This window comes from Acidobacteriota bacterium (assembly GCA_016716905.1).
Classification (GTDB): domain Bacteria; phylum Acidobacteriota; class Vicinamibacteria; order Vicinamibacterales; family SCN-69-37; genus SYFT01.
Map to the genome: position 1 here is coordinate 690,725 of JADJUS010000003.1, position 104,583 is coordinate 795,307.

Consider the following 104,583-nt stretch of genomic DNA (forward strand, 5'->3'; position numbering starts at 1 on the left):
CGCGGCCAGCTTCGCGCTCATCGTGTATGCCAGCGCGTATCTGAAGGTGCATTTCCCCACGGCGTTTTACACGGCGCTGCTCAACAACCAGCCCATGGGCTTTTACGCGCCGGCCACGCTTGTGAAGGACGCGCAGCGGCGTGGCGTGCGCTTCGCGCCCGTGGATGTGCAGGCATCCGACTGGCCGTGCACGATTCAGGACGACGGTGTTATTCGGCTGGGCCTGATGTATGTGCAGGGGTTGCGCGAGGAAGCTGGCCGCAAAATTGCGGCCACGAAAACGACCTCTGAGGTCGTTTCCACGAGTGGGTACATGAAACGACCTCAGAGGTCGTTTTCGTGTCGATTTCGGACACTCGACGAGCTTGGGGGGCGCACGGGACTGCGCCGCGATGAACTGCGCATGCTCGCCGAGTCTGGCGCGCTCGCTTCGCTTGGAGGTGATCGCCGATCGGCGCTTTGGCAAGCCGAGCGCGCCGCCCGCCCCGCAGGGCCGCTGCTGTGCGACTCGTTCGACTCGCCCGACACGGGCTCGCTCAGGGAAAAGACGTCGGGTGTCTTTTTCCCTGCGGCCCTGAAAAAGACACCCGACGTCTTTTCCGGGAGCGAGCCCGAGATCAGATCTCCCCTCCCCGCAATGTCCCTGCTCGAACGCGTGGAGGCCGATTACCACACGACGGGGCTGACCATCGGCCCGCACCCGATGGCGCTGGTGCGGCGCACGCTGTCGGCGCGCGGAGTGGTGCGCGCGGTGGATCTGGCGCACGGACGTCCGGGCCGCCGGGTGCGTGTGGCCGGGGCCGTGATCACGCGACAGCGGCCGGGCACGGCCAAAGGGTTTGTGTTTCTGTCGCTGGAGGATGAAACGGGCATCGCCAACGCGATCCTCACGCCCGATGTGTTTACGTCACACAAACGCACGGTCGTGGACGCGCCGTATCTGCTGATCGAAGGCGTCCTGCAGAATCAGGACGGCGCCATCTCGGTGAAAGCCGAGCGAGTAGAGGCGCTGGCCCACCAGGGGCCGCCGCCACAATCCCACGACTTCAGGTGAGCCGCGGGTGTGGCCGTACGGAGGCCGGACCTTCCGCCTTCGCTGAAGCTCCGGCGGACCGCCGTAGCCTTGGCGGAGGCTGGTCAGGTCCGGCGTCGTCGCCGGGTCTAAAGACCCGGCCTCCGAAGCCTGACCGACTGCTGGCCCGACAGGTAGCCGATGGTGGTGGCGCCGGGGGAGACCACCACGGTCTTGGATTTCTGTCCGGGTGTTTCGATGGTGCGCTTCGAGTCTGCCGTTGAGCCGGCCGTGGCGCGGATGTTCAGCTTCGTGCCGTCGAGCGCGTCAACGGTTTTCAGCTGAATCGTCGCCTTCTTTTTGTCGTGGCTGAGGATGACGCCGGTGGCCGCAGCGCCACTGGCGATCACCGTCTCGCCTCCGACGGTGACGTCTCGGGTCACCGTGAACTGCAGTTCCATTCCCGCAGTGGCCTCGAGCGGAATTTCGGTCTGCAGTTGCAGCGCGATCGGCAACGCGTCGGGTACGGGTACGAGCAGCACGACCGTTTCGGCCACAGGCGCCGCGACCGGTGCCGTTGCTGCCGTCGCCGCACCACGCCCTCTGACCCCCGTAGGCGCAGCGGGCTTAGGCACACCTGCAGGCTTCGCCGTGTTCGGCGCGACCTTCGTGGCATCTGTGCCTGGCGTTGCGGCGGCGACCGGCGGTGGCACCGCCGGATCGGGCGTCACAGCAACCGGTTCCGCCGGTGGTGCCGGTGCAGGCGTGGCTGCCAGAGGGTCAGGCTGCGGCGTCACAGGGGCACCCGGCCGCGTACTGAACCACCATCCACCGGCCGCCAGCGCGACCACCACCACAGCCGCACCAGCCATCATCGCGGTGCGATTCGAACCAGCCGCAGCGCCGGTCTTGGCTGTCTGGGCCGCAACCGCCGGCTTCTTCGGCGCGGCAGCGGCGGCCGGCTTGGCCCCGGCCACAGCAGTCTTCGCCGCCTCGATCGCAGCGGCCGGAACGCCGACCGACGTCGGTAGAACAGGCTGCGACATGATGCCCGACGCGAGCGGCGATTGGGCATACAGCACGCCCGATGACGACAGCTGTCGAAGCCGCATCAGCGCATCGCGCACCTCGGCCATGGTCTGGAAGCGCGCATCCGGATCCTTGTGCAGGCACTTGTGAATGACGTCCGACAGGACCTCTGGTACTTCCGGCGTGATCTCAAGCACCCGGCGCGGCTCATCGCGCAAAACACTGGTCAGCGTGCTGATGCTGTTTTCGCCGGTGAACGCACGATTGCCCGTCGCCATTTCGTACAGCACGGCGCCAAACGAGAAGATATCGGACCGCGCATCCGACGCCTTGCCCTGCGCCTGCTCCGGCGACATGTAGGACAAGGTGCCGACGATGGTGCCCTGGACGGTGAGGGGAGTGAGGCCGGTGGCCTCGGGGTCTTCGGCAAACGCGCCAGGCGCGAGTTTGGCCAACCCGAAGTCGAGCAGCTTCACCAGGTCGCGCTCGGTGACCATGATGTTGCCGGGCTTGAGGTCGCGGTGGATGATGCCCGCGCCATGCGCGGCCGCGAGGGCGTCGGCCACTTGTGCGCTGTAGTTGATGATCTGCGACACCCGCAGGCCGCCACGCGGAATGATCGCGTCCAGCGTTTTGCCCGACACCATCTCCATCACCATGATGTCGGCGTCGTCTTCCGTGATGACGTCGTGGATGGTGATGATGTTGGGATGGTTCAGCGCCGAGGCCGCCTGGGCCTCCTGCATGAATCGCTGCCGCCGTGTGGGATCGCCGCTGTGGTCCGCGCGAAGGAACTTGAGCGCCACCATGCGGTTGAGCTTCAGGTCCTTGGCCTTGATGACGTCGCCCATGCCGCCGGAGCCGAGCTTCTCCAGGGGCTGATATTGGCCGCGAATGATGGAATCCATGGTGTTACCGCACAATCACTTTGCCTTGCGACATGACGAATCGCACGGATCGCAACGCCTCGATGTTCGCCGTCGGATCGCCCGACACAGCAATGATATCCGCCAAATAGCCGGGCGCAAGCCGTCCGAGCGTGGAACCCATTCCCAGTGATTCCGCTGCGAGCGACGTGGCGCTGATGAGCGCGTCCACAGGCCGCTGGCCCGCTTGCACACGCACAAACGCTTCTCGGGCATTCTGGCCATGGGCGCCGGCCACCGCATCGGTGCCAAGCGGCATACGCAGGCCTGCATCCAGTGCCTTCTTGAAAATCGGGCCGAGGGTCGGGACGGCGCGCTCCATGAACGCAAACCCTTCGTCTGTGTAACTTCCAAAGCCCTGAAACTTCGCCTTGTTCTCAATGTAGTTCTGCAACACGAGCCCGATGTTGGGATCAAAGAAGACGTTCGCGGCCTTCATTGCCGCAATCGCGCGGTCGTCGGCAAACGCGCCGTGTTCAATCTGGTGGCACCCGGCCTTCACCGCCGCCACGATGGAGTCCGGGTCGTGGGCGTGCACGACGGCGCGCAGGCCTTGCACGCGCGCCTCTCCGCAGACGGCATCGAGCTGTTCCTGGGTCACGTTCAGTTTGCCGCCGTCCCGGATGCTGCCCGACGCAAAGGTCTTGATGACGTCGGCGCCGGCGGTTTTTGACGCGCGGACGGCTTCCCTGAGCTGCTCGGGCGTGCGAGTGCCGGGCTGGAGTTGCCCGAGCGACGACACGATGCGCGGCCCCACCAGCGTGCCGGCCGCGACTGCCGCCCGCAGCGCCGCATCGCCCCGATTGCCGAGGTTCTGCACCGTCGTGAACCCCGCCAGGAGCGTCGCCCTCAGATTGGCGGCGATAGCCGCATCGCGCTGTTCCGGAGTTTCCCGCGGGCCGTCGGGCCGGTTGCCATAACGGCCGTCAGGCCCGAAATGCCAGTCGATGTGCGTGTGCACGTCGATGAGGCCCGGCATCAGGGTGACGTCGCCAAGGTCGATCGCGTCTCCCTCGGCGCGGCCAACAAAGGTGATGCGGCCATCGGCGACGGTCACGGCGGAGTTCCGATGTAACTGGCCGGTGACGCCGTCGAAGACGCGTGCGGCACGGATGGTCATCGAGGACGACGCTTGCGGCGAAGAAGCAGGCGCACCAACGCCGGCAGCCGCAGCACCAGTAGGCAATGACAGCAAACGCATGCCCTGGGAAGGCATGAACCGCCGAGACCCAGACACATCAGCACAGACGCCTGCTCGGTTAGAATAGATGATTCATGGCAAAACGTCGGGCACGAGTAGAGGTCACGGAAACAGGCGTTCGGATCATCCGCAAGAAATCCAAAATTTCGGGCTGGGGTGTCTACGCGTCGGAGCCGATCAACAAGAACAAGCGCATCATCCAGTACACAGGGGAAAAAGTCTCTTCTGCGGAAGCGGATCGGCGCGAAACGAAGTACCAGAAGAAGGGGCAGATCTGGTGTTTCACGCTGAACCGGGCGTGGTACCGCGACGGCAACGTCAACGGCAGCACCGCGCGGTTCATCAATCACTCCTGCAACGGCAACTGTTACTCCGAAGTCATCAAAGACGTCGTCTGGATTCGCGCCTCCAAGAACATCAAGAAGGGCGACGAGCTGAGCTACGACTACAACACCGAGGGCGAGGCCGGCATGCGGTGCCGCTGTCACCCGACCTGCACGAACAAGATCTGACGAGGGTGCCGACATGACAGTGCCTGTCCGTCACGTCGTCTACCTCCACGGATTCGCGTCGTCGCCCGAGTCGTCCAAAGCCGAAGTCTTTCGGCGCGGTCTTGCGGCGGCGGGCGTCGGATTCGTGTCACCTGACCTGAACCAGCCCGAGTTCGAGACCCTGACCACCACGCGCATGCTCACGCAGGTGCGAGCGGTGATCGAGGGAATTCCTGAGGGTCCAGTGGCGCTGGTGGGCTCGAGCCTGGGCGCGTTTGTGGCAGTGCTTGCCGCCGACGCGGACCTCACCGGCCGCGTGGATCGACTGATCCTGCTTGCGCCGGCTTTGGATTTTGGCGGCAACCGGCTGCGCCAGTTTGGTCCACATAGCGTTGAGGCGTGGCGGCAGGCCGGGGCCCTGCGCGTGCCCCACCACGCCTGGGGTGAGGAGCGCGAGATCAACTTTGCGCTGTATGAGGATGCCGCGCAGTACGACGCGATCACGTTGCCAGTCCGGTTCCCGACCCTGGTGTTCCAGGGCGAATACGACGAGGTGGTGAAGCCGGCGATGGTGAAACAGTGGGCGGCTGGGCGACCGATGGTTGACCTGCGCCTGTTGCCGGACGGCCATCAATTGTCCACGTCGATCGAGCGTGTCTGGCGTGAGAGCGCGCGGTTCCTTGGCGTGGCCGGGGGGCCGACTGAGGGCCTGCGTGCGGTGCCGCAATCCTGATGGCCTTGGCAGCCGTAGGGTAGATGACGGGGTAGAATCAAACCTGAGGGCACCCAGCATGTTGATCAAGCGCGCATCGGATATCCGTTCATCTGAGATCACACCCGAAGCGGTCTACCGCTCGCGTCGTGAGTTTCTGCAGACCGCCGCAGCCGGTGCGCTGGGCGCGTATGCCGGGGCCTCGTTGCTGAGTGGTGGCGATCTGTGGGCTCAGGCGACGATCGCGGGCGTGAAAAAGTCGCCGCTTTCAACGACCGAAGCCACCCACACGTGGGAACAGGTCACGCAGTACAACAACTTCTACGAATTCGGCACCCAGAAGTCAGACCCGGCCCGGTATGCCGGCCAGCTCAAAGTGAAGCCGTGGACGGTGAAGGTGGACGGCCTGGTGGCCAAGCCGGCCGACTACGCGCTTGAAGATCTGATCAAGCCGCATCAGCTGGAAGAGCGCATCTATCGCTTCCGCTGTGTGGAGGCCTGGTCGGCGGTGATTCCCTGGGTGGGATTCCCCTTGGCGGATCTGATTAAACGTGTCCAGCCGCAGGGCAAGGCCGCGTACGTCGCGTTCACCACGTTACAGCGCCCCAGTGAAATGCCCGGCCAGCGCACGGGCTCGCTGGACTGGCCGTACGTGGAAGGCCTGCGCATGGACGAGGCGATGCATCCGCTCACGATCCTGGCCACCGGCATCTTCGGCAAGGAATTGCCGAATCAGAACGGCGCGCCGATTCGACTGGTGGTGCCCTGGAAGTACGGCTTCAAGAGCATCAAATCCATCGTCCGTATCAGCTTCGTGGAGAAGATGCCGCCGACGTCGTGGAATATCGCGAACGCGGCCGAGTACGGGTTCTATTCCAACGTGAACCCGATGGTGGATCATCCGCGATGGAGCCAGTCGCGCGAGACGCGCCTGGGCTCGTTCGTCAAGAACAAGCCGACGTTGATGTTCAACGGCTACGCTGATCAGGTGTCGAAGCTCTACGACGGCATGGACCTGAAGAAGTTCTACTGATGTCGGCGGGCGCGATGCGCGCCGTCAAGGTGCTGGTGTGGGCCGCCTGCACCTGGCCGGGCGCGAACCTTTTCTACAACGCGTTCTGGGGCGACCTCGGCATCAACCCTGTCGAGACCCTGGAGCACACCAGCGGGGAAGCCGCGCTGGTCATCCTGCTGTGTTCACTCGCCATTACACCCGTGCGGCGGATAACAGGCTGGAACCGCCTGCAGTCGCTGCGCCGCCTGCTCGGCCTCTGGGCGTTCTTTTACGCACTCGCGCATCTTTCGTTCTACATCCTGTTCGACCAGGCCTGCTTGTACTGGGCCGACTGCCAACTCAAGGCGGTGGTGGACGATGTGATGAAGCGGAAGTTCATTTTGTCGGGCATGGTCGCGTTCTTCGCGATGCTGCCGCTGGCGCTGACGTCCACCAAGGGTTGGATTCGGCGGCTGGGCAAGCGGTGGCAGACACTGCACCGTCTGGCCTATGTCGCCGGCGCCGCCGGGGCGATCCACTTCATCTGGAAAACCAAGGTTCCGGAGACAAAACCATATTTGTATGGCGGCATTCTCCTGGTGCTACTTGGGGTGCGGGGCTTTTACACTTGGCGCAAGAAGCGGGCAGGGTGGGGACGGGTCTCGACTGTGGGAAACTCCGGGAATATCGACAGCTAAAATTCCAGGAGTTTTCCACAGTCGAGACCCGTCCCCCTACGTGCCCCGGTTCAGGAGATCAGATATGCGAATCACACGTCTCGCCAACATCGTCATTCTGATCGTCGCGACCACCGCGTGTGGCGCGGATCCTCAGGAGCCTGCGCTTCCGCTGCCGCAGCCCGTGGTCGCTGAGGCGACGCCCGCCATATTGGGCGACGCGTGGCTCAAGGGCGAGGCTGTTGGCGCGGAACCCGTGATGTTCGCGGTGCTGGCCGGGGACTGGACAGTTCGAGAAGAGTCCGGCGAACGATTCCTGCGCGTGGACGGGACGAACTGGAAGGTTGGGACGCCGCCGCGGATGTTGCCCGAGAAAGCGGCCGCGTTGTTTCCTGCGTCCGCAGCGGCGTTCGAGAAACGTGTGCTCGCCGGCCTCCAGTTCCCATACGGCGTAGTCCGTCAGGCGGGGACGTTCGGTGACGGGGAACTGCAGGTGGACTTCAGGCTCATTGGCGGCGCATCGGACCAGTTCGCGTCGCTCCTCTTTGGCCTCACCGAGGACGGCAATCACTACGCGTTCCGCTACAACACGAAGGACGGTGACACCGCGTTGTGGAAGGTCGTCAACGGCCAGCGCGAGCGCCTGCACCACGGCGGCGTGCCTGTCGCCGTCAAACTCGGCGAGTGGCGCACGTTGCGGCTCAATGTCGAAGGCAGCCAGGTCTCCGGGTGGGTCAACGACGTGCAGGCCCTCACGTTTGACCTGCCCGCCTCGGTCTCCGGCCGCGTCGGCCTCTGGTCCAAGGCGGACTCGGTGACGGACTATCGAAGATTCACCGTGAAGTAACTGGCGGAACTGACTGGACTGGCGGAACTGGCGGAACTGGGAAGCTCCCTCGTAGGGCGGCCTGAACCTCAAGGCCGCCAAAGTGCCGCGGCGTTGAAGTGCACGCCGCGCTACGAGATGCATAGCCGTATACTGCGGCGCATGTTGCTCCGACGATCTTCCCGCCTCGTCCTGGTCGTTGTCGGCCTCGCGCTTGTGTCCTCGGGCCTACTGGCCCAGCGGGCGGCGTCGACACCCACCACCTACTATCCGCCGCGCTTCGACTGGGCGCGGGTGTCGCCGGCCGATGCGGGATTTGATCCCGTCAAACTGAAGGCCGCCGTGGATTTCGCGATCGAGAATGAAAATCCGGCCACGAAGGATCTGGCGCTCGACATTCCAAACACGTTCCGCCGCGAAGCGCCCTACAACGCACTGATCGGTCCTACGTCACCGCGCGCCGCCGCCAATGGCCTCGTCATCCACCGCGGCCGCATTGTGGCCGAGTGGGGCGATACCGCTCGGCCCGACATGACCTTCAGCGTCACCAAGACCTTTCTTTCGACGGTGGTTGGTCTCGCGTACGACCGCGGCCTGATCAAAGACCTCAACGATCGCGTGGGGCCGTACATGCCCGCGAACGTGGACCTGTTCGCGTCAGAGAAGAATGCGCCGATCACCTGGGACCACCTCCTGCGGCAGACGAGTGACTGGTCCGGGACGTTGTGGGGCAAACCCGACTGGGCCGATCGGCCAGTGGGCGCGACCGAGGCCGAGTGGGAGAAGCGACCGGTCTACGCCGCTGGGACCCACTTCAAGTACAACGACACGCGCGTGAACGTGATGGCGCTGGCCGCCCTGCACGTGTGGCGCGATCCGCTGCCCGAGGTGCTGCGCCGCGAAGTGATGACACCGATCGGCGCGTCCAGCACGTGGCGCTGGGAGGGGTACGACAACTCATGGGTCGATCTGGACGGCCGCAAGGTGCAGGCGTCCACCGGCGGCGGCCACTTCGGTGGCGGCATGTTCATCAGCGCCTTCGACCTCGCGCGCTTCGGTTACCTGTTCCTCCGGAACGGCAAGTGGGAAGACCGCCAACTCGTCTCCACGAAGTGGATCGGCCTCGCGCGCACACCGGGCGTGAACCCTGAGTACGGGTTCATGAACTGGTATCTGAACCCTGGCCGCAAGGCCACGCCGTCAGTGCCCGAGAACACCGTCCGCTTCGTCGGCAACGGCAACAACATTGTCTACCTGGACTGGGAGAACGACCTGGTCGTTGTCGTCCGCTGGATCAAAGGAGGGCGCGCGAACGGCGCCACCACGGGTAGCGCTATCGACGACTTCCTGGGCAAGGTTGTGACGGCGATCAAGAAATAGAGACGTGGAGACGACGGATCACAAGAGGGCACGGAGATAGGGAGCTTCTTCTTTCTTCTCTCTTCGCCCAAAGACTCTGCGTCTCGGCGCCTCCTGTGATCCTTCGTGGCTGCGACTATCCCCCGCGCGTATGCATCTCCAGGTGCGCGTCTTTCTTCAGTACGCTCAGCGGGATGTAGGTGCCGCGGCCCCGCACTGAGCGGCGTTCTTCAGCGCCGCGATCGGCGCGGCCCTTCCAGACCGCCTTCAACATGTTGAGCAGCGTCTCGGGCGATGCGCCGGCGCGAAGAGGGCGGCGCAAGTCCGTGCCGTGTTGCGCGTACAAGCACAGCAGCAACACGCCGTCGGCGGTGAGGCGCGCGCGGTCGCACGTCCGGCAAAACGGCTGCGTGGTGGACGCGATGATGCCGAACGCCAGGCCGTCGGGCAGCTGGAAGCGATCCGCAGGCGCTGACGCCGGGCTGGGCAGTGGCTCGATCGGTCCGTAGATCGACGCGAGCCGTTCCAGCAGTTGAGCGCGCGAGAACACCGCGTCGGGACGCCAGTGTGTGGCACCGCCCACATCCATGTATTCGATGAACCGGACTTCGGCGCCGACCGATCGCCCGTACTCCAGCAGGTCTCCGACCTCGTCGTCGTTATCGCCCTGGGTGATGACCGAGTCGATCTTCAGATCCGAGAATCCCACCCGCCGCGCGGCGTCGATGCCGGCGAGCACCTGTGGCAGCGCGTCCCTTCGCGTCAGTGCGTTGAAGCGTTCAGGCCGCATCGTGTCCAGGCTCACGGTGACGCGATGGAGCCCCGCCGCCTTCAGGTCGGCCGCCGCATCGGCCAGCAGCACGCCGTTGGTGGTCAGCGCCAGGTCCACGAGCCACGGCTTCGCCGCCAGTTGCGCAACAAGCGACGGCAGGTCGCGACGGAGAAGCGGCTCGCCACCAGTCAGCCGCACCCGGTCCACACCCATCTGTCCGAAGAGGTCGGTGAGCTGGACGGTTTCCTCGAACGACAGCACATCCTCGCGCGGCAGCCAGACGTACTCATCCTCGGGCATGCAGTAGTGGCACCGCAGGTTGCACCGGTCGGTCACCGACAGGCGCAAGCTGCGAAGCGGCCGGCCGAGTGTGTCGAGCGTGGACATGTGTGTTGATTATCGCCCGGAAACTGCGCTTCGGGTGCTGATACCCCTATTGAGGATCGAGGATTGAGGATTGAGGATCGGGATGGAGAGGATTGCTGATTGAGGAGTGCGGATCGCGTGCACGATGCCGCGCGTGAACCGTCAGGCCTCAGTCGACGAAGTAGCCCTCCCGGACGGTGACCTTCGCGCCACGGCGGTTCACCTTGACGCTGATCGGGTGCCAGCCTTTGGTCGTCGGCGGCGAATACGAGATGAGGTACGTCGTGCGCAGCCAGGTAAACATCTCCGCAATGATCTTTGCCGGGTCGCCCGCACCGAGGTTGACCGTGATCCCGCCGGTTCGTTTCGCCAACGACTGCAGTGACGAGGGGAACACGAAGCCGGAAACCCGGCCAATGGCGATGTCGCCGATCTGGCGGCCGCGGAAACTGTCGGATGCGCCGGCTCGAACCTCGTCCTTGATCATGATCGGGCTGCCGACGAGCACAAAGGCCGGGCCCAGCCGGCGAGTCATTTCGCTCAACGCCTCAAAGCTAGTGGTACTCCGAGCGTCGATGGCGTTGGTGAAGGCGACCAGCGCCCGTCGGCGATTCGTCTCTACAAATTCACGTAAGCCCGCCGAAATGGCATCGTAGGGGGCGGCATATCTTCCTTGACCGAATGCATCAACACTGAAACGAGGCCGCCCTGATTCCAACACGCGGATGCGGGATGGAGGAGTTCCGGCAGCGAGTGCGCCCAGTCGATCGCGATCCTGAACTTGATCAAGAAACGCCGAGATACCGGCGGTGAGCCGCGACGCTTGTTCGGCAGACGTGTAGGCCACCGAAGGGATGGGCTGAGCCACCACAACAAGATCAAGTGGCGCGTCCGCAGATTCTTCCACCCGAACGATTTGCCGCGCACCGCCGTCGGACACGGCGAAGTCATCGCTTGTGAGGCCTTGCACGGCCCCTCCGTTATCAATAACGCTGACCTCAAGACGCACCAGCGCCGTTGCTGATCTGAATTGCGGCGCCTGTCCACTGTAAACAATGCCAGTGGACGCCAGGAGCGCGACGATGGCTGCGGCCTTCACTGAAGTGCCACGCCTTTTACGCGAGCCATGAGGTCCGCAGCGACCGCCGGGGTCAAAACGGTGCAGGGGTAGGAGTAGTAGAGATCATCCCCGCTGACCTCAGCGAATGCGACTGCGGCTCCTGGCCTCAAGGAGCCGAGAGCGATTGCCGCTGCGGTTGACCGCGGCTCGAGCAAGACAGAGTGGTCGTACCAGCGGAGTGCGCCCAGCGTGTCGTGCTGCGCTCGAGCCGCTTCCGCGCGGCTGATCGCGGCCAGATACGCGAATGGCGCCGCAGCAGGATCCACCGCGAGGCGCTCCAACTCCTGCGCCGCCTTCGCGTCCTTAGGCGCGCGAATTCTGGCCGCACGCATCTTTGCTTCGGTCAGGGTGGGGTCGATCTTCAGCGCGGCCTCAAAGGCCTTCGCTGCTCTGGCCGGACGCTTTGTCGCAAGGTCCGCAAAATATGGAACATTGACCTCACTGCTCAGGACACGAGTGATCACGCCCTGCAACCTGCCGAGGCAATCAAACAGAACACCTTCCACCAACAGTGGTGCGGCGCCCGCGCCCTTCTCCTGCTTCCAGAGCCGAACCGCCTGATCCCACCGGGAGATTTCGCTATTCGACCTGGGATTCAACGCACCCAGTGTCGAGGCGCGCACGCGATCGCTGAGCTTTTCGGCCTGACTCTGGGCAGTCCTGTTGACGCGCTCCTGGATCTCCTGCATCTGTGTTGCAGGCGGCAGCTGTAGGCCGGCAGTCGCGCCAAGCGACAAAACGCAAGCCGCGACACACAGCAGGCCCCTCATGATCCGGAGCATATAGCGGTTCCTTCAGCCCTTCATGCCTCGTGTGAAGAGGCTTTTGGAGTGTTCGCTTCTATAATCTCTGGATGGCTTTGCGTAAGTATCTCGGCACGTTCCCGGTGGTCGCGCCCGGCGCGTTTGTTGACGAAACGGCCCAGGTGATCGGCGACGTGGTGATCGGTGCCGAAAGTAGCGTGTGGATGCAGGTGGTGATTCGCGGGGACGTGAACTACATCCGCATCGGCGACCGCACGAATGTGCAAGACGGCAGCGTCGTCCATGTCCAGAACGAGACGCACCCCACCGTAATCGGAAACGACGTGACGATCGGGCACGGGGCCGTGGTGCATGGGTGCACGATTCACGACCGCGTGTTGATCGGGATGGGCGCCATCATCCTCAACGGCGCGATTATTGGCGAAGACTCGATCGTGGCGGCCGGCACCCTGGTGACCGAGCGCACCGTCATCCCGCCCCGTTCGATGGTCATGGGCAGCCCCGGCAAGGTCCGGCGGCCGCTGACCGATGCCGAAGTGGCCACGATCCTGGAGTTCTCGGGCAACTACGTCCGGTATCGCCTTGACTACATGGGATAATGCCTGACGATACCGATGATTCCAGCAATACGTGGGACACACGACATCCTTCCAGGTGACGTCGAAAAATGGCAGTACGTCGAACGCATCGCGCGTGAGTTGTGCGAGCGCTACGGCTACGTCGAGATCCGTACACCGATCATTGAACGCGAAGAACTCTTCGCCAAAGGCACCGGCGAATCCACCGACATCGTCCAGAAAGAGATGTACACGTTCACCGACAAGGGTGGGGAACGCGTCACGCTGAGGCCTGAGGCCACGCCGAGCATGGTGCGGTCCTACATCGAGCACAACCTCGAGCACACGATGCCCGCCGCGAAGCTCTACGCGATGGGGCCGATGTTTCGCTACGAACGGCCGCAGAAGGGCCGGTATCGGCAGTTTCACCAGCTTGACGTCGAAGCCTTCGGCATGCAGGACCCGGCGGTGGACGCCGAGGTGATCGACCTCGCATGGTCGCTGATCACCGGGCTCGGCATCCCGCAGGCAGAACTCGTCATCAACTCCGTGGGCTGCGCCACGTGCCGGCCTGTGTTCCAAAAAGCCCTGCTCGAGGCGCTCGGCGACAACCTCGGGAAGTTGTGTGGCGACTGCCAGCGGCGCTCGGTCACCAATCCCTTGCGGATCTACGACTGCAAGGTTCCCGCCGACCAGCCGATCATCGACGCGCTCCCGCACTCTGTGGACTACCTCTGCGAGTCGTGCGCCACGCACTTCACCGGCGTGAAGTCGCACCTCGACGCGATCGGCATCGTCTGGCGCCAATCCCATCGCCTTGTCCGCGGCCTTGATTACTACACGAGGACGACGTTTGAGGTGTTGGGGCAGACGTTGGGCGCGCAGAACGCGTTGCTGGGCGGCGGGAGGTACGACGGCCTGGTGAAACAGCTAGGCGGTGCAGACAAGACGGGCATCGGCTTTGCCGCGGGTATGGAGCGCCTGGTGCTGGCCCTGCCGGAGTCGGCGCCCATTGCGGCACCCGGGCGCGCGTTTGTCGTGGCGATTGGTGAAGATGGCCGGGCCGCCGCCTGGCAGTTGATTCGCGAGTTGCGGCAGGCGGGCCTGCCGGCCCAGATGGAACTTGAAGCCAGAGGCGTGCGCGCGCAGATGAAACGCGCCGACCGCCTGGCGACCCGTGTCACGCTGATTGTCGGCGGTGATGAACTGGCGCGTGGGGAAGTCACCCTGCGCGACATGGCGACGGGGGAACAACGCGCGGTGGCGCGGGACGCGGTCGTGACGGCCGTTCGGGAATTGTTGTGAGCACCGTGGTGAACTATCGAACGCATACCTGCGGCCAGTTGCGCCGTGAACACGTGGGGCAGACGGTCTTCCTGCAGGGCTGGGTGCATCGGGTCCGCGATCTTGGCGGCGTGACGTTTTTTGACGTACGCGACCGACACGGTCTGACGCAAGTGGTTGTGCGCGCTGGCGCCGACGGCGCGTCGGCTGCGAAGCTGCGGCCCGAGGTGGTCGTGGCGGTGCACGGCCACGTGGAGGCGCGTGACGCCGCGGCGGTCAACAGCAAGATCTCCACCGGGGATATCGAAGTCGTCGCGACGGGCGTGGAAGTGCTCAACGAGGCGAAGACGCCGCCGTTTCCGATCAACGAAGACGTGGCGGTGCTCGAAGAAACGCGCCTGCGGTACCGGTATCTGGACCTGCGGCGTCCGGCGCTTCAGCACAACCTCATCCTGCGTCACAAGGTGGCCATCGCGGCGCGCCGCTACTTCGACGACGAGGGTTTCCTCGAGATTGAAACGCCGATTCTTACGCGATCCACTCCCGAAGGTGCGCGCGACTATCTGGTGCCCAGCCGCGTGCATCGTGGTGAGTTCTTCGCGCTGCCGCAATCGCCGCAGATCTTCAAACAAATTCTGATGATTGCCGGCCTCGACCGGTACTTCCAGATTTGCCGCTGTTTCCGTGACGAGGACTTGCGCGCCGATCGACAGCCCGAGTTCACGCAGATCGACGTGGAAGTCTCGTTTGCCACTGAGGAACTGATTTACGAGATCGTCGAAGGCGCGATTGTTTCGATGTGGACGGCGGCCGGCTTCGCGGTCTCTCGCCCCTTCGAGCGCATGACGTATGCCGACTCGATGCGCCTGTATGGATCGGACAAACCGGACCTGCGGCCTGGCATGCCGATCGCCGATGTCAGTGGCCTGTTCGCCGAGTCACCGTTCACCGTGTTTCGCGATGCGGTCACCGCTGGTGGCGTGGTGCGCGGCTTTGTTGTGGCCGGCGGTGGCAAGTACTCGCGCAAGGAACTGGACGAACTCACCGAGCAGGTCAGGCAGATGGGCGGCTCGGGGCTTATCTGGACGCGAGTGGTCCAGGGCGCGCTCCAGAGCTCCGCACTCAAGGCCGCAGGCGAGGCGCCATTGCGCCAGGCCTTTGACGCGGCTGGTGGGCAGGAAGGCGACCTGCTCCTGATGGCTGCCGGCCCGACCGACAAGACCGCGACGCTGCTCGGAAATCTGCGTCTTGTCGTGGCCCGCAAGGCGGGGCTCCTCAAGCCGGACGAATTCCGCTTCGTGTGGGTGACGAACTTCCCGTTGTTCGAATGGAATCCCGATGATGCGCGGTGGGATTCCATGCACCATCCGTTCACGTCGCCGATGCCTGACGATGTGGAGTTTCTGGAGACGGAGCCGGGCCGGGTGCGCGCGCGTGCGTATGATTTGGCGGTGAACGGGTCGGAGATCGCAGGCGGCAGCATCCGAATTCATCGGCCTGACGTGCAACGCCATGTGTTCCGGCTGCTCGGTATTTCTGACGAACAGGCCAGCGCGCGTTTCGGGTTCTTCCTCGAGGCGCTGGAATACGGCACGCCACCCCATGGGGGCATCGCGTTTGGTCTGGACCGCATCATTGCCATCCTCTGCGGCGAGTCGTCCATTCGCGAGGTGATGGCGTTCCCGAAGACTGCGCAGGCGGTGGACCTCATGTCTGGCGCGCCATCCACTGTGGACGACCGACAGTTGCGCGACCTGCACATCCAGACCGTCGCATCGCCGGGCACCAAGGGCGACTGATCCGTCTATGCGTCTCGGCATCGATCTGGGCGGCACGAAGATCTCGGCCGTGGTGCTTGACGACGATGGGCGGGAGGTGTGGCGGACGCGCGTCGCCACGCCGCGCGGAGACTACGCCGGGACGATTGGGGCCATCGGCGGACTGGTAGAGCAGGCCGAGCAGGCTGTCGGTGCGAGATGCACTGTCGGCCTTGGTATTCCGGGCGCACCGTCCCGGGTCACCGGGCGGATCAAAAACGCCAATTCATCGTGGTTGAACGATCAGCCGCTGCACCAGGATTTGGAGCAGCGCCTGAACCGGCCTGTCCGCCTCGCCAACGACGCGAACTGCCTGGTGCTGTCGGAAGTAGCCGACGGAGCGGCGGCGGGCGCGCGCACGGTGTTCGGGGTGATTCTGGGCACCGGGGTCGGTGGCGGGCTCTTCGTGAATGGCGCGCTTGTGGAAGGCGTCAATGCGATTGGCGGCGAGTGGGGGCACAACCCGCTGCCGTGGCCTGACGCATCCGAGATGCACGGCGATGCGTGTTACTGCGGCCGGTCGGGCTGCATCGAGACGTGGCTGTCGGGGCCGGGCCTGGCGCGTGACTACTCGCGCGCCGGTGGAGAACTGGTCCCGGGCGAAGAGGTCGTGGCGCGCGCCGGCCTCGGCGAGGCGCGTGCCGGCGACACGCTGGCCCGGTGGGAAGCGCGCCTCGCGCGGGCCCTGGCCACGGTCATCAACCTTGTTGATCCGGATGTGATCGTCGTCGGCGGCGGACTCTCACGGATCGAGCGCCTCTACACCCGCGTGCCCGCGCTGTGGGCGGACTGGGTCTTTTCTGACGTGGTCGCCACGCGACTTGTCCCGGCGCTCCATGGCGATGACAGCGGCGTCCGCGGCGCGGCAAGGCTATACTGAGTCCGCTCCTTAATGCCTGCCCAAGCCGTCCGCCGTGTCGCGATGCCCGATGAGGGCCTTGAAACCCTGTACGGCCCGTTTGATGAACACCTGAAGACGCTCGGCACCGCGCTGTCGGTGCGGCTGAAGACACACGGGCGCGAGCTGATCATCGAAGGCGAAGCCGACGAGGTGGGCCGCGCCGAACACGTGATGGCGCAGCTCGGGAAATTGCTGGACTCCGGCTACCGCTTTGGCCGCGGTGATGTGAAGACGGCCGCGCAGCTCGTGCAGCAGAATCCGAACATCGAGTTGGGCGACTATTTCCTGCGCAACAGTGCGCGGTCGGCAGGACGCAAGCAGGTGGTGCCCAAGACGGTGGGGCAGCGCGCCTACCTCGACGCGATCGAAGCGCACGACATCGTCCTCGGCGTCGGCCCCGCGGGCACAGGCAAAACCTATCTCGCGATGGCGCAGGCGGTGGCGTACCTGCTGGCCAAACGCGTGAACCGGATCATCCTCGCGCGTCCGGCTGTTGAAGCGGGTGAGAAGCTGGGATTCCTGCCGGGCGATCTGCAGGAGAAGGTCAATCCTTATCTGCGTCCGCTCTATGACGCGTTAAACGACATGCTCGACGCGGATCGCGTGGAGCGGTTGCTGGAACGGGGCACGATTGAGGTGGCCCGATTGCGTTCATGCGCGGTCGTACGCTCAATGACGCGTTTATCATCCTCGACGAAGCGCAGAACACCACCTCCGAGCAGATGAAGATGTTCCTGACGCGAATGGGTTTTGGGTCGAAGGCCGTGATTACCGGCGACATCACGCAGATCGATCTGCCGGCCGGGAAAGGGTCCGGACTGGTCGAGGCATTGAGAATCGTCGCGGGCATCGAAGAAATCGCCGTCGTGCGGTTTGATGAACGCGACGTGGTGCGGCACCCCCTGATCCAGAAGATCGTCCGCGCGCATGAGGCCCACTCCACACAGGCGAAGGGTTAGGCCGTGGCGGCTGCTCGCACCCGTCGGGGCCTCACCGTGGCCGTGACCGATGGCCGCGGACGTCCGTGGCCCTCGCCGGCCCTCGGGCGCTGGCTGGCCGCGCACGCACCGGCGCGCGCGCGCGGGATGGTGACCATCGCGCTTGTCAGTGACCCGGCGATGCGCCGGCTCAACGCGACGTTTCGCGGCGCGGATTACTCCACAGACGTGCTGTCGTTTCCCAGCGATATGCCGGGCGTGCTGGGGATATCGCCATTGCCCGCGGTGTGGCCGCACGGCAGGCCCGCACGCTGGGACACGCCGAAATGACGGAGCTCCGGGTGCTGGCGCTCCACGGGTTGCTGCACCTTCTGGGATACGATCACGAGCACGATCGGGGCGAGATGCGCAGGGCGGAAGACCGGCTGCGCAGGCGGGCCGGACTTCCGGACGGCCTGATCGCGCGTGAGTCCCGGTTGCACGAACGATGATTCCCTTAGCGGTCTTCCTGGTAGTGTGCGCAATCGCCTATGTCGCGGTGGTCGAAACCGCGTTTGGCGTCCTGATGCGCCTGCCCGAACGCCTCGAGGCCGAACGCGAAAGCGAGGCCGACGGCCTGGCCGCGTATCTGGAAGATCCCCTGACGTTCTTTGTGCCCGCTCGCCTGGTCCGGGGCATGTTGCTGGTGCTGATGGTCGTCCTGATGGTCCAGCCGATCGGCACGGGCTGGTATAACGGCTTGATCCTGTTCTTCTCGTGCGCCGGACTGACGCTTGTGGCCGGGCACCTTGTGCCGACGCTTGTGGTCAGGCACGCGCCCGAGCGGCTGCTGGCGATGCTGCTGCCGCCATTCACCGCGATGGCGAACCTCGTGACGCCTCTGACTTCGCTCATCATCGGCTGGCTCGGTACGGTGGAGCGCCGCGCGCCGCGTGCCAATGGGAACGGCCACCCCTCCCAGGAGCCGCAGGCCGAAGGCGCCGCAACGGCCGAAGACGGCCGCCTGCTGCGGTCGGTGGTGGACTTCGGCGACACGCTGGTGCGCGAAGTGATGACGCCGCGGCCCGACGTGGTGGCGATTCGCGCCGAAGCGACGATCGATGAACTGCGCGCTGGTGCGCGAACAGGAGCATCTCGCGGCTGCCGGTCTTCCGCGAGAACCTCGACAACATCATCGGCCTCGTGGTGGTGAAGGACCTGATTCAGCTTGAAGAGCCCATGTCGGGCACGGCGTCTGTCACCGGACTCATGCGCCCCGCGGCGTTTGTGCCCGAGACCAAACGGGTGGCCGATCTCTTGCGCGAGTTCCAGCAGAAACGTTTCCAGCTCGCCATGGTGGTGGATGAATACGGCGGCATCGCCGGCCTGGTCACTGTTGAAGACCTCGTGGAAGAGCTCGTCGGCGAAATCCGCGACGAGTACGACCTCGAAGCCGACCCCATCGTGCAGGAGCCCGACGGCGCATTTGTCTTTAGCGCCAAGGTGGCGATCGGCGAAATGACCGAGCGGCTCGGCATCACGATCGACGAAGAGGGGTTCGAGACCGTGGGCGGATACGTGCTCACCCGCGCAGGACGAGTACCCGCAGAAGGGGAGTCCTTCACCGTTGATGGCGTCTCTGTGGAAGTGCTTGAGGCCGAGCGCCGCCGCATCCACAAGATCCGGGTGCGCCGCCTGCCGCCCGACGAAGGCGAGGAACAGTGAAGGCCGGTTACGTCGCACTCGTCGGACGGCCGAACGCGGGCAAATCCACACTGATGAATCGCCTCATCGGCCAGAAACTGTCGATCGTCTCAGACAAGCCGCAGACCACTCGCCATCGCATCACCGGCGTTCTGAACACGCCCGGCGGCCAGCTCGTGTTCATCGACACACCCGGCATCCACAAACCTGAGCACACGATGAATCGGCGCATGGTCAAGGCCGCGCTCGACACCCTTCGCGAAGCCGATCTGGTTGTGCTGGTGGTAGACGCGGCCGAGGAGCCCGGCTGGGGCGATCGATTTGTGATGGACCTCCTGGCCGACCTCCACAAACCCCTCATCATCGTCTTGAACAAAGTCGATCGGGTGAAAGACAAGACCAGCCTGCTGCCCAGAATCGAGAGCTACGCAAAGGGCATCACGAACCACGCGGTGATTCCCATTTCGGCGCTCAAAGGCAACCAGGTCGATGACCTCCTCAAGGAGATGTTGGCGGTGTTGCCGGAAGGCGAGCCGCTGTTTGATGAGGAGTACTTCACCGATCAGTCAGAGCGCACACTTGCGGCTGAGCTCATTCGCGAAAAAGTCCTCGCCCACACGCGTGATGAGTTGCCGTACTCCACGGCCGTGGTGATCGATCAATTCGCCGAAGCCGAGACACCGGGAGGCGTGACCAAGATCTATGCGTCCATCCTGGTGGACCACGACTCCCAGAAGCCGATTGTCATCGGCAAGGGTGGCGAGATGATCAAGCGCATCGGCACCGAGGCCCGCAAGGACCTGCAGGAAATGCTCGAAGGTCCCGTCTACCTCGACCTGCACGTGAAGGTGCGCAAGGACTGGCGCGAAGACGAACGCCTCCTCGACGAGCTCGGGCTGCCCAAGAGGAGCTGACGGGTCCAGGGTCCCGAGTCCACGGTCCAGGGTCCAGGGTTCGTGGTGCTGTTGGCGTTCCTCGTAGCGCGGCCTGGTTCTCAAGGCCGCGGCTTTTGGAGACTGCCGAAGCCGCACCGAGCGCTGCGGAGCACCTGTCGTGCGGCTGTCACACCGGTTCGTTACGGTGTGATGATGGATGACCCAGCACGACTGGACCGAGTACGCCAGTCACTCTCTGCTCTGCGCAGCGAACTACTCGCGGCAAGCTCTCCGGACGGTCGGTTGCGCACGGTGCACGAGGACTACCGTGATAGTGCGGTCAATCTGCTGCACTATCTCGCGCTGCGCCGCCGGGACCTCCGGCCGCTCCAGATGGAACTGGCCGCCCTTGGGTTGTCATCGCTGGGGCGGGCGGAGTCCCACGTGCTGGCGTCAGTGAACGCCGTCCTCGGCGTGCTCGGTCAGCTCACCGGGGACACCGAAGATCCTGAAATTCCGGCACCCCCCGCTGTCGTCAACTTCGCCCGAGGCGAGCAACTGCTGGCCGCGCACACTGATACCCTTCTCGGTCCACAGCCGCCGGATCGATCGGTGCGCATCATGGTGACGATGCCGGGCGCCGCAGCCGATGGTCCTGCGCTGGTCCATGAGCTGTTGCAGGCGGGCATGAACTGCATGCGGATCAACTGCGCGCATGACACGCCCGACATATGGTCCCGTCTTATCGACCACCTGCGTCGAGCCGAGGTCGCGCTGGGCCGCACGTGTCGGGTCGTCATGGACCTGGCGGGGCCGAAGCTCCGAACCGGGCCACTCTCGCCTGGGCCCCAGGTGCTGCGGTGCCGCCCCAGCCGCGATTCGCTTGGCCGCGCGGCCGCTCCGGCGCGGATCTGGCTGACTCCCATCGTCACTCCCGCAGCACCGCCCTCGGATGCCGACGGCTGCGTGGAGGTCGATGCTGTGTGGCTTGCGACGCTCGCAGAAGGGGACGAGATTCATCTGACTGACGCGCGAGGGGCCTTACGGCACTGGCAGGTCGTCGATGCCAGGCCGGAGGGGTGCTGGGTGGAGACGATGAAATCGGTCTTCCTTGTGCCCGGCACCGTGCTGCGCCGCGAGAGCGACCGGCCGTCAGACTTCGACACCGACACGACGGTCGGGCCGCTTCCGGCCCAGGAGGCCTCGCTGCACCTGTCCATCGGGGACACGTTGCTGCTCCGCCGGGATCAAACTCCTGGCCGGCCGGCCACGTACGATCACGGCGGACGTCTGCTGACCCCCGCCATGATCGGTTGCACCCTGCCGGAGGTGTTTGACGATGTGCTGGCGGGCGAGGCCATTTGGTTCGATGACGGCCATGTGGGCGGCGTCGTTGAACGTGTCGAGGCCTCAACAGTGACGGTGCGCATTACGCACGCGCGTGCCAAGGGACATCGGCTGCGGTCCGACAAAGGCATCAACCTGCCCGACAGCGCCCTTCGCCTCTCGGCGCTTACAGATAAAGACCGGGAGGATCTGCGATTCGTGGCCGCGCGCGCCGACGTGGTGGAGCTGTCGTTCGCCAATACGGCGGCTGATGTCGAGGTGCTGCAGGCGCTGCTGGCCGAGTCGGGGGCCGTGCGGCCCGCGATTGTGCTGAAGATCGAAACCCGGCGGGGGTTCGAGAACCTGCCATCCATGCTGCTCGCCGCCATGCGGTCACCGTGCTGCGGCGTCATGATCGCCCGGGGAGATCTTGCCGTGGAGTGTGGCTTCGAACGTCTGGCAGAAGTGCAGGAGGAGATTCTCTGGATCTGCGAGGCCGCTCATGTCCCCGTGATCTGGGCCACGCAGGTGCTGGAGACTCTGGCCAAGGAAGGCCTGCCGTCACGCGCGGAGATCACGGACGCCGCCATGGGGCATCGCGCGGAGTGCGTGATGCTCAACAAGGGCCCTCACATCACGACGGCCGTTCGCATGCTCGATGACATCCTCAAGCGCATGCAGGCTCACCAGTCCAAGAAGCGCGCGATGCTACGCGAGTTGCAGCTCGCGCACCACGGTCTCAATTGAGCGTGGGGCTTCTTTGGTTCGCCGCCCGGCAGGCGCGCCAGACCGCGCGGGACCCTTTCTATCTATCGTCTCGCCCGAGCCGTGGACGGGGGGACCAGGCCCTTCAGGCGCAGGTAGGTCACCATGTTGCCGTAGTGCTCGTTGTCGTGGGCGATGTTGAAGGTCAGCGCATACCCCTTGGTGATACTGGCCTGGCCGAATTTGGCGGGTGCTAATACCTGCGCGTCGGTCAGATCCGCGTATGCCGCGTCGCAAAACTCCACCGACGCTTTGAGCGCGGCCACGAGTTCCGCCTTGGTCTTGAGGCTCTCGTGGTTGACTCGTGCGGGTGATGCCACACCGCGTGCTGCGGCACAAAAGTTGTAGTGCGTATTGGTCACGTGGCCGACCAGTTCCCCGAATGACCGGACGTCTGACGCCGGATTGAAGGCATAGTGCTCCTCGGGCATCAGTTCGGCGGCCTCAACCACGTTGGCCTTGATCGATTGGTATAACTGCGCCAGGCCACCCGCCATCGTATCGAGCGCCGGCGGCGCCGGTGCCTGCGCGAATCCCACGGTGACCACGCCGAACAACATGACCAGTACAAGAACACACACCCGTCGTGACTGCTGCATAGGGACCGCCTTGGCGGAGATGGTGCGGCATCGGGGAGGCTGGGCCGCAGACTCAGTGATGAGTCGCTCTGCCGCAGGTACGAATCGCGCGTCCATTGGGACTCATGGTCCCGTTTATCAGTGGCACCCGCCTGGCGGCCCCGGCCTTCGGCAGGGTGCACTGAGGCCGCGCGAGGCGCCACCTCGAACCCTGGACCCTGGGTGCTGGTCTAGTTTGCCGGAACTCTTGCCCTCGAGTCCGTCGTGCAGTCCAGCGCCTTCGGCTGGAAGTCCAGCGGCCCCGTCTCAATCGCCATCGTCTCGATCGGGCTCCTGGTCGTCGCGGTTGTCGCCGCGCTGGTGCCCGCCGGCCGAGCCGCGCGCGTGGACCCGGCGCGGACGCTGCGCGCGGACTGAGTCCAGGGGCCAGGGTCCACGGGCCTCGTAGCTCGGCCTGATCCTCAAGGCCGAGGATCTTGGACCTGCCGAAGGCCGGGGCCGCGCGGGCAGCGGCTACGGAGCCGGTGCTCGAACACCGACGGGTGAGCCCTCGCGTTTCGCGCTGGCGCTCATCGCTTGCTCCTAATGCGGCCGACTTCGCCCCCGCCGTCGCTGCGCTCGAATCCCTTCGGCCGTCACCCGCCGGTGTTCATGCTTCGCTCATCGCACCGCTCCTAATCGCCGCTGCCCGCGCGACCCCGGCCTTCGGCAGCGTGACGAGAGCCCCGCCCGAGAACAGCACTTGGTGGGTTGTTGGAGGGGCCGCAGTCCAGAGTCCAGAGTCCAGAGTTCGCGGTGCCGCTTCGCGGGGCTTTCTTGGTATTGTTCGGGTTGGAACACACCCATATGAGACGCACAGGAATCGCACTCCTGTTTTTGGCTGCCGTCGCTGCCCAGGTTGAAGGACAGGCGCCTGTTGCACCGCGCGTCACGCTGCAGGGCCGGGTCATCGCAAGGGGTTCTGGTAACCCGGTCGCTGATGCGCGGCTGGTGGCAGCGAAGGTGGGCGGGACGGTTGAAGACTACCGGACTACTACGTCGGACTCGAGCGGGCGGTTCGTCGTGCGCGACCTCTCACCGGGCAGCTATCGAGTCCACGCTGATGCCGCAGGGTTCCTGCGGTCGGAGCACGGACGCACGCCCGTCGCATCGGCAGGCACTCCCATTGTTCTCGCCGAACGCAGCGCTGGGGCTGACGTGGTGGTGATGCTGACACCGACCGGCGTGATTGCCGGGCGCGTGACCGACCGTGGACGGCCCGCACGCAATGTTTGGGTGCGCGCATTGAAACCGACCTACCGCGACGGTCAGCGCTTCCTGAACGTCGAAGAGTACGCCGTCACCGACGATCGTGGCGATTACCGCCTGTTCGGATTGTCGCCCGGCACCTTCTTTGTCAGCGCCATTCCCGCCGGCAGGCCACGGCTCGATGGTGAGGCGTTGGTGACCCAGGTGGTCCCGAGCAACGCCAACGGCAATCGGTCGGAGGTCCGCGCGCCCGCCACACTGGACACCATCACTCCTGCGGCGTTCGAGACTGGCGTGTCTCCGGCGGTCTACTATCCGAACACGATGGACCCGGCGGCCGCCACCGGCATCGAGGTCGCGCCGGGCGCCACAGTGCTCGCGATTGATGTCGCGCTGACGCGCACCGCCACCTTCCGCGTGCGCGGGCGGATCAACACCCAGGGGCTCGCCGGCTCGCCGAGAGTGCGCGTCTCCGTGTTCCCGGCAGAGTCGGGGACCGCCTCGGCCATTCCGGGGATTGAAGTTCCCGTAGGTGATTTTGATCTGCCCGGTGTCCTACCGGGGCGATACCACCTGTCGGCGCAGATGCTGCCCGCTCCAGGAGAGCGTTCGGCTCCACTAGTGATGGCGCGTGTGCCGATTGAGGTGTGGGATCGCGATCTCGACGGCGTCGTCGCCCTGTTGCAGCCAGGCGTCAGCGTGTCGGGGCGCGTTCTGGTTGACGGAGCCCCGCCCGCAGCGGAGCAACTCCCAAGTATTCAACTGGTCGGGATGAACGGCTTGCCGGGCTCGAGTGCCAGGCGCGTTGATGCAGACGGTGCCTTCACGATCGAGAACGTGGCCATCGGCAACTACCGCTGGCGCCTGATTCCTTTCGGAGGTGGGCTCAGGAATCCGCTCTGGGCGAAGACGGCCCTCTTCGGAGGCGACGATGTGTCGAACCGTTTTGTGAGCGTTGGAGCTGGTGCGGCCAGTAGCCGGTTCGAGGTCGATATCAGCACCCGAACGGCCACGCTCGAAGCCATCGTGATCGACGACCGCCGGCGTCCCATGGCGGGTGTTCTGGTGGTTGCCGTGCCGGAGCCCACGCGCAGGATGCACTCGGATGCCTATCGAAGCGGCGTGACGGATGCTGAGGGCCGAGTGAAGTTCGAGGGGATGGTGCCGGCGGCCTACGTGCTGTTTGCGACGGAGACCGTTCCGGCAGAGGCATGGCAGGACCCGGCGGTGTGGAAGCGCCACGATGGCAAAGGTCTGGCGGTCACACTTGTCGAAGCGGCCGCCCGGCTCGTTGAACTGAGGATCACGTCGTGAAGTTGATAGCACTCCTTCTGGCGATGGCGATGCTTCAATCGGTGGACGCCCAGGGGCCTGGCGGTACGGTCATTGATGCGCGGACGCAAGCGCCCATACCGTTCGCGCGCGTGTTGTTCGCCAAGGTCGATGCGCCCCTGGCTGGGGCCATCGTTGTTGAGACCGACGCGCAGGGGCGATTCTCCACGGCAAGCGTGCCGGCTGGCACGTTTCGCATCATCGCGGAACACGACGACCATCTGCGCGGATCGTATGGCGCGCCAGTGGCGATTGCGGCGGGCAAGGCCGACCGGATTTCGATCGCTCTCACGCCGATGGTGGTTCTCAGCGGCCGTGTGTTCAACGAGCACGGCGCCGCTGCCGCCAGAGTGTACGTCCGGGCGCATCGCGTGAGTGACAACGTGGTGAACGCGGAGACTGTGGCTGAGTCGCGCACAAACGACCTCGGCGAGTACCGGTTGTTCGGCCTTGCGCCGGGAGCCTATGGGATCAGTGCCGAGCCCTACCTCGCGCCCAGTATTGGGACCGTGACATTGCCGGGCGCCACGACCGGTGCAAACGCACCGCGCTACATTGTGCCAACGCCGCCGTGTCCGGACTGCCGTGGTGAGGGACGAGGCACGCAGGGGCTCGCGGGATTGCTCAGTTCGGGAGCGTTCATCGATCCGCTCGCGCTGACCGGTCAGTCTTACCCGCGCGTGTACTTTCCCGGCGCTGTCGAGATCGCTCAGGCGAAGGTCGTGACGGCCGAGCCCGGAGCGCGCCTGGAAGGACTAGATATCCGCCTTGTCCTCATCGACCGTAACCGTTAGCCGAGAGGCGTAATCTGAATGCCGTGACCGGAAAGCCGCACCCGCGATTTCTTGCCATTTATATTCCACTGAACTATAGTCGGCCGCATGCGAAAGACAACGCACGCGGAATCAGGACTCGCAGGCCCGGCACAACACGTGATGCTCGCCTTGGGAACGGATGCCCTTCACGGCTACGCCATCATGCAGGGCATCGCTGAACGCAGCGGCGGGCAGATTCGGCTGCTGCCCGGAACCCTCTACAGCACCCTCAAGAAGCTCCTCGCCGAAGGTCTGGTAGAGGAATGCGACCCGCCAAAGCAGGCGGATTCAGACGATGCCCGGCGTCGTTATTACCGCGTGACCAGGGAAGGGAAGGCCGCGATGAAGGCGCAGACTGAGAGACTGGCCCTGCTCGTGAAACTCGGTAAGGTGTTTGCTTCCTAGGGGAGTCCGCGATGCCACGGTTTCTCGCCCGCATCGTTTCCGTCATTTTCTGGCTGGGGCCTGGAACGTTCCGTGATCGCTTCGGTCGCGAGATCGAGGACGGCATGGCGCGTGGCCTCGCGGATGCTGCCCACGCCGGGGGAGCGATGGCGATGCTGGGCTTCTGGGGGCGCGGCATCGGCGATGCACTGAAGACCGTGGCGCACGAACGGCGCAGTGCCGAAAGTGGGTTCGGCGGCGGACGGCCGTGGGCCGACCTCGGCGGCGACGTGAGGTATGCGTGGCGCGGCTGGCGACGGTCGCCGGGGTTCGCCGTGACGGTCATCCTGACGCTCGCCCTTGGCCTTGGCCTCGCGTCCGCCATTTTCTCGTTCGCAGACGGCTACCTCTTCAGGCCGTTGCCCTTTCCCGGAAGCGAGCGCGCGTATCTCGTGCGCGATCCCAACGCAGCCATCGCATCGGCCCTGCGTGCGTCCGATGTGGTCGCCCTCCGTCAGAGCCCGGTCGGCGAGTACGGATTCGTCGAGTGGAGCATGGCAGACATCTCCGGAGATCTGGTCCTTGGGGATCGTCGAGTAGTCGTGTCGAGTTACGAAGTCAGCCCTGGGTTCCGCCAGACTTTGAGACTCCCTCTTGTTGCCGGCCGCGATTTCACCGCTGACGATCACGTCGCCGGGGCGCCATTGGTGGCGTGGCTGACGGACCGTGTCTGGCGCACCGCGTTTCATCGCGATGCCGCCGTGCTTGGCAGGTCTCTTCGTATCGAGTGGCCCGAGGGGCATGTGGATGTCCTGGTCGTCGGAATTCTCGGGCCCGAGGTCGCGTCGTTTGATCTGAACAACCGGCCTCCCGACCTGGTCATACCGGTTCAGGGGCCTCCTCGGGTCGGCCCCAATCTGCTGTCGTTTCCGATGGTGCTGCTGCCTGAGGGTGTGACTACCGAGCAGGCGGGGGAGCGCATTGGTGCGACGTTGCAGGCCGTGGCGCCCGTCGCGGATGGCCGTCCGAGAGTGGTCCGTCTGGAATCCGTCCTCGAAGTGCAAGTGGCAGGCGGAAAGCCCACGGCGAAGGTCTTCCTGGCTGGCGCGCTACTGGTGCTCCTGCTCGCGACGATGAACTTGATCCACTTGCTGCTGAGCCGGGCCACCGCGCGGGCGTCCGAGATCGCGACCCGTGCCGCCCTTGGCGCCAGTCGGTGGCGAGTCGTGCGGGTCTTTGTGACAGAGAGTCTGATGTTCGGCGTCTGCGGCAGTGGCGCGGGCTTGCTGCTGGGGCGGGGACTCTCGTGGTGGATCGCGTCTCGTATGCCGGAGTTCCCAACGGCGGGCCGCAACTTGTCGCTCGTCCCGATGTTGTTCGATGAACGCGCGGTGATAGTCGCGGTGACGCTGGGCCTCACGGTGGCAGTGGCGGGTGGCCTCTGGCCCGCATTACTTGCGATGCGCGGCCCCCTCATGCGGCAGGAGCGGTCCGATGGTCGGGTGCGGCGCTCCGCGTCAGGCCGGATGGCCCGGACGATGCTGGTCTCTGAACTCACCGTCGCGTCGGTCGTCGTCATCGGCGCGGTGTTTGTGGGGCTTGGGATCTATCGGTATCTCAACCAACCGTTGGGCTATCAGATGGAGGATCGCTTTCAGGTGTTCGTGACAGGTGCCAATGGCCGTTCCGCCACAGGCCCTGACGCCCGGGCCGCACTGGCCGCGGTTGGTCAGGTCGGTGGCGTCGCTGCGGCGGCACTTAAGCATGGGGGTGCCTTTGACGGTGTCTTGGTACCTTCAAGCACGGTCGATCTATCCGAGGTGTCACGAGTGTCCGTGACTGCCGGCTACTTCGAGGCCTGGGGTATCGGCATTCGGGCAGGGCGTTCGTTCTCCGCGTCCGAGTACCCGGACAACGGATCGGTGGCCATGGTCAGCGTACCGTTCGCCGAGCGGCTGTGGCCTGGAGGCAGCGCACTCGGACAATCCATCAGAGCGGGCGGGCATCTCCGTCAAGTCATCGGCGTCACTGAGCCGCTGAGGTGGCAGTTGGACGTTGAGCCCGAGGCAATCGTGTATGTTCCTGCTGCAGGCCAACAGGGCGCAACATACGTAATCGCTTTCATCCCTGGCGCAAAGACGGAGAGTATCGGACCACTCTTGTCTGCCGCTGTGGCGCGTGCCTTGCCTGCCGCCAAGGTCACGGTTCGTCCGGTCACCTTCGGCAGCATGCTCGAGCGCGGAGCGGGCGAAGCACGATTCCAGGGGCCTGTGGTCATTGCGTTCGGCATCCTCGCCGCCACGCTCGCCGGCATCGGCGTCTTCGGCCTGGTCTCATACCTCGTCGAACAGCGCACGCGCGAGTTCGGCATCCGCATGGCGCTTGGTGCGAAGTTGCAGGACATCTGGCGCACGGTGATGCGCGAGTCACTGCAACCAACCGTCATCGGTCTCACACTTGGGTCGGCCGGGGCCCTTGCCCTCGAGTCCATGGTGCAATCCAGCATCTTCGGCTGGAAGTCCAGCGGCCCCGCCTCAATCGCCATCGTCGCTATCGGGCTACTGGCGGTGGCGGTTGTCGCCGCGCTGGTGCCGGCCGGCCGCGCCGCGCGCGTGGACCCGGCAAAGACGCTGCGGGCAGAGTAGTCCCGGGGTCCAGGGTCCAGCGTCCAGAGTTCGTGGTGCCGCTCCGCGGAGCTTCTTTGGTCGTCCGTCGGAGGGCAGGGCCTTTAGGCCGTGCTGTCAGCGCCCTGCCGAAGACCGTGGCCCTGCGGGCGGCGGCGATTAGGAGCGGTGCGATGGGTGCAGCATGAAGACTGGCGGGTGAGGCCGCGGCGTTTCGAGCGCAGCGACGGCGGGGTGCGGAAGGGAGCCGCATTAGGAGCAAGCGACCAGCGGCAGCGGGAAACGCAAGGCGTCATCCGCCAGTCTTCGAGCACCGCTCCGTAGCCGCTGCCCGCAGGGCCACGGTCTTCGGCAGGTCCAAGATCCTCGGCCTTGAGGATCAGGCCGAGCTACGTTCTCGGAAGAACCGGACTGCAGGGGAGCGCTTTTGTCTGCCCCTGCAAGACCCAGACCAAGCTAAAATGGCCGGATGGCGGTGCCGCGCAGGAATGATCTCGTGCTGGAGTCGGTCCGGCGCCTGCTCCGCATGGGGGCCACGGCCAACCTCCTCAACCTGCTCCAGAAGCAGCACCCGGCCGATCTCGCCCAGGTTTTTGCTGAACTGAACGAACGCGATTGCCACGCGGTCTTTAACGTCCTGGTCGAGCGCAACGGGAAACTGGCCGTTGAGGCGCTCAGCGAATATGGCCCCGAAAAGGGCTCACTCCTCCTCGCCGATCGTCCGGCCGAAGAAATCGCCCGCCTCGTCCAGGAGATTCCGTCCGACGACGCGGCGGCACTGATCGATTATCTGCCTGAAGAACTGTCCGCGGTCGTCCTGGAACTCATCCGTCCGAAGCCCGGTGGTGGCCCGTCCGAGTTGCTCGACTACGAAGAGCAGACCGCCGGCCGGTTGATGAATCCGAACGTGTTCGCGCTGCCGGAAGACCTCACCGCCGGCGAAGCGATCACTGCGATCCAGACCGGGCGCGACGTCGAGATGGTGTTCTACCTCTACGTCGTTGACGAACGACGGCACCTGGTGGGCGTCACGTCGTTGCGGCGACTCATCCTCGTGTCACCCGACACGCCGCTCAAGCGCATCATGACCTCCGACGTCTACAGCGCGCGCGTGGACACGGACCAGGAAGAAGTGGCGCGTCGCGTCGCGTCGTACAACCTGCTGGCGATTCCGGTCGTTGATCCCGAAAACAAACTCGTCGGCGTCATTACGGTAGACGACGTAATTGATATTTTGAAGGATGAGGCGACCGAGGACGTCTTCCGGCTCGCCGGCGTCTCCACGTTCGACGGCGTTCTGTCAGCGCCATTTGAGTCGCTGAAACGCCGCATGCCCTGGCTGCTCGTGAACCTGTTGACGGCGTTTGGCGCTGCGTGGGTCGTGAGCCGATTCGAAGCCACGATCACACAAGTAGTCGCGCTGAGCTTCCTGATGCCCATCGTTGCCGGCATGGGCGGCAATGCCGCCACGCAGACGCTGGCCGTCATCGTGCGCGGTATCGCGCTCGGCGAATTGACCTGGAGCAACGCGCGCCAGGCGTTGATGAAGGAAGCCCTCGTCGGCCTGGGCAACGGCATCGCACTCGGACTGGTGGCCACGCTTGGCGCGTGGGCTCTGACGGGCGACTGGGCGCTCGGAGCCATTCTGGGCCTCGCCATGGTCATCAACATGTTCATCGCGGCCACGGCCGGCACGCTGATTCCGTTGGGCCTGCGCGCCGCCAAAGTCGATCCCGCCCTCGCGTCATCGGTGTTCATCACCACGTTGACCGACGTCTTCGGGTTCCTCGCGTTCCTGGGCCTCGCCACGCTCTTCCTGAGGTTCCTGCACATCGCGCCGGTGCCATGAGAGCCGGGGATGCGGGCCAACGGAGTATGATCGATCGGTTGCGGTCGTAGGCATGCGCACCCATGTGGCCGAGGCCATCGTCTTGCGCACCTACCGCTATGGTGAGGCGGACCGGATTGTAGTGTTCCTGACCGAGGACCGGGGCAAGAAACGCGGTGTGGCGAAAAATGCCACGAATTCGCGCAGGCGGTTTGGCGGGGCACTGGAGCCGTTTACGCGCGGCCGGGTGTCGTATGTGGAGCGTGAAGGGCGCGAGTTGGTACGACTCGATCGGATCGAACCTATCGATGGCCCAATGAGGGCGGCTGAAGGCCGGGCCGACGACCAGGCGGCACAAGTGCTGGGCCACGCCAGCTACTTTGCCGAACTCCTCGACGAATGGGCGCCCGACGCCATGGCGAACGAACGCCTGTTCCGGCTGGGCGCGTCGGTCGGGGCGGCATTGTGCAGAGGTGGGTCGGTGGAAAGCCTCGCGCGGTACTTCGAGTATTGGCTCCTGCGGCTCGAAGGCGTCTATCCGTCGCTTGATTGCTGCGCGCGTTGCGGCCGATCGCTCGACGACGGGGCGGTGCTGGTCACAGGGGAGTGGCACATGGTGTGTGGGCAGTGTGGCACCGGGTCGCTGAGAGTCTCGCGAGCGGCGATGGGCTTGCTGCGGCGAGCGGCAACGGCCACGCCCGCCGCGGTGACGGATGCCGGCGCTGATGCCGGCACGTTGCGTGAACTCGAAGCGGTGCATGCGCGATTGATTGCGATGCACCTGGAAAAAGATTTGCGATCGGCGCGAGTGGTAAGGGAATTGAGGCCGCAGTTGTGACGTTTCAAGATCTGATCTCCAAACTTTCAGACTATTGGTCGGCGCAGGGGTGCCTGATTCAGCAGCCGATGGACACCGAGATGGGGGCAGGCACCATGCACCCGGAGACGTTCCTGCGTGTGCTCGGTCCCGCTGCGTGGAATGTGGCCTACGTCCAGCCCTGCCGCCGGCCCGCCGATGGCCGGTTCGGCGAAAACCCGAACCGCCTGCTCAAGCACCATCAGTTCCAGGTCATCCTCAAACCCGCGCCAGACGATGTGCAGGACCTGTATCTGCAGAGCCTGGAGGCGTGCGGCATTGATCTGCGGGCGCATGACGTGCGTTTTGAAGAGGACAACTGGGAATCACCCACGCTGGGCGCGTGGGGTATTGGCTGGCAGGTGCTGTACGACGGACTCGAGATCACGCAGTTCACGTACTTCCAGCAAGCCGGCGGCATTGATCTGGCGCCCGTCGCGGTGGAGCTGACCTACGGGTTGGAACGGTTCGCGATGTCGCTGCAGGGGGTGGATAACCTGTTTGACCTGGAGTGGGCGCGGGGCGTGAAGTACGGCACCGTGCGGCTGCGCGACGAGGTGGAGCAGTCGAAATACGCGTTCGCGCATGTGACGATGCCGGATGGCGAGTTCGGGCAGTTTCACCGCAATCTGTTTACGCAGTACTACGACTTTGCCTGGGCGCTGTTGAAGTCGGGCCTGGCGTTGCCGGCGCTCGACTACTGCCTCAAGTGTTCCCATGCGTTCAACCTGCTCGACTCGAGCGGCAGCATCGGCGTCACGGAACGGACGTCCTACATCCTGCGCGTCCGCCAACTCGCTGTGGCCATCGCGAAAGCCTGGACGACGGATCCGATGGTGCAGACCGACCCACCTGTGGTGAGCGACCGAAGGGAGTCGAACCATGGATCGTGAACTTCTCATCGAGCTGGGTCTCGAGGAATTGCCGGCGTCGTGGCTTCCGCCACTGACGCAGCACATGAGCGACACGCTGCGTGCGGCGCTCAAGGCGCACGGGCTGCCTGCGACCGAAGCCATTGAAGTGCATGGCACGCCGCGGCGGCTGGCCGCCTGTGTGCCGTCGCTGGTCGATCGGCAGGATGACCGCGACGAGACGCTGACCGGCCCGCCTGTGTCGGCGGCGTTTGGCGCCGATGGGCAGCCCACGCCGGCGGCGCTGGGGTTTGCGAAGAAACAGGGCGTGGAATTCTCGGCGCTCACGCAGGTAGAGACCCCCAAAGGGCGGTACCTCGCGTTCGAGAAAAAGAGCCGCGGCCGCGCCACCGTGGACGTGCTGCCGGACGTGCTGACGCAGTTGCTGCGCACGTTGCCGTTTCCGAAACAGATGCACTGGGACGCCGAATTGCACGACGGCAAAGGCGAGTTGTTGTTCGGACGGCCGATTCGCTGGCTGCTGTTCCTCTATGGCGGCCGTGTGGTGCCGTACACCATCGCGCGCACCGCGCTTGCGGCGAGCGTGAAAGTGCAGGACGTCGCGTCTGGCGCCGTGACGTACGGCCATCGCTTTCTGGCCACGAGCGGGCGGGCGGGCCGCGCGATCAAGGTGCGGGGCTTTGACGAATACAAGAAGAAGCTCGCAGAAAACTTCGTGTTTCTGTCGCGCATCGAGCGGCGAGACCGCATCGTGCGTGAACTGGATGGCTACGCCCGCAAGATCGGCGGCCATGTGATGTTGCACGAGTCGGCGCAGGCCGAGGCGTTGCTCGACGAGGTGCCGGATCTGGTCGAGTACCCGTCGGTGGTATCGGGTACGTTCTCGGCCGACTTTCTCTCGCTGCCGGCGGAAGTGCTGACGACGACCCTGATCCATCACCAGCACTACTTCCCCGTGGTGGGGGCGGGCGGGGCGTTGCTGCCGGCATTCCTGGCGGTCACCAACACGCAGGGTGGCCACGACAAGGGCATTGCCACCAATGCGGGACGCGTGGTGGCGGCACGCCTGCGTGATGCGCGGTTCTTTTGGGACGCGGATCGGAAGATCGGCCTTGAAGCGCGGCTCGGCCGCCTCGATACGCTGACCTTCCACAAGAAGCTCGGTTCGTATCGCGCCAAGTCAGACCGTGTGGCGGCGCTGGCGCGCTGGATTGCGACCGACGTGTTCCAGCAGGCCGAGGCCGAGGCCACGCATGCCGAGCGGGCGGGCCTGCTCGCCAAAGCCGACCTGGCCACCGACATGGTGCGCGAGTTCACCGAACTGCAGGGGCAGATGGGCGGCATCTACGCGCGCGAGGGTGGTGAGCCCGAGGCCGTGTGGAAGGCCGTGTATTACCACTACCTTCCGACGGCCGTGGAACCTACCGCTGCGCCGCAGGCGGCGATCCTGGGCGCCGCACGTGTCACCTGGGCGGCCGTCGCCCTGGCGGACAAGCTCGATACGATTGCCGGGTTGTTCCATGCCGGGGAACGTCCCACGGGGTCACGCGATCCGTTTGGGCTGCGTCGCGCCGCTCACGGCGTGATTCGAATCCTCGTCGATCTTGAACCGTTGACGGGGCTGACCGTGCGCCCCGCGCTGGGCGTGCTCCTGACGCAAGCCGTGAAGGGCTATCGCCCTGTCGACGCCGAAGGCGGTGCCGAGTCGCAGGGCCACGTGATGACCGAAGAGGCGTGGGTGGAGGTCAACGCATTTCTGCGCGAGCGGCTGGCCTACGTGCTGGAAGTCCGCGGCGCGGACCGGAGAAACGTGCGGGCCGTGTTGACCGGCGGGGCGGATCGGCCCGTGGCCGATCTGGCGGCCAACGTGGCCGCGTTGCCGGAGTTTGCGGCGTCGGCGTCGTTCCGGGCGCTTGCGACGGCATTCAAGCGCATCAAGAACATCGCGCGCGAACTGCCGGATGCCGAGTTCCAGCAGCAGGAACACAGCGGCGCGGCCCTGGGCACACTCCTGACAGAGCCGTCCGAACTGGCGCTGCTGGCCGAACTCGACAAGCGGTCGGCGGTGATCGCCCAGGCGGTGGGTACCGGCCGCGGCTACCGCGAAGCCTATCTGGAAGCCTCGAAGTTTGAACCGGCGGTGGCGCAGTTTTTTACCGATGTATTTGTGATGGCCGACGACCTGACATTGCGTCAGGCGCGGCTTCGATTGATGAAGCGGTTGGAGCAATTAATCCTGCAGCTCGGAGATATCTCCGAGATCGTGGCAGCGGAGTAGGCGGAGTACATACACATGGCGAAGAAGACGAGCAAGACCAGCAAGACAAGCAAGACAAGCAAGAAGAAGACGACCACGGTGGCCAAGACGAAGAAGTTTGTCTACCTGTTTGGCACAAAGACCGACGGCAATGGGTCGATGAAGCCGCTCCTGGGCGGCAAGGGCGCGAACCTGGCCGAGATGTGCCGCATCGGGCTGCCGGTGCCGCCAGGACTGACGATTACCACGGACGTCTGCACCTACTACTACGCCAACAAGCGCACGTATCCGCCGGCCCTGCGCGCGCAGATCGAGGCGGGCGTGTCCGCGCTCGAGAAGCAGACCGGCAAGAAGTTTGGTGACCTCAAGAACCCGCTGCTGGTGTCGGTGCGCTCGGGTGCGCGCGACTCGATGCCGGGCATGATGGACACCATCCTCAACCTGGGCCTCAACGCCAAGACGGTGGAGGCCCTCGCTGTGAAGACCGGCAACGCCCGCTTTGCGTGGGATTGCTATCGCCGCTTCGTGCAGATGTACGGAGACGTTGTGCTGGGCGTCCAGAAGCGTCCGGACGAGGATCACGACCCGTTCGAGACGGTCATCCACACCCTCAAGCACGAGCGGTATCACGCCGATATCGACGACACGAAGTTGACCGTGGACGACCTGAAGGAACTGGTGGTGCGCTTCAAGGCGCTCGTCAAGACGCGTGTCCGACGCCACTTCCCCGATGCCCCCTGGGATCAGCTGATGGGCGCCGTCGGCGCCGTGTTCGGCTCCTGGATGAACGACCGCGCCATCGTCTATCGGCGCAAGTACCACATTCCCACCGAGTGGGGCACGGCGGTCAACGTGCAGGCCATGGTGTACGGCAACACGGGCGACCGGTCGGGATCCGGCGTCGCGTTTACGCGCAACCCGGCCAACGGGACCAAGGAGTTCTACGGTGAATTCCTCATCAATGCGCAGGGTGAAGACGTGGTGGCCGGCGTACGGACGCCGGAGCCGGTGTCGGATTTGAAGAAGGTCATGCCCAAGGCGTACGCGGCGCTCGACCGCATCCGCGCCACCCTGGAGAAACACTTCAAGGACGTGCAGGACTTCGAGTTCACGATTGAAGACGACGTCGTGTATATGCTGCAGACGCGCAACGGCAAGCGGACGGCGATGGCCGCGCTCAAGTTCTCGATCGACATGGAGAAGGAGGGGCTGATCGACTGGAAGACGGCGATCATGCGCAACCCCGCAGATCAGCTTGAGCAGTTGCTGGCGCCCGTGTTTGACGCGTCGGAAGTGAAGACCGCAAAGGTGATTGCCACCGGCCTGCCGGCCGGCCCAGGCGCGGCATCGGGCCGTATCTATCTGAACGCCGAACGGGCCGTGGACGCGGCCGCGCGCGGAGAGAAGGTGCTGCTCGTGCGCGTGGAAACGTCGCCGGAAGATCTGCGCGGCATGATTGCGGCTGAAGGCATCCTGACGGCTCGTGGCGGTGTGTCGTCACACGCGGCACTGGTGGCCCGGCAGATGGGCAAGGTGTGCGTGTGTGGCGCCGCGGCCATCCAGGTGGACTATCAGGCGCGCACCGCGCTGGTGGATGGGCGGACGTTCACCGAGGGCGAATGGCTGTCGATCGACGGCACCGCGGGCACGGTGTATGCGGATGCGGTGAAGACCGCGCCGTCCGAGATCGTGGCCGGCCTCCTCTATGGAGACAAGGCGGCGCAACGCACCGAGAAGTTCAAGAACTTCCAGCAGCTCATGAAGTGGTGTGACAAGGCCACCCGCATGAGTGTGCGCACCAACGCCGATACGCCGGAGCAGACCGAAAACGCCGTGGCGTTTGGCGCCGTCGGTATCGGGCTCACCCGGACGGAGCACATGTTCTTCGAAGGGGACCGCATCGACGCGATGCGCGAAATGATCCTTGCCGAGACGGCCGATGAGCGGAAGGCCGCGCTGGGCAAGTTGCTGCCGTATCAGCGGGAGGACTTTGCCGGTATCTTCCGCGCGCTCAAGGGCTACCCGGCCACCATCCGGTTCCTCGATCCGCCGCTGCACGAGTTCCTGCCGCACAGCAAGGAATCGCAGGAGGAATTGGCCCAGAAGATGGGTGTGCCCGTGGCGCGCCTCCACCAGCGTGTGGAGGGCCTGCACGAGTTCAACCCGATGCTGGGCTTCCGCGGATGCCGCCTCGGCATCGGGTATCCCGAGATTTCCGAAATGCAGGCGCGCGCGGTCTTCGAAGCCGCCGCGCAGGTGCAGAAGGAAGGCATCAAGGTTCGGCCCGAGATCATGATCCCGCTGGTCGGCTTCAAGCGGGAGCTCGACCTGCAGATTGAGGTCGTCCATAAGGCGGCCAAGGCGGTGCAGGCCGAGAAGAAGGTGAAACTCAACTACCTGGTCGGCACGATGATCGAGATCCCGCGCGGGGCGCTGACCGCCGACGAGATCGCCACGTCAGCCGAGTTCTTCAGCTTCGGCACCAACGACCTGACGCAGACCGCGCTCGGGATGTCGCGTGACGACTCGGGTTCGTTCCTGCCCAACTACCAGGAACTGGAGATCGTCACGAAGAACCCGTTTGCCACCATCGACGCGGCGGGCGTGGGCCAGCTCGTCGAGATCGCGGTCAAGAAGGGACGCGCGACCCGGCCGGACCTCAAGCTCGGTATCTGCGGTGAGCACGGCGGCGACCCGGCGTCGATCTTCTTCTTTGAGTCAGTCGGGCTCGACTACGTCAGCTGCTCGCCCTTCCGTGTGCCGGTGGCGCGTCTGGCGGCGGCCCAGGCGGCGTTAAAGCAGAAGGGGAGCAACTAAGAGCTTTCCACCATGAAGGACATGAAGATCCATGAAGGCGCCGGTTTGGGAGCCAGGCTTCGCCTGGCTGCGCGATCGGAGGGAACGCATGAATGAACAACGCCATTGTGGAAAGCGACCTCAGAGGTCTTACCTGAGCTGCGAGAGGACCTCTGAGGTCGTTTTCAGAAGGTGTTGTTCATTCATGCGTTCCCTCCGATCGTGCCTGCCGCCGGAGGCGGCGCCCAAACCGGTGATCGTCCCGGGGCTTCACGCGACCATCCTGGGGCTTCATGGATCTTCATGGATCTTCATGGTGAATACCCGGTAGATACCGATGATCACAGTTCTCGTGCACCGGGAAGGGCAGACGCGCCAGGTCGACGCGGTCGATCTGGCGTGGCTCGCTCCCGGGGCATCCGAGAAGCTGTGGGTCGACATCGAGCTGCCGGACGACGGTGCCAAGGATCTGCTGCAGCAGACATTCAAGTTGCACGAACTCTCGCTTGAGGACGCGCTCAGTGAGATCCATCATCCGAAGATCGAGCTCTTCGATCACTACCTCTATCTGATCCTCCACGGCATCCTGCCGGGCGCCGGCGGGCGCGGGTTTGAGACGAACGACATCGATTTTTTTCTGGGCGATCGGTTCCTGGTGACCGTGCACCACGCGCCGTCTCGATCGATCAGCCAGGAACAGCAGTTGTGCCTGCGAAATACCTACGTGCTCGGAGAGGGGCCGGCCGGCCTCCTGCATCGCATCATCGACGCGATGGTCGATCACTACCGCCCTGAAGTGGACGCGCTGGAAGACCGGTTGGAGGCGCTCGAAGACCGCGTGTTCGAGAACCCGCGCGAGAATCCCGTGCGCGACATCCTGACGCTCAAGCGCGATGTGTCGTCGTTGCGGCGCGTGGCGTTGCCCCAGCGTGATGCCATCGGCCGGCTGGCCCGCAGGGAGTTTGAACTCATTCCCGACGCGATGGCCTATCGCTTCCGCGACGTGTACGACCATCTCGTGCAGCTCACGGACGAAGCGATCTTCTTCCAGGATCGCGTGACGGGCCTGCTCGACGCCTACCTCTCGAGCCAGTCGAATCGGCTCAACCAGGTCATGAAGGTGTTGACCGTCATGTCCACCATCTTCCTGCCGCTCACGGTGCTCACGGGCCTGTACGGCATGAACGTCGTGATTCCCCATCTGCCCGGGCCTGACTGGGCGCAGTTCTGGTGGATCGTCGGCATGGCCGGCGTGATCGTTGCCTCGATGCTGGCGGCCTTCCGTTGGAAGGACTGGCTGTGAACCGCATCCACCGGCTGCCGCCCGAACTCGCGAATCAGATCGCGGCCGGTGAGGTGGTCGAGCGGCCCGCATCGGTCGTCAAGGAACTGGTGGAAAATGCGCTGGACGCCGGAGCCACGCGCATCGCGGTGGTCGTGGAGTTCGGCGGCAAGAAACTGATTTCCGTGGAAGACGACGGGATGGGGATGTCGGCGGAAGATGCGCACCTGGCCGTGGAGCGTCATGCCACGAGCAAGATTCGCGCAGCCGGCGATCTGGCCGCCATCCTGACCCTGGGATTCCGCGGCGAGGCGCTGCCGTCGATCGCGTCGGTGTCGAAGTTCCGGTTGCGCACGCGCGAGCGGGGCGCGTTGAGCGGCACCGAGATTCGTATCGATGCCGGCGTCACGGTATCGGACCGCGAAGTGGGCGCGCCGGAAGGCACACTCATCGAGGTGTCGGACCTGTTCTACAACCTTCCCGCCCGCCGGAAATTCCTGAAGGCCGACACCGCCGAAGCGGCGCAGGTCTCGAGGCTGGTCACGCAGATGGCCCTCGGGTACCCCGAGGTGGGATTCACGCTCAGAAGCAAAGACCGCGTGCTCATTGAAGCGCCACCCGCCGGGTCAAGTGAGGAACGCTTCTATCAAATCTACGGCGATCGCCCAGACCTCGTGCCGGTGAACAAGCAGGCCGCCGGCATGAGCGTGACCGGTTTCGCGGCCGCACTGGCGGAACAGGGACCGGTGCGTGGACCGCAGCATGTGTTCGTCAACCGGCGCCTCGTGAAGGACCGGACCATCGCGCACGCCATTCAGCAGGCCTATAGCGTGGCCACGATCAAGGAGCGCAGCCCCGAGGTGCATCTGTTCCTCGAAGTGCCGCCCGATCGCATCGACGTGAACGTGCATCCCACGAAAGCCGAGGTCCGCTTCCTCGATCAGGGCCTGGTGCACGAGGTGCTGCGCCGGGCGTTGGTGGATTCGCTGGGGCAGGGGAGCGCGCCGGAGCTGGTGCTTCGACCCGGCATGCCGGCGCCAGGGCAACCGGGCAGCACCGCGCTGCCATGGTCGTTCGAGGCCTCCCCCTCGTCAGGCATCGGCCAGGGCGTGTTCGGTATGCGCGCCGAGGTGGAAGGCGCGCTGGCGCACGCGATCGATCAGGGCATTCCGGCGCAGTGGCCGGCGGGGCAGCCTGGCCAGCCCGACCCGCGCATGGGCCTGGTGGCCGGTCATGGTACGGTTTCGACGCTCATCAAGCCGATGGTGCCCCTGGGCCAGTTCCGTAACACCTTCATCATCGCGGTGGATGACGATGGGGTGGCGATTATTGATCAGCATGTGGCGCACGAGCGGATCCTGTTTGAGCAGATCGCCGAGCGGCTGACCACAGGGCGTGTCGAGGTGCAGGCGTTGCTGACGCCGGTCGTGCTCGAGCTGACGTCGGGCGAGCACCAGACGCTGCTCTCGCATGTGAAGGAGCTCACGCGGGTCGGTTTCGAGTTTGAGGACTTTGGCGGCAACAGCCTGCGCATCGCGGCCGTGCCGGCGCTCCTCGACTGGAACAAATGCGAGGCGGTCCTTCGCGCGGTGGCCACCGATCTCGATGGGTTGTCGCCGGGCGCCGGCGTAGACGTCGCTCTGCGCCAGATGGCGGCGACCATGGCCTGTCACGCGGCCGTGAAGGCCAACGACCCACTCACACGCGAGAAGATGCAGTACCTGCTCGACGAACTGCGCCGCACGTCGCACTCATCCGTGTGTCCACACGGACGCCCAGTCGTCCTTCGTCTGACGCGGCGGGAAATCGAACGCAACTTCGAAAGAACCTGAGCGTCGTCACGACGGATCACAGGGAGATGCGGAGACACGGAGGCTTCCTGTCACGACGGATCACACGGAGACACGGAGACTTTGAGGTTTGCGGTCCCGACGGATCAGAGGAGTTGGGGAGCCACGGAGCTTTTAGGTCAGGTCAGATGACTGCGAGGCGCGGAGGCGCAGAAGGTTGTCAGTTGGGTGGCGCCTTGGTGTGGCGGCTCGACTGTGAGCGACGCGATTTTCGACAGGGGTAAAAACGCATCGGAAGGCCGGCGTTTTTTCCGCGTCGTCGAACCGGAGAGCCGGCGCACCAAGGCGCCATCCAACTGACGACATAGACCGTGTGACGCCGAATACAATTCCCGCATGACTGTTGCGAGAGTGGCGTGATGTCTGAGGAACTGCTCACCGAGCGGTTGATCCTGCGGCGTCCGGCGCTTGCTGACGCGCAAGCGATCTTCGACCGGTATGCCAGCGATCCCGAGGTGACGCGATATCTGGCGTGGCCAACTCATCGATCGCTCGCGGATACGGAAGCCTTCCTCGCGTTCAGCGACAGCGAGTGGGCCAGGTGGCCTGCCGGGCCGTTGCTCGCGTTCCTCAAGTCCGATGGCCGGCTGGTCGGAAGTACAGGGTTGGGGTTCGAATCGCTCCATGAGGCTTCGACCGGTTTCGTGCTGGCCAGGGACGCTTGGGGGCAGGGGTACGCCACTGAGATCGCGACGGTGATGGTGGAGTTGGCCGCGGCCCTTGGCGTGGGGCGCCTGAAGGCCTTCTGTCACCACGGGCACGTGGCGTCCCGACGGGTCCTGGAAAAGGCTGCCTTCAGGCAAGAGGGTGTATTGCCCAGGCACGTGGTCTTTCCGAATCTTTCCGCAGATCCGCAGGACGTCTGTTTGTACAGATTCGAGCCTGGAGCGTCTCCGTCGTGAGCGAGACGACGTACGCGGAGATTCATCGCCGGCTGGCTGGTCTTGCGAACCCGGCGCAGGCCGCGTTCGCCCAGCGCTTTTTCAAGACGGGAAAAGGCGAGTATGGTGAAGGCGATCGCTTCCTCGGCATCCGGGTGCCCGTGATCCGGGCTGTCGTGCGGGCCTATCCCGCGCCTCCACTGGCCACGGTGGTGAAACTGCTGAGGTCGCAGTGGCACGAAGAGCGCCTGCTGGCCGTGCTGATGCTCGTTCGCCTCTATGACAAGGGCGGGCCAGCGGAGCGCGAGGCGGTGTACCGGCTCTATCTGGACTCTCTCACGTTCATCAACAACTGGGACATCGTGGACTCGTCCGCTTCGCAGATCGTGGGGCGCCACCTTGCCGGTCGCGGACGATTCCCGTTGCTGCGCATGGCCAGGTCGCCTCACCTCTGGACGCGTCGCGTATCCGTCATCGCCACGGCGCACGGCATTCGGCACGGCCACTTTGACGACATCCTCCTTCTGGCCTCGCGGCTGCTGGACGACAAGGAGGATCTCATTCACAAAGCGGTCGGCTGGATGCTGCGGGAAGTCGGCAAGCGTGATCGATCCGTGCTGGAAGACTTCCTCGACACCCACGCCGCGCGCATGCCGAGGACGATGCTGAGGTATGCGATTGAGAAATTGCCGGCAGATCGGCGCCAGCGGTACATGAAAGACAAAACCCGCGGCCTTGAGGAACAGGCCGCGCTACGAGAGCAGCTGAACACTTCCTCAGTTCCTCCCAGTTCCCCAGTTCCCCAGTTCCCCAGTTCCCCTGGACTCTGGACCCTGGACTCTGGACTACTTGCGCCGTTGGCGGGCGCGCTCGAGGGCTTCGCGAAGCTTCGGTTCGAGGCCGCGGTCGGTGGGCTCGTAGTAGCGTCGGTGGGCGAGGGCGTCGGGGAGGCATGACATGTCGGCCACGGCGTCGGGTTCGTCGTGCGCGTATTTGTAGTCCTTGCCGAAGTCGAGTTCCTTCATCAGCTTCGTCGGCGCGTTGCGCAGGTGCAGGGGCACGGGCGCGGCTTCGTCGCGCAACGCGTCCTTCGCCGCCCGGCCGTAGGCCAGATACACGGCGTTGCTCTTGGGTGAGGCGGCCATGTAGGTCACGAGTTGCGCCAACGCCGTGTTGCATTCGGGCATGCCGAGAAAGTGCGTGGCGTCCTTGGCCGCGATGGCGAGTTGCAGCGCACGCGGGTCGGCGTTGCCGATGTCTTCCGACGCAAATCGCACCAGGCGCCGGGCAATGTACATCGGATCTTCTCCGGCCTCGAGCATGCGGGCCAGCCAGTAGAGGCCGGCGTCGGCGTCACTGTTGCGGATCGACTTATGCAGCGCGGAGATGATGTTGTAGTGCTCATCTCCCGCCTTGTCGTAGAGCAGCGCTCGTCGTTCCACCAGATCGGTGAGGACCGCCAACTCCAGCCGGCGGCGCCCGTCGGCGTTGGGCTTGAGGGTGGCCGACACCTGCTCGAGCAGGTTCAGGGCCACGCGCGCGTCGCCGTTGGCGTACCGCGCAAGGGACGTCAGCGCATCCGGGTCGGCGTCCACATTCAGCGTTCCAAGTCCGCGGTCGGAGTCCGCCAGAGCCCGTTGGAGGATGAGCACCACCTGCTCGAGCGTCAGAGGCTGCAGGACGTAGACCTTTGAGCGCGAGAGCAGCGCCGAGTTGACCTCGAAAGACGGATTCTCGGTGGTGGCGCCGATGAGCACCACAGTGCCCGATTCGATGTGCGGCAGGAAGGCATCCTGCTGGGCTTTGTTGAACCGGTGGATTTCGTCCACGAAAAAGATCGTGCGGCGGCCGTGGTGGCGTCGCGTATGTTCAGCGACCCCGATCACTTCCTTGATTTCCTTGATGCCGGCGGTGACGGCGCTGAATGCCGCGAACTCGGCGCCGCTGGCGGCGGCGATCACGCGCGCCAGCGTGGTCTTGCCTGTACCTGGCGGTCCCCAGAGGATCAGCGAGTGCATCGCCCCGGCGTCAATGGCGCGTCGCAGGGGCTGGCCAGGGCCGACGAGCTGGTCCTGGCCCACGTACTCGTCGAGGGTGCGCGGACGCATACGTTCGGCCAGTGGGGTTCCCGCAAGCGTGGGCGTGTCAATGCCCGACGGTTCGTCTCCGAAGAGGGAGCGGGTCATCGGCTGTTCCGCTGCAGGCGCGCCTCGTACAACAGCAGCGCAGACGAGACGGCCACGTTGAACGAGTTGATACCGGGGCGCATCGCGATGCTGATCTGAATGTCGGCGGCTTTGAGGGCCTGGCCGGGGAGCCCCGCGCCTTCGTTGCCAAGCAGCAGGAACACCGGGCCGGTCAGGTCTACAGCGTGCAGGTCGGTGGTCCCGGGAGCAGGCGCCGTGGTTGCCGCGATTGTTGCCCCGGCGGCGCGTGCGGCCCGCAAGCTCTCCCCGATCGACGCCCGGGCCACCGGTACACGAAATGTGCTGCCCATCGCGCCCCGCAAGGACTTGGCTGACCCGGGATCGGCCGTGGCGCCAATCATGGCCACGCCGGTGGCGCCCAGACCGTCTGCCGACCGAATCACCGCGCCGGCATTGCCGGGGTCCTGCACGTCCACCAATCCGATCACGAGTGCTGGCGCGGGCGTCCACAGCGCTGCCAGCGGCGCCGGCGACCATCGGGCGATCGCCACAACGCCGCTCGGTGTGCGCACAGGGCTGGCGGCTTCAATGACGCCCGTGGTGGCTTCATGAACGGGCACGTCCGCGGCCCGCGCCAGTTCCCAGGCTTCCACCACGTCCATGGATGCATCAGCCAGGAGGTCGCTCGTGGCCAGCACGATCTCGACGGGCACGCCCGCCCTGAGCGCATCCAGCAGGAGGTGCACTCCGTCGATCACCACAGCCCCATCGTCGGCCGCACCCTTTGCGACATCGCGGAAGCGCGTCACGATGGCGTCCTGGCGACGTGTGATGCGGGGCACACGACATGGTACCCCTTCGGCTCCACGGTTATCGAGTCGCTCAGGGCTAACCCTGCGCGCGCCTTCCGGGTTAAACTTTTCGCACAATGAAAGCCCGTCTGATCAAGCGGTTCGAGGGGGAGATCGCGGTCCTCGATCGCGAGTTGGTGCACGACCTGCCGAGGGAGATTCAGCGCGCGCGCGAGCTGGGCGACCTGCGCGAAAACGCGGAGTACTCGGCGGCCAAGGAGCGTCAGCGGTTCGTGGAGTCGCGGATTTCGATGCTGCGCAAACGCCTCTCGGAACTGCAGCTGCTCAACATGGACAAGATTCCGACCGACCGCGCCGGCTTTGGGTCGAAGGTCACTGTCATTGAGAACGGCAAGCAGATGGTCTTTGAGCTGGTGATGCCCGAGGACGCGGACCCGGACAAGGGATTCATTTCCGTGGCGTCGCCGATCGGCCGCGCATTCGTCGGCAAGGAAGAGGGCGACTCAATCAAAGTCTCCATCCCCTCCGGTAGCCGGAACTTCGACATCGTCAAGCTCGTGACCATTCACGACGAAGAGTAACGGCCGCGTGGCTCTGTCTTCATACGCCCCCCGCCTGCGCACTGCAGTGGTGCTGTGCGGAGCAGGCACCGCAGGGGCGTATCACGCGGGTGTTCTTCGCGCGCTTGTGGACGCGGGCGTGAAGATCGATCTCCTGGCTGCCCACGGCGCGGGAGGCATCGGCGCCGTGAGCGGCGCCGCCGACGGCGTCGCAGACCTGTCATCGCCCACCAGTCCGTGGGCCTCGGTTCGCATGAGGCGCGCGTATCGATGGCGGGCGGCCCTGCGTCTGGCTGGTTGGGGAGCGCTGGTGGCCGTGGCCCTGCTGCTCGCGCCGCTGGTCGTGATTATCCTGGCCTCAGGCGTCTATGTGGTCAGTGTGGTGGCCTCTCTCGCCAATTTTCCCTCAATCGCCGCGTCGCTGGTGGGCTGGTACCAGAGGGCATTGGGCGCGATGTTCGATCCGCCCATCCTGCCCACCGTCATGCCGCGGGCCGTCGTGGCCGCGGTGCTGGTGGTGGCGGGTGTATTTCTTGTCGCCGCCCTCCGGGCTCGCCGGGGCGAGCGCACACGCCGCCGCGCCCGGGGCGCGTTCTGGTGGCGGCTGATCGGACATCCACTTGATCCGGGTGAGCCTGAGGGTGTCGTCAAAGACGCGGTGTGGCGCATCACTCGCGGCGCCGCCGACAAATCCCGGGCCGATATGGGCCGCCGATACGTGGAGTTGTTGACCGAGAACTTCGGCCAGCCCGGCTTTCACGAAGTGATGCTCGCCGTGCACGACCTGGACGCCCGGCGTGACATCGTGGCCGCCGTACTGGCACCGCAATGGCATCAAGCGTTCGGTCAGCGTCGTGTGGGCGCGGGGCCGCGCGAAGCAGAGAGTGTGAATCTGGTTGAAGGCCGCGAACACGATAGTGGTCTTGTCGTGGACTTCGTGGTGGGTGGGCTGAGGCTGCCCGTGGCGTCAGCGCCGCACGAGGTGACGTTTCCCGACAAGGGGTATTGGCAGGGGGAAACGCACCGGTGGTGCGATCGACCCGAACTGGTGAGCCGGTTGGTTGACGAGGTCGCGCGCGTTGGCGTGGAGCAGGTGATTCTTGTCAGCCCTGCGCCGCCGGCGGCCACGCCGCATGACCTGCGCTTCAGGGCGTTGGACCTGCGCTCACGAATGGGTGAGACGCTGCGCTCGGTGGAAACCGCAGCGTTCCAGGATGCCTGGGCGTTAGCCGCCAATCGGTTCTCAGGCGTGTTTGCCATCCGTCCTGCGCACAATCCCACGGGCCCTTTTGATTTTGGCGGCGTCTACGACGAGGCCTCGGACCGCATGCGCACGCTGCCCGAACTGGTCCAACTAGGCCATGACGACGCGTATCGGCAGTTTATTGAGCCCGTGGTGGCTGCAGGCGAACGCGTCGAGGATATTTGAGATGACAAAACGGCACCCGGACACGGAACTGGTTCACGCAGGCGAGGGAGTCACGAGCACTGCGACGCCCGTCACCACTCCCATCTATTCGTCGAGCACGTTCAGGTTTACGTCGGCGGCGGAACTCGAGGCCTACCAGCAGGGACGGTCGAAGTCGTTCATCTATTCGAGATACGCAAACCCGACGGTCATGGCGGTTGAGGCCAAGCTGGCCGCCGTCGAGGGCGGCGAAGCGGCCATGGTGTTGTCGTCGGGTATGGCGGCCACCTCGACGGCGTTGTTCGGACTCCTCCGGTCGGGTGACGAGGTCATCTGCAGCGCGGCGATCTATGGCGGCACGCTGCAGGTGTTGTCGTCGTTCCTGGATCGGTTTGGTGTGCGGGCGCGTTTCGTCTCGATGGAGCAGCTGGGCTCGGTGGGATCACTCATCGGGCCAACGACGAAGGTGGTCTGGTTCGAGTCGCCGACCAATCCCACACTCCGATGCGCCGACATCGCAGCCGTGACCTCGGCTTGCCGCGCGAAAGGGGTGGTGTCCATCGTAGACAACACGTTCGCGAGTCCGGTCAATCAGCAACCGTTGGCGCTCGGAGCCGACCTCGTGATGCACTCCGCGACGAAGTATCTGAACGGCCACTCGGATGTGACGGCCGGGGCGCTCGTCGGCTCGAAGGCGCTGATCGATCGCGTGATGCCGGCGCGCAAGTTGCTGGGCGGAGTGCTGGAGCCGGCGTCGGCCTACGCGCTCGGTCGTGGCATGAAGACACTGGGCGTCCGCATCGCGCGGCACAATACCAACGCGCTGACCATCGCACGCTGGCTCGAAACGCACCCAGGTGTGTCACGCGTGTTTTATCCCGGATTGGAATCACACCCCGACCACGACATCGCACGCAGGCAGATGCGCGGATTCGGCGGGATGGTGTGTTTTGAGTGCCGCGACGGGCAGGACGGCGCCGTACGTTTCTTCGATCGCATCGCGCTGGTCCAACGTGCGGCGAGTCTCGGCGGCGTGGAAAGCCTCTGCAGCCTCCCCGTGCTCACATCGCAGTACGGCTTGTCTGACGATCAACTCGCCGAAGCCGGCGTCACACGCGGCATGGTGCGCCTCTCGGTGGGGCTCGAGGATTCGGAAGACCTCATCGGGGACCTTCGGCAGGCCTTGGGAACTTAGGAAGTTAGGAACTGAGGAACTGAGGAAGTTAGGAACTGATCAGTCCCCCAGTTCCTCACTTCACCACTTTTTCAGTGGGTTTCTTCTCCGCCGCGTGGGTGTCCGCCAGGAACTCTTCTGCGAGTTCGCCGATGCGGGCGGCGATGCCGATGCCCGACAGGTCGCCGAACTTCGCGCGAAAGCGCTCAGCCGGCACCACGGCCTTGGCGAGTGCCCGATGGCCGCCGGCTGACCCGATGTCGCCGAAGCACTCCTTCACAAACTCACCGGCGTTGCGCGAGTAGCCCAGGTTGCGCACGCTCACGATGAAATGGCCGCCGACGATGCCCGAGACGATGACCCACTTGACGCCTTCCACCTGGAGCAGGAAGTCGGCCGTGTAGGGGATGAAGTCTTCGCGTGTGGTCTCGCCCAGGAACGCCGAGAGGATCTGGTGCTTCAGGCGGCTGGTCGCAAGCGCGCGCGTGACGTGTTCCAGGCGCTCCAGCGTGATTTCAGCGCCCTCCATCTTGCGAATGAGCGCGGCGTCGGCCAGCGGAAACAGGAACGTGAACGCATCCAGGTCGGACCGGTTGGTGTGCCGCGCGAAAAACAGGGTGTCGGACTTGATCGCGTAGAGCATGGCTGTGGCCGTGCGCTCCGAGATGCTCACGTCCACCGCGCGCAGATGTTCGGTCAGGATGGTGCAGGTCGATCCGTATTCGGGACGGATGTCCTTGAACACGGCCGTGTAGCCCGCCTGCTCGGGATGATGGTCCACCACCAAATCCACGCGCGGCAGCAGGCCGTGAAAGTAATGGGGCTGCACGTCCACGGTGGCGATGCGATCGAACGACGCAAACTCGTCGGCCGTGATCGTCTCGATGTGGATGTCGAGCAGGTCCACCATCCGCAGATTTTCCGGACGCGTCACGCCCTGCATCGCGCCGATGATGGCCGTGGCACGGGTGCGCCGCAGCAGGTTGCGCAGCGCCAGGCCCGCCGCCATCGCGTCGGGATCGGGTTCGTTGTGCAGGAGGATCAACACACGGTCGGCGTCTGCGAAGTACCGCTGGTACTGTTGCACCCGCGCGCGCGTCAGGGCCCGGTCCAGTTCCGTGAGCAACGCCCCCGAGAGCAGCTCGGCCATGTCGAGATGTGTCAGCTCAGGCACCAGCGCCTTCAGCTCATCGCGATTCTTTCGAGCCGAAGGGCTCGTGCCTGCGTGCAGCACGTACAACAGGCTGCCGCCGGCATCGCGAATGGCCGTGACCACGCGCTTCAGGCTGCGTTTGCCGTTGTCTTCGACGATGACGCAGGTGGAAGGGGAGAGGTCGGCGCGCAGGTAGGAGTCCACGCGCTTGGGGTCGCCCACGCTCGCCGCGATCTGGTCATCAACGAGACGTCGGGCGAGCGGGCGGCTTTCGACCAGAAACTCGATGTCGAAGGTGCCCGACAGGACTTGATGCAGCGTCCTGATAGTTAACTCGTCCTGGCAGACGGCCAAGGCTCTCATGCAGACTCCCATTATAATGCGCCCAGATGGCTGCCCTCCGTCTCGTCATTGTGCTGGCGCTCTTCGCGGCGGCCGTGCTGGACGCCCGCCAGCAGACATTCCGCACATCTGCGGACGTGGTCGTACTCCCCGTGACCGTGGTTGGGAAGGGAAACACCCTGGTTCGCGCCCTGACCCGGGACGACTTCGAGGTCTTTGAGGACGGCAAACGCCAGGAACTGACGTTTTTCAACGAAGGCGCTGGCGGAACGGGGCTTCCGCTGCATCTCGGCCTTCTGCTTGATACCTCAAGCAGCATGGATCGCGATCTGGCGGCGGCGGTGTCGGCCGCCATCAGGTTCGTGAACGCCGTGGACGAGTCCGTGGACGTGACGTTTGTGGATTTCGCCACCGAGGTGCGGGTCTCACGGTTTTCACCGCCCAGTTACGCGCACCTGTTCGAGCGGATGCGGTCGAACAAGGCCGAAGGCGCGACGGCACTGTATGACGCGCTGGGGTTATATCTGACAGCCGCTGAACAGCAGGATGGACAGAAGGTGTTGCTGCTCTACACCGACGGTGAAGACTCCACCAGCAGCCTTGGATACGGTCGCATGATCGAAATGCTGCGCCTGAGCGACGTGATGGTGTACGCCATTGGCTATGTCGACAGCCTGCGGGGGAGTCGCGGCACCGCGCAGTTGCGGCTGAACGACCTGGCCCACCAAACCGGCGGCGAAGCGTTTTTCCCGATGGACCGCAAGCAACTGGATGAGATTTACGCGAAGATCCAGGAAGAGATCGCCTCGCGCTACTCCCTGGGCTTTATCTCCACCAACCGGGCCGCTGATGGCAAGTGGCGGAAGGTCGAGGTTCGGGTGACCGCGCCGTCCGGCAAGGGGGCCAAGGTCCGCACCCGCCCCGGCTATTTCGCGCCTGCCCGATAGGCCGCCCGGGCCTGTGCCGGATTGGACGTTCCTATTACGGCCGCGTAGTACCATGGGGAGTTTAGACCCCACCTTTTATGCCCTCCCTTGACGACCGCTTCGAACTGGAATCGGACTTCGAGCTGCGTGGCGACCAACCGGCCGCGATTACGCAGTTGGTGGATGGCCTGCAGCGCGGCGATCCGGCGCAGGTTCTGCTGGGCGTCACCGGCTCAGGCAAGACCTTCACCATGGCGCATGTGGTGGCCACCGTAAACCGGCCGACGCTGGTGATGGTGCACAACAAGACCCTGGCGGCCCAGCTGTACCAGGAGTTTCGCCGGTTCTTTCCGCGCAACGCCGTGGAGTACTTCGTCAGCTACTACGACTACTACCAGCCCGAGGCGTTCATGCCGGCCTCGGGGACGTACATCGAGAAGGAATCGATCGTCAACGAAGAGATCGATCGGCTCCGCCTTTCGGCCACCCGCTCGCTCTTCGAGCGCCGCGACGTACTCATCGTCGCCTCGGTGTCCTGCATCTATGGCCTCGGATCGCCTGAGGCGTATTACGGGCTGGTGGTCGAAGTGCGCAAGGGCGACACCCTGGGCCGCGATGCGTTCCTGAGGCAGCTGGTGGAGATTCAGTACGAACGCAACGACCACGAGTTCACCAGAGGCACGTTCCGGGTGCGCGGGGACATTGTGGAGGTCTATCCTTCGTACGAAGATATTGGCATCCGGGTGGGGTACTTCGGCGACGAAGTGGACGACCTGGTCACATTCGACCCGCTGACCGGCCGAGTGGTGCGCTCGCACGACCGCATCTCAGTGTTCCCGAAGACACACTTTGTCACGCCGCGATCAAAGACACTACAGGCGGTGGAACGCATCAAGGCGGAATTGACCGAGCGGCTGGCCGAGCTCGACGGGGCAGGCCGCGTCCTGGAATCGCAGCGCCTGCACCAGCGGACGATGTTCGACTTGGAGATGATGAAGGAAATCGGGTACTGCCACGGGATTGAGAACTACTCGCGGCACCTGTCCGGGCGCTCGGCGGGCGAACCACCGCCGACCCTGCTCGACTACCTGCCCGAAGATGCGTTGCTCATCGTGGACGAGAGCCATCAGACGGTGCCCCAGGTGCGCGGCATGTACCACGGCGATCGCGCGCGCAAGGAAGTGCTTGTGGAGTACGGATTCCGCCTGCCGTCAGCGCTCGACAACCGTCCGCTCAGCTTTGACGAGTGGGAAGAGCGTCGCCGCCAGGTGGTGTATGTGAGCGCCACGCCAGGGCCGTATGAACTCAGTCAAGCCGCCGGTGTGGTGGTGGAGCAGATCATCCGTCCGACGGGGTTGGTGGATCCCGTCATTGACGTGCGCCCGGTGGCGGGGCAGGTCGATGACCTGCTGGCCGAGATTCGAGAGGTCGCCGCTCGCGGTGAACGCACGCTGGTGACCGTGCTGACCAAACGCATGGCCGAAGACCTGACGCAGTACTACCAGGAACTGGGCGTGCGCGTGCGGTACCTGCATTCAGACATCGACACGCTGGAGCGGGTGGACATCCTGCGCAACCTCCGTATGGGCACGTTCGACGTGCTCGTGGGCATCAACCTGCTTCGTGAAGGTCTCGACCTGCCCGAGGTGTCGCTTGTGGCTGTGCTCGATGCCGACAAGGAAGGCTTCCTGCGCTCAGCCGGGGCGCTGATCCAGACGATGGGGCGGGCGGCGAGGCATGTGCGGGGGCGTGCGGTGCTGTATGCCGACCGCATGACCAATTCCATGCGCCAGGCCATCGACGAGACCGAGCGTCGGCGGCGGGTGCAGGAAGCCTACAACCTGGAGCATGGCATTACGCCCGCGTCCATCGTGAAACAGATCGATGATGTGATGTCGAGCGTCTACGAGCGCGACTATCTGACGGTGCCGCGGGTGGAAGAACCCCAACAGACGTTCCGCTCAAGGGCCGAGCTGGATCGGAAGATCGCGGACCTTGAGCGCGACATGAAGGCGGCGGCCGCAAACCTGGAGTTCGAACGCGCGGCGAGCGTGCGCGACGAACTTCGCCGGCTGCGGGATCCCGGCCGTGCCCTGGTGGGCGGGGAGAGCTGAGTGTCGTCTATTGTGGTGAACGGCATCAAGAGGGCCTTGCTCGAGGTACAGGACTACTTCAAGCTGCTCGGACAAATTGCGCGGGGACTCACGTCGCGACCGGTCTACTTTCGCGACATCGTCGAACAGTTCGAGGATATTGGGTTGGGCTCGTTGACGGTGGTGTTGCTGACCGGCACGTTCACGGGCATGGTGCTGGCGCTGCAGTCGGGCATCACGCTGGATCAGTTCGGCGCACGTTCGATGGTCGGCCGGCTCGTCAGCGCCTCAATGGTCAAGGAACTGGGGCCGGTGCTGACGGCGTTGATGGTGACCGGGCGGGTCGGGTCGGGCATCGCGGCCGAGCTCGGATCGATGATGGTGACGGATCAAATCAGCGCACTGCGCGCGCTCGGGACGGATCCCGTGCGTAAGCTGGTGGTGCCGCGCGTGCTGGCGGGCATCATCATGGTGCCGGTCCTGACCATCGTGGCCGATGCCGTCGGCATGGTCGGCGCGTGGCTGATCACGACCACCCAACTGAAGGTGGCGGGCAGCGTGTTCTGGAACTCAGTAGTGATGGGGCTCTACATCCAGGACGTCTGGATGGGCATCATCAAGCCGTTTTTCCTGGGCTTCGCGCTTGTGACCATTGCCTGCCATGTCGGACTCCGTACCAAGGGCGGCACGCAGGGTGTGGGACGGGCGACGACCAACGCCGTGGTGGGCGGATCGGTGGCCGTGCTGATTGTGGATTTTCTCGTGACGAAGTTGTTGATTTCGTTGATGTATTGACGCCATGGCACTGACTGAACGCGAACGGGCGATGCTGGAGCCGCCGACGATCACCGAGTCTGACGATCCGGTCATTGTCTTTGACGAGGTGTCTCTGGCCTTCGACGAGCAAGTCATCCTCGATCGCGTGAGTTTCCAGCTCCTGGCCGGCCGGATGAAGATCATTCTTGGCGGCAGTGGCGTGGGCAAGTCCACGGTGCTGAAGCTCATCCTGGGCCTGCTCAAGCCTGACGGCGGTCAGATTCTGGTGAATGGCCGGCGTGTTGATGACCTGGACGAGCAGGACTACATGGCCGTCCGCGACGAACTGGGCATGGTCTTTCAGGAGGGCGCGTTGTTCGACTCCCTCACGGTGAGGGAAAACGTGGGCTACAAGCTGTTCGAGGAGACGGCCATCCCGATCGATCAGGTTGACGGCCGCGTGAAAGAGGTGCTGGGTTTTGTCGGCCTTGACGAGTTCTTCCTGCGGATGCCGTCCGAACTGTCCGGCGGCCAGCGCCGGCGTGTGGCCATTGCCCGGGCATTGGCGGCACGGCCCAAGATCCTGCTCTACGACGAACCCACAACCGGTCTGGATCCCATCACCGCCGTCACCATCGATGACGAGATCATCAAGTTGCGGGACCTGGAAGAAGTCAGTGCCTTGCTGGTGACACACCAGTTGCGGGACGCGTTTTATGTGGCGTCCCACGAAGCCGTGAAGGAGGGAGACACCATCAAATTTGTCCCCGCTTCACCGAAGAAACTTGCAGAAACCACGTTCGTCATGCTGAAGGACAGCCGGGTGTTATTTGAGGGCACGCTGCCGGAGCTTCGCGCGTCGGCCGACCCGTATCTTCAGTCGTTTCTGTCGTAGAAAAGAGAGAGCACGCACATGCCACGAACACGATCGATTGCCTGGGCCCAGTTGAAGATCGGCATCATCGGCGTTGCCGCCATTGCGCTGGCAACATTGTTGATCCTTGCCGTGGGCGGCCAAGGGGGCTTCTTCTGGGAGCGGTATCCCATCAAGGCCCTGTTCAACGATGTCGTGGGCATGAAGTCCGGCGCCATCGTCCGCGTCGCCGGCAGCGACGTGGGCAAAGTCACCTCCGTCGAGTTTTCCGGCGCGCGGGTGGAGGTGGTGCTGGAAGTATCGAAGGACGTCAGGCACCTCATCACCGATCAATCGGTGGGTAGCCTTGGATCATTGAGCCTGCTCGGTGAACCCATTGTGGTCATCACCCCGGCGCCGCAGGGGCAGCCGCTGCCGGATTGGGCGTATCTGAAGACCAGCCAGTCGGCGGGAGCGGTGGCCGAGGCCGCGGCTGCGGCCACCGGTGCGCTTGCCACCACTCAGGACCTGTTGAAGGGCCTGAACGAGGGGCGCGGCACGATGGGCAAACTCATGACCGATGAGGCCCTGTACGCCGAAATGACGGCCATGGCGAAAGCCGCCAATGCCGTGACTCAGCAGATCAATTCCGGCAAGGGGACGCTGGGCGCGCTGATGAATGATCCGGCGGCGTATAACTCCATGCGCGCCTCGCTGACTGAACTTGAAGGCATGCTCGCCAAGGTGCGGCGCGGCGAAGGGTCCCTCGGCGTGTTGATGAATGACCCGGCCTTGAGCAAGTCCCTGACCGCGGCCAGCGCCAGCATGGAGGCCATCGCGGGCCGGATCAACCGCGGTGAGGGCACCGTGGGCAAGCTCTTGAATGAGGACGAGCTCTACACACGGCTGGACGCCCTCACGACCCGGCTGGACAGCCTGGTTTCGGGCCTCTCGTCGGGGCAGGGCACCGCCGGTCAGCTGCTGCAGGACAAGCGCCTTTATGACAACATGAATGCAGCAGCAACCAGCCTGAATGAGCTGATTGCGGAGATCAAGAAAGACCCGAAGAAGTACCTGACCGTGAGGGTCAGCATCTTCGGAGGCTAACCAACGAAGGAGAACAGCATGTCGAATGACAACAACTCGGCGGTTCCGGTGCTGATGGCGTTTGTGCTGGGTGCGGCGGCCGGCGCGGCGGTGGCGTTGCTGTATGCCCCGGCCACGGGCGAAGAGACACGCCGGCGTATCAAGGACAAGGCGCGCGAGGGGCGCGACAAGGCCGAGGCGGTGGCCCGCGACGGTCGTGAGTTCCTGAAACGCCAGCGCGAGAACCTTGGGGCCGCGGTGGAGCGGGGGAAAGAGGCGTTTGAACAGACCCGCAAGGAGACTCTGTGACCGAGGTCTGGCTCGGCGTCATCGCGGTCGCGGTGGCCGTGATGGCGATCCTGCAGATCGCGGTGCTTCTGCGGTTGTCGCAGGTCGCGCGCGAGGCGTCGGAGGCCACGCGCGATCTGCGGCGCGAACTGACTCCGCTCATCGCCAAGGCGCACAAGATTGCCGATGACGCCGGGCGGGTGAGCGCGTTGGCACTGACGCAGGTCGAACGGGTCGATCAGTTGTTTGAGAGCACGGCCCTGCGGATTGACGAGACGATGCAGACGGTGCAGGACACCCTGATCCGGCCGGTGCGCCAGGGCGCGGCCGTGATGGCCGGCGTCAAGGCCGCGCTGGCCGTGTTTCGCGCGCGCCAGGATCGCGGCCGATACGACCGCGACGACGACGACGCGCTGTTTATCGGATAATTTTCGCGCGGCGACTTGGCGAGCGGGCGCCTGGTGCGATACGCTTGTCGGGTTTGATTCGGTTGGGCGCTTGGCTCAGTTGGTAGAGCACCGCCTTCACACGGCGGGGGTCACTGGTTCGAGTCCAGTAGCGCCCACCAACCTTCGCTAAACGCTCGCTTCGCTCGCAGCTACGGCTGGCGGGCCAGTGAGCGGGCAGGCGACGGTTGCCCTCGGGGATCTGCAATCTGGTCACCATCGGGTAGAACGGCCGGTCATCATGATCAAGCTGCTCATCGCCGCGATCGTCACCGCCGGACTGGCCCCAGTTCGTGCGCAACAGGTCTACCTCACACCATCGGAAGTGGCCGACGCCATCAAACAAGGCCAGGCCGGTAAGTCGCTTCAAAAAAAATGCCGCGCGTCAGGCGAGAACGGTTTCGACATCATCGTGGAAGGCCCGACTGGCCGCACAATGCGCGCGGCGCGCGAAGCCAAGGCGCAGGGGCGTGTGTTTACTCCAGACGACGTCAGTCTCGCGCTGGGCGGTCCGTTCCTCACGGTGACCGCCAGGCGTGACCACACACTCACCGCAGCCAGTCTCGCCGAGCCACTGCCCGGCGCGCCGGGCATGTGGGTGTTACCGGAGTTTGCCAAGGACGAGCGCCGGTTAAACATGTTTACGCAGCGCGGTTCGTATCGCGCGGATATCGTGCTGCGGGCCCGGCCGGCGGGTTCCCGCGAGCCGGTGGTGCTCAAGCCGATGGCGCCGGCCGTCTATACCGGGACCGAAGGCACCTGGAACAGCAAGACCCGCACCCATCGTCCGCTTCCAGACACCAACATGAGCGCCACGTTCGACCTCGTGGCGTTCCGGGCGCTGCCACCATCCACCGTGGACGTGGTGGTCTTCATGTCTGATGCGGGCGAGCATCGCTGCAAGATCAGCGACAAAGACCGGCAGACCATTCGATAGCCCGGACGGGGTAGGATGGCTACCACGCATGGAGCTCCTATCGCCGAAGGTCCCGAGGCTCCGTGAGATCGCGCTGGTGGCGGCCGTGTTCACTGCTGTGACGGCGTTTGTCATGTGGCCTCTGTTCGGCGTGATGGCGGACCACTTTCCGATCGCGGCGTCCGACTCGAAGCTGAACGCGTGGGTGCTGGCCTGGGGTGCGGACCGCTTGCCGTACGGGCTGGACGGGTTCTGGACCCCGCCGATTTTTTATCCGTACCTGAACACGCTGGCCTATTCAGAGAACCTGCTCGGCGTGGCAGTGATCGTGGCGCCCGTGCAGTGGATCTTCGGCAATCCCACGCTGACATACAACATTGCGTTCCTGCTGTCGTTTGTCGTGGCGGGAACCACCGCGTATTTGCTCGCCCTCACCGTCACAGGCAGTCGAAGCGCGGCCCTCATCGCCGGATTCGGCTTCGCCTTCACGCCGTATCGCTGGGCACAACTCACGCACCTGCATGTGTTGTGGAGTGCCTGGCTGCCGCTGGTGTTATGGGCGCTGCATGGCGCGCTCCGCACGCATCGATGGTCGTTCTGGCTGGTCTGTGTCGCGGCCGTGTTGCTGCAGGTGTCCTCGAGCGGGTACTCGGCTTTTCAAGTGGCCATGGCCTGCGGCTTCGTCGGGCTGGCCGGCGCCATCCGGTACGGCGTGAGTGCGGTGGCGCTTCGACGGATGGCCCTCGCGGGCCTTGCGGCCGCCGTCCTGCTGTCTTCAACAGTCGTGGCCTATTACCACGTGTGGGTCGCGCGTGAACCCACACCAGGCGATCTCGTGGCCTACAGTGCCGACCTGGGGACGTATATGAACGTGCACCCGGCCCTGCCCGCGGCTCGGTGGTTGAGCGCAGTGGCCCAGGATGAAGGACACCTCTTTCCCGGCTTCGTCATCCTCGTCCTCGCAGCAGTCGCTCTGGTCCCGATGGGCGGGCGGAGATTGGTGACACGGTGGCGCTGGGCCTATCTCGCACTGGCGGTCGCCGCCGTGCTCGCGTCGCTTGGGCCGGAACCGCGCGCGTGGGGCCACGCGCTGCCGATTCCGAAAGTGTACGAGTGGCTCGCGGTGCATCTGCCTCTCTTTGACGCGATGCGCGTGCCGGCACGGTTCGGCGTAGTGGCCATCCTGGCGTTCACCGTGCTTGCCGCCATCGGGGCAGCGCGTGCGACCAGGGGGATAAGTCGTCGCCCGCTGGTGATCGTGACAGCCTTGGTAGGCGCCATCATCGTGTGGGAAGGGTATGGCGGCCCACTGCCGGTCATGACGAATGCCCTGGCGAGTGGCGCGGGCGACGATGCCGCGTATGAGTGGTTGATTGGGCAGCCCACCGGTCCGGTGCTCGTGCTGCCAATGGCCACCCTGGGCGGCAGGTTCACGATGCACCAGCAGTACGGAGCGCTCAAGCACCGGCATCCGGTGGTGGACGGCGTTGGCCGGGCGGATACGCCGCTTGTGCAGTGGCTGAGCGGATCCGCCTCGCCGCTGGTTGTACCCGAAGAGCTGCCTCGGGCGGTTTCGTTCCTGCGTGGCCTGGGTGTGCGTTACGTGATGATGCGCCGCCACTCGTTTCGCGATCCAGGCATCGAGGCACGCTTGTACGACGTGTTCGAAGCTGACGCCGCACTCGTCGAACGCGGCCGTTTCGAGAACGTCGTGATCTGGGAGATCGATCCCGGGCCCGTCGCGACGCCGGTCGAGCAGGTGCTGACGGGAATTCCCAGCGAGGCCATTTCGTTGTCGGCGTCCGAGAATGCCGACCGCATTCTCCTGGCGATGGATGGCAACGCCAGCTCGCGGTGGGTCAGCCGGTCTCAGGACGGATCAGAATGGGTGGCGATTGACTTCGACCGGCCCCGTAACCTCGCTCGCATTGACTTCGTCATGCACCCACGCAGCGACATTCACTATCCACGATTGCTGGAGATCGTGGCGACCGGCAGGGGAGGCGGAGGCGCCGAGACGTTGCTCTTTGCCGGGTCCCTCCTGCCGCAATTGGGGCGTGGCTGGAAAGTGTCGCCGGAGCGGCCCGTGGCCTCTCTCGACCTGCCGTCGTACGTCACCTCGCGTGTCTTGATTCGCCAACGTGGGCGAGCCAATCTCTGGTGGGCGATCGACGAGTTGCGGCTCTGGGAACGGCAGTAGACCGAAATGACCTCTGAGGTAATTACCGGTCACTGCCGACGGTAATTACCTCAGAGGTCGTTTTGATTGTCCTAGAGGCCGATACGGAAGCCGACGCGGAAGGTCAGCGGTGGCTGCACGGCGGTTGGGCGCCTGAAGTTGGGTGTCGTCAGGACGTCTTCCTCCACTTCGTTGTTGTGACGCGTGGCGTTAAAGACGTCGAGCTGCAGTGCCGAGCGGCGGCCCGCAATCGTGAATCCTTTTTCCAGTCTGATGTCGAGCGTGAGTGTGTACGTGAACCGTGTGCGGCCAATACGGTAGGCGTGGATCATCTGGGCGCCGGACGCCAGATTCTCAGCGATGACCACGCGTGAGAAGGGTTGGCCGTCCTGGTAACGTGCCGAGAATCCAACGCGAATGTCACCGGGCGCCCGGTAACTGGTTGACCACTTGGCCACATACGAGCGGTCGAAGAAGTAGCTGCCTTGCACCACGGGCCGCGCATTCGGCTGCTCGAAGACATCACCCACCACGCTCTGATCGTTTTCAAGCGGACCGAATCCGAGATGGCCCACCCAGCTGCGGGTGCGATACGCCATCACCCCGAACAAGACGCGCAGGCGGCGCGTGGAGAGCGTCCAGGTGGTCTCGATGCCTTCATACTTCGCGTTGCCCTCGGCGGGGTTGGTCAGCAGATACGCGTCTTTACCGAAACTCTCGGGGAGGCGATCAAACACGACCAGTGGTTTGTCGTCAGCCGGGCCGTCCCAGTCCTCGGCTGCGTCGGCAATGAACACGGCGCGGTAGCTGGACGCCGGCACACCGGTGTTGATCGAGCCGGGGATCGCCGACTGATTGCGCCAGATGGCGGCGGCGCGCCACACAAATACCTGTCGATGCCGCATCTCGATGCCGATCGTCCGTTCGCTCGTGCGCGACGCGCGAAGGTCCGGATCAATGGTCGCCACTGACGAACCCCAGCCGGCGCGTGACACCAACACGCCGAGTTCCCCGGTATCAAATCGACGATCGCCATCGAGGTCAAACCAGCGGTGCACGTTCGACACCGTCTCGCCGGGGTCACCGTACGCGAGCATGGAGAGGGTCAGCGGATCGGCGTAACGTCCGGCGCCGCCAAAAATGGCAAAGGCACCGCGGCTCCACTGGAACGAGACGCGCGGGGAGACGGTGCGCCAGTTGATGCCATTAGCCGCGCCCTCTGCTGAGCCACTGGCAAGATCGACGCGCACACCGGCGTCCATGGTGAAGCTCGATCCCAGGGCCATGCGGTCCGCCACATAGGCCGAGCCGTGGAGCAGGCGTCGCTTCGACGCCGACGCGGGACTCGAGGGCAGCCACACGCGGGCAGCGATCCCGCCCACTTGCTCGGCGACGATGGGCAGCGATAACACTTCGCTTGTGGCGGCGGCCCGGCGCGCGGTGATGCCGGCGCGCAGTTCATGCGCCATGTTCCGCCATGAGAGCAGTCGCGGCGCCACGTGCGCCGCCGCGTCCCACTGAGAGGAGACCATGTCCGCTGCCGGCCTGGGCACAATTCCTTCCGTCACGCGGTCCACGGTGCCGCCCTCGGGGTTTGTGACATCGGGGGTGAAGGCGCCCCGCTGAAAGGCGAGTGATACACCGGCGCGGTTGCCCGCGGAGCCCACGCGTTCCCAGGCGGCGCTCGATTGAAGAAACGTGCCGCGTTCATAGACGTTGGTGTCCCTGAACTGCCGCCTGCCGTCATACGGATAGCGCACACGTTGCGCGGCTGCCACGATACGAATCTGGTCGCCGTCGCCGCGGTTCTTGACGAGGTGACTGAACAGGGAAGCGCTGTCGGATGTCCACAAGCCCGGCCGATCGCGCTCGTGGTGCTGGGCGCGGCTGTAAGCGCCTGAGACGAGAAGGCCGGCCCGGTCGCCGACGGGACCCCCAAATTGCGCGCCGATGTCCCGCCACGAGGCCAGTCGGCCGATGGATGGCGCACCCATCAAGGGATTCAGATCCACCATTCCGGGTTCCGTGAACGACCCCTGCACGGTGCCGCTGCGTCCTGCGCCCGCGCGCCGCGGCGTGAGGCCGATGAGTACGCCTGGGCTCTCTGCCTCGATTTCGGCCAGGCCCGATGTGACTGTCACCGACTCGATGGCACTCAGGTCCAGTGCCACAGGCATCAGGCCGAACAGATTCGGAGCCAGTACGTTGACGTTGCCGAACGTCACCGCGGTCGTGGTCCACGACGCGCCCCGGCTGCCGAGCAGCGCCGAACGGCCGGTGCCCAGGCCGCCGTTGTCCATGCGGTCGGCGATCACGAATGGAACGGCCGTCTCGATCAACGACCAGACGTTGCCGCCGGCGGGGAGGTCCTGCAGCCAGCGTGGGTCGAAGTCCGCGCCTTCGCCGACGTGCTGGCGGTCCACGACCGTGAGTGTCGGGCGTGGTGACAGTGTCGCGAGCAGCGTAAGGACTTCACGCGACAGCAGCGTGACGGTCAGGGTCGATGCCGGCGCCGGTGGGCCGCTCACGGTCACGACATACGTGCCGGGCGCAAGGCCGGCAAACGATGCGAGTCGCGATCCCGGAGGGATGCTCGACGTCCGCCGCGTTGTCGGGTCGTCTTCGATTTGAATAGAGACGGCCACCGGCGCAGCACCAGTCGCCACGGCCCCCGCGACGCGCACACGGACCGTTCCTGTGTCGTCGAGTGTCAGACCACTGGCAAATGCCGGGCCGGCGAGGCCCACCCAGATGAAGCAGGCCGCAGCCGCCCGAAGGATGACCACCCGCTACCGGACCGTAACGTTCTTGATAACCTCGTTCATCTCGATCTTGTCGGCGACCTCGATGCCCTTGATGACCTTGCCCAGTACCGTGTATTTCCCTTCGAGCGCCGGGATGGGCCCCAGCAGGATGAAGAACATGCTGTCAGCCGTTTCCGGCTTCCACGTGGGCCGGTAGGCCAGCGCGACGATGCCGCGGGTGAACTTACGCTTGCTCGGCTCGAAGACGCCAATGGGTTTGTTGGATCGGTTGGGGCCGCTTCCGCCCGTGCCCCATTCCTTCTGCTTGGTGATGTCGCGCGACAACGGGTCGCCGGCCTGCACCAGTCCGGGCTGCACCCAGTGGAAGCGCTGGCCGCGGTAGAACCCGCGCTTGGCCAATTCGAGGAAGTGCGCCACCGACTTGGGCGCTTCGCCCGGATAGGTTTCTATCTCAACCACGCCCTTGGCTGTTTCGAGCACCACGACGGGGCCGGCCGGAGCAGGGGCCGGCTTGGCCTGACCCTGCATGGGTGATTGGGAGAACAGCAACGCAGCGGCAACACTCGCAGTCAGTAAAGGACGAAACATCGAGCACCTCTCGGCAGATAGTTTACGCCTGTTTGTGGACAACCCCCGTGCCGTGAAGCCGATCCCCAAAGTCTCCCAGGCCCGGTGCGATGAACTTCTGGAGATTCAGTTCCCGGTCAAGCGCCGGAGAATAGACCGCCACATCCGGGTGGGCCCGTTCCACGGCCTCCACGCCCTCGGGGGCCGCGACGATGGAGAGCAGGCGGATGGCGCGGGCGCCAGCGGCCTTGAGGATGTCGATGGCCATGATCGCCGAACCGCCGGTGGCGAGCATCGGGTCCACAAGCAAAATCAGGCTGCTGGACAGGCCCTCCGGCAGGTGCCCTGAATACTGATGGGCCTGGGCGGTGTGCTCGTCGCGCCGCAGGCCGATATGACCGACCCGTGCCTGCGGCAGGAAATTCAGCACTGGATCAACCAGGCACAATCCGGCGCGCAGGACCGCCACCACCACCACGTCACCTGCGATCGCCTGTCCGGTGGTCATTTCGAGCGGCGTCTGGACGGAGACCTCGGTGGTCGGCAGATCCTTCGTGGCTTCGGCCGCGATGATGAGACCGATGCGATGTGCCAGTTGCCGAAACTCGGCGGGCTGCGTGGTGGCGTCACGCAACGCGATCAGGGCATGCTGCGCAACGGGGTGTGCGACGAGGTGGAATGACACCGGGAAACTATACACCTGCGGTTCCGGCCGATAGAATCCCAGTCATGAAGCGTTCGGCGTGGGTGGCAGTGGTCCTGTTCGCGATTGTGGCGGGCCTGGCGTGGCAGCGGACGCAGCCCGGGGACCGCGCGTCCATTTCGCTGCTCGTCACCGGAGGCACGGTGGTGACCATGGACGCGGCCGGCACGGTGGTGCCCGACGGTGCGGTCGCGATCGATGGCACGACGATCGTGGCGATCGGAACGGCCGCCGACCTGGACGCGCGGTATCAGGCTCGCGAGCGCATCGATGCCCGCGGCCAGGTCATCATGCCGGGCCTCATCAACACCCACACACATGCGCCAATGGTCCTCTTTCGGGGGCTTGCCGATGACCTGGCGCTGATGGACTGGTTGACGCAGTACATCTTCCCCGCGGAGAAGGCCACGGTCTCACCCGAGTTCGTGCGCGTCGGCACGCGGCTGGCTCTGCTGGAAATGATTGAGTCGGGCACCACGACGTATGCCGACATGTATTACTTCGAGGAAGAGATTGCCGCAGTCACCAAGGCCGCGGGCGTACGCGGGGTGCTCGGCCAGACCATCATCAGGTTCCCTGTGGCAGACGCCGCGACCCCCGAAGAAGGGCTCGCGCGTTCAGAGACGTTTCTGACTCAGTGGGCGAACGATCCGCTCATCGTGCCGGCGGTCGCGCCGCACGCGCCGTATACGCTGACACCCGAGACACTGAAGGCGGCGCGCGCGCTGGCGGACAAATATCGTGCGCCGCTTTTGATCCACCTGGCGGAGACGCGCGACGAGGTGGGCATCATTGCCGGACAGTTCAAGCTGTCGCCGGCGATGTTCCTCGACAGTCTGGGATTCTGGGGCGGCCGCTCACTCGCCGCACATGCGGTGTGGGTGGATGAGGCCGACATGAAGATGCTGGCCGCGCGTGGCGTCGGTCTCTCCCACAATCCCGAGAGCAATATGAAGCTGGCCTCTGGCACGGCACCGGTGACGGGCTGGTTGAGCGCCGGAATCCCGGCGGGGCTGGGCACCGATGGCGCCGCCAGCAATAACGACCTGGACATGTTCGAGGCCGTGCGCACAGCAGCGCTCCTCCATAAACATGCCACCGGCGACCCACGGGCGATGCCCGCCAGACAGGCGCTGGAACTGGCCACGCGTCGCGGCGCCGCCGCGCTGGGACTTGGGGATAGGATTGGCAGTCTGGAGACTGGCAAACTGGCCGACGTGATCACCGTGTCGATGTCGAGCGCGCGACAAACGCCGCTGTTCGATCCGCTCTCGCACCTTGTCTACGTGACACGGGGCACCGATGTGCGCAACACCATCGTCCACGGGCGGGTGCTGATGCGTCAGGGGCGGGTGATCAGCCTCAACCGTTCGGCTGTTCTCCAGGAAGCGACTGCGATGGCAGAGAAGGTCCGCGCCGCGGTGTCGCGCAAGGAGGGGCAGTGAGTCACGTGACCCAGTTTCTGGGCGAGGCCGAGATCGCGGAACGCGTCAACGCCGTGGCCGCGGCCATCCGGGCTGACGCCGGCCCCGATGTGCCCGTTCACCTCGTGGGTGTGCTGAAGGGCGCGTTTATCTTCATGGCGGATCTCATGCGCCAGATCGGCGGCCCGATCACGTGTGACTTCATCGCGGTCTCCAGCTACGCAGGCACGGTGTCCACGGGACAAGTCCAGATCCTGAAGGACCTGGACCGATCGATTGATGGCCGGTATGTGGTGATCGTTGAAGACATCGTGGACACGGGGCTCACGCTCTCGTATCTGCAGGACGTGTTTCGCACGCGGTCGCCGCGGGCGCTCAAGACGGCGTGCCTGTTGAGCAAGCCGTCGCGGCGAAAAGTGGACGTGCCAGTGGATTACGTCGGATTCACCATCGACGACCGCTTCGTGGTCGGGTATGGCCTCGATTTCGACGAGCAGTATCGCAACCTGCCGTTCATTGGCGTGGTGGGAGAGTAGATGGCCGTGCGCAGGTTCTCGATCATCACGGAAGGTGATGCGCGGCAGATCGAGCCAGGGACCACTGTCGAACTGGACGCGAGGGGCCACGTGACGCCGCTGGCGGCCGATACGCTGCGGGAGCGCCGCGTGACCGTGGTGCCGGCTGGAACCGCCGACCCTGCGCTGCCTGCGGACCTGTCGCCGATATCGCCTGTGCGCCGCGTCACCATCGGGTCCGACCACACCGGTGTGGCGCTCAAGGCGACGCTGGTCGCACACCTGCGAAAGTCCGGTCTCGCCGTGTATGACTGCGGCACTGATGGACCCGAGGCGGTGGACTATCCAGACATTGCGGCGGCGGTGGGGAAGAGTGTCGTGCGAGGGGAAGCCGACGCGGGCATCGTGATCGATGGCGCCGGACTGGGATCGGCGATGGCGGCCAACAAGATCCGCGGCGTGCGAGCGGCGATGTGTCTGACGGTGACGCTGGCGCGGTATGCGCGTGAACACAATGGCGCGAACGTTCTGGCTCTGGGCGCCACACTGATCACCAGCGCCGAGGCCATCGAGATTGTGGACACCTGGTTGAGCACGCCGACGAGGGAACCGCGGTACCTGCGGCGCCTCTTGAAGGTGCGGCGCCTGGAAGAGAGCTTTTAGTGGACACACATACCGTTGACCTCTCGCGACTGATCGCGATCATCGCCGAAGAGGTGCTGGCCGCGTCGCGGCGTCCCGCGACGAACTGCGACTGCCACTCGGTCAATGAAGACTGCTGCCCGACGCGCCTGCAGGGAGCGATCGATGCGGGAGCCGTGCGGTTCGGCGTCCATGCGGTCGGCGGCGCGCCCGACGTGGTCTCGGGGTTGATCGACCACACGCTACTCAAACCTGACGCGACGCGGCCCGAGATGGAGAAGTTGTGCCGGGAGGCCGCCGAGTTCCGCTTCGCGACCGTGTGTGTGAATCCGGCGTGGGTGGCGTTCTGCGCCGCCCAGCTCAGGCACACACCGGTCGGCGTATGCACGGTCGTGGGCTTTCCACTGGGGGCGACCACCTCGGATGTCAAGAACTACGAAACGCGCCGCGTGATCTTCGATGGTGCGCGTGAAGTGGACATGGTCATCAACATCGGCGCGCTCAAGAGCGGCGATGTGCGCACGGTGGAGCGCGACATCGAGGCGGTGACGCAGCCGTGTCGTGACGCGGGCGTGGTGAGCAAAGTGATCATTGAAGCCGCGTACCTCTCCGATGAAGAGAAGGTGACCGCGTGCACGCTCGCAAAGGCGGCGGGCGCAGACTTCGTCAAGACGTCCACAGGATTCGGTCCAGGCGGTGCGACGGTGGCCGACGTGGCGCTCATGCGCCGTGTGGTGGGCGCCGACATGGGCGTCAAGGCGGCCGGCGGCGTTCGAGATCTCGAAGGCCTCAAGGCGATGGTGGCGGCCGGCGCCACGCGCGTGGGCGCCAGCGCCGGCGTCAAGATCGTGCAGCAGTCGCGCAGCGGCGAGCCGGCGGCACCGGCCGCACCGGTGCCCGTCCTCAAGTCCGCGTATTAGCGTTGTCGGAGAGCGCCGCTTCCGCGGCCAGGTGACGCGCCAGGGCGTCGCGCTGAGGGAACGGAATCTCGATGCCCGCGCCCTCAAACGCCTTCTTGAGCAAGCGCCGAAACTCGCGCGCCGTCTCCCATTGCTTCAGCGGCAGTGTCTTCATGCGGACGCGAATGGTCACCGAGGACTCCCCAAACCCTTCGATGCCAATCACCTCGAGCGGTTCGAGCATGGCCGGCCCATGTGATGCCGAGAGTCGCATCTGCTCCGAGACGTGCTGCATCACATTCACCACTTCATCGGTATCGTGTTTGTAGGCGACCTGAATGTCGAGCAGCGCGTACGCGTAGTCCTTGCTCAGGTTCGCGAGCGTGGTGACGCCGCCACACGGGAACACGTGCACCGCGCCGCTCTGGTCGCGCAGCACGATGGTGCGCAGGTTGATGGCTTCCACGAGCCCGCCGGTCCCGTTGATCTGGGCGACGTCACCGACGCGCACCTGGTTTTCGAGGATGAGGAAGAACCCGCCGATGACGTCTTTCACCAACGTCTGCGCACCGAACCCCACGGCGAGGCCCAGGATGCCCGCGCCGGTGAGGATAGGCATGATGTTGATTCGCAACTCCTGAAGGACCATCAGCGTCGCGACTGCCGCGATCAATACGCCGGCGACGTTGCGGAGCAGGTTGCCCAGGGTCTTCGCACGTTTGCCGGATTCGCTTCCGTTGGGGTCGTGTCCGTCGGCCAGGTACTGTTCAAGCCGCCTGACGCCCGCGCGCATAAAGCGGAGCACCAGAAGCGCGAGAAGGACGACCAGCAGGATGCGGACCGCCGCGCCGAGTGACGTCACCGCCCACGCAGGCGTCTGGGCAACGATCCGGTTTAGAAACTCCATGCCCTAAGGATAGCGGTACAAAAAAAGAACGGGGCGACTGCGGCCTTCCCGCAATCGCCCCGTATGTGTGCGTATGGACCCCAGGACCCCGGGACTCCCGGACCCCGACGTTACTTGATTGGCTCTCCCGACGTGGTCAAGCCGTGACGTTCCAGCCGGCGATAGAGGGCCGACCGGCTGAGGCCGAGGGCCCGCGCCGCGCGGCTGACATTGCCGCGCGCCCGCTGCATGGCGCCGCGCACGAGCTGGCCTTCCACCTCGCGCAGGCGCATGACTTCAAACGAGACAGGCGCCGCCCCGTCGGACGCCGCGGTGGCGGCGAGCTGGGCCTCAAGCTCCACCACCCGCCGCAGGGCCTGGCCCAGTTCGGCCTGTGAACGCAGCGTCGCGATCAGCCGCGCATCGTCAAAGGGCTTCTCAACGAAGTCCTTCGCGCCGCGGCGCATGGCCTCGAGTGCGAGGCCGATTGAACTCCACGCCGTCATCACGGTGATGGGGAGCGCGGGGTCGAGTTGGTGCAGCCGGCCCACGAGGTCGAGTCCCTGCTCGCCGTTGGTGCGGCCCTGTTCAAAGTTGAGGTCCACGAGGGCTGCGTGCACGGTTTGTGTGCGCGCGATCTCGATGGCCTGCGCGGGTGTTGTGGCGCCGATGGTAGTCAGCCCGTCCGACTCCAGGAGGAGGCGGACGGCTTCGATGACGTCGTGCTGGTCATCAGCCACGAGGATCCGCAGGCGTGCGGCGCGTGGCTGAAGGCGGGGTGCGAATGACGCTGTGGCTTCGGCCACAGCGCCGGTCTGCATCATCGTGCTCACTGGACTCCCTCAATAACGAACGTGAAACTCACTGACCGAGGTGAAAACCGCTTTCTTCAAGATCCTTCTGTCCTGTCCGCGCGGCATCTTCCTCCACGACGCGACCGTCGAAGAGATGGATGGAGCGCTCCGCGTTCCGGGCGTAGCGGGGGTCATGCGTGACCATGCAGATGGTCGCGCCTTCTCTGTGCAGCTCATGCAGGAGCTCCATGACGGCTTCGCCGTTCTTGGAGTCCAGGTTGCCGGTGGGTTCGTCCGCCAGCAGGATGGAAGGGGAGCCGCCGACGGCACGCGCCACCGCGACACGCTGCTGCTGACCGCCAGAGAGCTGGCTGGGCAGATGCTTCGCGCGGTGCGACATGCCGACCTTTTCGAGCGCGGCCATGACGCGCTCCTTCCGTTCGGCCGTCTTCATGCCCCGGTAGGTGAGGGGCAGTTCGACGTTTTCGTAGACCGTGAGGTCGCCGATCAGGTTGAAGCTCTGGAACACGAACCCGATCTCACGATTGCGCACGCGGGCGCGTTCGGAGAGCGGCAGGTCGGCTACCGACCGGGTGTTGAGAATGTAGGTGCCCTCGCTGGGCGTGTCGAGCAATCCGAGGATGGAGAGCAGGGTCGACTTGCCGCAGCCCGACGGGCCGGCAATCGAAATGTACTCGCCGCGCTGGATTTCCAGATGGATGCCCGCAAGCGCGTGGGTCTCCACTTCGTCGGTGTAAAAGACTTTCGTCACGCCATCAAGCTGGATCAGCGGCTGTCCCGGAGTACTCATGTGTCTGCCCTCTCATAGAGGCCACTCGTGGCCTGCGTTAACTGTTACCGTCTGCCGATTCTTACCCGGTCGAACGCCTCATACGCGGCCATGTCCGACAACACCACTTCATCGCCTTCGTTCAGGCCTTCGATAATCTGCACCTCGGCGACCGATGACACGCCGAGTTTCACTCGCACCCGAACCGCTTCGTTGTCGGCGCCCACCCGGTAGAGCTGAATCGTGGCGTCATCCTGGCTGAACGACGGGCGCTGCACCTTCAAGACGTTATCGAGCCGTTGGAGTTCAATCGTGCCATCCACACTCAGGTCCGGCCGCGCACTCTGTGGCATGACGCCGGTCATGGTCACATCCACGCCTACCGTGCCGCTCTGGGCTGCGGGATCGATACGCGCCACAATGCCGGTCACGGTGCCGTTGCGCGTATCCACCACCGCCGTCTGGCCCAGCCGCACATCCCGAATCTGCGTCTCGGACACCCGAATCTGCGCCTTGAGCCTTGACGGGTCCGCCACGCGTGCGATGTTCGTGCCGCCGCCGACCTGCTGGCCCACTTCCACCGGCACCACCTGTAAGACACCGTTCATGCCCGCCTTGACTCGCAAGTCGCCAAGGTTCCGGCTCTGCAGGTCATACGCGTTCTTCAGCGTGGTGACATCCGCTTCCTGCGGCGCGATTTGAGAGATCTCACTTTCGCGGTTCATCGCCAACCGCTTCTCCTCGAGCGCGAGCGCGTTTTTCATGCGCGTCACCCGCGCCTCGCTTTGCTTCAACTGCAGGGCCGCAAACAAGCCCAGCTTGTTCAACTCAAGGTCCGCCGCGTACTGGAGCTCCTGCTGCTCCAAATCTGACTTCGCATTCGCGACGAGCGTCTCGAGCTGCAATCGCTGCGTGCTCAAATCGGCCCTCCGGTTCTTCAACGCCGCTTCCGCCGACCGCCATCGCAGCTCCGCCGACGTGACTGCCTCGCGAAGGTCGGGGTTGCTCAACTCCAGAATCACCGAGTCCGGCTTCACGATCGAACCGGCCTGCAGCACGATCCGTTCAACCCGCCCCGATGTCGTGGCGGTAATCCACCGGATGTCTTCCGGCACCAATGTGCCCGACCCCTTGACCTCTCGAACCAGCGGGCCACGAATGACTTTGCCCGTCCAGGCCGCATTGGCATCCACGGTGGGCGCGGCCGGCTTCAGGTTCATCACCCAGGCTGAAATCCCGATGAGGACCAGCACGCCGATCACGGCCAGAATGGTCTGCCGCTGTTTCTTCCGTTTCAGAATCGCAGGGTCGCGCTTTACATCCATCGCCATGCCCGTATCTTATGCAAGAGTCGGGGCATCTTTGGCCATCTTGCCCTAAGTTCCGTGTTTACAACGACTTAATCGTCAGTTGCCTCCATCCCGATTTCCTGAAAGCGGCGCGCTTTCGGGAAACCTGAATCCCGGAAGCGGTGATGTCCACCCCCGGGCAGAAACTTCGGTTGACCCTTTGACGGCCATTTGGGCCAGTTGGTTGACCGTGGCACCATGTCGCGATGCCGTCGCTGCACGATTTGGGCTGGAACGATCACTTCGCCAAAGCCTACGAGGCGTTCGCGGGCCCAGGCGTCCTGCCCGGCCGGGTGGCGCTTGAACACAACCACGTCTATCGAGTCATCACCGAGTCTGGTGAACTGCTGGCCGAAGCCACCGGGCGGATGAAGCACCTGGCCGAGGGCCGCCACGAGTTGCCGGCCGTGGGCGACTGGGTCGCGCTGCGCATCGAGGAAGCCGGTGATCGCGCGCTCATCAAGGCTGTGCTGCCGCGCCTGGGCAAGTTCTCGCGCAAGAGCGCGGGCGAGTGGACAGACGAGCAGGTGGTGGCGGCAAATATCGACACGGTCTTCCTGGTCACGGGGCTCGACGGCGACTTCAACCCGCGCCGGATCGAACGCTACCTGCTGCTGGCCCAGCAGAGCCAGGCGCGGCCGGTGATCATTCTTAACAAGGCCGATCTGGCTGACGATGTGGCAGAGGCGGTGGCGATGATCGGCGACATGGCCAACGGCATCCCGGTCCTTGCGATCAGTGCGGCTGACGGCAGGGGCTTCGAGGCGCTTCAGCCGTACCTGGGCGTGGGACAGACAGTGGCGCTCCTCGGCTCGTCAGGCGCGGGCAAGTCGAGCATCGTCAATCGGCTGGTGGGTGAGGCGGTGCTGCCCACACGGTCGGTGAGGGAATCCGACAGCCGCGGGCGCCATGCCAGCGTGCACCGTCAGCTGATTGCCTTGCCGATGGGCGGTCTGGTGATCGACACGCCTGGGATGCGCGAACTGCAGCTGTGGGGCACCGAGCACGGGATCGCCGAGACGTTTGACGACGTCGCGGCGATCGGCGAGCGGTGCCGCTTCCGTGATTGCCGGCATCTGAAGGAGCCCGGGTGCGCCGTCAAGGGCGCGGTCGCCGACGGCACGCTGGATGCGCTGCGGTACGACAGCTTCGTGAAGTTGCAGGACGAACGCGCGGCGCTCGAACGCCGCCTCGACGAACGTGCCCTGCTCGAGCAGAAGCGGGCCAGCAAGGTCATGGGCAGGGCGCTCAAATCGATGCAGAAAGACCGCGGACGTTGAAGGCCGAGTCCCGACCGCCGTTCACCGACCGCGGGCGGCACACGCGCGCCGGCGCCGTATAGGGTGCGAAGGGTCTGGGGGGAGACAATGACAACAGCTCAGCAGGGCGAACCGCTTCTGGTTCGGGATGCCCGCAAGAAGTTCGGTGATGTCGAGGCGCTCGCGGGTGCGTCGCTCGAGGTGCGCCGGGGCGAACTGGTCGGCCTGCTCGGGCCGAACGGCGCCGGCAAGACCACGATGATTCGGGCGATCGCCGGCCGCGTGGCCCTGGACTCGGGGAGCATCCAGTTGTTCGGCCGCACGGTGACTGCGCGCGACCCCCGGCCTGAGATCGGTGTGGTGCCGCAGGAACTCGCCGTCTACAGCCTGCTCACGGCCCGCGAAAATCTTGAGGCCTTCGGCGTGTTGTACGGCGTGCAAGGCGCCGATCTCAAGACCCGCGTCGAGTGGGCGCTCGAGTGGTCCGACTTGAAGGACCGCGCCAAGGAACCGGTGAAGCGGTTCTCAGGCGGAATGAAACGGCGTTTGAACATCGCCATCGGCCTCATGCATTCGCCTGCCATCGTGCTGCTCGACGAGCCGACGGTTGGCGTGGATCCGCAAAGCCGCGAGCGAATCTACGAGATGCTCGCCAGCCTCCAGGCCTCTGGCGTCGGCGTCGTCCTGACCACCCATCACCTGGAAGAAGCCGAGCGCCGCTGTGAGCGCATCGTGATCATCGACCACGGGCGCATCGTGGCGGCGGGGACGCTCGGCGAACTGCTGGCGGCCGCGCGTTCCGGAGGCCGCACGTTGACGATGGTGCTGGAAGGGCCGTGGCCGGCTGGCGTTGCTGTGCCTGAAGGATTCAGTCTGTCGGCCGATCGCCTGACCGTGACCGTCGCGGTGGAGGATGGCGGACGGGGCGTGGCGGCACGCATCGACACGGTGACCGGGCTCGGTGCCAGGGTGCAGGACCTTTCGTTGGCAGGCGCCTCGCTGCAGGACGTCTTTATCGGCCTCACCGGCCGGGAGTTGCGCGAATGATTCTCCTCACGTTCCTTCGCATCCATTGGATCGGCATGAAGCGCGACCGCGTCGTGCAGGCGCTCACGTTCCTGCTGCCGATCATGTTCTTCTCGATCTTCGCCGCGGTCTTCAGCAATCAGTCTGACCCGATGAGCAAAGTGCGCGTCGCGGTGGTGGACGAGGATCAGACCCCGTATTCGCAGCAGCTCATGAAAGCGTTGATGGCGGAAGGGTCGCTCGACGTGCGCGTCACTGCGACACGCGAAGGCGGCAACGGCGCCACGCTCGATCGTCCGGCCGCTGAAGCGCTGGTCCGGAACGGCGATCTGCCTGTGGCCGTGATCCTTCCCAAGGGCATCGGCGCCGCAGGGATGTTTCCAACCGGCGACGCGAATCAGGTTCGCCCCAAGGTATTGCTTCTGGCTGATGTGTCGGACCCCGTGGCGCCGCAAGTGGTGTCAGGGATGCTCCAGAAGGTGGCGTTCACCGCGGCCCCGCAGACCATGGCCGTCGAAGGCATGACGATGTTCGAGAAGTACACGGGGCCCATGACCGACTCGCAGCGAAGCATGGTCGATGCATGGAAGCGGGGGGAAGGACCGGCGATTGCGTCAGGATCCAGCAGTGAGAGCGCCGTGGGCCTTCCGGTGGAAGTGGTCAACGTCATGCAGCCGGAGCAGGGCGACACCTCGATGGTCTCGTTTTACGCGGCCGGCATTGGCGTGATGTTCCTGCTGTTTTCGTGCTCGGGCGCCGGCGGCACGCTCCTCGAGGAAGAGGAGTCGGGCACGCTCGATCGCCTGATTGGGTCTCGCGCTGGGATGGGGGGCGTCCTCTTCGGCAAGTGGGTGTTCCTCATGCTCATGGGGATCTCACAACTCACGGTGATGTTTGCGTGGGGTCAATTGGTGTTTGGCCTCCCTCTGACCAGTCACCTGCCCGGCTTCTTCATCGTCACGCTCTTCACCGCAGCGGCGGCCGCGAGCTTTGGATTGGTGCTCGCCACGGTGAGCCGGTCGCGCGCGCAGTTGTCAGGGTTGTCGACGATCGTTATTCTGGCGATGTCCGCCGTTGGCGGCAGCATGTTTCCCAGGTTTCTGATGAGCGACACGATGCAGCAGTTCGGGTTGGTCACGTTTAATGCGTGGGCGCTCGACGCGTATTTGAAAGTGTTCTGGCGCGAGGTCCCGCTGTGGCAACTCTGGCCCCAGGTGGCGGTGTTGGCCGTGATTACGGGTGTGTTCCTGACGGCCTCACGTCTGCTGGCGCGCCGTTGGGAGACCACGTAGTGAAACGAACGCAAGGGGCGGCGCGGCTGGTCCTCATCGGCGCCGTCTGGGTCTGCGGGCTGATCTGGCCAGGCAGCGCATCGGCGCAGTCGGCCATTCGCGGCCTGAGCGCGGAACAGTTCACGGTCAGCATGTCGTTGCTGCCAGATGGGTCAATCAACGTTCGCGAAACGGTGGCGTTCCGGTTTCGTGAGCGGACGTTCTCGGAAGTGGAGCGCGAGATCCCGCTTCGCCGGCTCGACGGCATCATTGATGTGCGCGCCTACATGGACGGCAAGCCGCTCCCCGAGGGCCGCGACGAAGGCCAGGTGCGTATCCGGACCGGTCGTCGAAGCCTTCGCGTCACCTGGCATTTTCCCGACACGGTTGACCAGACACGGACCTTCACCCTCGAGTACCGGGCCATGGGCGCCCTGGCGATGGGACCCGGCCGCGCCACGCTGGCCTGGATGGTGCTGCCATCGCGACATCGATATCCAATAGACGAAGCGCGGGTGGAATGGCGGGTGCCCGAGTCAGTCAGACGAGTGGAACCGACCCGGCTTGATGACCCCCGCTGGGTCACCGGGGCGCTTCCGGATGGCTGGATGGCCTCGCGGACGGGTGTTGCGGTCAACGAGACGGTCACGATGTCCGACGCGTTTGACCTGACGACCGTCTCGGTGGCGATGCCGGCTTGGCAAACAAATGCGGATCGTTCGCAACAGATGGGCCCGGCGTTTTTCATCGGCGCGGTCATTCTTTTGGTGATGGGCCTCGGCGTTGTCGGTATGACGCTGTTTCGGTACCACCGGCCGCAGATTGATACCGCGACGGTCCTGCCCGCTGACGCCGGCTCGATTCCTCCCGGCCTGGGCACGGCACTGGTCCACCCCTGGGTGGCCGTCGGACCCGCACAACTGCAAGCGACGTTGCTGGATCTGGCGAAGAGAGGGCTTCTGAAGATTCGGGAGGCCGGCGGCGAGGGCGCGAAGAAATCCTACGAGATCGTCATGACGGCGCCCACGGGCCTGCGGCCACACGAGCAGGCGATGGCGGATGCCTTGTGGCCACACCTGAAACAGGGAAGTATCGAGTTGAAGAAAGGGTGGAAGCACCTGCTCGGGGCTCACACTGCGTATCGTCGCGCCGTGTTCACCGAATTGGGCGACCTCGGCTTCCTGGACAAGGAACGTCAGGCCGCGGGTCGGGGCCTTCGAATCGCAGGCCTGTGGGTGACGCTGTTCGGGGTGGTGGGCCTTGTGGTCTTTGGGTTGGTGTTTGGCCACCTGGGCGATGTGCCGCTGCTGGTGCCCGGCGCGGTGCTTGTGTCGGGCGTCGTGTTCCTGATCGTCGGACAGACGATGTCGGTGTTCTCTGTGGGCGGGCTGACTGCCGCGGCGGCGTGGCGCGCGCGCCAGAAAGCGTTGAAGCAGTCGGCGCGTGGAGCGGTGTCTGCCGAAGAGCTGGATCGATGGTTGCCCGCGAGCGCGGGTTTCGGCATGGCACCCGCCATGTTGAAGGCGGCGAAATCGTCCGGGGATCACCCAATCGCCTGGCTTGGAGGCCTGTCGGATCCCTCTGCCGCCCTGATGGTGATCCTCTCGGCGACCTCGGCTGGGTCTCATGGCGGCGTGGCCGGTGGTGGCGGGGCGGCCGGCGGTGGAGCGAGCAGCGCAAGGTAGCGTGTTATACTTTTCCCGTTTTCGGGAAGGACGCGATCCCTGTTGACCGGTTACCTGCCAGTCGTTATTTATCTCGCGCTAATCGTAGGGTTCGCGGCGATTTCCCTGGTCACGGCCTGGCTCCTGCGGCCGTCTCGACCCAACTCCTCATTTTCCAAAGAACAAAATTACGAGTGCGGTGCCGAACCGATCGGTACGGCCTGGGTGCAGTTCCCGGTGGGGTTCTACCTGGTGGCGCTCGTGTTCATCGTGTTTGATGCGCTGGCCGTGTTCCTGTTCCCGTTTGCCCTGGTGCTGCGTGATCTGGGGGTGGGCGCGTTGTGGGCCATGGGCGGGTTTCTCGGAATCCTGACGCTCGGGTGGGTGTACGCGTACCGCGAAGGGATCCTCGAGTGGAAATAAAACGCCCCGTTCCGGTGGTGCCCGCGCCGGTCTGGAAAGACATCAAGGACCTGCAGGAGTGGCAGGAACATCACAAGTCCAGGCCCGAGACCGGCGACAAACATTCATCGCTGTTTGAGTCGCTGACCGATGGCATTCATCGCTTCCCGGGCGGGTTTGTGGTGACGACGCCGGCTGATGCGTTTCTCAACTGGGCCCGCAAGTCGTCGGTGTGGCCGGTGAGCTTCGGGCTGGCGTGCTGCGCCATCGAAATGATGGCGACGTTTGCGTCGCGGTTTGACGTGGAACGGCTGGGAATGGTGCCGTGGGCATCGCCGCGGCACTCCGACCTCATGATTGTATCGGGCACCGTCACCATCAAGATGGCGCCCATGCTGCTGCGCATCTACGATCAGATGCCCGATCCGAAGTGGGCGGTTTCCATGGGATCGTGCGCCAACTCCGGCGGCCCATTCCGGCACGGCTACCACGTGGTCAAGGGTGTGGACCGCGTGATTCCCGTGGACGTGTACGTGCCGGGCTGCCCGCCGCCGCCAGAATCGCTGCTGAACGGCCTGTTGCTGTTGCAGGAGCAAATTTCTCATTTCCGTCGGACCGGCCAGCGCGCGGCTCCGTCACCCAAGGTCGATTAGCCGTGGACGCTGCACAGGCCCGCACTCGTCTTGCCGAAAACCCCGACGCCGTCATCAGCGGCGAAGGCGCGGCCCTCGTGGTGTCGGTGCCCCCGTCACAGTGGGCGATGCTCGCGGAGTTTGCGAAAGACTCCCTCGGCTGCACGTATTTTTCGTTTCTGTCGGCGGTGGACTGGAAGGAAGACGGCCTCGAAGTCATCGTGTGGGTGGACAACCTCGACGCGCCATTTTCCCTGACCATGAAGACCCGTCTGGGCGCGGGCGTCACGAACTGCGCCTCGCTGGCCCTGATTTTCCGCGGCGCCGGCTGGATGGAGCGCGAAGCCTTCGACATGTTCGGGATCGTGTTTGACGGACACCCCGACCTGCGCCGCATCCTGCTCGATGACGACTGGGTGGGGCACCCGTTGCTGAAGTCGTACGCCGTGGACACGCCGTACCCGCCGTATCGCTGAGTTACGCATGGCTTCCGAACACGTCCCCCTCGTCGTCAAGCAAATCGACTACACCGGTGCCGAGCGGCTCACCATGAACATGGGGCCGCAGCATCCGTCGGCGCACGGCGTGTTCCGCGCGATTCTGACGCTTGAGGGCGAAACGGTTGTTGGTGTGGATGCGGTCATCGGGTATCTGCACCGGTGTCATGAAAAACTGGCCGAGACGCTGGCGTACGTCCAGTACCCCTCGATCGCGTCCAAGACCGACTACGTGGCGGCCATGTCGAGCGAACTGGCCTACGTCATGGCAGCCGAACGCCTGGCGAAAATCGACGTGCCGAAACGTGCGCAGTACCTGCGTGTGCTGGTGGGCGAGCTGCAGCGCGTGGCCTCGCACTGCTTGTGGCTGGGCACGTGGTGCATGGACATGGGCGGCGCGCTCGGCGGTGGCGCGACGATCTTCCTGTATTGCATCCGCGAGCGCGAACTTGTGCTCGATCTGTTCGAGTCACTGACCGGCGCCCGGTTGTTGTACGGCTTCCATCAGGTCGGCGGCGTGCGGTACGACATGCCGGAGAATTGGGCCGCCGAGTGCCGGAGCACGGTGGACCTGATTGAAAAGCGCGTCCTCGAATACGAAGAGATGCTCGAGGGCAACGCGTTCTTCATGATGCGCACGAAGGGTGTCGGAGTCATTACGCGTGAACTGGCGCTGGACGTCGGGATCTCGGGGCCGTTGCTGCGGGCCTCTGGTGTGGACTGCGACCTGCGGCGCCTGGCGCCGTATTCGTCGTATGAAGATTTTGAATTCCGCGTGCCGGTGGAAACCGCCGGTGACTGTTACGCGCGATACAAAGTGCGGATGGTCGAGTTCCGTGAATCGATCCGGATCGTGCGCCAGATTCTGGATGGCCTGCCCGAAGGGCCAATATCGTCGCGCCCCGGCGTAAAGGCTGTGGCCCAGGTGCGGGTGCCCAAGGGCGAAATGTATGCGCGCGTTGAGGGGCCCCGCGGCGAAGTGGGGTGTTACCTGGTCGGCGACGGCGGTCCCAGGCCGTACCGGATGAAGTGGCGCGGTGCGTCCTTCTCCAATCTGGCCGTACTGCCGCACATCATTCCCGGACACAGCGTGGCCGACGTCGTGGCCATCATGGGGTCGGTGGACCCCGTCTTCGGCGAGGTGGATCGATGAGTACCTTGCCGCCAGCCGTCCTCGGCCTCGTGGCCGGCGTGGGCATGCTGCTGTTTGTCATCGGTCTCGTGACCTACGTGACGTTGCTCGAGCGCAAGTTTGCGGCCCGCATGCAGTCGCGCATCGGCCCGTATCGCGTTGGCTGGCACGGCATCCTGCAGCCGATCGCCGACGCCGTGAAGCTGATGATGAAGGAAGACATCGTGCCGCGCGAGGCGGACAAGCGCATCTTCAATCTGGCGCCTGTCATCTTTCTTGTGCCGTGCCTGTTGATCTTTGCGACCATCCCGTTCGCGCCCGGCCTGGGCGTAGCCGACCTCAACATCGGCATCCTGTTCTTCCTGGCCGTGTCGTCCATGGAAATTGTCGGCCTGTTCATGGCCGGCTGGAGTTCCAATAACAAATACGCGCTGATCTCCGCGATGCGCGCGGTCAACCAGATCATTTCCTACGACCTGCCGTTCCTGCTCGCCGCGCTGATTCCCGTCATCCTGACCGGGTCGTTGCGCCTGTCGGACATTGCGCTGGCGCAGGATGGCCTGTGGTTCATTGCGTATCCGGTGCTGGGCCAGTTGGGCTTCCTCGCGTTTGTCATCGCCAGCGTCGCCGCCGAGAACCGTGTGCCGTTCGACATTCTCGAGGCAGAATCTGAACTCGTCGCCGGATTCCGGGTGGAGTACTCGGGCATGAAGTTCGCGCTGATTCAGCTCGGCGAATATGCCCACGTGCTGGGCACATCCTTCCTCGGCGCCTTGCTGTTTCTGGGCGCGTGGGCCGGTCCCGGACCCGAGTGGCTCGGGCCCGTGTGGTTCCTGCTCAAGGCCCTGGCCATGTTCATGCTGATCACCTGGATCCGGTGGAGCTTCATCCGCATCCGCGTGGACCAGATCCTGCAAATTTCCTGGAAGCTGTTACTGCCCCTGACGATGCTGCTCGTGATTGTGACGTCCATCGTCGTTGTCTGGAGGAGTGGGCCCGGTGTCTGAGACAAAGCCCGGCTTCCTTCGTGAGACGGCACAGCTGGCCGGAGCGGTCTACCGCGCGATGCGGGTGACCTTCATCAATCTGCTGCGCAAGCCGGTGACGGTGCATTATCCCGACCGGCCGCGTGTGTATCCCGACCGGTACCGCGGACTGCTCGCGTTGACGTATCACCCGGAAACCGGTGAGGAAAACTGCATCGGGTGCCGGCTGTGCGAATTTGTGTGTCCGCCGCAGGTGATTCAGGTGGAGATGCTGAAGGCGGAAGGCCGCAACTATGCGAAGGCCTTCACGCTGGAGCTGTACGCCTGCGAATTCTGCGAGTTGTGCGTGCAGGTCTGTCCGACCGACGCGATCATCATGATGAAGTCGTTCGATATGGCCACGGCCGATCGGCGCGAGCTGCTGCTCGACAAGGACCGCCTGCACCAAATCGGCGAGCAGTTCGAGCCCTCGTGGGCCACCGGCAACCGGTTGCGCGATATGCAGGCGCCCCCGAAGAAGCCGGTCGCTGAGAAAGCGGCGACTCCAGCAGCCGGCGCGGGAGGGGAGTCATGACGCTGGAAGTGGTGGCGTTCTGGGTGCTCGCCGTCCTGCTGGTGGGATCGGCACTGGCGGTGGTGCTGACCAAGAACCTGTTTCATTCGGTGCTGTGGCTCGCGCTCGCGCTGACGGGCACCGCCGGCATCTTCCTGATGCTCGAGGCCGAGTTCCTCGCAGGTGTGCAGATTCTGCTGTACGCCGGTGGCGTGGTGACGGTCGTGGTGTTTGCCATCGTGGTGACGGAACGCCTGGTCGGCACGCGCCTGGCGCACACCAGCCGGCGTTTGCTGGCAGGCGGAGCGGTGGCGGCGGTGTTCCTCGGCGTGATGCTGGACATCCTGGCTCGCGCGCCGCTCGCGCCCGTGATGATTCCCATGGGAGCCGACCCCACCAAACTCATCGGCATGGCGCTGATGACCCGGTTCCTGTTGCCATTTGAACTTTTGGCGGTCCTGTTGCTGGTGTCGTTGCTGGCGGCGAGTTATCTCGCAAGGCCGGAGGAATAGCCATGGGACTGTCTGCCTATCTGGCGCTTGCCGCGGTCATTTTCTCCATTGGGCTCTTCGGCGTGATGACGCGCCGGAATACCGTGGGCATCCTGCTGGGCATCGAACTGATGCTCAATGCCGTCAACATCAATCTGGTGGCGTTCAGCCGGTTTCACGGTGACGTCACCGGCATGGTGCTGACCGTGTTTGCGATTTGCATCACGGTGGCCGAGGTCGCGCTCGGCCTCGCGATTGTCATTCTGTTGTTCCGCACGCGTCGTACGGCGATGGCCGACCACGTGGACTGGTTGAAGGGATGATGCTCACAGTTCTGCTGACGCCCATCACGGTCTTCCTGCTGCTCGCGCTGGTCGCTCCACTCCGGCGGTCGGGCCGGCCGGCGGCCTTCATTTCGATACTCGGTGCGCTGGGCACGTTTGGCGCAGCCGTGCAGACATGGTTCCTCGTCGATCGGCTCGATGCGCCCATTCAGCGTGTGTGGACGTGGCTGCCCGACTCGCAGGGGGCGTTGGCCACCGTCGGGTATCTCGCGGATGAACAGTCCGCGATCATGATCCTGCTGGTGTCGCTGGTCTCGCTCCTGGTGCAGATCTACTCGCTCGGATATCTGAGCGATGAACCAGCGCCCGCCATCGGCCGCTACTACGTCTACCAGTCGCTGTTCGCGTTTTCGATGCTCGGCCTGGTGCTGGCGCCCAATCTGGTGCAGCTCTTCGTCTGCTGGGAACTGGTCGGACTCTGTTCCTATCTGCTGATCGGCTTCTGGTACAAGAAGCCGTCCGCCGCGCGCGCTGCCGTGAAAGCGTTCTGGACCACCAAAGCCGGTGACGTGGGCCTGCTCATCGGGATCGTGCTGCTGTGGCGGCACACCGGGACCTTCGACTTTGCTGAACTCCAGCAGATGGTGGGCGCCGGTCTGGTGGGCGTGGACGGCCTGGCCCTGATCACGTTCTGCATCTACCTCGGCGCAGCAGGCAAGTCCGCGCAGTTCCCGTTGCACATCTGGTTGCCCGACGCGATGGAAGGGCCCACACCAGTCTCGGCCCTGATTCACGCCGCCACCATGGTCACCGCCGGTGTGTATCTGCTGGTGCGGATGGCGTTCCTGTTTGCGCTCACGCCTGATGTGTTGTTGCTCGTGGCCTGGGTCGGCGCCGGCACCGCGCTGATGGCTGCCATCCTTGCGTGCGCACAGAACGACATCAAGCGTGTGCTCGCGTATTCCACGGTGTCGCAGCTGGGCTACATGATGACGGCCATTGGCGCCGGATTCGCCTCGGCCGGCTTCTTCCATCTGCTCACGCACGGTGTGTTCAAGGCGCTGTTGTTCCTGGGCGCCGGCGCGGTGATTCACGCGGTGGGCACCAACGACATCACGCACATGGGCGGACTGGCGCGACGCATGCCACAGACGATGATCGTGTTCCTCGTCGGCACCCTGTCGCTCGCGGGTGTGCCGCTGTTTGCCGGCTTCCTCTCGAAGGAAGAGATCCTGGCGGGCGTCTGGGCCGGCGGCTTGACCGGCCCGTTCGTCATGCTGCTCATCGGCGCATTCCTCACCGCCTTCTACATGTTCCGTGTCGTGTTCCTGACCTTCTTCGGCAAGCCGGCGCATGCCAACGGCCACGGGAACGGCCATGCGCCTCACGACGCACCGATGACAATGGGATTGCCGTTGTGGGTGCTGGCCCTGGCGTCGATGACCATCGGCATCTATTTCATGCTGCATCACCCGGAAGAAGCGGTGGAGGCTCCTGCGTGGCTGGCGCCGGTGGCGACGGGTGTGGCACTGAGTGGCATCGCACTCGCATGGGCGACCTTCCAGCGGCAGATCATCAACGCCGAGTCGTTGGCGCGTATGACAGGGCCGCTGCGCACTGCGGCCGCCCATGGCTTCTGGGTGGACGAGGCGTTTGTGGCGGTCTATCGGGGCATCCTGATGACGCTGGCCGCACTGGTCGGATGGGTGGACCGGTACATCGTGGATGGCGTGCTGAACGTGATCAGCGCCTGGACGGTGTCGGGTGGTGACGGCCTGCGCCGCATCCAGACCGGCAAGGTACAGGACTATGTGCTGGCCGTGGGCGCGGGTGTGGTGGCGATCATCTGGTGGTTGAGGGGGACGATGTGACCGGCTGGCCAGTCCTTTCGATCCTCACCTGGGCGCCGTTTGCGAGCGCCCTGCTGATCATGGGCTTCGGGCGGTCGCGCCCGGGCTTTGTGCGGTGGACCGCGTTGCTCGGTACGGCCGTGTCGATGGTCTGCGCGTTGTGGCTCTACGCCAACTACGATTTGGCCGCGGCGGGATTCCAATTCTACGAGGAGTTGCCGCTGGTGCCGTCCATGGGGATCACCTACCAGCTCGCCATCGACGGGATGAGCCTGGTGATGGTGTTGCTGACGGCGATCATCATCCTGGCAGGCGTCTTCGCTTCGTGGACGGTCAAGACCCGCGATCAGGAGTTCTATGCGCTGCTGCTGCTCCTGGTGACGGGCGTCTTCGGCGTGTTCGTCTCGCTCGACCTGTTCGTCTTTTTCCTGTTTTACGAAATCGCCGTATTGCCGATGTACCTGCTGATCGGCATCTGGGGATCGAGCGGGGAAGTGCGTCCGCAGGGGGTGTTCGGCTGGGCGTTCGGCCGCACCGGCGTGGGCACCAAGGAATACGCGGCGATGAAGCTCACGCTGTACCTGCTCTTTGGGTCGGCGTTCATTCTGGTGGGCATGCTGGCGTTGTATGTGGCCGCCGGTTCCACGTCATTCTCACTGCTCGCCCTCGAAGCCGTGGAGTTCGACCCCGGGCTTCAGTCGTGGGTGTTCCTGGCGTTTTACATCGGGTTCGGCATCCTGGCGGCCATCTTCCCCTTCCATACATGGTCGCCGGACGGCCATGCGTCGGCGCCGACCGCGGTTTCAATGCTGCACGCCGGCGTGTTGATGAAGCTTGGCGCCTACGGCGTGGTGCGCCTGGGCATGGGACTGCTCCCGGAGGCCACGCAACAGTGGGCCTGGCTTGTGGGCACCATCGCCTGCATCAACATCGTCTACGGCGCGCTGAGCGCCATGGCGCAGAAAGACCTGAAGTACGTCATCGCGTATTCGTCGGTCTCGCACATGGGCATCGTGATGCTGGGCGCGGCCACACTCACCGAGAGCGGGTTGAACGGCGCGGTCTTTCAGATGTTCGCGCACGGCATCATGACCGGCCTGTTCTTCGCGCTGGTCGGGCTCGTCTACGAAAAAGCGCACTCGCGCGACATCTTCAGCATGGGCGGTTTTGCCACCATGATGCCGGGCATTGCCGTGGCCTTCACGATTGGTGGCCTGTCGTCGCTGGGGCTGCCCGCGACGGCCGGTTTCGTCGCAGAGTTCCTGACGTTCCTGGGGGCGTGGTCGTCGGCCCATTCCTGGTGGTTGTTCCCGGCCGTGATTGGCGCGTTCCTGACGTCGCTGTATGTCCTGCGCGTCGTGCGCGCGATCTTCTGGGGCCCGAAGAGCACCAATCCGCATTTCCAGAACCTGCCAGACGCACAGGGCACCGAATGGGTGGCCATTGTGATTCTGGTGGGCGCGCTGGTGTTGTTTGGCGTGTTGCCGGGTCTGGCGCTGACACCGATTGACGTCAGCACCGTGCCGTTGCTGATGCGCCTGGGGGTGCTGTGATGGGAGGACACGCGATGGATCCTTCCTGGCCCCTCATGATTGAAGGCTGGCTGTTCGCGCTGTTGCTGGTGGTGTTTGTCCTCGGCCTCCTCAGGCGGCAGGCAAACGATGCATTGGCGGGGTGGATCACGCTGGCAGGCCTGGTGGGCATTTCTGTGGCCGCCTGGAATGCGGAGCCCGGTCGGGTGGCGCTTGAAGGCACGTTTGTGCTCGACGAGTTGTCGCTGTTTGGCAAGCGCCTGTTCCTGGTGGCCAGTGTGCTGAGTGTGCTGGCCACGCAGGCGATGACCCACGCGTCGTTCCGGAGGCGCGGCACCGAGTACTACGTGGCGTTCCTCGCGTCGCTGCTGGGGATGCTCGTGCTGGCATCCGCGCGCGACCTGATCGTGTTGTTTGTCGCGTTTGAGTTGATGTCGATTCCGCTGTATTTCCTGACGGGGTTCCTGAAAGGCGACAAGGCCGCGCCTGAAGGCGCGATGAAGTTCTTCCTCGTCGGCAGCATCTCGTCGGCGGTCATTCTGTACGGACTGTCGTTTGTGTATGGCGCGGCCGGCACCACTGATATGTCAGCCATCCCGCCACTGGTGGCGACGGCGAATCCGCTGATGTTGCTCGGGCTCGCGCTGATGCTGGGCGGCCTCGGGTTCAAGATTGCAGCGGTGCCATTCCATATGTGGGTGCCCGACACCTACGAGGCCGCGAACACGCCGTTCGTCGCGTGGATATCCATCGCGCCGAAGACGGCCGGGTTCCTCGCCATCTTCCGCCTCTATGTGGAAGGTGTGGGCGAGGGGGCAGTCCTCTGGGTGCCGATCGTGTCTGTGCTGGCCGGAGTGACCATCGTTGCCGGCAACCTGATGGCCATTCCGCAGTCCAACATCAAGCGGCTGCTCGCGTACTCCGGCGTGGCGCACATCGGATATCTGCTGCTGGGCCTGGCTGCCATGTCGGTGTCGGGCGTGGGGATGGTGCTGTTTTATCTGGTGGCGTACCTCTTCGGCAACATGGGTGCATTTTTCGTGGTGCAGGCCGTGGCGGCGTCGGAGGGCAGCGACGAGATTGAGAAGTACCAGGGTCTGGCGCGCCGGTCGCCGGTGTTGGCGCTGAGCCTGTTGCTCTTCCTGTTGTCGCTGGGCGGCATCCCGTTCATGGCCGGGTTCTGGGCCAAGCTCTTCATCTTCTGGGCCGTGGTGGAGCAGGGGATGTACTGGCTCGCGTTTCTGGGTGCCGTACTCACGGTGGTGGCGCTCTACTACTACCTGGTGGTGGCGCGGCGGATGTACATCGAGGCGCCCACGAACCCTGCGCCCATTCCCGTTCCCGCGGTGCTGATGGTGGCCATCGGCGGATGTGTGGCCGGCATTCTCATCATGGGCGTCTATCCAGAGCCGTGGGTGCGCGCGTTCATGCGCGTGGCGATGACGCTCTTTTCGACCATCTGAATGGTCAGCGCTCGACACAGTTGTCGGTGACGGACGATTTCGGTCGGCCGTCACGGGATTGGTGATCGAAAGAAGTGTGCGTCGCCTGCTGAGCGTTAAGGCACATGTCTTGCAGAGTCTTTGGAGACTCAGAGTAGGAGCCCGCGTTATGAAGGCATCATCGGTCGTCGTTTGTTCCCTTGCCGCTGCAGTGATACTTGCGGCGGTGCCCGATTCGCGGCTCGAAGCACAGGGCCAGAGTGGAGCTCAGGGCCCGCCCGAGTGGGTGGCGGCCCTGCGGCACGACACGTCGAGGCCGTTGCGGGACACCCTGCCGACGCCTTCGGTGAGCACTCGCCAGGATTTCAGGGTGAAGCAGGCTCCGCCGACGCCACAGGCCAACGAGTCCGATCAGGTGGTGCAGCGTTTCCAGACGTCGGCGCTGGCGTCCACGCCAGGCATCGGCTTCGACGGTGTGGGAGAAGGTAATTCACAGTTTGCCTACAACGTGAATTCCGCTCCACCCGATACCACGGGTGAGGCGGGCCTGACGCAGTATGTGCAGTGGGTCAATTCATCCTTCGCCGTGTTCGACAAGGCCACAGGGACCAAGCTGTACGGGCCGGCCGGCGGGAACACCATCTGGGCGGGGTTTGGCGGCGATTGTGAGACGCGGAATGACGGCGACCCGATCGTCCAGTACGATCAGTTGGCGGACCGATGGGTCATGACGCAGTTTTCACTGCGTTCCGGCGGCTACCTGCAGTGTGTGGCGGTGTCGCAGACGTCAGACGCGCTGGGCGCCTGGCATAGATACGCCTTTCCGTATACCCAGTTTCCTGACTATCCGAAGCTCGCGGTGTGGCCAGATGGCTACTACATCACCTTCAACATGTTTGGAGCGACTGGTTCCTCGTTTACCGGCGGGCGCGTGTGCGCCTACGATCGCGCGAAGATGCTGGTCGGCCAGCCCGCCACCCAGATTTGTTACCAGAACACGTCTTACCCATCACCGCTGCCTTCGGATCTGGAAGGGAAGGCGCTGCCGCCTGCCGGCACACCCAACTACGTGTTGAGCAGGGGCGGCAGTACGTCCCTGAACCTGTATCGATTCAAGCCGGACTTCGCGACGCCAGGGAATTCAACGTTTACCGGTCCGACGGTGATCTCCGTCAGTGGGTACACGACGGCCACCACGGGCGTTCCGCAGGCCAATACGAGCCAGAGGCTCGACACACTTGGCGACCGCCTGATGTACCGGCTGAGCTATCGGAATCTCGGAGCCCGCCAGTCTCTCCTGGTGAATCACTCGGTGGCGGTCGGTGTCTCACCAAACATTGTCACCGGCATCCGCTGGTATGAGCTGGACATCACGAACAACGCGCCAAGCGTCCGTCAACAGTCGACTTTTTCTCCAGACACTTTGCACCGCTGGATGGGGAGCATCGCCATGGACCAGGTCGGCAACATCGCACTCGGGTATTCAACGAGCAGTGCGACGACAAGGCCATCAATTATGTTCGCGGGGCGCGAAACCATCGATCCCTTGAACACGCTCAGTGTAGACAATACCCTCAAGGTCGGTGGCGGTTCGCAGACCACGGGACTGTCTCGCTGGGGCGATTACAGCACCATGGCCGTTGACCCGGTGGATGATTGCACATTCTGGTTCACGAGCGAATACCTTCAGACCAACGGTACGTTCAACTGGAGCACGCGCGTAGGGTCATTCAAGTTTTCATCGTGCTCCGGCTCAGGGGAGCCGCCCGCACCGTCGTTTGCGTTGTCAGCCACACCGTCGAGTCGCAGCATTGTTCAGGGCCAGTCCACGACGTTTAACGCCACGGTCACCGGCCTGAACAGCTACATTGGTGGGGGAACGTTCACTGTGACGGGGCTCCCGTCATTCGCCACCGGGACTTTCGTGCCGCCAAGCTACAGCGGTGGGGCAGGCACATCCACGCTCACAGTCACGACGGCGACCAACACGCCGGCGGGCTCCTACCCGTTGACGATCGCGGCGACGGACGCACCCAATGCGCTGGTGCAGTCCACGATCGTCACGCTGACGGTGAGCCCGATTCCGGTGCCCGATTTCACGGTTGCAGCATCGCCTGCCAGCCGCACGGTCAAGCGCGGCAGGTCCACCACATACGGCGTCACCGTGACGCCCTCTGGCGGCTTCAGTGAGACCGTCGCGTTCAGCGTCACGGGATGCCCCTCGGGGTCGTCGTGCGTATTTTCGCCGGGGAACGTGACCGGCGGAGGTACGTCGACACTGACCGTGGTGACGAGCTCATCAACACCCCGCACGACCTACACACTCGGAATCACGGGGGCCAGCATCTCCAGGACGCGCAATGCCACGGTGTCGCTGAAGGTGCAGTAGAGGGTTGCTCAGGACGGCGCGACGCCGCCTTTGTCCTTTTGCCGTCTGGGTTCCTGATCGTAGCCGGCGCCTGGGCCGGTGCGATCGCCCACCTGTTCGTCTGTGGCGCCGATGCGGTCGTCACTTTCCTGACCGATCACCGGCTCGGGCTCTGGTTTCCTGGTTGACGGCTTGATGTCATCGGGAACGGGGGTGTGCTTCGCCATAACCACAGTCTGACGGGTGGGCTCCGCCTGTGATGTCTCGTCTTGCACGGTGGTCATCGCCCGCGAGGTGACAGGATCACAATCAGGAGAACAACTGATGAAGATGATGAAACCTGCCGGTTGGGCGGGCGTGCTTGGCGTGTTTCTCGGCGTGACCGTCCATGGAGGCGTTCAAGACCGATCGGACGTGCCGGACGTGATGACCAAGACCATCACGGAGCAGCTCGACGACGAGATCCCTGGCTGGACCATGGTCAGCGCTCCCGCGTGTGGCCCTGCCGGGCCGGCCAGCGCTGATATTGACTCCGACAAATCACTGGACGTGGCAATGGTCGTGAACACCCCTGGAGGTGAGGCGCGCATCGTTGTGGTGTTGCCGCGCGTGGTCGGCGGGGCAGTGGTGCACGACCTGGGACCATTGGCCGCTGTGTCGGGCGCGACCCACGTGGTGGTGGTGCCATTGGGCACCGCGGTCCGGGACCCAGGTGCGATGTTCGATGACTATCTCTCCGGACCGACGTTTGCAGCGGCGTCCTGTGAGAAGGCTCTGACGGCGTTTCCCTGGGCGGGCACGGGTTTTCGGCAGCGTCCCCTGAGGTAGTCAGCGCGTCTTGGTCACCACCGTTGCCAGCAGATAACCGTGGCGGCGCACGGCGGGCACCCGCGCATCGAGTTGCACGAAGGGCCACACCAGCGCGCCGGTGATCGCCGACAGCGGCCGGCACCACGAGTGGCAGGCAAGGTCCAGCATCCTCAGCCACCCGGGGATGAAGAGGATTGAGGTCTCGGCGACGACGGTGAAACCCGCGCGTTCGAGCATGGTCCGGAGCTTGCGCCGCGAATAGGATTTTTCGTAACCATAGGCATAAAGCCCCAGCCACTGCATGACCGTGGCCAGCGCCGGCCGCAGAAACGGGTCGTGGCGATTCGGCACACCGATGATGGCGCGCCCACCCGGCTTGAGGACGCGGGCCATCTCCGCCACCGCGCGCTCGGTGGCATCGAAGTGTTCGATCGTGCCCATCGAATAGACCGCATCAAAACTATCGTCCTTGAAGGGAATGTCCCGCACATCGCCGGCGACACCTTGCAGGGGCCGGGCGTTAGGCTGGCCCGCGAAGGCGGCGCGTGCCTGCCGGACGGTGGGTTCGGAGATGTCGATGCCGAAGGCACGCGCACCCTGCTGGGCGGCCCACAAGAGAATGCGGGTGTTCTTGGCCTCATCCCACAAGTCGGTTTTGAGAATCGTCAGCCCCTCAAGCGCAGGGAAATGCTCGGTGAAGAGCCGTTCTTCATTTTGCGCGTAGTAGCGCGTGGACGCGGCGCCGCCGAGGTCGGGAAAACCCTTGCCAACTCCTTCCCAGAAGTTCTGGTATTTGCGTGCTCGGGTGGTCATGGCTGTTCACTCCTGACGGTCCAACTCCAGGTGCTCAGCGCAAACGAGAGCGCACGCGTGTCGCCGTTGGTCACAAGGCCGGTCGTCATCGTTGGGCCCTGAGTGGCGTGAAAGGCCACTTGGTGGCTGCCGGAAGGGATGGTCAGCGGACCGATGTCGTAAATGCGCCGAGCGGGCTCCACCTGAAACGAGTACACCGGCCGTCCATCGACGCGCACTTCAAAGGGGCGCTCATGGTGAAACGCCGATAGCTCAAGACTCAGCGTGGCAACAATCGGCCCCGCGCTCCTGTTCACCACTGTCCACGCGGCCTGGGCGCCCATCCATCGCCAGGAGCGATCACCGTCACGCTCACGCGGGAAGAACCCGGTCATTTCGGCTGTGTAAATCGCTGGCACTGCAGCTGTGACCTTGAGCACCAGGCCGTCCTTCAGCCTGGCAGCCACCGCAGTGCCTTCAGGGGCCCGTCCCGAACCGAACGCGGCCGCGTCGTCCGAACCGCGCCGGATCAGGAGATGCGTGAAGCCCTCCGCGGCCAGTTTGTGAGCCACGTGGGATTCTCCGCAGTCACTGAACGGTCCACCGAGGAGCCTGACCCGATGTCCCGTCAGCCAAGGCACCGACGCCGAGGGCAACGAGTAGGGGCACGCAGTCGAGCACCTGCATGGGGCCGGGCTGGTCCATCACCCAGCGATGCGCCGTCGTCGGCATCACGTCGCGCCAAAGAGCAGACGGCCTCACCGCGTACTCCGCCGCCCCGAGGGCCAGCAGCAGCGCACACAGCGCCCTGGCGCCTGCCCATTTGGAGGAGACGAGCACCGTGACGCCAAGGCCGGCCAGCAGCGCCACCATCAGTTGCACGACGCTGCCGAATCGCGCGTATGCGCGGAACATCGGCGCCAGTTCGTACAACCACGCGGATGGTCGAAGCATGGGAAACCCGCCATCACTCTGCTCGGGCGACAGCGAGCACAGCAGCGCGGTGAACGCGACGACGACGAGGACCGGGACCCAGCGCGTGGATTCGATGCGCCGACCCCTGATCAGCCACCAGGCGATGGCGACAAGGCCAAGCGCAACGAAGCCCCATCCCAGGCTGACCTGTTGCTCAAGGAGTCCCTCGCGAACGCCGGCTGCGTGCCAGAAGCGAAAGACGGATTGCGTGAGCAACGGGTGTTCGATGGGAGGGACAAGATAGCTCACCCACTTCGCGCTGTAGTGAGAGAGGTCGGCCTTCGGAAAGGCAAAGGCGCTACGATTCGTCACGACCTCGCCGGCTGTGAAGGACACATACGCCAGGCCCGCTGCGGCGATGGCGGTCAGCGTTCCGGCGGTTATAGCCAGTCGACGCAGCGGTTGCGGGTGGGTGCGCAGGCCAACAAGCCAGTATGCGAGCAGGGCCACCGGTGTGATCACGGCGGCAATGAAACCCGAGTAGAAATTTGAGAGCGTCACGGTTGCCGTTGCTGCGGCGAGCCAGGCGATGGCCCACGGTGTGGGTCGATCCACGCACCGCCACAACGCCAGTAGGTAGAAGGGCAGCCACTGCGTTTGTGCGATGTGCGGATGGTAGGCCGCCTGCGCCAGATGGAAGGGGGAGAAGGCGAAGACCACCGCCGCGACGGCAGCGCCCGCTGGTGCGAGGCAGAGATGGCGCGCCAGCAGGTACGCAAAGGCCGCCGAGAGTGGGAAGGTGAGGAGGACGAGCCAGTTGTAGGCGGCAACCGGGCCCGCGACTCCGAGCGATCAATGCACCTGGAATATCAGTGAGGGGCTGGGCGTAGATGCCATTACCGAGCGGACGCTCGAACTGTGCCATCACGGTGAATGGATCGTGATGCCGGCCGACAATCTCCATGCCGAAGATGCGGTCGGACGGCGCGCGCAGCACCGGCCAGGCCATGACCACGGTGATAACCGTGGCGACAGCGACGATGATTGCAACTTCAGCGACGCGTCTGGACACTGGCGACCACCGCGGCCATCACCAACACCGGACCGGCCACGGCCCAGGCGCGGATTGCCGGCACCCACGTCACCAGGTCTGGTGGCGCGGCCATGACGTGCAGAGCGAAGAGACCGGCGGCGTGGGACACTGCGAGCACCACGAGTCCTCCGAGCGGCCGCCGCCAGTGGACTGTCGTCAGTGCCGCCACCCACAGGGCCAGGTAGAGTCCGATCTGAAAGCCCGGCAGGAACATCAGGGCGCCTTGCGGGCCTTCACTGAGCGCTGCCGATGGGAACGCCACAAGCCGAGTGTAGACCGGCGCCAGCACCAGCACAGAAAGCGTACCGGCCATGATGCCGGCCGCGGCGTATCGGAAGGCGCCGTCGCGCTTGTGGCGCCAATGTGCGGCCACTCCCACGACCACGGCGCCAAGGAGCAACTGATAAAACGCGTGCACCAGGAACTCCGGCGACGCAATGATGGTGGCGGGCACGGCCACGACGAGCAGCCGCAGGATGCCCAGCAGGATAAACAGTGGAATCGCGGCCAGCAGGCCAAGGGTGAGCCGGCGCCAGCTCGGAGCATACGCACACACGGCCGCGATGTAGACAGGGATGAGCGGCGTGGAAATGCACTCGTGTGTGACGAGAAACCCACCGCGGAGCGTCCACAGAACATTCGCTGCGGCGTGAGCGGTGGCGCCCGACGCGCTCAGAATCAGTGCCGCTGATTGGGCGATGAAGCCAGTCAGTGCCGCGGTCGCATCGCTGCTTGTGTAGAGCGGCGAGACGGCCGCAAAGGTCAACAGGAACAGGCCGGTGAGAAGCACAAATGTGCGCGTGGGGTGCGCGACGGCAGGCAGCGTCGTGTGGCGGTCGGCGACTCGCATCCAGATAAATATGTAACCGGCAATCGAAATTGTCAGAAGCGCCGGCCACGCGTGGACGTGCAGCGCCGTGAACCAGGCTGGTGAGCCGGCTGCCCAGCCCAGGGTACCGATTCGCGCTGTATTAAGGATCAGGATGAGGGTGACACCGGCCAACATGCCTGCCAGCCGGGAGCGCCACGCCGCAGGGTAGGCCACGATCGCCGCCAGACACAGTGCCAGAGCATCCGAACCGCTGCAGGCGAGCGTCACCGCCACGGGTGCCGCGGGTGCGCCAAGCAGCCACACCGCGGCGTCGGCCTGCGCGCGCGTCATCGGCAGCAGAATGTGCGTCTCGGTCCATGGCAGACGCAGCAGGGCGAAGAGGCCAAGGCTGGCCGCGATGGCCCGGGCCACAAACCTGCCGGCGTCTGTCGAGCCGACGAACCGTCTAGGCTGAGGCAGCAGCTCGGCGGTGGCCGTCGGCACGCGGGACCTCCTGAATCGACACGCTCGCTGCTCCCAGAGCGCGTGCCATTTCGGCGATGGCCCCACGGCTGTCGAGTCGTGCCGAGCACGAGAAAATGTCGAGATGCGCCGTCCCACTCTCGGGCCATGAGTGCAGCACCGCGTGTGACTCCGCGAGAATCAGCACCGACGTGAGACCGTTGTCGGGAAAATGATGCGATGCGGTTTGCACTATCGTGGCTCCCGCTTTCGTCAGTGCGCTGACGAAAGTGATTGTTGCCGCCGACGCTACCGAACGGGATCGTCGCGGCGGCGTATAACCAGGTGATCACGGGCAGCGGAGGCACCGCGCCGTACGCCTTCGGTGTGTCGAGCGGCGTGCTGCCAGCGGGTACCACGCTGTCCGCCGCCGGCGTCCTGGCCGGAACGCCCACGGCTGCCGCGACCTCGATAGCGACCATCCGCGGCACCGACGCCAACGGCTGTTTCGCCGAGGTGGTGTATACGATCGTCATCGCGCCGGCCGTACCGCCACCGCCTGTGTGTCCGGTGATCACATTGTTGCCGCCGACGCTGCCGAACGGCATCGTCGCGGTGGCGTATAACCAGGCGATCACGGGCAGCGGAGGCACCGCGCCCTACACCTTCGGTGTGACGAGCGGCGTGTTGCCGACGGGCCTGACGCTGACCGGCACCGGCGTGTTGTCGGGCACGCCGACGACTGCGGCCACCTCCACCGTCACGATTCGCGGCACCGACGCCAACGGCTGCTTCGCGGAGGTGGTGTTGACGATCGTGATCGCACCGGCCGTACCGCCGCCGCCCGTGTGTCCGGTGATCACGTTGTCGCCGCCGACGCTACCGAACGGCATCGTCGGGGTGGGGTATAGCCAGACGATTACCGGCAACGGTGGCACCGCGCCGTACACCTTCGGCGTGACGAGCGGTGCGCTGCCGGCGGGACTGACTCTGACTTCGGCGGGCGTGTTGTCGGGGACACCGACGACCGTCGGTACCACGTCCGTGACGATTCGTGGGACGGACGCCAATGGCTGTTTCGCCGAAGTGGTCTACACGATGATCGAGCTACCTGCAGAGGTGCCTCCGTGTCTGGTGCCGATCACATTTGACCCGGCGACGTTTGGCCCGATCACCGCGGGGGTCTTTTTCAGTCAGGCGTTTATTGGCAGCCTGGGGACACCTGCGTATGTGTTTACGGTCGTATCAGGCGCCCTGCCCACGGGCATGACGCTCTCTCCGGCTGGTGTGCTCTCGGGCACTCCCACGTCCGCAGGCGACTACACATTCACCATTGGCGCGACCGATGCCTTGTTGTGCGTGTTTGAGCGCTCGTACACAGCAACGGTTATCGTCGCGGTGCCGACGCTGCCGCAGATCTTCATGGTGCTGCTGGCTGTGGGGCTGATCGGCCTGGGATATGTGCGGCTCCGCCGGAACTCGACGCATCGTCTCGCATAGCGGAAGCCTCTCAGCGGCGCGCTGAGACTTCGAACGATATCGGGGCGATCGCCTCGGCCTTGCCGCCGTTGACCACTTCTACGCCCAGCGAGTAGTGGCCGGGCGCCAGTCCAGTCAGCGGCAGGTCGATTACCGTTCCGTGGACGCTCGTCCCGAGGGCGTTGCCAGACTTCGCCAGGGTGGCCGGGCTGTTGAATACGACGGTTCCATCCGGGCGGCGGACCGTCACGATCACCGCGGCCGGCGGCCCCTGCTTCGGCAGGGGGCCACGGAACGGCACGTAGACAGCTAACCGCTGATCGGCACTGAAACGTCGAGATGCCGTTGGCACCGCGGTGAGCAGGGACTTCATCACCGGATACTCGCCGGTGGTCGGCACGCTGTCACCGTAGACGCCGACGACAATTCCCGCCGGAGCCAGGCGATCCTCCGCAGCAGTCAAATCGAGATCGAGAACGGCGGAGCCCGCGGTTCCACCACCTGACTCGATCGCGCCCACCCGTATCTGGTAACTCTGGTTCGGGAGAGGGATTTCCATGACGTAGCGCAGTCCGTCCGACACCGCGGCGCGCGCGGTCTTTGGGAGTCGGAGCGTGCCGGTTGAAGATCTCCCGGCTCGAATGTTTCCGTCCGAATCAATAGCGACAAACCCCACTTCGATTTCGTTCCGAATGGAGTCGCCCTCCTCAATGAAACGAAAGCCGGACGACTGCAATTCGACAACGACGGAAACAACATGGTCCTGACCGCGGAGCCCGATCGGGGTGCCCACGACTTGCATCCCCAGACCGGAGACTGGCAGGGCACTGACCAGAAGCGCCTGCATCCAGGGGCTCGCGCCTTTGAGATTCAGACCGGCCGGCGGAGCACTCGCTGATGCGGCTGCGGGGCCCACTGGAAAGTAACCCGGCCTCGCGGATACAGACACGCCAGGGCGGCCTACCTGAACAGAGATTTTTCGGTATCGTTCATTGACGGCCGCATTCTTCGGAGAGTATCCAAGGACGTAATAGGTGCTGTTCGCGTCGGCGATCCGATTGAAGCCGCGATCGAAATCCGTGGAATTGACCACGGCAAAGCCGCCAGTCTGGTCTGCGAAGTTCCGCAAGACTCCCTGGCTGCGTTGCACCTCCTGCTGAATGTCCCTGGTCGGCGGAGGAGTCGCGGTGTTACCGGAGCGGCCCGGGCTCGCAGGCGGCCCGGCGGCCCGCATCATGTCGTCTTCGCCAATGCTCGTTCCACGCGGATTTACCGTGTAGAGCGACACATTGCTCTTCCTGGCGGAGTCGTACATGGCCCGCTGCGACAACAAGAGGTCTGCCGCGTAACTCGATGCTTGGCTTGACGCGCTCTGTTGGGCTCCGCCGTTTGCGGCGGTCGTCCCAATCATGTCGGTCATGTCGAGTTCGATGCCTTCCGAAAACAGAATAATCGACCGTCGCCGACCGGGCACCACGCCAAAGCTGTTGGAGATCGTACGAATGCTGTCGAACAAGGTGCGGGCATCGGCGGCCTTGGTCGCGGCCTCGTAGTCGCGCGGAGGGCCGTCATCGGCGGCGCGCATCACCGTTTCGATCTTGTTCAGGGTGGCGGAACGACTCTTCCCGCCAACAAACATATCGACGGCCCGGATCAATCGGGCTTTGTCGCTGGTGAATGATTGATTCCCTGGCCCTCCGACTGTCACCACGGCGACCGCATCGCCCGCTTCAACGTAGGTATTGATGAACTTCTTCGCCTGTTGCTTGACGCTGCCCGTGCGCAGGGGATGGACATGCTGAGCATCAAGGACGATCACATACGACCGTCCGCTTCCAGTCTGATTGCCGGCCACATCAGTTCCCACTGGAGGCGCCGGCGCAGACGCTTGAGCCGCGCTCACCGTGTTGCGGGGCAGTTCGACGAATGAGAAGTGGGTGATGTCCTGTCGAACGCCGTCCTCCTCAAGCGCGAAATCTTCGCGCGTCAGGCCATTGATGGGACGGCCGTTCTTGTCCGAGACGAACGCGACGACTTCGACGAGCGTCGCGCCAGTGCTGAACGCGAAGCGCTGATCCTGCTGAAGGGGACCCGCTGCCGATGTTGCCAGGACGCGAAGCGCCCACAGCGCTGCCAGGGACGCGCACAGGCCAACGGCCTTCGACACTCGCATCACAACCTCCTCTGTCGCGTGAATGGGTCCAAGTGTCTCACAACGCAGATCGGCCGGGGGGGAGGGGAAGCCTCCGCGGGAAATCCGTCGCTGGATGCGGAAAAGGCAGCAGGCTCGGCCGTCGAGCCGCGTCTATCCGGAGACACTGTCGATCATCTTGTCGGCGCATCTCTTGCATCTGACCGGCCCGGAGGGTCTTATGCGACCACGAGCTGCCGGTGTCCTCTTGGTTGGAGCACTTCTCGTTTTCTCGTCCTCGCCTGTCCTGGCAGAGACCGGAAGCGTTCGGGTGATTGTCAACATCGACGGGTTGAGTGATCTCCTTCTTTCCGGCAACACCGCCCAGTGGCACCACCTGCGCAGACAGCCCACCACAGGAAACACTGCTCAACGGCGTCTCCTGGGTGCCGACGGGGCTGTCGGGCTTCTGCAACTGCCTGTCGGACGTGTTCGGAGGTGTCACGCCGGCGATCCTCAAACGGCGACGAACTTCGGGGGTGACCTGGAGCGGACGCGCATCCGTCACACTGGAGCAACTGCCCTCGGCGTTGAACAGTTACCGGCTTCGGGTGCGCTTCGATGATCTGGCCCTGGAGGCGCGGACCTGGACAACGCACTCATCACCTTTGAGTATCCGGCGCCGGTCCCGGTGATGGGCGGGCAGAGCCTGGCTCTTCTCATGGTTCTGCTTCTCGGGCTTGGGGTCGTCGCGCTGCGCAGGCCCGCCGCCTGACGCTACCAAGTCATGGGTGTTTCGCTGGTGTCTTAAAGATGGTGCCGAGGGGCAGAATTGAACTGCCGACACTACGATTTTCAGTCAACGAACGGCGGTTTTTCGTGAAATCGCCTGAACCCCTCTGAACACGATAACCGCCATAGTCCACTGGTATTTACGCGATTCATCGGCTACTCTCCGATTTCAGCGACTTTCGTCGCGGTGTTACCCGGTGTTACCCCAGCCGACACTACGATTGTTTAACGTGGTGTCTGGTCGACCGGCTGTTACCCCGGCAAGTCGCGTTGGAGGGAGACGATGCCCACGGTGAATTTGACGGCGCGTCTGGTGGCCAGCATCAAGCCGAGCAAAGCGCGCACGGAGTACTTCGACAGCGCGATGCCGGGTCTCGCGTTGCGCGTGACGCCAACCGGCGCGAAGTCCTGGACGGTGTTGTATCGGCATCGCGGCCGGCTGCGACGCCTGACACTGGGCAGTGAAAGTGTCGTCACGCTGGCCGCAGCTCGCGATCGTGCGCGTGACGAACTGCATGGCGTGACGAAGGGCGCCGATCCAGCGACGGTGAAGCAGGACGGTCGCAAGGCTGAGACGATCGCCGACCTGGCCGACACCTACATCGAACGGTGGGCAAAGCCACGGAAACGATCATGGAAGGCCGATGACAACCTCCTGCGGAAGAAGATCCTCCCGGCTTGGAAGCAACGGGCGATCAGGGACATCACACGTCAGGACGTGATCCGGTTGGTCGATGGCGTGGCTGAGACCGCGCCTATCGTGGCCAATCGCGTGGCGGCGCTGCTCTCGAAGATGTTTGCGTTCGCGCTCGACCGCGACCTCGTGACGGCGAGTCCGGCGGTTCGGATTCCGCGACCAGGGACGGAGCAAGCGCGCGATCGGGTGTTGACCGAGGACGAACTGCGGGCGCTCTGGAAGGCGTTCAGCGCGCTCGAGCCGCCGATGGCCGCGTTCTACAAGCTGCGCCTGGTGACCGCGCAGCGGGGCGGGGAAGTGGCGTCGATGCGCTGGCGTGACGTGGACCTGGAGTCCGCGTGGTGGACCATTCCCTCGGCCAGCAGCAAGAACAAACTGGCGCACCGCGTGCCTCTTTCTCAGACGGCCCTGGACTTGATCACAGCGCTTCAGCATGACAAATCGAAGCCGGAAGACTTCGTGTTGGAAGGGGCGCGCGGGAAACGGCAACAGGCTGAGGCGGCGGCGATGCTCCCGGTGAAAGACTTTCGCGGCCATGACTTGCGTCGCACAGCGGCGAGCCTGATGGTCGGATCGGGTGTCTCGCGCCTCACCGTGTCGAAGATACTGAATCACGTCGAACGCTCGGTGACGGCCGTTTATGATCGGCACAGTTACGACGCGGAGAAACGCGCAGCGCTCGACGGCTGGGCCCTTTCCCTCGCGAGCATTGGGATTGCCAAGAAGCCGAAGGGTGCGGCCGTAGTGCGGTTCCGGCGCCGGTCGGCCCGATGAAAGAGCAGAATGGACCAACGCCGATGACGAACCCCCAGTGCGTCGTGATTGCCGGCCCGAACGGGGCCCAAGATTGCCACCTGGCGGATCTATGATGGGAGCGGAGTTGGACCGCCGCGTCTCGTGGCGTCTGCATCAGAAGGCGGTCTGACCACCGTGCACGATCCCGCGACGTGGGTAGAGATCGTCAGGGGAGCAAAGGAGCAGGATGACGCCACGTAGCGCAAGCGAAATCGAAGCCGTCATGCGGGACGACAGCGCCGTCAATCAGGCGTTCGTGGCTGCGTATCGACGGACCGTACCAGACATCGTCGCCTTGGTCTTCCCCCCTGGTCGTCTGGAAGGACGGTCAGGTGATTGAGGTATCGGCAGATTCTGTCGAACTACCGCCGAGCCAGCTGAGTTGGCCGCACGTAGGGGCATGACTTTTCGACAAGTTTGATCGTGTTCTAGCCCTGGTCTTTGAATAGGGCTTTTACCTCTGCAAGGTGTCGCTTCGCTTCAGCCTGGAGAAGTGTGTTTTGCATGTATCCAGGGTAGAGCGAAGCCACAAACTGCCACCACGTGGGAGTCGCTGAACTTCGCTCCTGATCCCATCGCCCAAGTAGGCGTAGCAGGCCTCCGGCGCGCCTGTGACGGCGGCGACTTTGGCTCGAGACGGCCTCGTCCGCTTCCTCCAGATCCTCGAAGCTCAGCAAAGCCAGGCCTGCCGTCCGGGATCTCGACTTCTCGGTCGAGACTTCATAATGGAGGAATGAGTCCAGAACCTAGAGATACACCGGGTGCCCGGACGCGGTCGTCGAATGCGATGGCAACTGGATAGAGTCGGTCGACCTCTTCAACTGGAAAACGGCAGCGCAGACACTCCGCCACTCATAATCGCTTCGACGTCTCGGCCGAGCTGACGAATGACCTCTTTGACAAGACGCCCACTAGTGTCCCGGCGCTCGACGAAAGCCTTTACCAGGCCCGGCCGAAGTTGGTCGGGGAAGCCTGAGTTAGCCGCCGCATCAGGAATTCGACTAGTTGTGATTTCGATAACGGCGACACGGCCATCCTTCCACATCAGTGCGTCAATCTCACCTGACGCGAACTGAACCCGGGGCAGGAACTGGCATCCCTGACGCGGCTGCCATCCTCGAAAGAATCTCGATGGAGTAAGCCTCGGCAAAGTAGCCCCAGTCTTGTTGCCACAACTGCGTTTGAGGCGCTTCTGGTGACTTGAGCCACCAAAAGATGTCGCTCGAGAGCTTTTCAGCGAGCAGCTCTGGCATTACGGGGGCGACGATTCCTCCGCTGAACCTAACCAATGGTCGATCCCGGAAGGGCATCCTCGCTTGTCTTCGACGCTCCATCGCTGGTTGCCAGAACTTCGCTTCCAATCTCGAGCGGTCCGGGTGAGAAGGCCTCAAAGATAGTAGGTGTGAGAACGGTGTTGCGTAGCCAGCCGCTCGGGTTAATCAGGATGCGGTTCGGGTCTGCTTCCAGCTCTTCAAATGTGACGGTTCCGGACCAATAAGCCGTGAACAAAGTAAGGATTGTGAGTTGGTCGAATGTCAATCCGATGGCATCGGGAAAACGCGCCAAAAGGTTCTCCGCGCGCGCAGTCAGCGCGGCCGAAGTCTCGGCTGTTGCCAACATCAAGCGAGTTCGGGCCGCAGTAATGTTGACATTGGCAGGTTGGGACAACCAGAGGCGCGGCATCAATCCTGCCGCCACGGTCAGCCACGCATCGACAGAGCTACCCGAGTCTGAAGTTGGCTCGTACCCCCGTACCACGTCCGCGCAGTATCGACTGGCATCGAAGAAGGCTTGAAAGCCCTGCTTCGTGGCCAATGACAGGGGGGCCACTTCCGGGCAGACAGCGAATGCGCGTCGAAGCAATGCTAACTGTTGGGAAGGTTCCAGAAAAACATCGTTTGGACGCATCAACTGTCGGGTCAGGTCACCTGTGTGCAGGCTGGCCTGGTGGGTCTGCGCCAGGTACGACTGATTGACTCGTGTGCCTCCGCGGTCGCTCGACAAGGCATGAAGTATCCAGATGATCCGTGGGATAACTTGGTCCCTCGGCAAGAGGGAAAGGCACGCATCAGCTTCGGCAACGCTGCCCGGCGCGAGCCCAAGTTCGGCACTGCCGATCATGCTAATGACGCGTGGAGGCATTGGGGCTATTCTAGCGGCGCGATTATTCGCAAGGGAATCTTGAGAATCGAGACCGTTCAGCGACCGCTTCGTGAACTCGTCCGGTCGTTCACCACTGGCACGATCCTGCTTCCACAATTCCAACGGGACTACGTGTGGAAGCCAAAGAAGATTCGCAACCTACTCGACTCCCTGTTGCAGGAATACCCGATCGGCGGCTTCTATCTGTGGCGGCCCGCTGGCGCGGCCCTCGACCCCAAGCCCAAACACCTCAATGGTGGTGCTCAACTTCCTCCCGCAGAGTTCTGGGGATATTTGATCGATGGCCAGCAGCGACTCACGAGCCTCGAGGCAGCCTACGCCCTCTATTCCGGCGAAGATAGAAACGGCGTGGAGCTGAGGTGTTACTTGGATCTTGCCGCGACGAACGTCGAGCGCCGCCGCGATACGAAGCTGTTTGTTTCATACGGCGGCCACCGAGCTGTCGCGCGCCGTGTGGACGAGGGGGACCAGACACTCATCCCAGTTTCCAGTTTCTTCGAAAAAATGGATAAGGCTGCCGAGCATGAACAGGATCGCGAGACAGAGGAGCTGCTCAATGCCGGTGGCTGGAGCAAGCGACGAATTCAGGACGGGCTTCAACGCTTGGATCAGGCGAGAAGGATGCTCGATCAGCAGGTCCCTTGCACGACTGTGTATGAGGTGTCAGACGATCAAGCGGTTGAGGTGTTTAGCCGGCTGAACAAGGGAGGGACGCCTCTGAAACAGGGTGATGTCACCGCTGCGGGACTGGCGCGGGGTAAGACTGTCACCGTGCTCAAAGACATGCGGGAGTTTGTCTCCGGTGAGCGACCGCGACGGCTTGGGTTCAGTTTCTCGTTTGCATTTCGTGCTCTTGTGATCTTCCATCGAGGGACAGCCCAGTTCTCGTCGTTGAAGCACGACTGGATGGACGCTCCAGGTTCTGATGGCCGGACGCTGCACCAGTCGTGGAAGTCTGCACAGAAGGCGGTCGACTCCGCACTGGTTTTTGCGGACGAGCGAATGGGCTGGTCGCGGCGGCTCCTCCTTCCTTCTGCTAACGCGCTGATAGTGCTCGCCGCCGCCTAGACAAGTCCGACTTTCAAGTTGGAGTAGACGACGAACAACAGATGAAGAGGTGGCTCTGCCTCACAGCAATTCAGGGCACATTTCAAGGATCTGTGGAGACGACGATTAATCGGTTCGTCAGGGGATTGAAGGAGTCAAAGAGAAACCCGGGAGCGGCTTTGGTCGACGCGCTTTTCAAGGACGAAGCAAGGCGAGTCAGGCCCGATGAACTACTGCAGCCTTCGCCGCTGTGGGGATCGGTTGTTCAAGTTATGCATGCCTGGCTGGTCGGCAGGGCCGCCAAGGATTGGCTGGATGAGGACCGATCGATTGATTCTCTCGCGCGCAATGAAGCGGCCAAGTTCCCTGGAGGTGACTTGACCGCACATCACATTTTCGCTCGTGATGTGTTGGCGAAAGCACAGTTGCCTGCCGAGGCTCTAACCGGCCGGCCAACTTCGCTGCTGAGCCGTTCGACGAATGCCGAGTTTGGAGCAAAGACTCCAGACGAGGTATTGCACCAGCTTGACGCCCGATCAGAGGAAGCGCGCTGGCGTCCAGTTCTTTGGGGAAGCCGCCGGCGATCGGTTGCGCCGTGAGCGGTACGAGGAGTTCTGCGAATGGCGTGCTGCGCGTCTCGCGGAAGCACTGAACGATTTCTTGGGATTCGACTGATCGAAATGAGCGTAACTCCCCAGAAAGCAAGGCCGATGCCATGACCGGCTATATCGCCAACACCGACAGAGGTTGGTTCGACTTCCTCCGGTTGCAACCGCCTCAGGAGGAAGTCAATTTCTGGAGTCCTTCGGCACACAGTGTCTTCAGAGGGCCTGTTGGCAGCCCGTTTTTCTTCAAGCTGAAGTCTCCGGACAACGCGATTGGCGGATACGGCGTCGTGTCGTGGGCTGACCGAATGCCGGAGTGGCTGGCATGGGAGTGCTTTGGCCAGGGCAACGGCGCCCCTAACCTTGTGGCGATGCAGGCGCAGATCGAACGGCTCCGAAAGAGCAGCGACATTCAGGGGCGGGAATCCCTCGACCAGATCGGATGCATCATCCTTTCGCGTCCTGTGTTCTTCCCGCCAGAGCTTTGGATTCCGCAGCCGATCGATTGGAAGAAGAACAACCTGCGCTATGCAGGCTATGACCTGGCGACCGGCGAAGGCGCTCGCGTGTGGCGCGAGTGCCAGTTGCGTGTTGAGGGGTTGACTGCAGTCCTGGAGGCCGACCGGTACGGGCAGCCTGTTCTCATCGCGCCAAGGCTCGGGCAAGGCACTTTTCGCCTTGCAGTCACGAAGGCGTATGGCGGGGCGTGTGCGATGACGGGCGAGCATTCCCTACCAGTGCTGGAGGCGGCTCACATCAAGGCGTACGGGGCCGATGGCGAGCACGAGGTGCGCAACGGCATTCTGCTCCGGTCCGACGTGCACAAACTATTTGACCGCGGATACATGACTGTGACCCCGGAACATCGAGTTGAGGTGAGCCGGCAGTTTAAGGAACACTTCAGTAACGGCAAGTCGTACTATCCGCTGCACGGCGCCGCGGTCGCATTGCCGCAGCGGCAGGTCGATCTGCCAGATGCCGCTTTCCTTCAGTGGCACAACGAGCATGTGTTCCGCGCATGAGGATCGACTGGACGAAAGACGAGGTCGAACTCGTCGTCGCGAGCTACTTCGCAAGTGGGCCGAGGTGCGCGCTGGGCATCCGGTCAACAAGGCGAGTGCTACCGAGCGTTGGCTGCTGTGCTCCCCGGACGAAATCCTGACGCGGTCAGTAGCAAGTGCCAGAACATCAGTGCGACTTTCGCGACTTCGGGTTTTGGTCATTGGTGTCCTGGCTTGAAGCCCTTTGGCCATTACCAAAAACTCCTTGCCCAGGGCGTGCTTGAGTGGCTCGACGCTGACATTCGCTGGCTCGATGAGCTTTCGACTCCTTTGGGAGCAGCGGTGGCGGCGCCGGCTGCTGATGGTGTGTCACTCGACGCAGAAGAAGCTCCGCCCGACGCGCTCGACCCCCTGGTGGCAGCCATCAACGCGCTTTCGACGGATCGCCCACGACGGGTGCTGGATTTCATAGCGCGCGATCAACGTAACCGCGAACTGGGTGAACAAGGCGAGGCGCTCGTCCTCGACAGAGAGCAGCGCCGCCTCCACGACACCGAAGGACGACCGGATCTCGCGCGTCAAGTTGAGTGGGTCGCGAAGACTCAGGCGACTGGCTGGGATACGACATCGGGTCTTTCAATGCGAACGGCAGTGCCCGACTGATCGAGTCAAGACAACAACGTATGGGAAGCAGTCGCCCTTCTTCGTGACGAAAAACGAACTTCGAGTGTCACGAGAGCAAGCGGATCACTACCACCTTTGTCGTGTCTTCGAGTTCTCTCGGACGCCTCGGTTCTATCGGCTGAGTGGCGCGCTGGACGTTGTGTGTCGGCTGGACGCGGAGTTGTTCAAGGCGTGGGTGGGGTAGCCTTGATGGGCGAAACCTCGAGCAGCAGCCACTCCCGGTTCATCACCCGGTCGTCGTCCTAACTCTTTCCGGCCCGCCGGGTTCGGAAGGCTCGGCCGGCAAAGAGGTGATGGGACGTGTCATCAAACCCCATCACCCCTCGAAGGGCCCTTGCCGCCTGAGTCGGTTTGCCTTTCGCTGGTGCCGTCACGTGAGGAACCCTCCACTTCGGCCTTGGGCGTCCTTTCCTATTCTTGAGTTCCGGGTTGCGGACGAACGCAGT

At 64.3% G+C, this 104,583-nt stretch carries 96 protein-coding genes, 1 tRNA gene and 2 pseudogenes (1 of these 99 running past the window's edge); 75 read left to right on the plus strand and 24 right to left on the minus strand.

Features of this window, described 5'->3' with window-relative positions; all coding sequences use genetic code 11:
- Positions 1-1,054, plus strand: the final stretch of a protein-coding gene (locus IPL75_03360; protein MBK9239301.1) for an error-prone DNA polymerase. Its footprint begins 2,192 nt before the window's first position; the window shows 1,054 of its 3,246 coding nt (coding positions 2,193-3,246); the start codon falls outside the window, past its left edge; its stop codon occupies positions 1,052-1,054.
- A gap of 107 nt (positions 1,055-1,161) precedes the next feature.
- Here IPL75_03360 and IPL75_03365 read toward each other — a convergent pair whose 3' ends face one another.
- Both IPL75_03365 and IPL75_03370 read right to left on the minus strand, forming a co-directional pair.
- Positions 1,162-2,949 (minus strand): serine/threonine protein kinase, encoded by a 1,788-nt coding sequence (locus IPL75_03365; GenBank protein MBK9239302.1) that lies wholly within the window; start codon positions 2,947-2,949, stop codon positions 1,162-1,164.
- A gap of 4 nt (positions 2,950-2,953) precedes the next feature.
- Positions 2,954-4,087 carry an amidohydrolase family protein gene (locus tag IPL75_03370; protein MBK9239303.1) on the minus strand — a complete coding sequence of 378 codons (1,134 nt, stop codon included), beginning with the start codon at positions 4,085-4,087 and terminating at the stop codon, positions 2,954-2,956.
- A gap of 155 nt (positions 4,088-4,242) precedes the next feature.
- Here IPL75_03370 and IPL75_03375 point away from each other — a divergent pair, with 155 nt between their 5' ends.
- The 6 genes from IPL75_03375 (at position 4,243) to IPL75_03400 (ending at position 9,248) form a co-directional block, all read left to right on the plus strand.
- Positions 4,243-4,680, plus strand: coding sequence for an SET domain-containing protein-lysine N-methyltransferase (locus IPL75_03375; GenBank protein MBK9239304.1), 438 nt, complete (start codon positions 4,243-4,245; stop codon positions 4,678-4,680).
- 13 nt (positions 4,681-4,693) lie between these two features.
- Positions 4,694-5,392, plus strand: a complete 699-nt coding sequence (locus IPL75_03380) for an alpha/beta fold hydrolase (protein MBK9239305.1) — start codon at positions 4,694-4,696, stop codon at positions 5,390-5,392.
- A gap of 58 nt (positions 5,393-5,450) precedes the next feature.
- A complete protein-coding gene (gene msrP / locus IPL75_03385) occupies positions 5,451-6,404 on the plus strand; it encodes a protein-methionine-sulfoxide reductase catalytic subunit MsrP (GenBank protein MBK9239306.1) in 954 nt (317 codons plus the stop codon).
- A complete protein-coding gene (locus IPL75_03390; protein ID MBK9239307.1) occupies positions 6,404-7,063 on the plus strand; it encodes a sulfoxide reductase heme-binding subunit YedZ in 660 nt (219 codons plus the stop codon). Before msrP ends, IPL75_03390 begins: the two co-directional genes overlap by 1 nt.
- A 64-nt stretch (positions 7,064-7,127) precedes the next feature.
- Positions 7,128-7,889, plus strand: coding sequence for a hypothetical protein (locus IPL75_03395; protein ID MBK9239308.1), 762 nt, complete (start codon positions 7,128-7,130; stop codon positions 7,887-7,889).
- Positions 7,890-8,030: 141 nt separating this feature from the next.
- Positions 8,031-9,248: a serine hydrolase gene (locus tag IPL75_03400; protein MBK9239309.1), complete on the plus strand. Its 1,218-nt coding sequence runs from the start codon at positions 8,031-8,033 to the stop codon at positions 9,246-9,248.
- A 115-nt stretch (positions 9,249-9,363) separates the two neighbouring features.
- Here IPL75_03400 and moaA read toward each other — a convergent pair whose 3' ends face one another.
- The 3 genes from moaA to IPL75_03415 form a co-directional block, all read right to left on the minus strand.
- On the minus strand, positions 9,364-10,386 hold the full coding sequence (gene moaA / locus IPL75_03405) for a GTP 3',8-cyclase MoaA (GenBank protein ID MBK9239310.1): 1,023 nt from the start codon (positions 10,384-10,386) through the stop codon (positions 9,364-9,366).
- Between the two features lie 148 nt (positions 10,387-10,534).
- On the minus strand, positions 10,535-11,464 hold the full coding sequence (locus IPL75_03410; protein MBK9239311.1) for a hypothetical protein: 930 nt from the start codon (positions 11,462-11,464) through the stop codon (positions 10,535-10,537).
- Positions 11,461-12,255: a hypothetical protein gene (locus IPL75_03415; protein MBK9239312.1), complete on the minus strand. Its 795-nt coding sequence runs from the start codon at positions 12,253-12,255 to the stop codon at positions 11,461-11,463. The genes IPL75_03410 and IPL75_03415 overlap by 4 nt, the downstream gene beginning before the upstream one ends.
- 83 nt (positions 12,256-12,338) lie before the next feature.
- Here IPL75_03415 and IPL75_03420 point away from each other — a divergent pair, with 83 nt between their 5' ends.
- The 11 genes and pseudogenes from IPL75_03420 to IPL75_03470 all read left to right on the plus strand — a co-directional run bounded on the left by IPL75_03420 (position 12,339) and on the right by IPL75_03470 (position 22,377).
- Positions 12,339-12,848 (plus strand): gamma carbonic anhydrase family protein, encoded by a 510-nt coding sequence (locus IPL75_03420; GenBank protein MBK9239313.1) that lies wholly within the window; start codon positions 12,339-12,341, stop codon positions 12,846-12,848.
- A 15-nt stretch (positions 12,849-12,863) separates the two neighbouring features.
- A complete protein-coding gene (locus IPL75_03425; protein ID MBK9239314.1) occupies positions 12,864-14,111 on the plus strand; it encodes a histidine--tRNA ligase in 1,248 nt (415 codons plus the stop codon).
- 8 nt (positions 14,112-14,119) lie between these two features.
- Positions 14,120-15,889 (plus strand): aspartate--tRNA ligase, encoded by a 1,770-nt coding sequence (gene aspS, locus IPL75_03430; GenBank protein MBK9239315.1) that lies wholly within the window; start codon positions 14,120-14,122, stop codon positions 15,887-15,889.
- 7 nt (positions 15,890-15,896) lie between these two features.
- Positions 15,897-16,787 carry an ROK family protein gene (locus IPL75_03435; GenBank protein ID MBK9239316.1) on the plus strand — a complete coding sequence of 297 codons (891 nt, stop codon included), beginning with the start codon at positions 15,897-15,899 and terminating at the stop codon, positions 16,785-16,787.
- Between the two features lie 12 nt (positions 16,788-16,799).
- A pseudogene (locus IPL75_03440) lies at positions 16,800-17,767 on the plus strand (PhoH family protein).
- 3 nt (positions 17,768-17,770) lie between these two features.
- Positions 17,771-18,076, plus strand: a complete 306-nt coding sequence (locus tag IPL75_03445) for an rRNA maturation RNAse YbeY (GenBank protein MBK9239317.1) — start codon at positions 17,771-17,773, stop codon at positions 18,074-18,076.
- On the plus strand, positions 18,034-18,237 hold the full coding sequence (locus IPL75_03450; GenBank protein ID MBK9239318.1) for an rRNA maturation RNAse YbeY: 204 nt from the start codon (positions 18,034-18,036) through the stop codon (positions 18,235-18,237). Before IPL75_03445 ends, IPL75_03450 begins: the two co-directional genes overlap by 43 nt.
- Positions 18,234-18,938: a DUF21 domain-containing protein gene (locus tag IPL75_03455; GenBank protein MBK9239319.1), complete on the plus strand. Its 705-nt coding sequence runs from the start codon at positions 18,234-18,236 to the stop codon at positions 18,936-18,938. The genes IPL75_03450 and IPL75_03455 overlap by 4 nt, the downstream gene beginning before the upstream one ends.
- Entirely contained in the window at positions 18,932-19,450 is a 519-nt protein-coding gene (locus tag IPL75_03460; protein ID MBK9239320.1) for a CBS domain-containing protein, read from the plus strand. Before IPL75_03455 ends, IPL75_03460 begins: the two co-directional genes overlap by 7 nt.
- The gene (gene era, locus IPL75_03465) at positions 19,447-20,343 is read left to right on the plus strand and encodes a GTPase Era (GenBank protein ID MBK9239321.1); all 897 of its coding nucleotides are present in this window, start codon (positions 19,447-19,449) and stop codon (positions 20,341-20,343) included. Before IPL75_03460 ends, era begins: the two co-directional genes overlap by 4 nt.
- Before the next feature lie 171 nt (positions 20,344-20,514).
- On the plus strand, positions 20,515-22,377 hold the full coding sequence (locus IPL75_03470; GenBank protein MBK9239322.1) for a pyruvate kinase: 1,863 nt from the start codon (positions 20,515-20,517) through the stop codon (positions 22,375-22,377).
- A 62-nt stretch (positions 22,378-22,439) separates the two neighbouring features.
- Here IPL75_03470 and IPL75_03475 read toward each other — a convergent pair whose 3' ends face one another.
- On the minus strand, positions 22,440-23,090 hold the full coding sequence (locus IPL75_03475; GenBank protein ID MBK9239323.1) for a DinB family protein: 651 nt from the start codon (positions 23,088-23,090) through the stop codon (positions 22,440-22,442).
- Between the two features lie 147 nt (positions 23,091-23,237).
- Between IPL75_03475 and IPL75_03480 the strand changes: the two genes are divergently transcribed.
- The 14 genes from IPL75_03480 (at position 23,238) to IPL75_03545 (ending at position 42,954) form a co-directional block, all read left to right on the plus strand.
- Complete coding sequence (locus tag IPL75_03480; protein ID MBK9239324.1) at positions 23,238-23,390, plus strand: hypothetical protein; 153 nt, start codon at positions 23,238-23,240, stop codon at positions 23,388-23,390.
- A 429-nt stretch (positions 23,391-23,819) separates the two neighbouring features.
- Positions 23,820-25,535, plus strand: coding sequence for a carboxypeptidase regulatory-like domain-containing protein (locus tag IPL75_03485; protein ID MBK9239325.1), 1,716 nt, complete (start codon positions 23,820-23,822; stop codon positions 25,533-25,535).
- A complete protein-coding gene (locus IPL75_03490; protein MBK9239326.1) occupies positions 25,532-26,347 on the plus strand; it encodes a carboxypeptidase regulatory-like domain-containing protein in 816 nt (271 codons plus the stop codon). The genes IPL75_03485 and IPL75_03490 overlap by 4 nt, the downstream gene beginning before the upstream one ends.
- A gap of 87 nt (positions 26,348-26,434) precedes the next feature.
- Positions 26,435-26,773, plus strand: coding sequence for a helix-turn-helix transcriptional regulator (locus IPL75_03495; GenBank protein MBK9239327.1), 339 nt, complete (start codon positions 26,435-26,437; stop codon positions 26,771-26,773).
- 11 nt (positions 26,774-26,784) lie between these two features.
- Positions 26,785-29,397 carry an ABC transporter permease gene (locus IPL75_03500; GenBank protein MBK9239328.1) on the plus strand — a complete coding sequence of 871 codons (2,613 nt, stop codon included), beginning with the start codon at positions 26,785-26,787 and terminating at the stop codon, positions 29,395-29,397.
- Between the two features lie 448 nt (positions 29,398-29,845).
- A complete protein-coding gene (mgtE, locus tag IPL75_03505; protein ID MBK9239329.1) occupies positions 29,846-31,225 on the plus strand; it encodes a magnesium transporter in 1,380 nt (459 codons plus the stop codon).
- Positions 31,226-31,277: 52 nt separating this feature from the next.
- Complete coding sequence (gene recO, locus IPL75_03510; GenBank protein MBK9239330.1) at positions 31,278-32,042, plus strand: DNA repair protein RecO; 765 nt, start codon at positions 31,278-31,280, stop codon at positions 32,040-32,042.
- Entirely contained in the window at positions 32,039-32,953 is a 915-nt protein-coding gene (locus IPL75_03515) for a glycine--tRNA ligase subunit alpha (GenBank protein ID MBK9239331.1), read from the plus strand. Before recO ends, IPL75_03515 begins: the two co-directional genes overlap by 4 nt.
- Complete coding sequence (locus IPL75_03520; GenBank protein MBK9239332.1) at positions 32,943-35,210, plus strand: glycine--tRNA ligase subunit beta; 2,268 nt, start codon at positions 32,943-32,945, stop codon at positions 35,208-35,210. Before IPL75_03515 ends, IPL75_03520 begins: the two co-directional genes overlap by 11 nt.
- Positions 35,211-35,225: 15 nt before the next feature.
- Positions 35,226-38,006, plus strand: coding sequence for a pyruvate, phosphate dikinase (locus IPL75_03525; GenBank protein ID MBK9239333.1), 2,781 nt, complete (start codon positions 35,226-35,228; stop codon positions 38,004-38,006).
- Positions 38,007-38,322: 316 nt separating this feature from the next.
- Positions 38,323-39,288: a magnesium transporter CorA family protein gene (locus IPL75_03530; GenBank protein MBK9239334.1), complete on the plus strand. Its 966-nt coding sequence runs from the start codon at positions 38,323-38,325 to the stop codon at positions 39,286-39,288.
- Positions 39,285-41,099: a DNA mismatch repair endonuclease MutL gene (gene mutL, locus IPL75_03535; protein ID MBK9239335.1), complete on the plus strand. Its 1,815-nt coding sequence runs from the start codon at positions 39,285-39,287 to the stop codon at positions 41,097-41,099. Before IPL75_03530 ends, mutL begins: the two co-directional genes overlap by 4 nt.
- A 377-nt stretch (positions 41,100-41,476) precedes the next feature.
- Positions 41,477-42,019: a GNAT family N-acetyltransferase gene (locus IPL75_03540; GenBank protein MBK9239336.1), complete on the plus strand. Its 543-nt coding sequence runs from the start codon at positions 41,477-41,479 to the stop codon at positions 42,017-42,019.
- Complete coding sequence (locus tag IPL75_03545; GenBank protein ID MBK9239337.1) at positions 42,016-42,954, plus strand: DNA alkylation repair protein; 939 nt, start codon at positions 42,016-42,018, stop codon at positions 42,952-42,954. The genes IPL75_03540 and IPL75_03545 overlap by 4 nt, the downstream gene beginning before the upstream one ends.
- Here the strand turns inward: IPL75_03545 and IPL75_03550 are convergent.
- Both IPL75_03550 and IPL75_03555 read right to left on the minus strand, forming a co-directional pair.
- Positions 42,844-44,184 (minus strand): replication-associated recombination protein A, encoded by a 1,341-nt coding sequence (locus tag IPL75_03550; protein MBK9239338.1) that lies wholly within the window; start codon positions 44,182-44,184, stop codon positions 42,844-42,846. The genes IPL75_03545 and IPL75_03550 overlap by 111 nt on opposite strands.
- Positions 44,181-44,987, minus strand: a complete 807-nt coding sequence (locus tag IPL75_03555) for an RNA methyltransferase (GenBank protein MBK9239339.1) — start codon at positions 44,985-44,987, stop codon at positions 44,181-44,183. Before IPL75_03555 ends, IPL75_03550 begins: the two co-directional genes overlap by 4 nt.
- An 86-nt stretch (positions 44,988-45,073) precedes the next feature.
- Between IPL75_03555 and IPL75_03560 the strand changes: the two genes are divergently transcribed.
- Genes IPL75_03560 through IPL75_03570 form a run of 3 tightly spaced genes read left to right on the plus strand, consistent with a single transcriptional unit; the run spans position 45,074 to position 48,120 of the window.
- Positions 45,074-45,538, plus strand: coding sequence for a transcription elongation factor GreA (locus IPL75_03560; GenBank protein ID MBK9239340.1), 465 nt, complete (start codon positions 45,074-45,076; stop codon positions 45,536-45,538).
- Positions 45,539-45,545: 7 nt separating this feature from the next.
- Complete coding sequence (locus IPL75_03565; GenBank protein ID MBK9239341.1) at positions 45,546-46,946, plus strand: hypothetical protein; 1,401 nt, start codon at positions 45,546-45,548, stop codon at positions 46,944-46,946.
- Position 46,947: 1 nt separating this feature from the next.
- Positions 46,948-48,120 (plus strand): aminotransferase class I/II-fold pyridoxal phosphate-dependent enzyme, encoded by a 1,173-nt coding sequence (locus IPL75_03570; GenBank protein MBK9239342.1) that lies wholly within the window; start codon positions 46,948-46,950, stop codon positions 48,118-48,120.
- A gap of 55 nt (positions 48,121-48,175) precedes the next feature.
- Here the strand turns inward: IPL75_03570 and IPL75_03575 are convergent, their stop codons facing one another.
- Complete coding sequence (locus IPL75_03575; protein ID MBK9239343.1) at positions 48,176-49,615, minus strand: DHH family phosphoesterase; 1,440 nt, start codon at positions 49,613-49,615, stop codon at positions 48,176-48,178.
- A 26-nt stretch (positions 49,616-49,641) separates the two neighbouring features.
- On the opposite strand from IPL75_03575, the gene IPL75_03580 reads away from it, so the two are divergent.
- The 10 genes from IPL75_03580 (at position 49,642) to IPL75_03625 (ending at position 59,158) form a co-directional block, all read left to right on the plus strand.
- Complete coding sequence (locus IPL75_03580; protein ID MBK9239344.1) at positions 49,642-50,541, plus strand: VWA domain-containing protein; 900 nt, start codon at positions 49,642-49,644, stop codon at positions 50,539-50,541.
- Between the two features lie 77 nt (positions 50,542-50,618).
- Complete coding sequence (gene uvrB, locus IPL75_03585) at positions 50,619-52,634, plus strand: excinuclease ABC subunit UvrB (GenBank protein MBK9239345.1); 2,016 nt, start codon at positions 50,619-50,621, stop codon at positions 52,632-52,634.
- Complete coding sequence (locus IPL75_03590) at positions 52,635-53,408, plus strand: ABC transporter permease (GenBank protein MBK9239346.1); 774 nt, start codon at positions 52,635-52,637, stop codon at positions 53,406-53,408.
- Between the two features lie 4 nt (positions 53,409-53,412).
- Positions 53,413-54,264, plus strand: a complete 852-nt coding sequence (locus IPL75_03595; GenBank protein ID MBK9239347.1) for an ATP-binding cassette domain-containing protein — start codon at positions 53,413-53,415, stop codon at positions 54,262-54,264.
- A gap of 18 nt (positions 54,265-54,282) precedes the next feature.
- On the plus strand, positions 54,283-55,329 hold the full coding sequence (locus tag IPL75_03600; GenBank protein ID MBK9239348.1) for an MCE family protein: 1,047 nt from the start codon (positions 54,283-54,285) through the stop codon (positions 55,327-55,329).
- Between the two features lie 18 nt (positions 55,330-55,347).
- On the plus strand, positions 55,348-55,617 hold the full coding sequence (locus IPL75_03605; GenBank protein ID MBK9239349.1) for a YtxH domain-containing protein: 270 nt from the start codon (positions 55,348-55,350) through the stop codon (positions 55,615-55,617).
- The gene (locus IPL75_03610; GenBank protein MBK9239350.1) at positions 55,614-56,024 is read left to right on the plus strand and encodes a DUF948 domain-containing protein; all 411 of its coding nucleotides are present in this window, start codon (positions 55,614-55,616) and stop codon (positions 56,022-56,024) included. Before IPL75_03605 ends, IPL75_03610 begins: the two co-directional genes overlap by 4 nt.
- Positions 56,025-56,088: 64 nt before the next feature.
- Positions 56,089-56,164 (plus strand) — tRNA-Val (locus IPL75_03615).
- A gap of 119 nt (positions 56,165-56,283) precedes the next feature.
- Positions 56,284-56,979, plus strand: coding sequence for a hypothetical protein (locus tag IPL75_03620; protein MBK9239351.1), 696 nt, complete (start codon positions 56,284-56,286; stop codon positions 56,977-56,979).
- A 28-nt stretch (positions 56,980-57,007) separates the two neighbouring features.
- Positions 57,008-59,158 (plus strand): hypothetical protein, encoded by a 2,151-nt coding sequence (locus IPL75_03625; GenBank protein ID MBK9239352.1) that lies wholly within the window; start codon positions 57,008-57,010, stop codon positions 59,156-59,158.
- A gap of 71 nt (positions 59,159-59,229) precedes the next feature.
- Here the strand turns inward: IPL75_03625 and IPL75_03630 are convergent, their stop codons facing one another.
- Genes IPL75_03630 through upp form a run of 3 tightly spaced genes read right to left on the minus strand, consistent with a single transcriptional unit; the run spans position 59,230 to position 63,154 of the window.
- A complete protein-coding gene (locus tag IPL75_03630) occupies positions 59,230-61,923 on the minus strand; it encodes a hypothetical protein (GenBank protein MBK9239353.1) in 2,694 nt (897 codons plus the stop codon).
- Positions 61,924-61,926: 3 nt separating this feature from the next.
- The gene (locus tag IPL75_03635; GenBank protein ID MBK9239354.1) at positions 61,927-62,490 is read right to left on the minus strand and encodes a peptidylprolyl isomerase; all 564 of its coding nucleotides are present in this window, start codon (positions 62,488-62,490) and stop codon (positions 61,927-61,929) included.
- Positions 62,491-62,512: 22 nt separating this feature from the next.
- The gene (upp, locus tag IPL75_03640) at positions 62,513-63,154 is read right to left on the minus strand and encodes a uracil phosphoribosyltransferase (protein ID MBK9239355.1); all 642 of its coding nucleotides are present in this window, start codon (positions 63,152-63,154) and stop codon (positions 62,513-62,515) included.
- Between the two features lie 44 nt (positions 63,155-63,198).
- Here upp and IPL75_03645 point away from each other — a divergent pair, with 44 nt between their 5' ends.
- The 4 genes from IPL75_03645 (at position 63,199) to deoC (ending at position 66,673) form a co-directional block, all read left to right on the plus strand.
- The gene (locus tag IPL75_03645) at positions 63,199-64,617 is read left to right on the plus strand and encodes an amidohydrolase (protein MBK9239356.1); all 1,419 of its coding nucleotides are present in this window, start codon (positions 63,199-63,201) and stop codon (positions 64,615-64,617) included.
- Positions 64,614-65,132 carry a hypoxanthine phosphoribosyltransferase gene (gene hpt, locus IPL75_03650; protein MBK9239357.1) on the plus strand — a complete coding sequence of 173 codons (519 nt, stop codon included), beginning with the start codon at positions 64,614-64,616 and terminating at the stop codon, positions 65,130-65,132. Before IPL75_03645 ends, hpt begins: the two co-directional genes overlap by 4 nt.
- Entirely contained in the window at positions 65,133-65,774 is a 642-nt protein-coding gene (locus tag IPL75_03655) for an RpiB/LacA/LacB family sugar-phosphate isomerase (protein MBK9239358.1), read from the plus strand.
- 194 nt (positions 65,775-65,968) lie between these two features.
- Positions 65,969-66,673 carry a deoxyribose-phosphate aldolase gene (deoC, locus tag IPL75_03660; GenBank protein ID MBK9239359.1) on the plus strand — a complete coding sequence of 235 codons (705 nt, stop codon included), beginning with the start codon at positions 65,969-65,971 and terminating at the stop codon, positions 66,671-66,673.
- Here deoC and IPL75_03665 read toward each other — a convergent pair.
- The 4 genes from IPL75_03665 to IPL75_03680 all read right to left on the minus strand — a co-directional run bounded on the left by IPL75_03665 (position 66,657) and on the right by IPL75_03680 (position 70,453).
- Positions 66,657-67,559, minus strand: coding sequence for a mechanosensitive ion channel (locus IPL75_03665; GenBank protein MBK9239360.1), 903 nt, complete (start codon positions 67,557-67,559; stop codon positions 66,657-66,659). The genes deoC and IPL75_03665 overlap by 17 nt on opposite strands.
- Before the next feature lie 110 nt (positions 67,560-67,669).
- Positions 67,670-68,362: a DNA-binding response regulator gene (locus IPL75_03670; protein MBK9239361.1), complete on the minus strand. Its 693-nt coding sequence runs from the start codon at positions 68,360-68,362 to the stop codon at positions 67,670-67,672.
- Positions 68,363-68,399: 37 nt separating this feature from the next.
- Positions 68,400-69,143 (minus strand): ABC transporter ATP-binding protein, encoded by a 744-nt coding sequence (locus IPL75_03675; GenBank protein MBK9239362.1) that lies wholly within the window; start codon positions 69,141-69,143, stop codon positions 68,400-68,402.
- A gap of 44 nt (positions 69,144-69,187) precedes the next feature.
- Positions 69,188-70,453: an HlyD family efflux transporter periplasmic adaptor subunit gene (locus IPL75_03680; protein ID MBK9239363.1), complete on the minus strand. Its 1,266-nt coding sequence runs from the start codon at positions 70,451-70,453 to the stop codon at positions 69,188-69,190.
- 224 nt (positions 70,454-70,677) lie between these two features.
- Between IPL75_03680 and rsgA the strand changes: the two genes are divergently transcribed.
- The 16 genes from rsgA to IPL75_03760 all read left to right on the plus strand — a co-directional run bounded on the left by rsgA (position 70,678) and on the right by IPL75_03760 (position 87,881).
- Complete coding sequence (rsgA, locus tag IPL75_03685) at positions 70,678-71,751, plus strand: ribosome small subunit-dependent GTPase A (protein ID MBK9239364.1); 1,074 nt, start codon at positions 70,678-70,680, stop codon at positions 71,749-71,751.
- 87 nt (positions 71,752-71,838) lie between these two features.
- On the plus strand, positions 71,839-72,777 hold the full coding sequence (locus IPL75_03690) for an ABC transporter ATP-binding protein (GenBank protein ID MBK9239365.1): 939 nt from the start codon (positions 71,839-71,841) through the stop codon (positions 72,775-72,777).
- Positions 72,774-74,048: an ABC transporter permease gene (locus IPL75_03695; GenBank protein MBK9239366.1), complete on the plus strand. Its 1,275-nt coding sequence runs from the start codon at positions 72,774-72,776 to the stop codon at positions 74,046-74,048. The genes IPL75_03690 and IPL75_03695 overlap by 4 nt, the downstream gene beginning before the upstream one ends.
- Positions 74,048-75,712: a DUF2207 domain-containing protein gene (locus IPL75_03700; GenBank protein MBK9239367.1), complete on the plus strand. Its 1,665-nt coding sequence runs from the start codon at positions 74,048-74,050 to the stop codon at positions 75,710-75,712. The genes IPL75_03695 and IPL75_03700 overlap by 1 nt, the downstream gene beginning before the upstream one ends.
- A gap of 42 nt (positions 75,713-75,754) precedes the next feature.
- Positions 75,755-76,114, plus strand: coding sequence for an NADH-quinone oxidoreductase subunit A (locus tag IPL75_03705; protein ID MBK9239368.1), 360 nt, complete (start codon positions 75,755-75,757; stop codon positions 76,112-76,114).
- 122 nt (positions 76,115-76,236) lie between these two features.
- Complete coding sequence (locus tag IPL75_03710; protein ID MBK9239369.1) at positions 76,237-76,746, plus strand: NADH-quinone oxidoreductase subunit B; 510 nt, start codon at positions 76,237-76,239, stop codon at positions 76,744-76,746.
- A 2-nt stretch (positions 76,747-76,748) separates the two neighbouring features.
- Positions 76,749-77,201 (plus strand): NADH-quinone oxidoreductase subunit C, encoded by a 453-nt coding sequence (locus IPL75_03715; protein ID MBK9239370.1) that lies wholly within the window; start codon positions 76,749-76,751, stop codon positions 77,199-77,201.
- A 7-nt stretch (positions 77,202-77,208) separates the two neighbouring features.
- Positions 77,209-78,375 (plus strand): NADH-quinone oxidoreductase subunit D, encoded by a 1,167-nt coding sequence (locus tag IPL75_03720; GenBank protein MBK9239371.1) that lies wholly within the window; start codon positions 77,209-77,211, stop codon positions 78,373-78,375.
- Entirely contained in the window at positions 78,372-79,361 is a 990-nt protein-coding gene (nuoH, locus tag IPL75_03725; protein ID MBK9239372.1) for an NADH-quinone oxidoreductase subunit NuoH, read from the plus strand. Before IPL75_03720 ends, nuoH begins: the two co-directional genes overlap by 4 nt.
- Positions 79,354-79,914, plus strand: a complete 561-nt coding sequence (locus IPL75_03730) for an NADH-quinone oxidoreductase subunit I (GenBank protein MBK9239373.1) — start codon at positions 79,354-79,356, stop codon at positions 79,912-79,914. The genes nuoH and IPL75_03730 overlap by 8 nt, the downstream gene beginning before the upstream one ends.
- On the plus strand, positions 79,911-80,405 hold the full coding sequence (locus IPL75_03735; GenBank protein ID MBK9239374.1) for an NADH-quinone oxidoreductase subunit J: 495 nt from the start codon (positions 79,911-79,913) through the stop codon (positions 80,403-80,405). The genes IPL75_03730 and IPL75_03735 overlap by 4 nt, the downstream gene beginning before the upstream one ends.
- A gap of 2 nt (positions 80,406-80,407) precedes the next feature.
- On the plus strand, positions 80,408-80,707 hold the full coding sequence (nuoK, locus tag IPL75_03740; GenBank protein ID MBK9239375.1) for an NADH-quinone oxidoreductase subunit NuoK: 300 nt from the start codon (positions 80,408-80,410) through the stop codon (positions 80,705-80,707).
- Entirely contained in the window at positions 80,704-82,539 is a 1,836-nt protein-coding gene (gene nuoL, locus IPL75_03745) for an NADH-quinone oxidoreductase subunit L (protein ID MBK9239376.1), read from the plus strand. Before nuoK ends, nuoL begins: the two co-directional genes overlap by 4 nt.
- A gap of 59 nt (positions 82,540-82,598) precedes the next feature.
- The gene (locus tag IPL75_03750; GenBank protein ID MBK9239377.1) at positions 82,599-84,071 is read left to right on the plus strand and encodes an NADH-quinone oxidoreductase subunit M; all 1,473 of its coding nucleotides are present in this window, start codon (positions 82,599-82,601) and stop codon (positions 84,069-84,071) included.
- Between the two features lie 14 nt (positions 84,072-84,085).
- Positions 84,086-85,513: an NADH-quinone oxidoreductase subunit N gene (locus IPL75_03755; protein MBK9239378.1), complete on the plus strand. Its 1,428-nt coding sequence runs from the start codon at positions 84,086-84,088 to the stop codon at positions 85,511-85,513.
- 148 nt (positions 85,514-85,661) lie between these two features.
- The gene (locus tag IPL75_03760) at positions 85,662-87,881 is read left to right on the plus strand and encodes a hypothetical protein (GenBank protein MBK9239379.1); all 2,220 of its coding nucleotides are present in this window, start codon (positions 85,662-85,664) and stop codon (positions 87,879-87,881) included.
- Positions 87,882-87,889: 8 nt separating this feature from the next.
- On the opposite strand, the gene IPL75_03765 is transcribed toward IPL75_03760, so the two are convergent.
- Positions 87,890-88,087 carry a hypothetical protein gene (locus tag IPL75_03765; protein MBK9239380.1) on the minus strand — a complete coding sequence of 66 codons (198 nt, stop codon included), beginning with the start codon at positions 88,085-88,087 and terminating at the stop codon, positions 87,890-87,892.
- Between the two features lie 97 nt (positions 88,088-88,184).
- On the opposite strand from IPL75_03765, the gene IPL75_03770 reads away from it, so the two are divergent.
- Positions 88,185-88,688, plus strand: coding sequence for a hypothetical protein (locus tag IPL75_03770; GenBank protein MBK9239381.1), 504 nt, complete (start codon positions 88,185-88,187; stop codon positions 88,686-88,688).
- Here the strand turns inward: IPL75_03770 and IPL75_03775 are convergent, their stop codons facing one another.
- The 5 genes and pseudogenes from IPL75_03775 to IPL75_03795 all read right to left on the minus strand — a co-directional run bounded on the left by IPL75_03775 (position 88,689) and on the right by IPL75_03795 (position 92,996).
- Complete coding sequence (locus IPL75_03775) at positions 88,689-89,483, minus strand: class I SAM-dependent methyltransferase (GenBank protein ID MBK9239382.1); 795 nt, start codon at positions 89,481-89,483, stop codon at positions 88,689-88,691.
- On the minus strand, positions 89,480-90,034 hold the full coding sequence (locus IPL75_03780; GenBank protein MBK9239383.1) for a hypothetical protein: 555 nt from the start codon (positions 90,032-90,034) through the stop codon (positions 89,480-89,482). The genes IPL75_03775 and IPL75_03780 overlap by 4 nt, the downstream gene beginning before the upstream one ends.
- Positions 90,035-90,050: 16 nt before the next feature.
- A pseudogene (locus IPL75_03785) lies at positions 90,051-91,211 on the minus strand (hypothetical protein).
- Positions 91,212-91,429: 218 nt separating this feature from the next.
- Complete coding sequence (locus IPL75_03790) at positions 91,430-92,785, minus strand: hypothetical protein (GenBank protein ID MBK9239384.1); 1,356 nt, start codon at positions 92,783-92,785, stop codon at positions 91,430-91,432.
- Positions 92,748-92,996, minus strand: a complete 249-nt coding sequence (locus tag IPL75_03795; protein MBK9239385.1) for an S-adenosylmethionine decarboxylase — start codon at positions 92,994-92,996, stop codon at positions 92,748-92,750. The genes IPL75_03790 and IPL75_03795 overlap by 38 nt, the downstream gene beginning before the upstream one ends.
- 44 nt (positions 92,997-93,040) lie before the next feature.
- Between IPL75_03795 and IPL75_03800 the strand changes: the two genes are divergently transcribed.
- Positions 93,041-94,243: a putative Ig domain-containing protein gene (locus tag IPL75_03800; GenBank protein ID MBK9239386.1), complete on the plus strand. Its 1,203-nt coding sequence runs from the start codon at positions 93,041-93,043 to the stop codon at positions 94,241-94,243.
- 10 nt (positions 94,244-94,253) lie between these two features.
- On the opposite strand, the gene IPL75_03805 is transcribed toward IPL75_03800, so the two are convergent.
- A complete protein-coding gene (locus IPL75_03805) occupies positions 94,254-96,395 on the minus strand; it encodes a VWA domain-containing protein (protein ID MBK9239387.1) in 2,142 nt (713 codons plus the stop codon).
- Between the two features lie 314 nt (positions 96,396-96,709).
- Between IPL75_03805 and IPL75_03810 the strand changes: the two genes are divergently transcribed.
- From IPL75_03810 to IPL75_03820, 3 genes are all read left to right on the plus strand, one after another.
- Complete coding sequence (locus IPL75_03810; protein ID MBK9239388.1) at positions 96,710-97,048, plus strand: hypothetical protein; 339 nt, start codon at positions 96,710-96,712, stop codon at positions 97,046-97,048.
- Positions 97,049-97,428: 380 nt separating this feature from the next.
- Positions 97,429-98,616 carry a tyrosine-type recombinase/integrase gene (locus tag IPL75_03815; GenBank protein MBK9239389.1) on the plus strand — a complete coding sequence of 396 codons (1,188 nt, stop codon included), beginning with the start codon at positions 97,429-97,431 and terminating at the stop codon, positions 98,614-98,616.
- A 208-nt stretch (positions 98,617-98,824) separates the two neighbouring features.
- On the plus strand, positions 98,825-98,977 hold the full coding sequence (locus IPL75_03820) for a hypothetical protein (protein ID MBK9239390.1): 153 nt from the start codon (positions 98,825-98,827) through the stop codon (positions 98,975-98,977).
- Between the two features lie 941 nt (positions 98,978-99,918).
- On the opposite strand, the gene IPL75_03825 is transcribed toward IPL75_03820, so the two are convergent.
- Positions 99,919-100,779 carry a hypothetical protein gene (locus IPL75_03825; protein MBK9239391.1) on the minus strand — a complete coding sequence of 287 codons (861 nt, stop codon included), beginning with the start codon at positions 100,777-100,779 and terminating at the stop codon, positions 99,919-99,921.
- Positions 100,780-100,818: 39 nt separating this feature from the next.
- Between IPL75_03825 and IPL75_03830 the strand changes: the two genes are divergently transcribed.
- The 5 genes from IPL75_03830 (at position 100,819) to IPL75_03850 (ending at position 104,321) form a co-directional block, all read left to right on the plus strand.
- The gene (locus IPL75_03830; GenBank protein ID MBK9239392.1) at positions 100,819-101,868 is read left to right on the plus strand and encodes a DUF262 domain-containing protein; all 1,050 of its coding nucleotides are present in this window, start codon (positions 100,819-100,821) and stop codon (positions 101,866-101,868) included.
- A gap of 92 nt (positions 101,869-101,960) precedes the next feature.
- The gene (locus IPL75_03835) at positions 101,961-102,446 is read left to right on the plus strand and encodes a hypothetical protein (GenBank protein MBK9239393.1); all 486 of its coding nucleotides are present in this window, start codon (positions 101,961-101,963) and stop codon (positions 102,444-102,446) included.
- A 116-nt stretch (positions 102,447-102,562) separates the two neighbouring features.
- A complete protein-coding gene (locus tag IPL75_03840) occupies positions 102,563-103,474 on the plus strand; it encodes an HNH endonuclease (GenBank protein ID MBK9239394.1) in 912 nt (303 codons plus the stop codon).
- A gap of 213 nt (positions 103,475-103,687) precedes the next feature.
- Positions 103,688-104,116: a hypothetical protein gene (locus IPL75_03845; GenBank protein ID MBK9239395.1), complete on the plus strand. Its 429-nt coding sequence runs from the start codon at positions 103,688-103,690 to the stop codon at positions 104,114-104,116.
- 43 nt (positions 104,117-104,159) lie between these two features.
- The gene (locus IPL75_03850) at positions 104,160-104,321 is read left to right on the plus strand and encodes a DUF3883 domain-containing protein (protein MBK9239396.1); all 162 of its coding nucleotides are present in this window, start codon (positions 104,160-104,162) and stop codon (positions 104,319-104,321) included.
- Positions 104,322-104,583 lie beyond the last annotated feature (262 nt).

Bases quoted from the DNA above. Each gene is read 5' to 3' on its own strand.
- IPL75_03520 (MBK9239332.1), top strand. From the start codon at position 32,943: ATGGATCGTGAACTTCTCATCGAGCTGGGTCTCGAGGAATTGCCGGCG.
- IPL75_03370 (MBK9239303.1), bottom strand. From the start codon at position 4,087: ATGACCATCCGTGCCGCACGCGTCTTCGACGGCGTCACCGGCCAGTTA.
- IPL75_03765 (MBK9239380.1), bottom strand. From the start codon at position 88,087: ATGGCGAAGCACACCCCCGTTCCCGATGACATCAAGCCGTCAACCAGG.
- IPL75_03670 (MBK9239361.1), bottom strand. From the start codon at position 68,362: ATGATGCAGACCGGCGCTGTGGCCGAAGCCACAGCGTCATTCGCACCC.
- IPL75_03770 (MBK9239381.1), top strand. From the start codon at position 88,185: ATGAAGATGATGAAACCTGCCGGTTGGGCGGGCGTGCTTGGCGTGTTT.
- msrP (MBK9239306.1), top strand. From the start codon at position 5,451: ATGTTGATCAAGCGCGCATCGGATATCCGTTCATCTGAGATCACACCC.
- IPL75_03825 (MBK9239391.1), bottom strand. From the start codon at position 100,779: ATGCCTCCACGCGTCATTAGCATGATCGGCAGTGCCGAACTTGGGCTC.
- IPL75_03415 (MBK9239312.1), bottom strand. From the start codon at position 12,255: ATGAGGGGCCTGCTGTGTGTCGCGGCTTGCGTTTTGTCGCTTGGCGCG.
- nuoH (MBK9239372.1), top strand. From the start codon at position 78,372: ATGAGTACCTTGCCGCCAGCCGTCCTCGGCCTCGTGGCCGGCGTGGGC.
- nuoK (MBK9239375.1), top strand. From the start codon at position 80,408: ATGGGACTGTCTGCCTATCTGGCGCTTGCCGCGGTCATTTTCTCCATT.
- IPL75_03635 (MBK9239354.1), bottom strand. From the start codon at position 62,490: ATGTTTCGTCCTTTACTGACTGCGAGTGTTGCCGCTGCGTTGCTGTTC.
- IPL75_03760 (MBK9239379.1), top strand. From the start codon at position 85,662: ATGAAGGCATCATCGGTCGTCGTTTGTTCCCTTGCCGCTGCAGTGATA.
- IPL75_03540 (MBK9239336.1), top strand. From the start codon at position 41,477: ATGTCTGAGGAACTGCTCACCGAGCGGTTGATCCTGCGGCGTCCGGCG.
- IPL75_03495 (MBK9239327.1), top strand. From the start codon at position 26,435: ATGCGAAAGACAACGCACGCGGAATCAGGACTCGCAGGCCCGGCACAA.
- IPL75_03735 (MBK9239374.1), top strand. From the start codon at position 79,911: ATGACGCTGGAAGTGGTGGCGTTCTGGGTGCTCGCCGTCCTGCTGGTG.
- IPL75_03400 (MBK9239309.1), top strand. From the start codon at position 8,031: ATGTTGCTCCGACGATCTTCCCGCCTCGTCCTGGTCGTTGTCGGCCTC.
- IPL75_03595 (MBK9239347.1), top strand. From the start codon at position 53,413: ATGGCACTGACTGAACGCGAACGGGCGATGCTGGAGCCGCCGACGATC.
- IPL75_03365 (MBK9239302.1), bottom strand. From the start codon at position 2,949: ATGGATTCCATCATTCGCGGCCAATATCAGCCCCTGGAGAAGCTCGGC.
- IPL75_03755 (MBK9239378.1), top strand. From the start codon at position 84,086: ATGGATCCTTCCTGGCCCCTCATGATTGAAGGCTGGCTGTTCGCGCTG.
- IPL75_03435 (MBK9239316.1), top strand. From the start codon at position 15,897: ATGCGTCTCGGCATCGATCTGGGCGGCACGAAGATCTCGGCCGTGGTG.
- IPL75_03525 (MBK9239333.1), top strand. From the start codon at position 35,226: ATGGCGAAGAAGACGAGCAAGACCAGCAAGACAAGCAAGACAAGCAAG.
- IPL75_03570 (MBK9239342.1), top strand. From the start codon at position 46,948: ATGACAAAACGGCACCCGGACACGGAACTGGTTCACGCAGGCGAGGGA.
- nuoL (MBK9239376.1), top strand. From the start codon at position 80,704: ATGATGCTCACAGTTCTGCTGACGCCCATCACGGTCTTCCTGCTGCTC.
- IPL75_03815 (MBK9239389.1), top strand. From the start codon at position 97,429: ATGCCCACGGTGAATTTGACGGCGCGTCTGGTGGCCAGCATCAAGCCG.
- IPL75_03805 (MBK9239387.1), bottom strand. From the start codon at position 96,395: ATGCGAGTGTCGAAGGCCGTTGGCCTGTGCGCGTCCCTGGCAGCGCTG.
- IPL75_03750 (MBK9239377.1), top strand. From the start codon at position 82,599: ATGGGCTTCGGGCGGTCGCGCCCGGGCTTTGTGCGGTGGACCGCGTTG.
- recO (MBK9239330.1), top strand. From the start codon at position 31,278: ATGCGCACCCATGTGGCCGAGGCCATCGTCTTGCGCACCTACCGCTAT.
- rsgA (MBK9239364.1), top strand. From the start codon at position 70,678: ATGCCGTCGCTGCACGATTTGGGCTGGAACGATCACTTCGCCAAAGCC.
- IPL75_03380 (MBK9239305.1), top strand. From the start codon at position 4,694: ATGACAGTGCCTGTCCGTCACGTCGTCTACCTCCACGGATTCGCGTCG.
- IPL75_03375 (MBK9239304.1), top strand. From the start codon at position 4,243: ATGGCAAAACGTCGGGCACGAGTAGAGGTCACGGAAACAGGCGTTCGG.
- IPL75_03580 (MBK9239344.1), top strand. From the start codon at position 49,642: ATGGCTGCCCTCCGTCTCGTCATTGTGCTGGCGCTCTTCGCGGCGGCC.
- IPL75_03820 (MBK9239390.1), top strand. From the start codon at position 98,825: ATGACGCCACGTAGCGCAAGCGAAATCGAAGCCGTCATGCGGGACGAC.
- IPL75_03485 (MBK9239325.1), top strand. From the start codon at position 23,820: ATGAGACGCACAGGAATCGCACTCCTGTTTTTGGCTGCCGTCGCTGCC.
- IPL75_03655 (MBK9239358.1), top strand. From the start codon at position 65,133: ATGGCCGTGCGCAGGTTCTCGATCATCACGGAAGGTGATGCGCGGCAG.
- IPL75_03550 (MBK9239338.1), bottom strand. From the start codon at position 44,184: ATGACCCGCTCCCTCTTCGGAGACGAACCGTCGGGCATTGACACGCCC.
- IPL75_03605 (MBK9239349.1), top strand. From the start codon at position 55,348: ATGTCGAATGACAACAACTCGGCGGTTCCGGTGCTGATGGCGTTTGTG.
- IPL75_03625 (MBK9239352.1), top strand. From the start codon at position 57,008: ATGGAGCTCCTATCGCCGAAGGTCCCGAGGCTCCGTGAGATCGCGCTG.
- IPL75_03530 (MBK9239334.1), top strand. From the start codon at position 38,323: ATGATCACAGTTCTCGTGCACCGGGAAGGGCAGACGCGCCAGGTCGAC.
- moaA (MBK9239310.1), bottom strand. From the start codon at position 10,386: ATGTCCACGCTCGACACACTCGGCCGGCCGCTTCGCAGCTTGCGCCTG.
- IPL75_03675 (MBK9239362.1), bottom strand. From the start codon at position 69,143: ATGAGTACTCCGGGACAGCCGCTGATCCAGCTTGATGGCGTGACGAAA.
- IPL75_03720 (MBK9239371.1), top strand. From the start codon at position 77,209: ATGGCTTCCGAACACGTCCCCCTCGTCGTCAAGCAAATCGACTACACC.
- mgtE (MBK9239329.1), top strand. From the start codon at position 29,846: ATGGCGGTGCCGCGCAGGAATGATCTCGTGCTGGAGTCGGTCCGGCGC.
- IPL75_03455 (MBK9239319.1), top strand. From the start codon at position 18,234: ATGATTCCCTTAGCGGTCTTCCTGGTAGTGTGCGCAATCGCCTATGTC.
- IPL75_03680 (MBK9239363.1), bottom strand. From the start codon at position 70,453: ATGGCGATGGATGTAAAGCGCGACCCTGCGATTCTGAAACGGAAGAAA.
- IPL75_03620 (MBK9239351.1), top strand. From the start codon at position 56,284: ATGATCAAGCTGCTCATCGCCGCGATCGTCACCGCCGGACTGGCCCCA.
- IPL75_03425 (MBK9239314.1), top strand. From the start codon at position 12,864: ATGATTCCAGCAATACGTGGGACACACGACATCCTTCCAGGTGACGTC.
- IPL75_03645 (MBK9239356.1), top strand. From the start codon at position 63,199: ATGAAGCGTTCGGCGTGGGTGGCAGTGGTCCTGTTCGCGATTGTGGCG.
- IPL75_03475 (MBK9239323.1), bottom strand. From the start codon at position 23,090: ATGGACGCGCGATTCGTACCTGCGGCAGAGCGACTCATCACTGAGTCT.
- IPL75_03420 (MBK9239313.1), top strand. From the start codon at position 12,339: ATGGCTTTGCGTAAGTATCTCGGCACGTTCCCGGTGGTCGCGCCCGGC.
- IPL75_03600 (MBK9239348.1), top strand. From the start codon at position 54,283: ATGCCACGAACACGATCGATTGCCTGGGCCCAGTTGAAGATCGGCATC.
- IPL75_03840 (MBK9239394.1), top strand. From the start codon at position 102,563: ATGACCGGCTATATCGCCAACACCGACAGAGGTTGGTTCGACTTCCTC.
- IPL75_03395 (MBK9239308.1), top strand. From the start codon at position 7,128: ATGCGAATCACACGTCTCGCCAACATCGTCATTCTGATCGTCGCGACC.
- IPL75_03690 (MBK9239365.1), top strand. From the start codon at position 71,839: ATGACAACAGCTCAGCAGGGCGAACCGCTTCTGGTTCGGGATGCCCGC.
- IPL75_03390 (MBK9239307.1), top strand. From the start codon at position 6,404: ATGTCGGCGGGCGCGATGCGCGCCGTCAAGGTGCTGGTGTGGGCCGCC.
- uvrB (MBK9239345.1), top strand. From the start codon at position 50,619: ATGCCCTCCCTTGACGACCGCTTCGAACTGGAATCGGACTTCGAGCTG.
- IPL75_03500 (MBK9239328.1), top strand. From the start codon at position 26,785: ATGCCACGGTTTCTCGCCCGCATCGTTTCCGTCATTTTCTGGCTGGGG.
- IPL75_03695 (MBK9239366.1), top strand. From the start codon at position 72,774: ATGATTCTCCTCACGTTCCTTCGCATCCATTGGATCGGCATGAAGCGC.
- IPL75_03560 (MBK9239340.1), top strand. From the start codon at position 45,074: ATGAAAGCCCGTCTGATCAAGCGGTTCGAGGGGGAGATCGCGGTCCTC.
- IPL75_03775 (MBK9239382.1), bottom strand. From the start codon at position 89,483: ATGACCACCCGAGCACGCAAATACCAGAACTTCTGGGAAGGAGTTGGC.
- IPL75_03470 (MBK9239322.1), top strand. From the start codon at position 20,515: ATGATGGATGACCCAGCACGACTGGACCGAGTACGCCAGTCACTCTCT.
- IPL75_03665 (MBK9239360.1), bottom strand. From the start codon at position 67,559: ATGGAGTTTCTAAACCGGATCGTTGCCCAGACGCCTGCGTGGGCGGTG.
- IPL75_03575 (MBK9239343.1), bottom strand. From the start codon at position 49,615: ATGAGAGCCTTGGCCGTCTGCCAGGACGAGTTAACTATCAGGACGCTG.